Origin of the sequence: Streptomyces sp. Root1310, assembly GCF_001426425.1 — a bacterium.
GTDB lineage: Bacteria > Actinomycetota > Actinomycetes > Streptomycetales > Streptomycetaceae > Streptomyces.
In genome coordinates, this window is record NZ_LMEQ01000035.1 from 57,672 (window position 1) to 173,014 (window position 115,343).

Genomic DNA, 115,343 nt, shown 5'->3' on the forward strand with positions numbered 1-115,343 from the left:
GGGACGTCATGAAGGCACTGCGCGCCACGTTCGGCAAGCGCGAACTGGTGACGGCGGCGATCACGGCGGACGCGACGAGCGGCGGCAGGATCGACGCGGCGGACTACGGGGGCGCCGCACGGTACGTCGACTGGTACAACCCGATGACGTACGACTACTTCGGCACCTGGGCGGCGACCGGCCCCACGGCACCGCATTCACCGCTGACCTCGTACCCGGGCATCCCGCAGCAGGGCTACGACACCGCGACCACGATCGCCAAGCTCAAGAGCCTGGGCATCCCGTCCCGGAAGCTGCTGCTCGGCATCGGCTTCTACGGCCGCGGCTGGACCGGCGTCACCCAGGCGAAGCCGGGCGGCACGGCCACCGGTCCCGCGGCGGGGACGTACGAGGCCGGCAACGAGGACTACAAGGTCCTCAAGGCCAAGTGCCCGGCGACCGGCACGGTCGGCGGCACCGCCTATGCCAAGTGCGGTGACGACTGGTGGAGTTACGACACCCCCGCGACCATCGGGACGAAGATGAAGTACAAGTCCCGGCAGGGGCTGGGCGGCACGTTCTTCTGGGAGCTGAGCGGGGACACGGCCGACGGTGAGCTGATCCACGCGATCAAATAGCCCGGTTCACGGGGCACTTGGGGCGGAGGACCACGAGCCTCCGCCCCCGGTGTGTCCACCGACAGTAAGTCCGCCAACGGTGGGTCCGCCCCCGGCACCCCCGCCCCCGGTGCGCCCGCCTCGCGTGCTCGCTTCGCGTGCCCGCCTCGTCCGACGACCCGCCCGACGCCTCGTGCGTCAGTCCTCGCGGCGGGCCGGCTTCGGCGCGGCGAAGGCGGGGTCGAGTTCCTCGATGGCGCGCAGGCAGCCGCCCAGGGTCTTCACCAGCAGGTCGCCCATGACCTCGCGGGAGAGTTCGGGGCGGGCGATCCACTCCAGGGTGGCGCCCTCGACGCTGCACACCCAGGCGAGCAGGCCCATGCGGGGCAGTGCCGGGATGTCGCTGCTGCCGTACGCGCCCTCGGCGATGGTCGCCACGATCGCCGCGCGCACCCCGTCCCGGATGGCGTGCACCTCGGTGTCGAAGCCGACGCCGCCGCTGACGATCGTGCGGTAGGCGGCCGTGTTGTGCTCGGCGTAGCGCAGATAGCTGTCGATGGTGCGGTGCACCCGGTCCACCTGGGGCAGTTCGAGACCGCTCGCCGCGAAGGTGACCAGATCGGCGACGGAGTCCTGGATGATCGCCAGGTAGTAGCCGCGCTTGGACTGGAAGTAGTAGTAGATCAGCCCCTTGGCGACATGCGCCTGCCGGGCGATGTCGTCCATCGAGAGCGCGTCGTAGGACGTGTCGGCGAACAACTTCCGCCCGATGGAGATGAGTTCGGCGCGGCGCGCCAGTGAGCGCTCGGTGCCGCGTGCCCGGGGACGGGCAGCTTCGCGCTGATCACTGATATTCAATTTCGACCCTGGTCTCGGGCGGTCGGCGGGACATCCGCAGTATGTCAGGTCAACCGTGCGTCAGGACACGCCCGTCACCGGAGTCCGGTCACGCCCGTCACAGCAGTCCGAGTTGGGTGACCAGCATCGCGACGACCGCCACGAGGACCCAGCCCATGAGGTGCTCGAGGATCTTCGGACCGTCGGTCCCGGGGCCGCCGGTGCGGGTGCGGGTGGCGGTGGCTGTCTGTGCGGTCATGGTGTCTCGCTGAGGTCGGCGTACAGATGGCCCCCCACCGGCTCCCCCACCGATCCGTCCACCTTGCCACCCGCCGGGGCTTTTGCGGCGGAGACCTTGCTCACACGGGGACCCCCACCTCCGTGAGGGCCCTGCACTGGCGGGCCGTCGGGCGCGCCGGGAAGTACAGGTAGCAGACGCCTCCGGTGCCGGACGTGACCTTGCCGCTCGCGTTGTACCGCTTGGTCCTGAGCCAGATGTTCTCGAACTCCCGCCGCCGGTAGACCCGCCGCACCGCCGTGTCGTCCGCCGAGAACGGGTCGTTGGCGATCACATCGCCCTCGGCCGTGAAGCCGATCACGGTCATCAGGTGCCCGGAGGTGCCGTACCCCGCGCCCGTGAGCTCCTCCTTGAGGAAGGACTGGGACGTTATGGCCGGGATGCCCGCCGCGATCAGCTTCTCCAGGTCGGTGAGCGAGCCGAGCCGGGTGACCACGCCCTGGAGATCCTTGAAGGTGGCCGCGTAGGCGGCGTTGAACGGCCAGTTGCCGCAGCCGGCGTACTGGTGGTCGTACGTGTGCCTGGCGGCGTGGCAGACCTGCGGGTCGGCGTAGGACGGGTCGACCCACGCCAGCTGCTCGGCGGTGAGCCGGCCGCCCCAGTACTCGACGATCATCTGCGAGGACGTGGGGCTGCACCAGGCCTCGCCGCCGCTGTCGTACTCGGGGTACTGGCCCAGGTGGATCTCCTGCGAGTAGCGCGGGACGGCCAGCTCCTGCGCGAGACCGGGCACGGAGGCCGGGACGGTGAACCGGTCCGGGACGTCGGACCCCATCGCGCCCAGCCGCCACACGGTCGGGGTGAGCTTGGTGCCGGGGCGGCGGTAGAGCGTGAGGCGGAGGCGGCAGGAGGCGAGACGCAGGCCGGTCGAGGCGTCGTCGATCGCGAAGGTGTCGGTCCAGACGGTGCTCCGGCCGTCGCTCTGGTCGTCGACCGAGGTGCGCTTGATGTCCTGGTCGCCGGAGGCCCAGCGGCCCATCACGTACCAGGGGGTGTCCGTGCCGTCGGAGTACGTGCCCTTCAGCTCGACCTGGAGCCAGGTGCCGGCCGGGGTGCTCGCGTTCCAGGAGGCGATCACCTCCGTAGCGGGGACGGCGAGCTTCTGGACCGGGGACGTCCAGGTCGCGTACTCCCAGGTGGCCGTGGTCTTGGTGTGCGGGTCGGTGTAGTCGACGGTGCCGAGCGGGGCGCCGACGGCCACGCCCGGGCGCGGGCCCGCCACGGCACGGGTGCCCTTGGCCGTGCCGGCGCGCCAGTCGGCGTACGTGGTCCAGGAGCGGTAGTCGACGGTCCGGGCCGGGGCCGACTCGGCGGCGCCGGTGTCCGCCGCGTCGGCGGCCGTGGCGGCCGGGGCCGAGCCCCCTGCCACCGCGGCGGCGACCGCGGCGGCGAGGACCGTTCTGCGGGACGGCTGTTCGGCTCTGCTCATGTGCGGAAGACCCCCAGGGTGTCTGCGCGACTGTGCGCCAACTATGGACGGAGCGGGCCCGGCCTTCCAGCACTTCCGCCCGTGCCACGCCACCAATATTGGTCTGAGCCACTGGCGGCACGGACGCCACAGGCGGTGCGAGCGGCCTCGGCGGCACGAGCGGCACGGACGGCACGGGTGACACGCGCGGCACGGCGCGCCCAGGGGCGGTGCGCGCGGCATGGGGCAGCGGCGGCACGAGCGGTGCGCGCGCGGCACGGGCGCCACAGGCACCACGGGCGGCACAGGCACCACGGGCGCCACAGGCACCACGGGCGGCACGGGCGGCACGGGCGGCACGGGCGGCCGGTCGTAGACTTCGGCACCGTAGGACGTCCCCCTCGCCCCGCTCTTCGCCCCGGGAACCGCCATCCATCAGCTCGCCTCCCGCCTGCGCCGTCTGCCGCCGTCCTGTGGGCCGGTCCGGCTGATCGGTGTCGACGGACACGCGGGCTCGGGGAAGTCCACCCTGGCCGGAAGACTCGCCGAGGCTCTGGATGGCGCGCCGGTGCTGCGTCTCGACGACCTGGCGAGCCACGAGGAGCTGTTCAGCTGGACCGGGCGGCTGCGGAGCCAGGTCATCGAGCCGTTCGGCCGTGGCGAGACCGCGCACTACACCCCCTACGACTGGCGCGCCCGTCGCTTCGGCCCGCCGCGGCCGCTGCCCGCGGCCCCCGTCGTCCTGGTGGAGGGGGTCGGCGCGGGCCGCCGCGCCCTGCGGCCGTTCCTGGCGTGTCTGCTGTGGATGGACATGGCCGCCGAGGAGGCCTGGGCGCGCGGACGGTCCCGGGACGGGGAGGAGCAACGGGAGTTCTGGGACGGGTGGGTCGCGGCCGAGATCCGTCACTTCGCCGACGACCCTTCGCGCCCCCATGCCACCCTGCTGGTACGGCAGTTGAAGCAGGGGTACGAGGTGCTGCCGGGGCCCGTGGGAGACCTCGGACCCCACCCGGATATCACCCACCGTGACGGACCACCTGCGATGTGGTGAACGTGTGAAGAGCCCCGCGTTCGAACTTCGCCAACTGCTTCAACTGTGCTTGACCGACGGCCCGTACAGGACTTACGTTCTGAATGTGCGGCTATCACAGCCGCCCTCGGACGCGAAGCCCCCGGTTGTTCCCCCGTGATCGGGGGCTTCGTTCTGTCCTCATCCCGCCCGACGCCCGGTTTCCGGGCGCGCCGCGGCGCCGTTCGCTCACCCAGGGTCACCGCGCGCGATGCGCCCCGTCCGCTCCCACCTCGCCGAACGGCCTGTGCGCACCCTACGGCGAGCGGCTCCCACGCAGGTACGATGCCCTCGGTGCGACCTGGGCGACTGCCTCGCGCACCTTGCAACTCCGGTCCGCGGCACAGCGGTTCGACCAAGGCAGCCGAAGGGCGACGCCCGGCGGCACACCGACGGGGGCACGGTTTGTGGGGGACGTGATGGACTTCGGCACGCAGGGCCCCGACGCCCCGGCCGACCTCGCCTGGCTGCGAGGCGTGGACGCCTACACGATGGGCGCCTATCCGCAGGCGGAGGAGGAGTTCCGCACCGCGGTGCGGATCGATCCCGGGATGGCCGACGGCTGGCTCGGACTGCACGCTCTGCGCGTCGACACGACGACCGCGCTGCTCAGGATGTTCCGGCACCGCGATCGCTTCGGCGAGCAGCGGACCCGGCACCGCCGCACCCTCAACTCCTGGTACTGGCTGGGATGGTGGGTGCAGCCGGTGCTGGAGAGCCCGCGCGACCTGCTGCTGGCGCACGCCTCGCACTGGCTGGACGGCCGCCATGTGCCCGAACTGGACCGGGCGCTCGCCGGGCTGCCGCCCGTCGACACCGATCACCAGGTCCGCTTCCTGCACGCCTGCCGCGCCTATCTGGTCAAGGACTGGGAGCAGCTGGTCCGGCACACCGACCCGCTGCTCGACGACCCCCTGCTGGGTATCGAGGCCGGTCTGTTCGGCGGGATGGCCCGGGTCCGCCTGGAGATGTACGGACAGGCCGAGCCGCTGCTGTCGTCGGCCCTGATGCGCTGCCGCAGCGAGCAGCCGCAGCGCAAGGAGCTGCGGTACTGGCTGGCCCGGGCCCACGAGGGAACGGGCCGTTCGGCGGCGGCTCTCCCCCTGTACCGGGCGGTGCACCGCGTCGACGCCGCCTTCATGGACACCTCCGCCCGGCTCGCCGCGATCGCCGAGGGCGACGGATACGACGACCCCGCCGACTTCGCGGCGATCACGCTCACCGGGGTCGGGCAGGACATGGTGGACGGCCCCGACGGCTTCGACCCGCTGTTCGGCACCGAGGGCCGGGATCTGCGGCTCACCGAGCCCTCCGACCTGCCGCCCGTCGGCCCGCTGCCGTCGGTGACCGACCCGGCCGTGCGGGAGAGGAGCGTCGTCGCCTCGTCGCTGCCGGCCGGGCCCACCGATCCCGTGTTACTCGAGGAGGCGCTCGCCGAACTGGAGGGCATGGTCGGCCTGGAGCCGGTGAAACGGCAGGTCAAGGCCCTGTCCGCGCAGCTCAACATGGCGCGGCTGCGGACCGGCCAGGGCCTTCCGGTCCAGCCGCCGAAGCGCCACTTCGTCTTCTCGGGTCCGTCCGGCACCGGCAAGACCACGGTGGCCCGCATCCTCGGCCGGGTCTTCTACGCCCTCGGCCTGCTGGGCGGCGACCATCTCGTGGAGGCCCAGCGGGCCGACCTCGTCGGCGAGTACCTCGGCCAGACGGCCGTGAAGGCCAACGAGCTGATCGACTCCGCCCTCGGCGGCGTGCTCTTCGTCGACGAGGCGTACTCGCTCTCGAACTCCGGGTACGGCAAGGGCGACGCGTACGGCGACGAGGCGCTCCAGGTGCTGCTGAAGCGGGCCGAGGACAACCGGGACCACCTGGTGGTGATCCTGGCCGGCTATCCGGAGGGCATGGACCGCCTGCTGGCCGCGAACCCGGGGCTGTCCTCCCGCTTCACGACCCGTGTCGACTTCCCGTCCTACCGGCCCCTCGAGCTCACCTCCATCGGCGAGGTGCTGGCCGCGGAGAACGGCGACGTGTGGGACGAGGAGGCCCTGGACGAGCTGCGCTCCATCGCCGGGCACGTCGTGGACCAGGGATGGATCGACGAACTGGGCAACGGACGGTTCCTGCGCACCCTGTACGAGAAGAGCTGCGCCTACCGGGATCTTCGGCTGTCGACCTATCCGGGCGGGCTGACCCGGGACGACCTCGCGACCCTGCGTCTGCCGGATCTGATGCAGGCGTACGGGGAGGTGCTGTCGGGGAGGGGGCCGCAGGATCCGGCGGTGTGACGGATCCCGCGGCGCCGCTCAGCTCGCCAGCGCTTCCTCCGGGGACGGGGGTCCGCCCTGCTCCGGCGGAGCCGACACCTTGGGGGAACTCCCCGAACTCCCCCTCGGCTCCGTCAGCCGGATCCCGGAGACCTCCCGGTGCGCGGGGTCGGTGACCTCGCCCACCAGCAGCTCCAGTACGTCCTCCAGGGCGACCAGGCCGAGCACCCGGCCGGACGCGTCGGCCACCTGCGCCAGGTGGGTCGCCGCCCGGCGCATCACCGTCAGCGCGTCGTCCAGCGGCAGTTCGGAGCGGAGGGTCGTCATCGGCCGCCACACCTGCTGCGGCACCGCCCGCTCGGAGTCCTCCAGGTCGAGGACGTCCTTCACGTGCAGATAGCCCATGAAGGCGCCGTTCTCCGCGGCCACCGGGAAGCGGGAGTAGCCGGTGCGGGCGGTCAGTCCGACGATCTCCCCGGGGGTGACCGACGGGCTGACCGTCACGAGGGACTCGCGCTTCAGCAGTACGTCCGTCACCGGGCGGGAGCCCAGCTCCAGCGCGTCCTCCAGCCGTTCCTGCTCCTCGGGGTCGAGAAGGCCGGCCTGGCCGGAGTCCTCCAGCAGACGGTTCAGCTGCTCGCTGGTGACGACGGCCTCGACCTCGTCCTTGGGTTCGACGTGGAAGAGCCGCAGGATGCCGCGGGCGCAGGCGCCGAGGGCCACCGTGATCGGCCGGCAGACCCGGGCGAAGGCGACCAGGCCGGGACCGAGCCACAGCGCGGCCTTCTCGGGGGCGGCCATGGCGAGGTTCTTCGGGACCATCTCGCCGATGACGAGGTGGAAGAAGACCACGGCCGCGAGGGCCACCACATAGCCCAGCGGGTGGATCATGCCGTGCGGGAGGTGGACCGCCTCGAGGACCGGCTCCAGCAGGTGCGCGACCGTCGGTTCGGCGACCGCGCCCAGGGTGAGGGAGCAGACGGTGATGCCGAACTGGGCCGCCGCCATCATCTGGGGCAGGCGTTCCAGACCGTAGAGGACCTGACGGGCCCGTGCGGTGCCCAGTGGCTCGATCTGGCTGCGGCGGACGGAGACGAGCGCGAACTCGGCGCCGACGAAGAATCCGTTGGCGAGCACGAGCAGCGCGGCGAAGAGAAGCTGCAGGGCGCTCATCGGGCGACCTCCACGACCTGGCCGGTCCGCACCAGGCGGACCCGTTCGGCGCGGTAGTGGCCCACGCGGCGCACGGAGACCCGCCAGCCGGGCAGTTCGGCGCGGTCGCCGACGGCCGGGATCCGGCCGAGCAGGTCGGCGACCAGCCCGGCGACCGTCTCGTAGGGCCCCTCGGGGACCGTCAGGCCTATGCGCTGGAGGGTGTCGACACGGCAGCTGCCGTCCACGTCCCAGGCCGGCCTGCCCTCCTCGGGCGGGGCCGCGGCGAGTTCGGGCGTGTCCTGGCCGTCGTGCTCGTCACGGACCTCGCCGACGATCTCCTCGACGATGTCCTCGAGCGTGACCACACCGGCCGTGCCGCCGTACTCGTCGACGACGACGGCGATGGGCTGCTCACTGCGCAGGCGGGCCAGCAGGGGCTGGACCGGCAGGGTCTCCGGGACCAGCAGCGCGGGACGGGCGATACGGCCGAGCGGGGTACGCAGCCGGTCGTGGACGGGGATCGCCAGGGCGTCCTTGAGATGGACCATGCCGACGATCTCGTCGATCCTCTCGCGGTAGACGGGGAACCGGGACAGACCGGTGGCGCGGGTCAGGTTGACCACGTCCTCGGCGGTGGCCGAGGACTGCAGGGCGCTCACCTTCACCCGCGGGGTCATGACGTGCTGGGCGGTCAGCTCGGCCAGCGACAGGGTCCGGACGAAGAGGTCGGCCGTGTCCTGTTCGAGCGCCCCGGCCTGGGCCGAGTGACGGGCCAGCGAGACGAGTTCGCCGGGGGTCCGCGCGGAGGCCAGCTCCGCGGTGGGCTCGATGCCCAGGGCGCGCACCAGCCGGTTGGCGACGGTGTTGAGCGCCGCGATCACCGGCCGGAAGAGGCGGGAGAAGCCGGCCTGCGGGCCCGCGACGAAGCGCGCGACCTGGAGGGGCTTGGACACCGCCCAGTTCTTGGGCACGAGCTCGCCGATCACCATCTGCACGGCGGAGGCCAGCAGCATGCCGACGACCACGGCGACACCGGAGACGGCGCCCTCGGGGATGCCGATCACGGTGAACGGGCCGTGCAGCAGCTCGGCCAGCGCCGGTTCGGCGAGCATGCCGACGACGAGGGAGGTGATGGTGATGCCGAGCTGGGTGCCGGAGAGCTGGAAGGACAGTTCCTTCAGCGACTCGACGACCGTGCGGGCTCGTCTGTCGCCCTCGGCGGCGGCCTTCTCGGCGTCCGGCCGCTCGACCGTGATGAGGCCGAACTCGGCGGCGACGAAGAAGCCGTTGGCGAGGATGAGCAGGAACGCGGCTGCCAGGAGCAGCAACGGGGTGGTCATGATGCCGCCGCCTCCGAAAGAGGTCGGACAGGGGCGGCGCAGGTACTACAGGACGAACCGTCCATCGCCGGAGGGAGTCACTCCTCGGGTAGCAGGAACCCCTGTGCACCCGGCTGGGAGCCACAGGGGCGGAGGCGTCGGGGGGACGCCTCCGTCACCAGATTAATCAAGACACGGGCTTCAGCGGCAGGGTGGACGGCCCCGAGTCAGCCCTGATCTTGCTCTGTGGACTCCTCGGGGTCCCGGACGGACCGGGCTTCCGCGAGGGTCCGCAGGGTGCGCGCGTCGGCGATGGCCTGCTGCTTGTCGATGCCCGGCTGGATACCGAGGGCGGGCAGGCTGGTGCCGTCGCTGAGGTTGAGGAACACCCAGGGATCGCCCGGACGGAGGTTCACCTGGACGATCTCGGCCCAGTCCAGGCGCCGCCTGCTGGCGATGTTCACGACGGTGACACCGGAGTCGTCGGCGACGACCCGCACCCGGGCGAGCTGCGCCAGCACCCAGAAGATGAGGGCGCCGGTGAGGATGAAGCTGAGTCGCTCCCCCGGGCCGAGCTGCTCCAGCAGCATCGCCACGGCGGAGATGACGAGAAGGATCACCACTCCGGCCGTGAGCAGCACCACGCGGGTGCGTCCTGGCCGGAAGGTGACGGGGAGGTTCGGCAGGTCGGACATGTTCCCGGCTGAGGTCAGAGTCGGCAGGCGTGGATGGCCGTGGTCAGGATGGCGCGGGCGCCGATGTCGTAGAGGTCGTCCATGATCCGCTGGGCCTCCTTGGCCGGGACCATGGCGCGGACGGCGACCCAGCCCTCGTTGTGCAGCGGGGAGACGGTCGGCGACTCCAGACCCGGGGTCAGCGCGACGGCCTTCTCGAGCTGCTCGACCCGGCAGTCGTAGTCCATCATCACGTACGTCCGGGCGACCAGGACGCCCTGGAGGCGGCGCAGGAACTGCTGCACCTTGGGCTCCTCGACGTCGGCGCCGGTGCGCCGGATCACGATGGCCTCGGACTTCATGATGGGCTCGCCGAACACCTCGAGGCCCGCGTTGCGCAGGGAGGTGCCGGTCTCGACGACGTCGGCGATGACCTCGGCGACGCCCAGTTCGATCGCGGTCTCGACGGCGCCGTCGAGGTGGACGACGGAGGCGTCGACGCCCTGCTCGGCCAGGTGCTTGGCGACGATGCCCTCGTAGGAGGTGGCGACCGTCCGGCCCTGGAGGTCCTCGAGGCCGGCGGCCGTGCCCGGCTTGGCGGCGAAGCGGAAGGTGGAGCGGGCGAAGCCGAGCGGGAGGATCTCCTCGGCGTTGGCGCCGGAGTCGATCAGCAGGTCGCGGCCGGTGATGCCGATGTCGAGGCGCCCGGAGGAGACGTAGATCGCGATGTCCCGGGGGCGGAGGTAGAAGAACTCGACGTCGTTGACCGGGTCGACGATCCGCAGCTCCTTGGACTCGCGGCGCTGCTGGTAGCCGGCCTCATGCAGCATCTCCCCCGCGGGGCCTGACAGGGAACCCTTGTTGGGGACGGCGATGCGCAGCATGAGGTCGGCTTCCTTCGCGTGGAACGTGACGATCGGGACGGATGGGTGCGGTGGTGTCTGAAAAGTGATGTTTACAGGTGGGCGTACACGTCGTCCAGCGAGATTCCGCGGGCGACCATCATCACCTGGACGTGGTAGAGCAGCTGCGAGATCTCCTCGGCGGCTGCCTCCTTGCCTTCGTACTCGGCCGCCATCCAGACCTCTGCGGCCTCTTCGACGACCTTCTTGCCGATGGCATGGACGCCCTTCCCGACCAGTTCTGCGGTGCGGGAAGTGGCGGGGTCGCCGCTGGCGGCCTTCTGCTGGAGCTCGGTGAAGAGCTCCTCGAACGTCTTCTTGGACATGGTGATCCCACCCTAGCCGTTGTGCCGGCCTGCCTACCGCCAGGGTTCGGATACTGAGCGGAGGGTGGCCGCGGTGGCCACCGCCGCCGTCACCGCCTCGTGTCCCTTGTCCTCGTTGGAGCCCTCGAGGCCGGCCCGGTCCAGGGCCTGCTCCTCGGTGTCACAGGTGAGGACGCCCATGCCCACGGGCACGCCGGTCTCGACGGAGACCTGGGTGAGTCCCTGGGTGACGCCCTGGCACACGTACTCGAAGTGCGGGGTGCCGCCGCGGATGACGACGCCGAGGGCGACGATCGCGTCGTAGCCCCGCCCGGCCAGCACCTTGGCGACGACCGGGAGCTCCCAGCTGCCGGGGACCCTCAGCAGGGTCGGCTCGTCGATGCCGAGGTCGTGCAGGGCGCGCAGCGCGCCGTCGACCAGTCCGTCCATCACCTTCTCGTGCCACTGTGCCGCGATGACGGCGACCCGCAGGTCACCCACATTGCGTACGGACAGTTCCGGTGCGCCCTTGCCGCTCACGTCTCTCCTCTTGCCTTTCGTGCCTTGCCGACTCGCGTGGTGCGTTACTGGTTGCCGCAGGGGGACACGGGGGCCGTGTCCAGCCAGGGCAGGTCGTGTCCCATCCGGTCCCGCTTGGTGCGCAGGTAGCGGATGTTGTGCTCGCCCGCCTGTACGGGCATCGGCTCGCGCCGGGTGACCTCGATGCCGTGCCGGACGAGGGCGTCGGTCTTCTCGGGGTTGTTGGTCATCAGGCGCACACTGCGCACGCCGAGGTCGTCGAGGATCTGCGCGCCGGCCGCGTAGTCACGGGCGTCGGCGGGCAGGCCCAGCTCCAGGTTGGCGTCGAGGGTGTCGTGTCCCTGCTCCTGGAGCTCGTAGGCCCTCAGCTTGGACAGCAGACCGATGCCCCGGCCCTCGTGCCCGCGCAGATAGACCACCACGCCCCGGCCCTCGCTCTGGATGCGCTCCAGGGAGGTGTCGAGCTGGGGGCCGCAGTCGCAGCGCTGGGAGGCGAAGATGTCGCCGGTGAGGCACTCGGAGTGCACCCGGACGAGGACGTCCTCGCCGTCGCCGATCTCGCCGTGGACCAGGGCGACGTGTTCGACCCCGTCGACGGTGGAGCGGTAGCCGTACGCGGTGAAGGTGCCGTGGACGGTGGGCAGCCGGGTCTGCGCCTCGCGGCGGACGGTGGGCTCGGCGCTGCGGCGGTAGGCGATCAGGTCCTCGATGGAGATGATCGTCAGGCCGTGCTTGCGGGCGAACGGGATCAGTTCGGGCAGGCGGAGCATCCGGCCGTCCTCGCCGGCGATCTCGACGATCGCGCCGGCCGGGCGCAGCCCCGCGAGTCGGGCGAGGTCGACGGCCGCCTCGGTGTGGCCGTCGCGGGTCAGCACGCCGCCGGGCTTGGCGCGGAGCGGGAAGATGTGCCCCGGGCGGACGAAGTCGGCGGCCTCGGTGGTGCCGCTCGCCAGGAGCCGCAGCGTGGTGGCGCGGTCGGCGGCGGAGATGCCGGTGGTCACGCCGTGGGCGGCGGAGGCGTCGACGGAGACCGTGAACGCGGTCTTCATCGACTCGGTGTTGTCCTCGACCATCTGCGGGAGCTGCAGGCGCTCCAGTTCGTCGCCCTCCATGGGCGCGCAGATCAGGCCGCGGCACTCGCTCATCATGAAGGCGACGATCTCCGGGGTGGCCTTCTCCGCGGCGATCACGAGGTCTCCCTCGTTCTCGCGGTCCTCGTCGTCGACGACCACTACGGGGCGGCCGGCGGCGATGTCGGCGATGGCCCGCTCCACGGGGTCCAGCGCGAAGTCCTCGATGCCGTCCGTGCTGTAGAGGATCGGTGCGGTACTCATGCCGGCGCTCCTTCCAGAGCGGGTTGCGAGGCCTTGCGGGAGCGCAGCCACCAGTCGCGCATGCCCCACAGGACGAGCGCGCCGTAGATGACGTAGACGAAGCCGGAGAAGGCGTAGCCGTTGGCGAAGTTCAGGGGGACGCCGACGAGGTCGACGAGGAGCCAGGCGATCCAGAACTCGACCATGCCGCGCGCCTGGGCGTACATGGCCACGATGGTGCCGACGAAGATGTAGGCGTCCGGCCAGGGGTCCCAGGACAGGGACGGGTGGGCCTTGAAGAGCAGGGCCACCGCGACCGTGCCGACGGCGGCGGCGCCCACCATGGCCGCGCGCTCGATCCAGGTCGCGAAGCGGGGCGTGATCTGGCCGTCCTCGGACCGCCCCTTGCTGCGGTTCCACTGCCACCAGCCGTACAGGGCGACGACCATGACGACGACCTGCTTGCCGGCGCTGCCGGTCAGATGGCCGAAGAAGGCACCGAAGAGGACGAGCCCGGAGAGGAACTGCACCGGCCAGGTCCACAGCGAGCGGCGCCAGCCGAGGGCGAGGGTGATCAGGCCGAGGATGTTGCCGATCATGTCCGACCAGAGGATGTGCTGGTCGAGGAGGGTGAAGGCCTCGGAGTTCAGCGAGTTCACTGCGCCGCTCCCCGGGTGGTGGCGAGCAGGCGCTCGACGTACTTGGCGACGATGTCCACCTCGAGGTTGACCGGGTCGCCGGCCTGCTTGAGGCCGAGCGTGGTCAGGGCGAGGGTGGTGGGGATGAGGCTGACGGTGAAGAAGTCGGGGCCGGCCTCGACGACCGTGAGGCTGATGCCGTCGACGGTGATCGAGCCCTTCTCCACGACGTACCGGGCGAGGTCGGCGGGGAGGGAGATCTTGACGATCTCCCAGTTCTCGGAGGGCTTGCGCTCCAACACCGCGCCGGTGCCGTCGACATGACCCTGCACGATGTGCCCGCCGAGGCGGTCGCCGACGGCGGTGGGGCGTTCGAGGTTGACGCGGGAGCCGACGCCGAGTGCTCCGAGGCTGGAGCGGTTCAGGGTCTCCGCCATGACGTCGGCGGTGAACTCGTCGCCCTCGTGCTCGACGACGGTGAGACAGACCCCGTTCACGGCGATGGAGTCGCCGTGCTTCGCGCCGTCGGTCACGACGGGGCCGCGCAGCCGGAAGCGGGAGGCGTCGCCGAGATTCTCGACGGCGGTGACCTCACCCAGCTCTTCGACGATTCCGGTGAACACTTCCCGGGTCCTCCTGCCTCTTCGGGCACGGACTCCGGGGCCTGTCGATGACGACAGAAGGTACGGGCAACGACACCGGGGGCGACGCCGGACAGACTCGTCCGCGGACGAGTACGTATACGGCGGCGCGCACGAATGCCCGCCCGCCGCGCACTGCCTCCCATCCGGACTTTAACCGTCGGTCCAGGAATTTCACCTGGTCAACCGGCCGCTGGAAGCGACCGGGTCGCGGACTGTAACCGCCGGTTCGGACTTTCACCGACCCCGGAGTGCGCTGCTTTGGTTTACAGGGCCAGTGTGCCACGCCGGGTAGGCGTCCATACAGGTGAAAGATGTGGGGTGGCTCACAGGTCGTCAATTCGGGTTGCGCCCGGCCCGATTCGAGGACCGTCCCGGCCCGGACCGGGATTGGTCCATACCTATTGACGTACTGGTCTAGTCCTTTCTAGGGTCGGCGGAGTACGGCCCGGCGGCGGTGACGACGGCCCTTGCCCGCCGCCGGGTCCCCTCGCCCCGGCCGATCGCCTCGCGTTGCGGCGGGCCGTCCCCCGCCGTGAGCCGCGGGACATGCGAGCCGAGGCCGACCCGGACAAGCTTGACCCGACGGAGGGCGCTCCGGCGGGGAGCGCCCGGTGTCCGAAGGGACGGAACGGTATGACCACGATCCTCGTGACCGGCGGCACGGGAACCCTGGGCCGGCTCGTCACCGAACGGCTGCGCTCGGGCGGGCACGAGCTGCGGGTGCTGAGCCGGCACGCCCAGCCGTACGCCGTCGACCTGCGCGCGGGCGGGCCGGAACTGGACGCGGCCGTCGCGGGCGTGGACACGATCGTGCACTGCGCGACCACGCCGCGCGGAGACGACGTGCAGGCGGCCGCGAACCTGATCGCCGCGGCCCGGCAGGCCGGGGTGGCCCACCTGGTCTACATCTCGATCGTCGGCGTCGACCGGGTGCCGTTCGGCTACTACAAGGCCAAGCTCGCCGTGGAGGAGCTGCTGGCGGAGTCGGGGCTCGGCTGGACGGTGCTGCGGGCGACCCAGTTCCACGACCTGCTGGTCCAGCTCTTCCAGGGGCTGGCCAAGGTACCGGTGATGATGCTGCCGGCCGGGGTGAGCGACCAGCCGGTGGAGGCCGCCGAGGTCGCCGACCGGCTCGCGGAGCTGGCCGCGGGCGCGCCGGCCGGCCGGGTGGACGACATGGGCGGCCCCGAGGTCCGCTCCTTCGAGTCGCTGGCCCGCGCGTTCCTGAAGGCGAGCGGCCGGCGGTGCGCGGTGGTGAACGTACCGCTGTGGGGCGCGGCCTACCGGGGCTTCCGCGAGGGCGGCCACCTGGCCCCGGAACGAGCGGTGGGCAAGGGCACCTTCGAGGACTACCTGGCGACGCGCATCCGCCGTTAGGCCCCGGACACGACCTGGTGCGTCTCGGCCCTGTGCGCCGTCGCGAACAACTCCTCCTGGGCGGCGTCACGAGCCGTCAGCAGGGCCCCGCGCAGCACCGCCCCGCCGCCCAGGGCACTGGCGCGCACCTCCGTGGGCAGCGGCGCCATCTGCCGGAGCCTGCGCGCCACGCGGCTCGCGAGCACCTCCCCGCCGGCCTGTCCGACCTCTCCGCCGAGGACCACACAGCCGGGGTCGAGGACGGCGACGACCGAGGCGGCGCCGAGGGCGAGCCGGTCGGCCAGGGCGTCCAGGAAACCGGCGGTGGCCCCGGTGTCCGGCGCGTCCACCGCCGCTCGCACCAGCGCCGCCGCCACCGGCTCGTCGGACCGGGCGCGCGCCGTCAGCCCGTACCGGCCCGCCAGGACGGCGATCGCCGCCGAACCGGCCAGTGAGTGGAAGCCGCCCTCGCAGTCCGTCGCCGAGGGCAGGCCGTCGGTGCCGGGCACCGGCAGGAAGCCGATCTCGCCGGTGCCGCCGGAGGCCCCGCGGCGCAGTGCGCCGTCCAGGACGACGGCCGCACCGGTGCCGTGTCCCAGCCACAGCAGGACGAAGGTGTCGCGGTCCCGGGCGGCACCCTCGCGCTGTTCGGCCAGGGCGGCGAGGTTGGTCTCGTTCTCGACGTGCGCGTGCGCGGCCGGGAAGCGTTCCTGCAGCGCGGCCACCAGCCGGCGGTGCCACTCGGGCAGACCGCTGGAGTCGCGCAGTTCGCCGCTGGCGGGGTCGATCAGCCCGGGTGCGCCGATGCCGAGGGTGTGCAGCCGCCCCCACACCCGTTCGCCCTCGCGCGGGGGCGCCGCCGCGGCCTCGGCCTCCTTCGCCGCCCGCTCGACCAGCGAGACCGCCTGTTCCACGGCCGTCCCGGTACCCGTGTCGCCGCCGATCGGCACGGACGCCTCGGCGAGCACCCGGCCGACCAGGTCCGAGACGAGCACCGTGACCCCCTCGGTGCGCACGTCCAGCGCGGCCAGGTGGGCGAGGTCGGCGACGATGCCGTAGAGCTTGGCGTTCGGCCCGCGGCGCTGCTCGCCCGCCTCCCCGACCACCTCGATCAGACCGGAGGCGGTGAGGCGTTCGACCAGGTCGGCGACCGACGGGCGGGACAGGCCGGTGAGCTGCTTCAACTGCCCTGCCGTCAACGGGCCTTCGTGCTGGAGCAGCCGGAGGGCGAGCCGGTCGTTGATGGCCCGGGCGGTGCTCGGAGATGCGGGCATGGCGGGAATCCTCCCATGGCCGAGGGGCCTGGGTCGGCGGTCGCCGACCCTTGCTCTCTATTTATCAGGCAGGGTTCCTGATAGTTTACGCAGGCATCGCGACGGCGCGGCGCGGATCCGGAAGGGACGGGAGAATGAGCGGAGTGGACGAAGTGATCCACGCACCCTCGGAGGTCCGGCGCGCCCGGTACGCCGTGGCGGCCGTGTTCGCCGTGCACGGCGCGGTCACCGGCTCGTTCGCCACCCGCGTGCCGTGGATCCAGGACCACGCCGACGTGTCCACCGGACAGCTCGGGTTCGCGCTCGCCTTCACGGCGTTCGGCGCCGCCTGCGCGATGCCGGTGGCCGGCTCGATCACCCATCGCTTCGGCAGCCGCGCGGCCCTGCGCGGGCTCCTCGTGCTGTGGACGCTGTCGCTGACGCTGCCCGCCCTCGCCCCGAACCTGCTGACGCTCTGTCTGGCGATGTTCGCGTACGGCGCGAGCGCGGGCATGGCCGACGTCGCGATGAACGCCCTGGGCGTCGAGGTGGAGCGGCTGCTCGACAGATCGATCATGTCGGGACTGCACGGCATGTGGAGCGCGGGCGCCCTGATCGGTTCGGCGGGCGGAACGCTCGCCGCGCACCTCGGTGCGGACGCGCGCGTGCACCATGTGCTGGCGGCGGCCGTCCTCACCCTGCTCGGCCTGCTGGCCTGCCGCTGGGTGCTGGACCTGCGGCCCGCCGAGGACGAGGAGCCGCCCCCGCGGTTCACGCTGCCGCCCCGCTCGGCGCTGCTGATCGGCGCGGTCGGCTTCTGCGCGGTGTTCGCGGAGGGCGCCAGCCTGGACTGGTCGGCCGTCTATCTGCGCGACCAGCTCGGCTCGTCGGCCGGGGCGGCGGCGGCCTGTACGACCGGCTTCATGTTCACGATGGCGGTGGCCCGGATCGTGGGCGACGCGGTGGTGAACCGGTTCGGCGCGGTGCGTACCGTCCGGGCGGGCGGTGTCCTCGCCGCGCTGGGCGGGCTGCTGATCGTCGTCGCGGGGCATCCGGCGGTGGCGATGGGCGGGTTCGGGCTGATGGGGCTGGGCATCGCGGTCGTCGTACCGCTGTGCTTCGCGGCGGCCGGGCACAGCGGACCGAACCCCAGCCAGGCCATCGCGGGCGTCGCGACGATCACCTACACCTCGGGCCTGATCGCCCCGAGCCTGATCGGCGGGGTGGCCCAGGCGACCAGCCTGGTGGTGTCCTTCGTGGTGGTGACGGTCCTGGCGTGCGGGCTCGTGCTGTTCGCGGGTGTGCTGCGGGGCGGCGAGCGGATCGGTGCGAAGGTCAGTCCGCAGGCCGCAGCAGTGCCCGGCCCCCGGCCCTGAAGGCGTCGCTCCACGGCGTGGGCCGCATCGTGGCCGCGTCGAGTCGCACCAGGACGCGGGTGCCCCGCGCGTACGTCGTGACCCCGTCCGCCGAGCAGAACCGGAAGCCGTAGGTCAGTCCCGTGGTACCGAGCCGGTCCAGCCAGAGGTGGACGGCGTAGGTGCCGGTTCGGGTGACCGGGGCCTCGTAGCCGATCAGCAGTTCCTTGACCACGTTGCAGGCGTCCCCGGCGCTGGCCCAGTCGCCCTCGAAGCGGACCCCGTTGTCCTGCCAGAACTCGGTCCAGGCCCGCTCGACGAGCAGCGGGTAGCGGGCGTTGTGCAGCATGCCCAGTGCGTCCAGGTCGTCGAAGTGGACGGTCACGGGGATGAGCCGGCCGTACGACACGACGGGGGCGCTCGGGGCTTCGGCGGTCACGGCGGGGACTCCTGTGCGGGTGCGAGGTGCGTGTACGAGGAAAGCACCCTCATCGTACGGGGTCACTAAGCGGTCGCTCACCCTCCGGTTTCACGTGAGAATGGTCCGGACACCCGCACCCCCAGGAAGGCGAACCCGCACCATGGATCTTGGCGTCCGCTGGAAACTGCACGGCGACGGACGCACCCCGGCGCCCGGCGCCGTGGTCCGACCCGACGAGCGGCTCTCCTGGCCCCGCACGGTGGGGCTCGGCGCCCAGCACGTGGTGGCGATGTTCGGGGCCTCTTTCGTCGCACCCGTCCTCATGGGTCTCGACCCCAACCTCGCCATCATGATGTCCGGCGTCGCGACCGTGATCTTCCTGCTCGCCACCCGTGGCCGGGTGCCCAGCTACCTCGGGTGCTCGCTGTCCTTCGTGGGCGTGGCCGCGGTCATCCGCGCGCAGGGCGGGACGAGCGCCACGGTCACCGGCGCCGTGTTCGTCGTCGGGGTCGCGCTGTTCCTCGTCGGACTGGCCGTACAGCGGTTCGGGGCCCGGATCATCCACGCCGCGATGCCGCCGATCGTGACGGGCGCGGTCGTGATGCTCATCGGCTTCAACCTCGCCCCGGTCACCGCCACCACCTACTGGCCGCAGGACCAGTGGACGGCGCTGCTGGTCATGGCGTTCACCGGGATGGCGGTGGTCTGCCTGCGCGGTTTCTGGTCCCGCATCGCGATCTTCCTCGGCCTCGTCTTCGGGTACGGCATCTCGTGGGCGTTCGACCGGATCTTCGGCCGGATCCACTCCGCGGACGCGAGCGGCGAGGTCACCGACCACTGGCGGCTCGACCTGTCCGGGGTCGGTCACGCCGACTGGATCGGGCTGCCGTCCTTCCACGGCCCGTCCTTCGAATGGTCGGCGATCCTCGTGGCACTCCCCGTCGTCATCGCCCTGGTCGCGGAGAACGCCGGGCACGTCAAGGCGGTCGGCGAGATGACCGGCGACAGCCTGGACGACCGGCTCGGTACGGCGATCGCCGCCGACGGCGTCGGCTCGATGCTGTCCACGGCGGTGGGCGGCCCGCCCAACACCACCTACTCCGAGAACATCGGCGTGATGGCCGCGACCCGGGTCTACTCGACGGCCGCCTACTGGGCCGCCGCCGGGTTCGCCCTGCTCTTCGGCCTGTGCCCGAAGTTCGGCGCGATCGTCGCCGCGATCCCCGGCGGCGTCCTCGGCGGCATCACCGTCATCCTCTACGGCATGATCGGCCTGCTCGGCGCGCAGATCTGGATCAACGCCGGTGTAGACCTGCGCAATCCGCTGAACCTGGTGCCGGCCGCGGCGGGCATCATCATCGGCATCGGCAACGTCACGCTGGAGTTCACCGACACCTTCTCGCTGAGCGGTATCGCGCTCGGCACGGTCGTCGTCATCACGGGCTACCACGCGCTGCGCGCGTTCGCGCCCGCGCATCTCAAGACGCAGGAACCCCTGCTGGACGAGGGCACCAGCAGCTACGACGAGGCCAGTTCGTAGGCGTACGACGGGCTGAACTCGCCGGCCGCGCCCTTGCAGCCGTCCGACTCCCCCGGCAGCTTCACCCACAGGTAGGCGTCGATCCGGGCCTCGCCGGTCCGGAAGGTGGGGGCCCGGCCGATGCTCCGGCCGTCCGGGTCGCACCACTCGCCGTCGGTGGGCGCGCCGTTGCCGTTGCGGCTGGTGTCGATGACGGCGCCCAGGCCGGGCGGGCCGCCGAGGGCGTCCAGGACCCGGCGGTCGTAGGCCGCCTCGTCCGCCGTGCCGTGGAAGTTGGAGACGTTGCTGAAGATCCCGTCGGAGGAGGCGGCCGAGGCGGCACCGGCCTGTTTCAGCAGCGCGGCCTGCTCGGCCGGGCCGTTCCAGCCGGAGTGCCCTGCGTCGTAGTAGACGCGCGCCTTCGGGTTAGCCGCCTTCAGCACGCGTCCCGCGCGGGCCAGCGCCGCGAGACGGCCGGCCCGCCCGGTCTCGTCGAGGCAGTCGGTCTGGGCTATCGAGTCGGGCTCCAGGACGACGACGACCTCCCCGGAGCCGAGCCCGGCGGCGAACGCGTCGATCCAGCCCGCGTAGGCGTCGAGGTCCGGCGCCCCGCCCTCGGAGGCGCCGCCGCAGTCGCGGTCCGGGATCGCGTAGGCCACGAGGACGGGCACCCGGCCCTGCCGGGCGGCGCCCGCCGTCACCGCGCGGACCCGCGAGGCGATGGTGCCGGGGGCGTACTCGGTGAACCACACGGCCGCCGGCCGGCTCGCGATCCGGGACTCGATGACGGAGGTGCGCGGATCCGCCGGATGGGCGCGGACCCAGTCGAGAACCTGGGACTCGGGGTGCCGGTAGAGGCTCGTGGTCACGGCGGCGCCCTGCGGCTTTCGCACGGTACGGCTCGGCGAGGGCGTCGGCCGCACGGTCGGGGCGGAGGCCGTCGGGGACCCGGAGGGGGACGGCGGCATCGCGTCCGAGGGGGCCAGGAGGGTCGCGCTCACCTTCGGACGGGCCCGGTCCGTGCCGCGTCGGCCGTCGCCGTCGTCCCCGTCGCCGAGTGCGGTCGACAGCCCGGCCGCGGTGCCCAGGGCCACCACCACCGAGGCGGCGGCGACCATGGCACCGCGCCGTCCGGACCGTCGCTCACGTACGCCTCGCACCGTGCTGTTCCCCTCCCGTGCGACGGGCTCGTTCCCCCGTTCCGGGGAAGCGTCGGGCCCGCCGACACGCGGGCCAGCCTAGGACTGTCACCCTGCCCCCATGCCGCAATTGGAACAGTTCACCGCTTCCGTCGGGACAGGCCCCGACACGGACCGCACCGGTGTCGACGACGTGCTCGCCCGGATGCGCGCCCTCGACACGGACCTGCCCCCCGGGGACGGCATCGCGGTCTTCAACCGCGTCTACCTCGCGGTGACTCAGGAGGTCGACCGGCGCATCGACACCGGCCGGTTCCCGGACGCACGGGCCGCGACCACGCTGGACGTCCGGTTCGCGAAGCGCTACCTGGACGCGGTGGACCCGGGGCCGGCCGACCGGCGGCCACCGGCCTGCTGGCGGCCGCTGATCCAGTTCCGCCGCCATCCCGGCGTACGCCCGCTGCAGTTCGCGCTCGCGGGCATCAACGCGCACATCGGGCACGACCTCGCGCTCGCCGTGGTGGACGCCTGTCGTAGCCTCGGCTGCGAACCGGCCGAGCTGGAGGACGAGTTCGACCGCGTGGGCGAGGTACTCGGCTCACTGGAGGAACGCATCCGCGAAGAGCTGATGCCGGGCCCCGACCTGCTGCAGATCGCCGACCCGCTCACCCATCTGCTCGGCTCCTGGAGCCTGGACCGCGCCCGGGACGCCACCTGGACGGCGGCCCGGGCGCTGTGGGCGCTGCGCCGGCTTCCGGGCGTGGCCGAGGAGTTCACCGAGCGCCTCGACACGGCCGTCGGATTCGCGGGCCGCATGATGCTCACCCCGCTGTCGGACCGCACACCGCTGTCGGGCCTCCTGCGGTGAGACCTCGCGCCGCGGGTCCTCGTGCGGTGCGACCTGGTGCGGTGAGACCTCGTGCCGCGCGGACTCAGTCCTCCGGGAGTTCCACCGGCGCGATCTCGTCGTACACGTCACCCGGGCCCGGGTTGCTCGTGTCGGTCGTCCCGCCGAAGTGGTGCATGACGCCCCAGACCGCGTTCAGCGCGGTCTGCACGGCGCCCTCGGCCCAGCCCGCGGTCCAGGAGATGTCGTCGCCGGCGAGGAAGACGCCCCGCTTGTCCTCGGGCAGCCGGTCCTGCATGAAGTGGGTGAACAGGCGCCGCTGGTAGCGGTAGTGGCCGGGCAGGTTGGCCTTGAACGCGCCCATGAAATAGGGCTCGTTCTCCCAGGAGACCGTCACCGGGTTGCCGATGATGTGCTTCCTGATGTCGACGTTCGGGTAGATCTCGCCGAGCGACTTCAGCATGACCTCCATCCGCTCGTTCGCCGACAGCGGCAGCCACTTCAGGCTGTCGTCGCACCAGGTGTACGAGAGGCAGATGACGGCGGGCTTGTCCGGACCGTCGTCGAGGAGGTAGGTGCCGCGCGTCATACGGTCGGTGAGCGTCATCGACATGACGTCCCGGCCGGTCGGCACTCCCTTGTCGTCGACGGCCTTGTCGAGCCAGAACGGCCGGTCGACCGGCACGAACAGCTTGCTGGACTCCATGTAGTGGGTGCGCTCGATCGCCGTCCAGTGGTCGATCGGGAAGAGCGAGTCGTCACAGGCGATCTTCGACAGCAGCATCCAGGACTGCGCGGTGAAGATCGCCGCCCGGTAGGTGCGGATGTCGCCGTTCGCGTCCGTCACGGTGATCCCGTTGCCCGCGGTGCGGTGCAGCCGGGTCACGGCCGGGCGGGGCTCGCCGCCCTCGTGCAGGCTCGCCAGCGAGGTGCCGTACGCCCAGTGGACGGTCTTCTCCGGCTCGCGCTCCCAGAGGCGCAGCGGCAGCTGCTGAGAGCCGCCGACGATGCCGCGGTGGTGGTCGTCGGCCTCGGTGTAGACGACCCGCAGGATCTCCAGGATGGAGTTCGGGAAGTCCGTGTCCCAGCCGCCGGTGCCGAAGCCGACCTGGCCGAAGATCTCGCGGTGCCGGAAGGACCTGAAGGCCTCGGAGTCGCAGAGGAAGCCGTAGAAGGTCTGGTTGTCGAGCTTCTCGACCAGCTTCGCCCAGATCTCGCGGATGCGCGGCACGTCCCGCTCGCGCATGGCCTGGTTCATGTCGGAGAAGTCGGCCCCCTCCTCGAGGCACTTGTTCCAGGCGGCCGCGACATCGCGGTAGACCTGCGGCAGGTCCTCGACCGTCTCGGCGTAGTGCGACTCGCCCTTGAGGTCGACGACCGTCGACGGGGTCGTCTCCGCGAGCGGGTTGGGGAAGGGCCGGGTCTCCAGTCCCACCAGGTCGATGTAGTGCTGGAGCGCCGTGGAGGACGGCGGGAAGCGCATCGCGCCCATCTCGGCGGTGAGGGAGGGGTCGCAGCCGTCGAAGCCGACGGTACGCAGTCGGCCACCGATCCGGTCGGCCTCGTAGACGACCGGCTTGAGGCCCATCTTCATCAGCTCGTACGCGGCCACGATGCCGGACAGTCCGCCGCCGATGACGGCGACCTCGGTGCCGTGCTCGGTCGCGGGGATCTGGCCGAGGCCCGCCGGGTGGGCGAGGAAGTCGTCGTACGCGTAGGGGAAGTCCGGGCCGAACATGGTGATCGGCGGCTGCTGCTCGTCTGCGTGCTCGACGGCGTTGGGCACGGTGGACGTCATGGGGTACGGACTCCTTGCGCGTGGTGACTCGGGGGGAGGCTCAGGGGGTGACGGGTGCGGGGGGTGCGGTCCGGGTTCAGACCAGGGACCCGTAGAGGCCGGGGCGGCGGTCCTTCAGGTACGGGTTCGCCTCGCGGGACGCGGCCAGGGCGACCGGATCGGCGTCGGCGAACACCAGCTCCTCGCCGCGTCCGGCGCGGGTGCGGGCGACTCCGTCGGGACCGGCGAGTGTGGAGAGACCGACGAACTCGAACTCGCCCTCCTGGCCGACCCGGTTGACGTACGCCACGTACATCTGGTTCTCGAAGGCGCGCACCGGGATCACCGACTCGGCGACGAACTGGAAGGGGTGCATCTGCGCGGTGGGCACGACGAGGAGGTCGGTGCCGGCGAGGGCGTGGGCGCGGACGTTCTCCGGGAACTCGACGTCGTAGCAGATCATGAGGCCGACGGTGAGGCCGTTCAGTTCGGCCTGGACGACCGGCTGCCCGCCCGGTGTGAAGTGGTCGCGCTCGAAGCAGCCGAAGAGGTGGGTCTTGCGGTAGTTCGCGAGCCGGGTGCCGTCGGCGGAGATCAGCTGCGCGGAGTTGTACACGGCCTCGGAGGCGTGCTCCGGGTAGCCGTACGCGATCGCGAGGCCGTGCCGGCCGGCGATCTCGGCGACGGTGTCCGCGGAGTCCCCGTCGGCGGGCTCGGCGAGGCGGGCGATGTCGTCGCCGATCGCGTATCCGGTGAGGAACATCTCCGGCGCGACGAGCAGCCCGGCGCCCGCGGCGGCGGCCCGGTCCGCGGCCTCGTCGAGGACCTTCAGGTTCTCGACGACGGAGCCGGGGCGGCCGGAGCTCTGGAGCAGGGCGGTGCGCATGCGTGATCCTCACCGGGCGAAAGGGTGGTTGTGGGGGCCATCTAGACGGTACGGGCGCGCACCCGGGCCGGACAAGAAGGAGCCGTTGCGCGCCGGGGAGCGGAACGTTGCGTGCGCGGACCGCCGGGCGGCGATTCGTTGCGCGTCCTCACTCGCCCCTCCCCGCTCCCCGCTCGCCCCCGCCCCTCACTCGTCCCTCCCCCGGGCCGCCGTCGACATCGTCAGCGCCGTCAGCAGGTACGGCACCGCGCACAGGGCGAAGACGACGCCGTGCGGGAACGCCGAGCCGAGGGCGCCGTACGCGCCGTACACCGCGATGGTCACCACCTCGGTGCCGAGGCCGGCGACCGAGGTGAGGGTGGCCCGGCCGGTGCCCTCGATGCGCTGCTGGAGCCGGACGTCGGCCAGCACGGTCGCCAGCTGGAAGCCGCCGAAGGCGAGGGCCACGAGGGCGATGCCGGCCGGCGTGCCGCTGATCCCTCCGAGGGCGAGGGCGAGCGCGGAGAGCGCGAGCAGCACGGCGAATCCCCCGCGGCCCAGGCGCTCGGCGGGTCCGGCCAGCAGGCTTCCGGCGGTGACGCCGGCCCAGATCAGCACCAGCAGATGGGGGACGTTCGCCTCCGGTACGCCCGTCTCCCTGACCAGCAGGGGTGTGTACTCGTCGAGGGCGCCCCACACCGCCGTCACGGCCGGGACGAGCAGCAGGGCACCGCGCACGGAGCGGTCGCGGCGGACGCCGGCCGCTCCGGCCCGCAAGGTCGCGGCCCCGCCGGCGCCGTGGTCCGCCGGCCGCCGGTGCTCGCGGAAGCGGGTCGCCGTCGCGGCGCAGAGCAGACACGCCAGCACGCTGGCCGCGCCGACGGCCGGGTATCCGCCGACCGCGAAGACCGGCCCGGCCAGTCCCGTCGCCGCCATCACGGCCAGCTGGCCCACCGCGTGCGCGCGGCCCATGAGCCGGGCGTACCGGTCCGCGGCGCCGGCCCGGTCCAGCTCCTCGTAGACCAGTGCCTCCAGCGCGCCGGAGCCCAGCGCGCCGCGCGCACCCCACAGGACGAAGCCGGCCGCGAAGGCCCAGTACGACGGGAAGAGCACCCACAGGGCGAAGCCGGCCGCGCCCAGCAGCGGGCCGATCCACAGCAGCAGCCGTCGGGAGACGGCGTCCGCCCAGGCGCCCGAGGGCACCTCCAGCAGGACGCCGGTCAGCGACCACAGGACGAAAAGGGAGGAGATCTGGCCGACGGACAGGCCGCTGTCCGAGAACAGCAGCGCGTACACCGGGTAGAGCAGCACGAACTCGTCGAGGAACGCGTACGCGTACAGCGTGGCGGTCAGTCGACGGACGTCGGGGCCGGTCGTGGATCAATGTCGCCAGGTCATGTCACCGATGGTAGTCAGTTCACCCGCCGCCGCCCACCGGTTTTGCGATGGCCTCGACGGGGGCGGCCTCGACGGGGGCGGCCTCGGGGACGGTGACCGCGAAGGTGGTGATCACCGCGGCGTGGTCGGAGGGCCAGTCGTTGTCCTCGACGTCCGGCCACGGCCGGGGGCTGCCGGTGACGTGGGTCCGGGAGTCGAGCACCCTGAGGCCCCGGTGGAGCACGAAGTCGATCCGGTCCTGCGGTTCCGGGCGGCCGCCGCCGTCCTCGTGCTCGGCGTGGACCGGGGACCAGGTGTGCCCGGGTTCCCGTACCGGATCGGGGTGCGCCTCGCGGTAGGAGTCGGCGAAGCCCGCCTCCTCGGCGGCCCTCGTCACCGGCCACGCGACGTCCGGCCGGTCCAGGTGGGAGGGGCTGTTGAAGTCGCCGACGAGGACGACGGGCCCGCCGGGGCCGGGTCCGATCCTGCGCAGTGCGTCCCTCAGCCGCGTGAGCCGCGCCCCCTCGTGGGCGACCAGGGTGTCCGCGGCGAGCCCGTCGAAGGCGGCCTCGTAGGGCCCGTACGGCGCACAGTCCAGGTGGGCCGTCCACACGTCGACCTCGACGGCGCCCCCGCCCTCGCCCTCGCCCTCGTCGGCGCCGACGCCGACGCCGACGCCGACGGCGATCCGGACGCCCGCCGCGCCGTAGAAGCCCACCTCGGGGTCGCCGAGGGCGGCCGTGATCGGGTGGCGGCTGATGATCCCGAGGTTCTCCCCGGCGCGGTGGTGGTACCAGCCGAGGGCCTCGGCGAGCTCCTCGGCGGCGGTGCCGTACGTCTCCTGGAGGCCGACCACGTCCACGTCGGTCTCGGTGAGGACCTTGAGCTGCTTGGCCCGGTGGTCGCGGACCTTCGTGCCGCCGTACCAGAGATTCCAGCTCATGACGCGGAGCCGGTGCGGCAGCAGGGAGCGCAGCCGCCCGGGGGTGACGCCCTCCAGACCGGGCACGACGGTCCGGCCCGGCGCCGTCCCGATCGGCGCGAGCGACGGCACCGCCAGCACCGTGCACCCGGCAGCCTCGGCGGAGGTCACGCCGGTCTCGGTGTCCTCTACGGCCACACAGGCCGCCGGGTCGACGCCGAGGGCGTGGCAGGCGGCGAGGTAGGGGTCGGGGGCGGGCTTGGTGTGCTCGGTGTCGTCGGCGGTGACGGTGACGGCGAAGCGGCTCGCGCCGAGCGCGTCGAGCACCGTGTCGGCGACCGCCCGCGGTGACGCGGTCACCAGCGCCGTCGGCACGCCCTCCCGGGCCAGGGCGTCGAGCAGGGCGAGTGCGCCGGGGCGCGGCACGATGTCGGCGCGGACCCGGTCCGCGAACTCCCGGTGGAGCGCCTCGGCGAGCCCCGGCGCCGGCCGGCCCGTGGTGACGGCCAGCCAGTGGGCGGTGTGCTCGACGGGACGGCCGAGCACCTCCGGCCGGTCCCCCTCGGTCAGTGGCCGGCCGGCCACCCCTTCCACCGCCTCCCACCACAGCCGCTCGGTGTCGACGAGCGTGCCGTCCATGTCGAACAGGACGGCCTGGAGAGGGAGTTGCGTCACGGTTGCCTCTTTCGGTGGGGGGATCAGGACGTGCGTTCGGCGACGAGCACCGGGCGGTCGGGCAGCGACAGGCCCACCGCCGCGCCCGCGGCGAGCCCGGCGGCCTCGTGGGCGGGCAGGTCGGCCTTGACCTCGGTGCCGTCGGCCAGCCGGACGGTGACCCGGACGGCCGCACCGAGGAACGAGGTGGCGACCACGCGCGCGTCCCCGTCGTCCTCGGCCCGCACCCGCACCGCCTCCGGCCGCACCAGCACGTCCACCTCGGTCGCGGCCGGGATCCTGCCGTCGACGGGCAGCCGGCGCCCGAGCACCTCGACCCTCGCGCCGTCGAGGTGTCCCGGTATCCGGCTCGTCGTGCCCACGAACTCGGCGACGAAGGCCGTGGCGGGCCGGCCGTACAACTCGGCCGGGGCGGCGCACTGTTCGAGCCGTCCGTCCCGCATCACGGCGACCCGGTCCGCCATGGACAGGGCCTCCTCCTGGTCGTGGGTGACGAACAGGGTGGTGATGCCGAGCTCCTGCTGGAGCCGCCGGATCTCCTCGCGCAGGGTCAGCCGCACCTTGGCGTCGAGCGCGGAGAGCGGTTCGTCCAGGAGCAGGACACGCGGGCGCAGGGCGAGGGCGCGGGCCAGGGCGACGCGCTGCTGCTGTCCGCCGGAGAGCTGGTGCGGGAACCGTGCGCCCTTGTCGGCGAGGCCCACCAGCTCCAGCAACTCGGCCGCCCGGGAACGCCGTTCGGCGGTGCGCACCTTGCGCATCCGCAGCCCGAAGGCGACGTTGTCGAGCGCGTCGAGGTGCGGGAAGAGGCTGTACGACTGGAACACCATCCCGGCGTCCCGGCGGTGGGCCGGCACCCGGGTGACGTCCTCGCCGTCGACCAGCACCTCGCCGGCGTCGGGGTGTTCGAACCCGGCGAGCATCCGCAGCGCGGTGGTCTTCCCGCAGCCGGAGGGGCCCAGCAGGGCGAGGAGTTCACCCGGCCGGACCGTGAGGTCGAGGCCGTCGAGGGCGACGGTCGGCCCGAACTCCCTGCGCAGGCCGCGGAATTCGACGGTCGCCGCCTTGGACGTCGGCTCGGTCGTCGTCGCTGTCTTGTCGAGCACGGTCATGGTTCATCCCCGGGAAGTAGGACGGGTGCGCCCGCCGAAACCGGCGAGGACGAGGAGCAGCACCCAGGTCACGAGCAGGCTGAGCACGGACACGGCGACGGACAGCTGGGCCTGCGAGCCGCTGACGTTCACGATCCAGACGGCGAAGGGCTGGAAGCCGAGCAATTGCGCCACGGTGAACTCGCCGAGCACCAGGGCCAGGGTGAGGAAGGAGGCGTTGAGCAGCGCGCCGCGCAGGTTGGGCAGCACGGCCCGGACCAGCGCCTGTGGCCAGCCGGCCCCGCAGCTGCGGGCGGCCTCGACGAGGGTGCCCACGTCGACGGAGCGCAGCCCGGCGTCCAGGGCCCGGTACACGAACGGCAGCGCCATCACGACGTAGGCCAGGACGAGCACCACGGGGAAGTCGGGGTTCTGGATCGCCACGAAGGTCTGGAACAGCGGCGTGCGCGAGAGATGCTCGGGCCCCCATTTCAGCACCGTCCCGATACCGGCGACGAACGCGATCGGCGGCACGACCAGCGGCAGGGAGCACACCACCTCGACGACCGGCCGCAGCCGGGGCGCGCCCAGCCGCAGCGCCACCATGGCCGGCACCATCAGCAGCAGCACGACGGCGATGGTGGCGACGGCCAGCTCCATCGAGAGCAGCAGACTGGATCCGAAGCCCGCCGTGGAGAAGATCCGGGTGTAGGCGTCGAAGGTGACGCCCTCCCCGGGCACGTCGACGGTGAAGACGACCGACGCGGCCAGCGGGACCAGGAAGTACAGTCCGGCGAGGCCGAGGACTCCCCACCGCCACAGGTTCAGGCGAGCCATCGCGCGCTCCGTCGTTGCAGGGGCAGATAGACCGCCATGACCAGGCCCGCGACCAGGACCATGTCGAGGCTGAGGGCGAGCGCCACGTTCTCCTGGCCGACGAGCACGTTGCCGGAGATGGCGTCGGCGATCTGGAGGGTGACCAGCGGGATGGAGCTGCCCACCATGGCGGCGGCGGTGGCGTACGCGGCGAAGGCGCTGCCGAAGAGCAGCACCAGGCCGCCGAGCAGCGAGGGCAGCAGCACGGGCAGGGCGACGTGCCGCCAGTACTGCGCGGAGGTCGCGCCGTTGTTCTGCGCCGCCTCGCGCCACTGGGACCGCAGCCCCTCCAGGGCGGGGGTGATGGTGAGCACCATCAGCGGGATCAGGAAGTACAGGTAGACGATCACCAGTCCCCAGAAGCTGTACAGGTCCCAGCCGTGGTCGGTGAGGCCGAAGTGCAGGGTCAGCACACCGGCGTTGCCGAGCGTGGCGACGAAGGCGAACGCCAGCGGGACGCCGCCGAAGTTGGCGAGCACCCCGGACGCGGTGAGCACCGCCTCGCGCAGCGCGCGGAAGCGGGAGGTCACGACGGCCTGGGCCAGCGGCAGTCCGAGCAGCGCCCCCAGCCCCGCCGACACGGCGGACAGCTTCACGCTGCCGAGCAGGGCGGTCAGATAGGCGCCCCGCAGCGAGGCCGTGAGGTTGTCGGCCGTGTACGAGGTGGCGCCCGTGGCCGGGTCCTTGACGGTGAACGCGCCGTCGAGCATCGCCACGGCGGGCAGCCCGAAGGCGAGCGCGGTGAAGGCGAGCAGCGGGACGACGGCGAGCCAGCCGAGGGCACGGCGCCGCCGCTTCACCGGAGCGGCGGCCGCCGTGCCGGCCCGTACGGCGGTGGAGGTCATCCGGAGACGGCCTTGGCCCAGCCCTGCCCGAGGACCGTCTTGGCCTTGCTCTGCTGGTCCTCGGTCGGGAAGGCGGGCGTCCCGGAGACCTCGGGCAGCTTGGCCGCGGCCGCCTTGTCGAGGGTGCCGGCCTTCTCCATGGCGGTCATCAGGGCCGGGCGGGCGTAGCCCTTGAGCCACAGGTTCTGGCCCTCGACGCTGTAGAGGTACTCCTGCCACAGGCGGGCGGCCGCCGGGTGCGGGGCGTCCTTGTTGATCGCCTGGGAGTAGTACTGGGAGAACTGACCGTCGCTGGGCACCGCCACCTTCCAGTCGACGCCCTTGGACTTGAACTCGTCGGCGTATCCGGCGTTGAGGTAGTCCCAGTCGATGCTGATGGGCGTCTCGCCCTTCTCGACGGTGGCCGGGGTCGACTCGACGGGCGTGTAGTTGCCGTTCTTCTTCAGCTTGGCGAAGAAGTCGAGGCCGGGCTGGATGTCGTCGAAGGAGCCGCCGCTCGCGAGGGAGGCCGCGTAGACGCCGCCGAAGGCCGAGCCGGACTTGGTGGGGTTGCCGTTGAGGGCGACCTGACCCTTGTACCGGGGCTCGAGCAGATCCGCGAAGGTGGTCGGACAGGCCTTGACGCGCTTGGCGTCGCAGCCGATGGAGATGTAGCCGCCGTAGTCGTTGTACCAGCGGGCCTTCGCGTCCTTCTGCCCCTCGGGGAGGTCGGCGTACGACGCCACCTCGTACGGCGCGAGCAGCCCCTGCTGGGCGGCGCTGAGCGCGAAGGAGCTGCCGAGGTCGAGGACGTCCGGCGCGCGGCCCTGGCCCTTCCTGGAGGTGACGGCGTTGATCTCGTCCTGGCTGGAGCCGTCGGGGTTCTCGACCGCGACCTTGATGCCGTACTTCTTCTGGAAGCCGTCGATGAGGGCGCCGTAGTTGGCCCAGTCGCGGGGCAGCGCGATGGCGTTCAGCGTGCCCTCCTTCTTCGCCGCCTTCACCAGGGCGTCGAGGCCGCCGAAGTCGGCGGCGGAGGTGGCGGTGGCGGCGTTCTTGCCGTCGGCGGTGGTGGAGGTGCTGGTGTCGGGGGCGGCGCCACAGGCGCTCAATGCGAGTACGGCGACGGCGGCGAGGGCACCGCCACGGACGGCTGATCTCGGCAGGGGCACGGTCACGGCTTCTCCAGGGGACGCGCGAGAATGCGGGAGACGAGGGCAACTTGTCTGAACAAGTTGGCCTCAGTACGCACGCCGCTGGTGTCCCCTTCGTAAACACTGGCGAAACCCTGAGCCCCGAATTCACGCACAGTTGCGGTGCGAGCGGAGCCGCTCCGCAGGTCGACTAGGCTGGTCAAGCTGTGTACAGCCGTCGACGCAGAGGGGAAGCATGGCCGCGCGACACGAGGAGATCGCCGACGCACTGCGCCGGGCGATCGACCGCGAGGAGTACGCGGTCGGCGCGCGGCTGCCCGCGGAAACCGACCTCGCCGCCCGGTACGGCGTCTCGCGCGGCACGGTCCGCCAGGCCGTCGCGGCACTGACCGCCGAGGGGCTCATCGGCTCCCGCCAGGGCGCCCGCCGCGTGGTCCTGGCCAGCCGCCGCAGCCAGAGCTTCGCCGAGCTGCGCAGCTTCGCCCAGTGGGCGCGCGCGATGGGCCGCCAGGCGACCGGCAGGGTCGTCGCCCAGGAGTACCGCCCGGCCGGCACCCAGGACGCCGTACGTCTCCAACTCCGTGAAGGGACCATGGTGTTGCACGTCCTGCGGTTGCGCGGCCTGGACGGCGAGCCGGTACTCCTGGAGCGGACCGTGTACGCGGACTGGATCTCCCCGGCCGTCGAGTCGATCGAGCCGGACTGCCCCTCGGTGACCCAGCGCCTCCTCGACGACACCGGACTGGTCTTCGCCTACGGCGAGCATGTCATCGACGCGGTGGCGGCGGGCGCCCAGGACGCCGAACTGCTCGCCATCCGCCGCACGAGCCCCCTGCTGCGCGTCCGCCGGGTCACGACGACCCGCGAGGGCCGCCCGGTGGAGTGGTCGGACGACCGCTACCGCTCGGACGCCGTCAGCTTCAGCGTGCACAACTCGATCGGCAACAACGCGCTGGCGCGCAAGACCGCCGAGTAGGCGCAGGGCGACCCGGGCCTGCCCGGCTCAGGTCGGCGCGCCCGCGGAGAAGCGGCGCAGGAGCGGTGACAGCACCAGCACGGACTTCGTCCGTTCCACGAACGGCTCCCCCGCGATGCGCTCCAGCACCCGCTCGAAGTGACGCATGTCGGCGGCGAAGACCTGGGCGACGGCGTCCGCCTCCCCGGTGACGGTGGAGGCGGCCACCACCTCCTGGTAGCGCTCCAGGCCCCGCTGGATGGTCTCCGGGGAGGTGTTGCGCCGGCAGTAGATCTCGACGAACCCCTCGGTCTCCCAGCCGAGGGCCGCCGGGTCGACCCGCACGGTGAAGCCGGTGATGGCCCCGGTGGCGCGCAGCCGGTCCACGCGCCGCTTCACGGCGGGCGCGGACAGCCCGACCAGTTGCCCGATGTCCGCGAAGGAGCGGCGGGCGTCCTCGGCGAGGGCGTGCACGATGCGTTCGTCGAGATCGTTCAGCACAGTGGGTCGTTCACTTCTCAGCTGGTGCGGGCGCTGCGAGACGGGAGCGGCGGTGGCCGTAGAGGAAGTAGAACACGAGCCCGACCGCCATCCAGACTCCGAAGACCACCCAGGTGACGGCCGAGAGGCTGCCCATCATCCAGACGCAGAAGGCGAGCCCCAGGGCCGGCAGTACCGGCGAGAGCGGCACCCGGAAGGTCCGGGGCATCTCGGGACGGGTCCGGCGCAGCACCACGACGGCGATGTTGACCAGCCCGAACGCGAACAGCGTACCGATGCTGGTGGCGTCCGCCAGTTGGCCCAGCGGGATCGCGGCGGCCAGCACACCGCAGAACAGCGACACGATCACCGTGTTCGTACGGGGCGTGCCGGTCTTCGGGTGGACGCGGGAGAACACCTTGGGCACGAGGCCGTCCCGGGACATCGCGAAGAGGATGCGGGTCTGGCCGTACAGCACGGTCAGGACGACGCTCGCGATGGCGATGACCGCGCAGAACGCGAGGAGGGTGCCCCAGAAGGACTGGCCGGTCACCTCGCGCATGATCTGCGCGAGCGCGGCCTCGGAGTCGCCGAACCGCTGCCAGGGCTTGGCGCCCACGGCGACGGCCGCGACGAGGACGTACAGCGCCGTCACGATGACGAGCGACAGCATGATCGCGCGGGGCAGGTCGCGCTGCGCGTTCTTCGCCTCCTCGCCGGCGGTGGAGGCGGCGTCGAAGCCGATGTACGAGAAGAACAGCGTCGCACCGGCCGCGCTGACGCCCGCCATGCCCAGCGGCATGAAGTGCTCGTAGTTGCCGGAGCGGAAACCCTGGACGCCGATGGCGCAGAACAGCACCAGCGCGGCGATCTTCACGGCCACCATGACGGTGTTGGCGCGCGCCGACTCACGGGCGCCGCCGAGCAGAAAGGCCATGGCGAGCAGGACGACGATGAGGGCCGGCAGGTTGAAGAGACCGCCGTCCCCGGGCGGCGCCGACAGCGCGTCCGGGATGGTCACGCCGATCGTCCCGTCGAGCAGCTCGTTGAGGTACTCGCCCCAGCCGACGGCCACGGCGGCGACCGACACGCCGTACTCGAGGACCAGACACCAGCCGCAGATCCAGGCGATCAGTTCGCCCATCGTCGCGTACGCGTACGAGTACGAGGAGCCGGCGACCGGGATGGTGCCCGCCAGCTCGGCGTAGGACAGAGCCGAGAAGAGGGCGGTGAGTCCGGCGATCACGAAGGAGAGCGTGACGGCGGGACCGGCCTTGGGCACGGCCTCGCCGAGGACCACGAAGATGCCGGTGCCGAGGGTGGCGCCGATGCTGATCATCGTGAGCTGCCAGAGCCCGAGGGAGCGCCTGAGGGAGCCTCCCTCGCCCTGGCCGCCCTCGGCGACCAGGTGTTCCACGGGCTTGCGCCGCATCAGCCGCGCGACGGGCCCCGGGGACGCGGGGGCCGTCGTACTGCGTTGTTGCGGGGGTGCGCCTTGATCGAGCACGCGCTGACTCCTTCGTCGCTGCCTCTCGGCGTGACGGGGACCGGCGGCACACCTGCACGAGCAGGAACCCACCGAGCGGGGTCCCCGCCACGCTACGTACAGCGCACGACCCTACGAGCAGGGCCGTAGCGCTAGTAATGCTGCAACCTTGCGCACACACGCAAGATCGTTGCGTTCATCGCGCCGAGCTGCACATTCATTGCAGCTCGACCGAACGCGCCCCATGAGGGGCACGGGGAACGGCGCGACCAGCCAGGGCGAACCCGCACCTGGAAGCCGGTGATCAGCGCCGTTCACACGCGCCGGCAGGCGGAGCGCCTCGCGGAGCTACCAGCTGGCGTGCAGCGGCTTGCCCTCCGCGTAACCGGCCGCGCTCTGGATGCCGACCACGGCCTTCTCGGCGAACTCCTCCAGAGAGCCCGCGCCCGCGTAGGTGCAGGAGGAGCGGACGCCCGCGATGACCGAGTCGATCAGGTCCTCGACACCCGGGCGGGCCGGGTCGAGGAACATCCGCGACGTGGAGATGCCCTCCTCGAACAGCGCCTTGCGGGCACGGTCGTACGCGGACTCGTCGGAGGTGCGGTTGGCGACGGCGCGCGCGGACGCCATGCCGAACGACTCCTTGTAGAGCCGGCCGCCCGCGTCCTGCTGGAGGTCGCCCGGGGACTCGTAGGTGCCCGCGAACCACGATCCGATCATCACGTTGGACGCACCGGCGGCCAGCGCCATGGCGACATCGCGCGGGTGCCGGACACCGCCGTCGGCCCACACGTGCTTGCCGTACTTCTTCGCCTCGGCCGCGCACTCCAGGACCGCCGAGAACTGCGGCCGGCCCACGCCGGTCATCATGCGGGTGGTGCACATGGCGCCGGGTCCGACCCCGACCTTGATGATGTCGGCGCCCGCGTCGATCAGGTCCTTGACGCCCTCGGCGGAGACGATGTTCCCGGCGACGATCGGGACCCGCGGGTCGAGCGCGCGCACGGTCCGGATCGCGCTGATCATCGACTCCTGGTGGCCGTGCGCGGTGTCGATGACCAGCGTGTCCACGCCCGCGTCGAGCAGCTGCTTGGCCTTGCCCGCGACATCGCCGTTGATACCGACGGCCGCGGCGACGCACAGCTTGCCCGCCGCGTCGACGGCCGGGGTGTACAGGGTGGCGCGGAGGGCGCCCTTGCGGGTGAGGATGCCGGCGAGCTTGCCCTCCCGGTCGACCGCGGGGGCGTAGCGCCGGTTGGCCGAGTCGAGGGTGTTGAAGGCCTCGCGCGGGTCGATGTCGGCGTCCAGGAGCAGCAGGTCCCGGGACATGACGACCTCGAGCTGGGTGAAGCGGTCGACCCCGCTCAGGTCCGCGTCGGTGACGACACCGACCGGGCGGAACTCCTCGTCGACGACGACGCCCGCGTTGTGCGCGCGCTTGGGCAGCAGGGCCAGGGCGTCGGCGACCGTCTGGTGCGGGGCGAGCACGATGGGGGTGTCCAGCACCAGGTGGCGGCTCTTGACCCAGGTGATGACGTCGGTGACGACGTCGATCGGGATGTCCTGCGGGATCACCACCAGCCCGCCGCGCCGGGCCATCGTCTCGGCCATCCGGCGGCCGGCCACGGCGGTCATGTTGGCGACGACCAGCGGGATCGTGGTGCCCGTGCCGTCCGGGGCGGCGAGGTCGACCGCCTGACGCGACCCGACCGCGCTGCGGCTCGGCACCATGAAGACGTCGTCGTAGGTGAGGTCGTACGCGGGCTGGATGTCGTTGAGGAAACGCACGTGCTGCACATCCCAGTCGATCAGAGGTGACCCCCGGACAGGTCAGCCAGGGGGAGAAGCACGTACTTCATTCTCCCACGACGGCCGCGATGCGATGCCCGGACAGAACATCCAAGCAGCTCAGGGGGGTCTTAGGAGGATCCTCCGAGGGCGAGCAGCACGGACAGCGCCGGCACCTGGTCGACCGCCTGGGCGAACACGTCCTGGGCGATGGCCCACTCCTGCGGCCGGGCCTCGGCGTACGGCCGCCAGTTGCGTACGACGATCTGGAGCCCGCCGTCCCCGGGCGGGGCCTGGAGGTCGGTGAGGCTGTCGGCGAGCGCGTCCCAGTTGCGTCCGAACCAGTCGGGCAGGCCGAGGGCGTCGGCGCAGCGGTTCATCAGAGCGTCCTTGTCGGTCACTCCGTCCAGATCCAGCGTGACCACGAACTGCGTCATCTCAGCACCGCCCGGAACGTGTCGTAGTGATTATCGGTGTAGTAGATCTCGCCGCCCCGCCCGGTGACAACGCGTCGGGCCCCGCGGTCGCGGGAGCCCGGCGCCTCGACGGTGTGTTCGCGGTAGTGGCCCCGCTCGTGCGCGGGCAGCAGCCCCTCGAAGTTCCCGAAGACGGCTCCGTCCCTGGCGTGGGGGAAGGGACCGCCGGCGTCGGTGAGCCGGAGGGTCCGGCGGGCCTCGGCGGGCAGCTCGGACTGCCGGACCGGGGCCGGACCGCCGGCCCGGGACGGCTCGGCGGCCGTGGCGACGGCCGGGGTGGAGTCCCGCGGCCCCGGCTGCCCCGAGGCGCAGCCGGTGAGCAGGGCGAGCGGGAGGAGCAGGCACACCAGCACGCGGGGGACGAACCGCAGCAGCACGCGTTCGATGCTGTCACGGCCGTCCCCCTCGTGGCCTGCTTGCGGGCGGGTCAGATCCCGTCCGGGTCCGCCCGGCCCAGGGCGGGCTTCGGGGTCGGCCCCGCCGTCATCAGGAAGTCGGCGGCCGAGGTGTCCGTCACCAGGCTGGTGACGAGCCCGGAGCGGAGCACGGCGTCGATCGCGGCCGCCTTGCGCTGCCCGCCCGCGATCGCGACGACCTCGGGGACCCGGCGCAGCTGGTCGGTCTTGACCGTGATGCACCGCTCGCCCAGGTCCCGCCCGACCCGGCGGCCCTCGGCGTCGAAGAGGTGCGCGGACATCTCGGCGGCGACCCCGAGCGAGGCGTAGTGCGCCCGCTCCTCGTCGCTGAGCATGTCGTGCACCGTCGAGATGCCCGGCTCCCAGGAGCCGATGGAGACACAGGCGACCGTGACCTTGTCGAAGTACTCGAAGGCGCGGGCGATCCCGGTCTGGTGGCGCAGCGCGGCCGCGGTGGCCGCGTCCGGCAGCAGCATCGGCGCGTAGATGGGATGCGCGTCGCCGCCGGACACCTGGGCGGCACGGCGGACGGCCTCGACCGAGCCGCGCTCCGCGGTCCCGGCGTCGTAGACACCCGTCAGCTGCACGACCGTGCAGGGCGGCAGCCGGTCCAGCGCCGCCGCCATGTGAATGGTGGACCGGCCCCAGGCCAGCCCCAGCACGTCCCCCTCGTCCACCAGTTCGCCGAGCAGGTCCGCCGCCACTTCCCCCAGGTTCTCGGGGTCCGTGGTCTCCTCGGCCTCGGCCGGGGACTCGACCACGACGGCGTGCCTGAGGCCGTAGCGGGCGCGGAGCGCGTCCGAGCGCTCCGCGTCCAGCTCGGCCGGCACGCGGATCTCGATCCGTACGAGATCCCGTTCGAGGGCGGTCTCCAGGACCCGGGCCACTTTGAAGCGGCTGACGCCGAACTCCTCCGCGATCTGGATCTTGGACTTTCCCTCAAGGTAGAAGCGGCGGGCCATGGCCGCCGCCTGCACCAGCTCAGCGGGTCCCATCCGCATGGCTGACCGGCCCGCCGACATACCCGACACGGCGTTCTCCTCACTGCTGTTCACACTCTGGATACGCCGTTCATCCTCGCAGATCCGGCGCAGTTGATCAGCTCTGTTGGGAGCCGTTCACATACCTGTCGGTAAGTGGTTGGTTCAGTGTCCACATGCCCAGGAGGCGCCGGCGGTCGCCGCCTCCGCCTGAGCCCGCAGGCCACGGACCGCCTCCGCCGGGTCGTCCGCCCCGTATACGGCCGAGCCTGCCACGAACACGTCCGCGCCCGCCTCGGCGCACCGCTCGATCGTCGAGGCCGAGACCCCGCCGTCGATCTGGAGCCACAGGTCGAGGCCGTGCTTGCTGATCAACTCGCGAGTGCGGCGGATCTTGGGGAGCATGATGTCGAGGAAGGCCTGGCCCCCGAAGCCCGGCTCGACCGTCATGATCAGGAGCATGTCGAGTTCGGGCAGCAGGTCCTCGTACGGCTCGATGGGCGTCGCCGGCCTGAGTGCCATGGAGGCACGGGCGCCCTTCGCCCGGATCTCGCGGGCGAGCCGCACGGGTGCGGCGGCGGCCTCGACGTGGAAGGTGACGGACGAGGCACCCGCCTCGACGTACTGCGGGGCCCAGCGATCGGGGGCTTCGATCATCAGATGGCAGTCCAGCGGGGTGTCCGTCGCACGGGCCAGTGACTCTACGACCGGCACACCGAGCGTGAGGTTCGGGACGAAATGGTTGTCCATGACGTCGACGTGGAGCCAGTCGGCTCCGGCGACCGCCTCCGCCTCGTCCGCAAGGCGGGCGAAGTCGGCGGACAGGATGCTGGGGTTGATCTGCACGGCCATGACCCAAGCCTGCCATGCCCTCCGGGGGTTGCGGGCATCGGTCCCGTGGGGGGAGCGTGGTTCGTCGCCCGCGGACCGGCTGCGGCTGATCGCGCAGCCCCTCGCGCCCCTTACCGGAGGCGGCCGCCCACCCCGGCGTCGGAACGGCTCGGAGGGTAGTCATGGCCGAGAATCGCGGTGTCGCGCACCTGGTCTGCGGGCGGCGCGCCAAGTGGCTGGTGCTGGCGTTGTGGCTGGTGGTGCTGTTTCTGACGGCACCCTTCGCGCAGAAGCTCACCGACGCCCAGGACAACGACGCGGCCTCCTGGCTGCCGGGGTCGGCGGAGTCCACCCAGGTGCTGGAGATCTCGCAGGACTTCAGGCCCGAGCAGATCCCCGCGGTCGTCGTCTACGCCCGTGACGAGGGCCTGACGGCCGAGGACCGGGCGCAGATCACCGAGGACGCGGCGCAGCTCAGGCAGCTCACCGACCACGGCATCCGCGGCGCGGAGACCCGCGGGCCGGTCTACGACCGCCCGGCCGACCCGCGCGCCGCCCAGATCTACGTGCCGATCACCATGGACGAGAAGGGCTGGGAGCGCATCGCCCCGGCCGTCGACTCGATCCGTGACGTCGTCGGCGACGGCGGCGCGGGTCTGGCCGTGCACATCACCGGGCCCGGCGGTACCTCCGCGGACTTCTCCGAGGCCTTCGAGGGCATCGACTCGACCCTGCTGCTGGCGGCGATGGGCGTGGTCGTGATCATGCTCCTGATCACCTACCGCAGTCCCACCCTCCTCGTCGTCCCGGTGCTCGCCGTGGTCGCCGCCCTGTTCACCGCCCAGGCGCTGATCTACTTCCTGGCCGAGTACGCGGGTTTGACGGTGAACGGTCAGAGCGCCGGCATTCTCACGGTGCTCGTGTTCGGCGCGGGCACGGACTACGCCCTGCTGCTGGTGGCCCGTTACCGGGAGGAGCTGCGCCGACACGAGGACCGGCACGAGGCGATGGCCCTGGCGCTGCACCGGGCGGGCCCCGCCGTCCTGGCGTCCGGCGCCACGGTCGTGCTGAGCATGCTGATGCTGTTGGCCGCCGAGATGAACTCCACCCGCGGGCTGGGCCCGGTCGCGGCCATCGGCGTGGCGGTCGCGCTGCTGGCGATGATGACCCTCTTCCCCGCCCTGCTGGTGATCTGCGGCCGCTGGATCTTCTGGCCGGCGATCCCGCACTTCGGCTCCTCGGACCCGACCGAGCACGGCGTCTGGGCCCGCACGGGCCGGGGCATCGCCCGCCGCCCGCGCATGGTCTGGGCCGTGACGGCGCTGGTCCTGGCGGTCTGCTCGCTCGGCCTGATCCAGCTGCGCGCCGAGGGCATCGGCAACGCGGACGCGTTCACCGGCACACCGGACTCCATCACCGGCCAGAAGGTGTCGGCGAAGTACTTCCCGGCGGGCAGCGGCGACCCGCTGGTGGTGATCGCCGACCAGGGCCGGGCCGGGCAGGTCAGACGCGCGGTCGCGGGGACGGAGGGCGTCGTGCCCACGTCCCTCGCGGTGCCCGCGGGCACGAAACCCGTCCACGACGGCCAGGTGCTGTTCGAGGCGACGATGACCGACCCGGCCGACAGCGAGGCCGCCAAGCAGACCGTGGAACGGGTCCGGGACGCGGTGCACGAGGTACCCGACGCCGACGCCAAGGTGGGCGGCGGCACGGCGGCCCTGCTCGACATGGACAAGGCGACCACCCACGACAACCTGCTGATCATCCCATTGGTCCTGGCCGTGGTCCTGCTCATCCTCTGCGCGCTGCTGCGCGCCCTGATCGCCCCGCTGCTGCTGGTCGGGACGGTGATCCTGTCTTTCGCGGCGGCGCTGGGCCTCAGCGCGCTGGCCTTCCGCCACCTCTTCGACTACGCGGGCGAGTCCACGGACTTCCCGCTGTTCGTCTTCGTGTTCCTGGTGGCCCTGGGCATCGACTACAACATCTTCCTGACCACCCGGATCCGCGAGGAGGCCGCCCGCCAGGGCACCCGGCAGGGCGTGGTGACCGGTCTGGCGGCCACCGGCTCGGTGATCACCTCGGCGGGCCTGGTCCTGGCCGGCACCTTCGCGGCCCTCGCCACCCTGCCCATGGTCGCCTTCGCGGAGATCGGCTTCGCGGTGGCCCTGGGCGTCCTCCTGGACACCTTCATCGTCCGGTCGGTGCTCGTCACCTCGCTGTTCCTGGACATCGGACCGAAGATCTGGTGGCCGCACCGGCTGGCCCTGGAGAGCCACGCGACCCCGTCGAAGGAGCCCGCCCAACCGGTCGGGAGCAGCGAGAACCGACCACCCTTTGCATGACCATGCGAGTTCATGCATAATCTTCCTATGTCCAAGGTCCTCACCTCCCTTCCCGCCGGCGAGCGCGTCGGCATCGCCTTCTCCGGCGGGCTCGACACCTCCGTCGCGGTCGCGTGGATGCGCGACAAGGGTGCCGTCCCGTGCACCTACACCGCCGACATCGGCCAGTACGACGAGCCCGACATCGCCTCGGTGCCCGGCCGCGCGAAGACCTACGGCGCCGAGATCGCGCGCCTGGTCGACTGCCGCGCCGCGCTGGTCGAGGAGGGCCTTGCCGCGCTCACCTGCGGGGCGTTCCACATCCGCTCGGGCGGGCGCTCGTACTTCAACACCACGCCGCTCGGCCGTGCCGTCACCGGCACCCTGCTGGTCCGGGCGATGCTCGAGGACGACGTCCAGATCTGGGGCGACGGCTCGACCTTCAAGGGCAACGACATCGAGCGGTTCTACCGCTACGGCCTGCTGGCCAACCCGCACCTGCGGATCTACAAGCCCTGGCTGGACGCGGACTTCGTGACCGAGCTCGGCGGGCGCAAGGAAATGTCGGAGTGGCTCGTCGCCCACGACCTGCCCTACCGGGACAGCACGGAGAAGGCGTACTCCACGGACGCCAACATCTGGGGCGCCACCCACGAGGCCAAGACCCTGGAGCACCTGGACACCGGCGTCGAGACCGTCGAGCCCATCATGGGCGTGCGGTTCTGGGACCCGTCGGTCGACATCGCCACCGAGGACGTGACGATCGGCTTCGACCAGGGCCGCCCCGTGACGATCAACGGCAAGGAGTTCGCCTCCCCCGTCGATCTGGTGATGGAGGCCAACGCCATCGGCGGCCGCCACGGCCTCGGCATGTCGGACCAGATCGAGAACCGCATCATCGAGGCCAAGAGCCGCGGCATCTACGAGGCGCCCGGCATGGCCCTGCTGCACGCGGCCTACGAGCGTCTGGTCAACGCCATCCACAACGAGGACACCCTCGCCCAGTACTACAACGAGGGACGGCGTCTCGGCCGGCTGATGTACGAGGGCCGCTGGCTGGACCCGCAGGCCCTGATGGTGCGCGAGTCGCTCCAGCGCTGGGTCGGCGCGGCCGTCACCGGCGAGGTGACGCTGCGACTGCGGCGCGGTGAGGACTACTCGATCCTCAACACCGTCGGCCCGGCCTTCAGCTACCACCCGGACAAGCTGTCCATGGAGCGCACCGAGGACTCCGCGTTCGGCCCGGTGGACCGGATCGGCCAGCTCACCATGCGCAACCTCGACATCGCCGACTCGCGCGCCAAGCTGGAGCAGTACGCCACGCTCGGTCTGATCGGCACCGGCAGCCCCGCGATCGGCGCCGATCAGGCGGCCGCGACGGGTCTCATCGGCACCATGACGGAACTGCCGGAGGGCGGCGCCGAGGCCATCGCCTCCCGCGGCGAGGTCTCCGACGACGACCAGCTGCTGGACCGCGCCGCGATGGAGTTCGGCACGGACTGACCCTCGCGAAGGCACCCGCACGCGCGGAAGGCCGGCCCCACGCCGACGGCGTGGGGCCGGCCTTCCGCGCGTGTCCGTCGGGCGGGCCTCAGCCCGTCTTCCTGATCAACGCCAGGTACATGGCGTCGGTCCCGTGCAGATGCGGCCACAGCTGGATGTCCGGCCCGTCCCCCAGCTCCGGTACGCCCGGCAGCAGCGGCCGCGCGTCGATCAGCTCGGCCTCCGGGTACTGCTTGAGGACGTCGGAGACGACCGACCGGGTCTCGGCCAGGTGCGGCGAACAGGTGGCGTACCCGACGACGCCCCCGACCCGCACCGACTCCAGCGCGGTCCGCAGCAGCCCGCGCTGGAGCGGCCCGAACCCGTCGAGGTCCTCCGGCCTGCGCCGCCAGCGTGCCTCGGGACGCCGCCGCAGGGCGCCGAGGCCCGTGCACGGCACGTCCATCAGCACCCGGTCGAAGGAGCCGGGCCGCCACGGCGGCCGGGTCCCGTCGGCGGCGATGACCTGGTAGGGCCCGGGGTTGCCGGCCAGCGCCCTGGCGACGAGCCCCGCGCGGTGCGGCTGCTTCTCGGAGGCGAGCAGCGCGGCCCCCCGCTCGGCGGCGAGGGCGGCGAGCAACGCCGCCTTGCCACCGGGTCCGGCGCATCCGTCCAGCCACAACGCGTCGGACCCGTCGAGCGGCGCGTTGGCCAGCGCGAGCGCCACGAGCTGGCTGCCTTCGTCCTGCACCCCCGCCCGCCCGTCCCGTACGGCGTCGATGGCCCCGGGCTCACCGCCCTCGGTGAGCCGTACGGCGTACGGCGACCAGCGCCCGGCGACCGAGGCGTCCTCTTGGAGCAGTTCCTCGGTGGTGGCCCGTCCGGGCCGGGCGACGAGCGTGACCTCGGGGCGCTCGTTGTCCGCCGCCAGCAGTTCCTCGATGCCGGCCCGCCCGCCGCCGAGGGAGTCCCACAGCGCGGAGACCACCCAGCGCGGGTGCGAGTGCACGACGGCGAGGTGGTCCTCGGGATCGTCCTCGTAGGGCGGAGCGACCTTGTCGAGCCACTCGTCGAGATCGTGCGCCGCGACCTTGCGCAGCACGGCGTTGACGAACTTGGCGCGTCCGTCGCCGAGCACGACCCGGGCGAGGTCGACGGAGGCGGACACGGCCGCATGGGTCGGGATACGTGTCCCGAGCAGCTGGTGCACGCCGAGACTCAGCACGTCGAGGACCGGCGGATCGACCTCGCGCAGCGGCCGGTCGACACACGCGGAGATGACGGCGTCGTACGTCCCCTGCCGGCGCAGCGTCCCGTAGACCAGCTCGGTGGCGAGGGCCGCGTCCCGTGCGTCGAACTTGTCGGGGCCCTCCTTCTCGCGCGCCTTGCGCAGCAGCGGCGGCAGCACGAGGTTGGCGTACGCGTCCCGCTCGTCCACGGCCCGCAGCGCCTCGAAGGCGAGCATGCGGACGGGGTCCTTGTGAGGCCGGCGGTAGGGCTTGCCCGGCTTGCGGGAACGGTGGGGCTGGTCGCTCACGAAAAGGTGCTCCGGATTGCAGAAGTAAGGAGGAAAGGAGGAAAGCAGAAAGGGAGAAAACGGGATAACGAGGAAAGGGGGAACGGTCCGTCAAGCGTACTTCGGGGGCACGCCGGGCGGAACTTGCCGACGGGGGCCCACGGACCGGGGGCGGCGCTCACCCACGGGCGGGGCCCCCGGAGCGAGCGGGACCCGCGCAGGAGTGTTACGCCCCGACGGCCTCCCCGTCCCCGATCCGGGCGCCCCGGGCCCAGTCGGCGGCCCGCATCGGCTTCTTGCCCTGCGCCTGCACCCACAGCAGCTCGACCGCGTACGAGCCGGTACCGACGTGCACGCTGTTCTTGCCGACGAGAAGCGCGCCCGGGGCGAGATCGGTCCGCTCGGGAACCGGCTGGACCTGGATGAGCTTGAGCCGCTCCCCGCGGAAGGTGGTCCAGGCGCCGGGGGCGGGGGTGCAGCCGCGCACCACTCGGTCGACCCGCAGCGCCGGAGTGGCCCAGTCGACCTGGGCGTCCTCGACGGTGATCTTCGGCGCGAGGGTGATCCCCTCGCCCGGCTGCGGAACGGCCTTCAGTGTGCCGTCCTCGATCCCGTCCATGGTCGCGGCGAGCAGCCCGCTGCCCGCGAAGGCCAGCCGGGTGAGCAGGTCACCGCTGGTGTCGGTGGGCCGGATCTCCTCGGTGACCGTCCCGTAGACCGGCCCCGAGTCGAGTCCCTCCTCGATGAGGAAGGTGGACGCGCCGGTGATCTCGTCCCCCGCCATGACGGCGTGCTGCACGGGAGCCGCCCCGCGCCAGGCCGGCAGCAGCGAGAAGTGCAGGTTGACCCAGCCATGGGCCGGGATGTCCAGCGCCACCCTGGGCAGCAGCGCCCCGTAGGCGACGACGGGACAGCAGTCGGGCGCGATCTCCCGCAGCCGCTCCAGGAACTCGGGATCGCGCGGCTTGGCGGGCCTCAGCACTTCGATGCCCGCCTCCTCGGCGCGCTGGGCGACGGGAGAGGCGATCAGCCTGCGCCCCCGTCCGGCCGGCGCGTCGGGCCGCGTGACGACGGCGGCCACCTCGTGCCGCCCGGAGGCGAGCAGAGCGTCCAGGGCGGGAACGGCGACCTCGGGGGTACCGGCGAAGACGAGCTTCATGAGTGGGCGGGGCCTCTCGGGCGGGACGGACGACGGGCGACGCACAAGTTTATGACGCCGACCGGGCAGGCCGCCGACGGGCGGGAGGCCCCCCGAGCCACGCCCTCCAGGGGGCGTACGCATATGCCCATACGCCCCCACACCGTGACCAGCGGCGCGAACCGGCGTTGGTCAAGAAAGAGTTGACCACACCTTCTTCAACGCCGGTTCGAGAGGCTTGTTCATGGCCGACCATGCAACCCACGACGCCCAGGCCCGGGCCAGCCTGCACTTGCTGGTGCGGGACATCGAGCGCGTCCGACGGCAGGTGGACGCACTGCGCACCCTCACCGCCCAGCTGGGCAACGTCTACCGCCCCCGACGCTCCGGCCCGTCCACGGGCTTCGTCGTCTACGGACGCGCCCCCGCCCCCACGGTCCGCCTCGCCCAGGAGCTGCGGGACAGCGTCGAGACCCTGGTCACCGCGGCGGTGGACTTCGACCGTTCGCTCGGTTTCTCGTGGGACGCGGTGGGCTCCGCCCTCGGGGTCACCAAGCAGGCCGTACACCGCCGCTACGGCGCACGCCGGGCCGCGGCCCAGGCCGCCACCGCCACCGCCACCGCCGAGGCCGAGCGACCCGCCGAGCCCACCGCCGCCCGCACGGTCACCGTGAACACGGGGATCCCGACGGTTCCGACGGTCCCCGCCGCCCGCTCCATGCCGACCCAGCCGACGGCCGGCAGCCCGGCCCTGCGCGACACCGGCGCCCCGGCCCTGCGCGACACCGGCGCCCCGGCCCTGCGCGACGTAGGCGCCCCGGCCCTGCGCGAGGCCGGCGCCCCGGCCCTGCGCGAGGTCGGCGCCCCGGCCCTGCGCGAGGAGGCAAGGCCGACCGCCTTCCCCAGCCCGCGCAACGGCTGAGGAGCCGCAGCCCGCACCGAGCACCTCCCCACCCCGTCCCCTCCCCACCTGCCCTCTCGGCCCGCGCCCGAGAGGGCAGTCGCACACCCGGACCTCCCCACCGGGCAGCAGGGCCTCCCCAGCGGCAGCGGGAAACCGCCTGGCCACCGCGCAGCCGGTTTCCCCTACCGCACCGGCTCCGGCTGCGGCTGCGTGTCGTCCCTCAGCCGATGTCCGGCGGATCGATCCGCACCCGCACGGCCTCCTCGCCGCCCCGCGCCATCCGGGCCGCCTGCGCCGCCTTCAGCGCGGCGGCCAGTGCGGCCCCCCTCCCGGGCGGCACCCGGAGCAGCGCCCGCTCCCACTCCTCCCCGGGCGGCGGCGCCCCCGGCCGCCGAGGCCGCCCCGCCGGGGCCGTCGGCACCGGGACCGGCCCCAGGAGCTCCGCCTCCGACGGCAGTTCGACGGCCTCCAGGAACGCGGCCACGGCCTCCGCCGTCCCCGACACCGCCGCCATCCGCGACACCGGCGGGAAACCCAGCTCGGCCCGCTCGGAGAGCTCCCGCACCGCGTGCCCCACCGGATCCCACCGCACCAGCGCCTGGACGGGCCGCAGGGTCGGCTCGGCGACGACGACCACGGTTCCGCCCTCCTCCGACGGCCGTACGAGAGCGGCGGCCGCGATCCAGCGGCGCAGCGCGTCCTCCCCGGCCCTCAGGTCGGGCCGCCCGAGCATGGCCCAGCCGTCCAGCAGCAGCGCGGCCGCGTACCCGCCCTCGGCGACCGGCTCGGCCCCGGGCGTGGACACGACGAGCGCGGGCGCCCCCGGCACGGTGTCCAGGACCTGCTCCCGCCCCGACGTCCGCACCGGCACGGCGGGGAACGCCCGCCCCAGCTCCTCGGCGGTCCGCCGGGCCCCCACGACCTGTGCGCGCAAGCGGAACGAGCCGCACTCCGGACAGTGCCAGGCACTCTCCTCCCGCCCGCACCAGCCGCACCACACCGCGCCCCCGTCCCGTGCTTCCAGGGGCCCGGAGCAGTGCCGGCAGCGGGCGGCGGCCCGGCACTGCGCACACGCCATCCGCGGCACATAGCCCCGCCGGGGCACCTGGACGAGCACCGGCCCGTGCCGCAGCCCCTCCCGGGCCGCCTGCCAGGCGAGGGTCGGCAGCCGGGCGGCCCGGGCGGCCTCGTCCCGCGCGAGGTCCTGGTCGCCCACGGTGCGCACCAGCGGAGCACTGTGCCGCACCTGCTCCCGTGCGGCGGTCAACGGCCGCGCCCATCCGCTCTCGACGAGCTGCGCGCCCTCCACCGTGCAGCTCCAACCCCCCATCAGGAAGCCGCACTTGTCCTGCGCGGCCCGCAGCAGCAGCACCTCGCGCGCATGGGGCTGCGGCGCGTGCAGCTCGCTGTGGCTGTCGTCCCCGTCGTCCCAGAGCGCGACCAGACCGAGGTTCCGGACCGGGGCGAACATCGCGGCACGCGTGCCGACGACCGCCCGCACGGAGCCCCGCCGCACGGCGAGCCATTCCCGGTACCGCTTCTCGGGGCCGGCGTCCGCGGTGAGCAGCGCATGCCGCCCCTCCCCCAGCAACGCCGTCAACGCGGCGTCGACCCGTGCGGCGGCCCGTCCGTCGGGTACGACGACCAGTGCCCCGCGCCCCGAGGCGAGCGTCGCGGCGACGGCCCGCGCCAGCTCCTCGCTCCACCGGGGCCCCGGCAGCGCGTTCCACACCGCGCGGGGCGCGCCCCCGGACGCCAGCGACTCGACGAACGCGGCCCCCCGCTCGTACCGCCCCCAGGACCCGGCCTCCGGAGCCCCCGGCGGCGGCAGCGGCGCCGGGGAGGGGCGCTGCTCGGCGCGCGCGTTGCGTGGCGGCACGGCCAGCTGAAGGACGTCGGCCAGGCTCCCCGCGTACCGGTCGGCGACGGCCCGCGCCAGTCCCAGCAGCTCCTCGCTCAGCACCGGCTCGGGCGACACCACCTGGGCGAGCGCCGCGAGCGGCCCGGAGTAGTCCGACGTGGCGAGCCGCTCGACGAGGAACCCGTCGATGAGCCCCCCGCCCTCGCGCCGCCCTTCCCGCACCCGACCGCGCCCGGCCCCGAACCGCACCCGCACCCGCACCCCCGGCTGGGCGTCGGCGTCCAGCTCGGCCGGCACCGCGTAGTCGAAGTACCGGTCCAGGTGCAGCACACCCTTGTCGACGAGCACCCGCGCCACCGGCAGCTCCTCGGCCAGCGCGGCACCCCGCCAGGTCCGGGGCTTGGCCCGCGGCGTCTTGGCCCGCCGTACGCTCTCCCGGATCAGCGCGAGCTGCTCGGGCGGCGCGCCCTCCGCGGCCGCACCCCCGTCCCCCTGCCCGTTCTCGCTGCTCACGCTTGCATTTTTACCAAACGCCACTGACAACGGTCCTTCCGCCGAAGCTCTGTTCCCCGTCCGGCGCCCGCAGGCGGTCGCATACGACCGTGACCGTTCGAGACGTCCGTGACCGTTCGAGACGTCGCCCGGAAGCTGCCCGCCGTCGCTCTCCTGCGGGACCTCTGCCGTTCGCCGGCCGTGCCGGAGGCGATCCTGAGCCCGGAGGGGGCCGCCCGCCGCTTCGCCCGCGAGTCGCCCATGAGCCCCTACGCGCAGGACGGCCCGCGGCCGGGCGTGCTGGACGACGTCCCCGAGGTGTTCCGGTCCTGCGTCGAGGATCCGGCGTTCACCGACGAGGACGGGATGCCCGTCGCCACCGCCTGTCGCCGGATCGGTCGGGGCGAGCCGGGGTTCAGTTCGGCGACCACCGCCGGGAGCGGACCGGCCACCCGCGGCGGTGCCCCTGCGCGAACGCCGAGGCCCGGCCTCCCTGAGAGGAGGCCGGGCCTCGGCGTGGTGCCGGTGAGGACCTACAGTCCCGCGGCCTTGCGCAGCGCGTCCACGCGGTCCGTGCGCTCCCACGTGAAGTCGGGCAGCTCACGGCCGAAGTGGCCGTACGCGGCGGTCTGGGCGTAGATCGGACGCAGCAGGTCCAGGTCCCGGATGATCGCGGCCGGGCGGAGGTCGAAGACCTCGTCGATGGCCTTCTCGATCTTCTCGGCGTCGACCTTGGCGGTGCCGAAGGTCTCCACGAAGAGACCCACCGGCTCGGCCTTGCCGATCGCGTAGGCGACCTGGACCTCGCAGCGCGCGGCGAGACCCGCGGCCACCACGTTCTTCGCGACCCAGCGCATCGCGTACGCCGCCGAGCGGTCGACCTTGGACGGGTCCTTGCCCGAGAAGGCGCCGCCACCGTGCCGGGCGAAGCCGCCGTAGGTGTCGATGATGATCTTGCGACCGGTGAGACCGGCGTCGCCCATCGGGCCGCCGATCTCGAAGCGGCCGGTCGGGTTGACCAGCAGGCGGTAGTTCTCGGTGTCGAGCTTGATGCCCTCGTCCAGGAGCGCCTTCAGCTCCGGCTCCACCACGAACTCGCGGATGTCCGGCGCCAGCAGGGAGTCCAGGTCGATGTCGCTCGCGTGCTGCGAGGAGACGACGACCGTGTCGAGACGCAGGGCCTTGTCGCCGTCGTACTCGATGGTGACCTGGGTCTTGCCGTCGGGACGCAGGTAGGGGATGGTCCCGTTCTTGCGGACGTCCGACAGACGCTTCGACAGCCGGTGCGCCAGGAAGATCGGCAGCGGCATCAGGGTCGGCGTCTCGTCCGACGCGTAGCCGAACATCAGGCCCTGGTCACCGGCGCCCTGGCGGTCCAGCTCGTCCTCGTCGCCCTCGACGCGGTTCTCGTACGCCGTGTCGACACCCTGGGCGATGTCCGGGGACTGCGCGCCGATGGACACCGAGACGCCGCAGGAGGCGCCGTCGAAGCCCTTCTTCGAGGAGTCGTAGCCGATCTCGAGGATCTTGTCGCGCACGAGCTGGGGGATCGGCGCGTAGGCCTTGGTGGTGACCTCGCCGGCCACATGCACCAGACCGGTCGTGATCAGGGTCTCGACGGCGACCCGGGAGGCCGGGTCCTCGCGCAGCAGGGCATCGAGAATGGTGTCGCTGATCTGGTCAGCGATCTTGTCGGGGTGACCCTCGGTCACAGACTCCGAGGTGAACAGGCGACGGGACACAACGCTCCCTGGGGTTGCAGCGGCTGCTGGCTGATCATTGGCGGACGCGACAGGAGCTGCGCCCGGCGTCGTCCGTGAACAGTTTATCGGTCGTGCCCCTCCATCGGGCCACCCGTCTCGCCTCTCGGGAGCGCTGTGACCTGCGGCACGGGCATTCTGCCGAATGCCGAGCACCGTTGGCCAGGGGCGCCACACCCGAATCGACCGAGCGGGAGGACGACGGGGAAGCGCATCAAACAGTCAGGCCAGGCGCCGCGTCACCAGGTCCCACACGGTTTCGGCCAGGGCCTCCTTGGGCCCGTACGGCACGGGGGTTTCGGTGCCGTCGGCGCCGAGCACGACCGCTTCGTTCTCCTCGGAGCCGAAGGTCTTGCGCTCCCCCACCTCGTTCACCACCAGCAGATCGCAGCCCTTGCGCCGCAGCTTCGACCGGCCGTTGGCCAGGACCTCGTCGGTCTCGGCTGCGAAGCCGACAACCACCTGGTTGGAGCGCGCCCGGTCGGCGGAGACCTCCGCGAGGATGTCCGGATTTCGTACAAGAACAATGGGGTCCGGTTCCCGGCCGTCCTGCTTCTTGATCTTTCCGGCCGCGTACGTCTCCGGCCGGAAATCGGCCACGGCGGCCGCCATGACGACCACGTCGGCGTCCGCGGCCGCCTTCAGGACCGCCTCGCGCAGCTGTACGGCCGTGCCGACCTGGACGACGTCGACGCCGGCCGGGTCGGGCAGGCCGGTGTTCGCCGCGATCAGCGTGACGCGGGCGCCCCGGGCGGCGGCGGTGCGGGCGAGGGCGTAGCCCTGCTTGCCCGAGGAGCGGTTGCCGAGGAAGCGGACCGGGTCGAGGGGCTCGCGGGTGCCGCCGGCGCTGACCACGACATGCCGGCCGGCGAGGTCGGGTTCGCGCACTCCCCTGGCCAGGACCCGGCGGCAGACCTCGAAGATCTCGGCCGGGTCGGGCAGCCGCCCCTTGCCGGTGTCGACACCGGTGAGCCGGCCGACGGCGGGCTCGATCACGACGGCGCCCCGGCGGCGCAGTGTCGCCACGTTCTCCTGGGTGGCCGGGTGTTCCCACATCTCGGTGTGCATCGCGGGGGCGAAGACGACCGGGCACCGGGCCGTCAGGAGGGTGTTGGTGAGCAGGTCGTCGGCGAGGCCGTGGGCGGCCTTGGCGAGCATGTCCGCCGTGGCCGGGGCGACGACCACCAGGTCGGCGTGCTGGCCGATGCGGACGTGCGGGACCTCGTGGACGTCGTCCCAGACCTCCGTGGAGACGGGGTGGCCGGAGAGGGCGGACCAGGTGGCGGCGCCGACGAAGTGCAGCGCGGACGCGGTGGGGACCACCCGGACGTCATGGCCCGACTCGGTCAGTCTGCGCAGCAGCTCACAGGCCTTGTAGGCGGCGATGCCCCCCGTGACCCCCAGAACGACCTTCGGCTTGTCCACCGTCTCTCCCCGGACCTCGGAAAACGTACGCCGCGGCTCCCGGCGTACGAGTCCATCAGACACCACAGGCCCGGCAGCCGTGCTGCCGGGCCTGTGGAAAAACCCACTGTGAGCCGAAAATACTACTGAGCGGGGCCCTCGACGGCCTCGGACGTCAGCAGACCGGCGTTGATCTCGCGGAGGGCGATCGAGAGCGGCTTCTCGTGGACGTGGGTGTCCACGAGCGGACCGACGTACTCGAGGAGGCCCTCGCCGAGCTGCGAGTAGTACGCGTTGATCTGGCGGGCCCGCTTGGCCGCGTAGATCACGAGGCTGTACTTCGAGTCGGTGGCCTCGAGGAGCTCGTCGATCGGCGGGTTGATGATGCCCTCGGGCGCGGAGATGGAAGAGGACACGCTCTACCTTCCGATGGATGGGAAAAGACCGGTCGTGATCACAGGCTCGTAATCACACAACATCGACCAAGGCTAGCAGCTCACGCGCGACGTCCTCGACGGAGGTGTTGACCAGGGTCACGTCGAACTCCGGCTCGGCCGCCAGTTCGATCTTCGCGGCCGCCAGACGGCGCTCGATCACCTCGGGCGGTTCGGTGCCCCGCCCGGTGAGCCTGCGCACCAGTTCCTCCCAGGAGGGAGGCGCCAGGAACACCAGCCGGGCGTCGGACATGGACTCGCGGACCTGCCGGGCACCCTGGAGATCGATCTCCAGGAGGACCGGCTCGCCCGACTCCAGGCGCTCCAGCACCGCGGTGCGCGGAGTGCCGTATCGGTTGCCCGCGAACTCGGCCCACTCCAGCAGCTCGCCGTTGGCGATCAGCTTGTCCATCTCCTCGTCGGTGACGAAGAAGTAGTGGACTCCGTGCTTCTCGCCGGGCCGCGGCCTGCGGGTTGTCGCCGACACCGAGAGCCAGACCTCGGGATGTTCCTTGCGCATATGAGCGACGACCGTGCTCTTACCGACCCCGGAGGGGCCGGAGAGCACGGTCAGCCGCGGACGTGCGTCCGGGGTTTCGGGGGTCGTCCCCCGGAGTTTTACTGCCATGCAGCGATTATTCCAGCAATCCCGGAGTGCCCGGGACTCCCTCCCCGCGGCACCCGGGAATCAGGAGCCGGTGCTGCCGAACTCACGCTCCAGGGACGCGATCTGGTTGGAACCGAGGCCGCGCACGCGGCGGCTCTCGGAGATGCCGAGTCGCTCCATGATCTGCTTGGCGCGGACCTTGCCCACGCCCGGGAGCGACTCCAGGAGGGCAGAGACCTTCATCTTGCCGATGACGTCGTTTTCCTGACCCTGCTTGATGACCTCGTGAAGCGAGGCGCCGGAGTGCTTGAGTCGATTCTTGACCTCGGCCCGCTCCCGGCGAGCCGCGGCGGCCTTTTCGAGCGCGGCTGCGCGCTGTTCGGGGGTAAGGGGCGGAAGAGCCACGCCTACGTCACCTCGGATGTCGAACTGTCGGATACGGACCGGTGAGGAACCTAGTCGCCCCACACCTGGTGAGTTACGTGCAACACGCGCTGCCCGTTCACTCTCCGTCGGAGACTAGCGGCCAACTCCGCCAGAGTCAGCGAGAACCAAGGAAAAGTCCTGGTCAGCCTCCGTCAGGCCGGACATTTAAGACATAGTGCCCCGGATTTGAGGATGTATCCAGACTCAAGTCGCCCCCGAGCCGCCCGACCGAGCCCCCGGTCGGGCGGCCGGCACCCGTCAGGCCGCGTCCACGGCCGCCCTGACCTCTCGCGCGAATCGATCCACCGCGTCACGCAGAGCGACGATGCCGGGACCGTGACGCAACACACCCCGACTCACGTTCGGTACGACATTGCGCACCGCGGATCCGAAGACCCGCGGAAGGTCGGCCGGGGTCGCCCCCTGGGCGCCGACGCCGGGCGCGAGGAGCGGACCGTTGATGTCGAGGTCGTACGTCGACAGGTCGCCCAGGGTCGCCCCGACGACCGCCCCGAAGGAACCCAGCGGCTCCTCCCCCGCGTTCTCCGCGGCCAGGTGCGCCAGCATCGTCGCGCCCACGTCCCGTCCGTCGGCCCGTACCGCGTGCTGGACCTCACCGCCCTCCGGGTTCGAGGTCAGCGCCAGCACGAACAGCCCGGCGCCGCTCTCCCGCGCCGCCGCCACCGCCGGGGACAGGGATCCGTAACCGAGGTACGGCGACACGGTCAGGGCGTCGGAGAACAGCGGGGCGTCCTTGTGCAGGAAGGACTCGGCGTACGCGGCCATGGTCGAGCCGATGTCACCGCGCTTGGCGTCCATCACGACCAGGGCACCCGCCGCCCGGGCCTCCTGAACCGTCTTCTCCAGGACGGCGATGCCGCGCGAGCCGAACCGCTCGAAGAACGCGCTCTGCGGCTTCAGCAGGGCGACCCGGTCTGCCGTCGCCTCGACGACCGTGCGGCTGAACCGCTCCAGCCCCGCGACATCGTCGTTCAGGCCCCACTCGGCGAGCAGGGAGGCGTGCGGGTCGATGCCGACGCAGAGCGGGCCGCGCTCGTCCATGGCCCGGCACAGCCGCGCGCCGAAGGGCTCCAGGGTCATGCCGTCTTCCTCACGTCGGCGCCGACCGCGTCGGCGAGAGTGGCGTAGGGGCTCGTCCGCAGGCGGGCGGCCAGGCCCTTGTGGATCGCGCGGCCCCAGAAGGGCCCCTCGTAGATGAAGGCGCTGTACCCCTGGACCAGCGTGGCACCGGCCAGGATGCGCTGCCAGGCGTCCTCGGCGTCCTCCACGCCGCCGACGCCCACCAGGGTGACGCGGTCCCCCACGCGCGCGTAGAGGCGGCGCAGCACCTCCAGGGAGCGCGCCTTGAGGGGCGCCCCGGACAGTCCGCCGGTCTCCTTCACCAGCGAGGGATCGGAGGTCAGTCCGAGGCCCTCGCGCGCGATGGTGGTGTTGGTGGCGATGATCCCGTCCAGGCCGAGTTCCACGGCCAGGTCGGCGACCGCGTCGACGTCCTCGTCGGCCAGGTCCGGCGCGATCTTGACCAGCAGCGGGACCCGCCGCGAGGTCACCACCCGGTCGGCGGCCTCGCGGACGGCGCTCAGCAGCGGTCGCAGCGCCTCGGTGGCCTGGAGGTTGCGCAGCCCCGGGGTGTTCGGCGAGGACACGTTGACGACCAGGTAGTCGGCGTACGGCGCGAGCCGCTCGGTCGACTTCACGTAGTCGCCGACGGCCTCCTCCTCCGGTACGACCTTGGTCTTGCCGATGTTGACGCCCACCACCGGCTTGAAGACGGGCGTACGGGAGGCCAGGCGCGCGGCGACGGCCAGCGAGCCCTCGTTGTTGAAGCCCATCCGGTTGATGAGCGCCCGGTCCCGCACGAGCCGGAACAGCCGCTGGGCGGGGTTGCCGGGCTGCGGCTCGCCGGTGACCGTGCCGATCTCGACGTGGTCGAAGCCCAGCATCGACATCCCGTCGATCGCGACGGCGTTCTTGTCGAAGCCGGCGGCGAGGCCGAAGGGGCCGTGCATGCGCAGCCCGAAGGCCTCGGTGCGCAGTTCCTCGTACCGGGGGGCCAGCGCGGCCGCGACGAACGTGCGCAGCACCGGGATCCGCACGACGAGCCGGATCCAGCGGAAGGCCAGGTGGTGGGCGCGCTCGGGGTCCATCCGCCGGAAGACCAGCCGGAAGAATTGCTTGTACATGATCATGTCCTCCAAGGAGCCTCGCGAAGAGGTGTCATGAAGAGGGGGACACCGTTTCCGGTGTCCCCCTGAGGGCTGCTAGTCGCGGGCCGCGGTCAGGTGTTCCGCGTGTTCTTGGAGTGAGCGCACGCCCACGTCCCCGTGGTTGAGGGCGTCGATGCCCTGGACGGCCGCAGCGAGCGCCTGGACCGTCGTCAGGCACGGCACGGACCGCGCCACGGCCGCCGTACGGATCTCGTAGCCGTCGAGGCGGCCACCGGTGCCGTACGGGGTGTTGACGATGAGGTCGACCTCGCCGTCGTGGATGAGCTGGACGATGGTCTTCTCGCCGTTCGGGCCGGTGCCCTCGGACTGCTTGCGCACGACCTTCGCGGTGAGGCCGTTGCGCCTGAGCACCTCGGCCGTGCCGGAGGTGGCGAGCAGTTCGAAGCCGTGCGCGACCAGCTCACGGGCCGGGAAGATCATCGAGCGCTTGTCGCGGTTGGCGACCGAGATGAACGCGCGGCCCTTGGTGGGCAGCGGGCCGTACGCGCCGGCCTGCGACTTGGCGTACGCCGTGCCGAAGACGGAGTCGATGCCCATGACCTCGCCGGTGGAGCGCATCTCCGGGCCGAGGACGGTATCGACGCCGCGGCCCGAGGTGTCCCGGAAGCGGGTCCACGGCATCACGGCCTCCTTGACGGAGATCGGCGCGTCCAGCGGCAGCTCGCCGCCGTCGCCGGTCGCCGGGAGCAGCCCCTCGGCACGCAGCTCGGCGACGGTCGCGCCCAGCGAGATCCGGGCGGCGGCCTTGGCCAGCGGCACCGCGGTCGCCTTCGAGGTGAAGGGGACCGTGCGGGACGCGCGCGGGTTCGCCTCCAGGACGTAGAGGATGTCGCCGGCCATCGCGAACTGGATGTTGATCAGGCCGCGCACGCCGACGCCCTTGGCGATCGCCTCGGTGGAGGCGCGCAGGCGCTTGATGTCGAAGCCGCCCAGGGTGATCGGGGGCAGGGCGCACGCCGAGTCGCCGGAGTGGATGCCGGCCTCCTCGATGTGCTCCATGACGCCGCCGAGGTACAGCTCCTCGCCGTCGTAGAGGGCGTCGACGTCGATCTCGATGGCGTCGTCGAGGAAGCGGTCGACGAGGACCGGCCGGGTGGGGCTGATCTCGGTCGACTCGGCGATGTAGGAGGACAGCCGGGTCTCGTCGTAGACGATCTCCATGCCGCGGCCGCCGAGCACGTACGAGGGCCGCACCAGGACCGGGTAGCCGATCTCGTCCGCGATGGCCTTGGCCTCGGCGAAGGTGGTGGCCGTGCCGTGCTTCGGGGCCGGCAGACCGGCCTCGGCGAGCACCCGCCCGAAGGCGCCCCGGTCCTCGGCCGCGTGGATGGCCTCGGGGGAGGTGCCGACGATCGGTACGCCGTTGTCCTTCAGCGCCTGCGCCAGGCCCAGCGGGGTCTGGCCGCCGAGCTGGACGACGACACCGGCGATCGGGCCGGCCAGCGACTCCGCGTGCACGATCTCCAGCACGTCTTCCAGCGTCAGCGGCTCGAAGTACAGGCGGTCGGAGGTGTCGTAGTCCGTGGAGACGGTCTCCGGGTTGCAGTTGACCATCACGGTCTCGTAGCCCGCGTCGCTGAGCGCGAAGGAGGCGTGGACGCAGGAGTAGTCGAACTCGATGCCCTGGCCGATGCGGTTCGGGCCGGAGCCCAGGATGATCACCGCGGGCTTCTCGCGGGGCGCGACCTCGCTCTCCTCGTCGTAGGAGGAGTAGAAGTACGGCGTCTTCGCGGCGAACTCGGCGGCGCAGGTGTCGACCGTCTTGTAGACCGGGCGGATGCCCAGCGTGTGGCGGACCTCACGGACGACGTCCTCGCGCAGCCCGCGGATCTCGGCGATCTGCTGGTCGGAGAAGCCGTGCCGCTTGGCCTCGGCGAGCAGCTCGACGTCGAGGCGGTCGGAGGCGGCCAGCTCGTCGGCGGTCTCCTTGATGAGGAAGAGCTGGTCGACGAACCAGGGGTCGATCTTCGTGAACTCGAAGACCTCCTCGGGGGTGGCGCCCGCGCGGATGGCCTGCATGACGGTGTTGATGCGGCCGTCGGTGGGCCGGACGGCCTCGCGCAGCAGCTCGTCCTTGTCGCCGGGCTCGCCGACGAACGTGAACTGGCTGCCCTTCTTCTCCAGCGAGCGCAGCGCCTTCTGAAAGGCCTCGGTGAAGTTGCGGCCGATGGCCATGGCCTCGCCGACCGACTTCATGGTCGTGGTCAGCGTGGAGTCGGCGCTCGGGAACTTCTCGAAGGCGAAGCGCGGGGCCTTCACGACGACGTAGTCGAGCGTCGGCTCGAAGGAGGCCGGCGTCTCCCGCGTGATGTCGTTCGGGATCTCGTCGAGGGTGTAGCCGACGGCGAGCTTGGCCGCGATCTTGGCGATCGGGAAGCCGGTGGCCTTGGAGGCCAGGGCCGAGGACCGTGACACGCGCGGGTTCATCTCGATGACGATGATCCGGCCGTCCTCGGGGTTCACCGCGAACTGGATGTTGCAGCCGCCGGTGTCGACGCCGACCTCGCGGATGATCGCGATGCCGATGTCGCGCAGCCGCTGGTACTCGCGGTCGGTCAGCGTCATCGCCGGGGCGACGGTGATCGAGTCACCGGTGTGCACGCCCATGGGGTCGAAGTTCTCGATGGAGCAGACGACCACGACGTTGTCGTTCTTGTCGCGCATCAGCTCCAGCTCGTACTCCTTCCAGCCGAGGATGGACTCCTCCAGGAGCACCTCGGTGGTCGGCGAGAGCGTCAGGCCCTGGCCGGCGATGCGGCGCAGCTCCTCCTCGTCGTGGGCGAAGCCGGAGCCGGCGCCGCCCATGGTGAAGGAGGGTCGGACGACGACGGGGTAGCCGCCGAGCGTCTCGACGCCCGCGATCACGTCGTCCATGGAGTGGCAGATCACGGACCGGGCGGACTCGCCGTGCCCGATCTTCTCGCGGACGGCCTCGACGACACCCTTGAAGAGGTCGCGGTCCTCGCCCTTGTTGATGGCCTCGACGTTGGCGCCGATCAGCTCGACGCCGTACTTCTCCAGCACACCCTGCTCGTGCATGGAGATCGCGGTGTTGAGGGCCGTCTGGCCGCCCAGGGTGGGCAGCAGGACGTCCGGGCGCTCCTTGGCGATGATCTTCTCGACGAACTCCGGGGTGATCGGCTCGACGTAGGTGGCGTCGGCGATCTCCGGGTCGGTCATGATCGTCGCCGGGTTCGAGTTGACCAGGATGACTCGCAGGCCCTCGGCGCGCAGGATGCGGCACGCCTGGGTGCCGGAGTAGTCGAACTCGGCGGCCTGGCCGATGACGATCGGGCCGGAGCCGATGACCAGGACGGACTGGATATCGGTGCGCTTAGGCACGCTGGCCCTCCATCAGGGAAACGAAGCGGTCGAACAGGTAGGCGGCGTCGTGCGGGCCCGCTGCCGCTTCGGGGTGGTACTGGACGGAGAAGGCCGGCTGGTCGAGCAGCTGGAGCCCCTCCACGACGTCGTCGTTGAGGCAGACGTGCGAGACCTCGGCGCGGCCGAACTTCGTCTCGCTGACCCGGTCGAGCGGCGCGTCCACGGCGAACCCGTGGTTGTGCGCGGTGACCTCGACCTTGCCGGTCGTACGGTCCTGGACCGGCTGGTTGATGCCGCGGTGGCCGTACTTCAGCTTGTAGGTGCCGAAGCCGAGGGCGCGGCCGAGGATCTGGTTGCCGAAGCAGATACCGAAGAGCGGCGTCCTGCGCTCCAGCACCTCGGTCATCAGCGCGACGGGGCCTTCGGCGGTGGCCGGGTCGCCCGGGCCGTTGGAGAAGAACACGCCGTCGGGGTCGACGGCGTACACCTCCGCCGCCGAGGCCGTCGCCGGGAGCACGTGCACCTCGATGCCGCGCTCGGCCATGCGGTGCGGGGTCATGCCCTTGATGCCGAGGTCGATGGCGGCCACGGTGAACCGCTTCTCGCCGACCGCCGGGACGACGTAGGCCTCCTTGGTGGTGACCTCCTCGTAGAGGCTCGCACCCTTCATCTGCGGCTGGGCCTGCACGCGCGCGAGGAGCTCGGTCTCCGGGCCGACCGCCTCGCCGGAGAAGATGCCGGCGCGCATCGAGCCGCTCTCGCGGAGGTGGCGGGTGAGCGCGCGGGTGTCGACGCCGGAGATGCCCACGACGCTCTGCGCGACGAGCTCGTCGTCCAGGGAGCGCCGGGCGCGCCAGTTGGAGGGCACGCGCGCGGGGTCGCGCACGACGTAGCCGGAGACCCAGATGCGGTCCGACTCGTCGTCCTCGTCGTTCCAGCCGGTGTTGCCGATCTGCGGGGCGGTCGCGACGACGATCTGGCGGTCGTACGACGGGTCGGTCAGGGTCTCCTGGTAGCCGGTCATGCCGGTGGAGAACACCGCTTCGCCGAAGGTCTCCCCCACGGCCCCGTAGGCACGGCCGCGGAAGATCCGGCCGTCCTCCAGGACGAGTACGGCGGGAACCCTGGTGGTTCCCCTGGTGGAGGTCGTCATCGTGCGCCTTCCGTTTCCGTCGGGTTTTCCGTCTTGTCGATCATGGAGTTGATGGCGTCGACCCAGGCGCCGTGCTCGGCCGCGTGGTCCGAGCGGAAGCCGGAGTCGAGCAGCCTGTCGCCGTGTTCCCAGGTCACCACCAGCAGTCCGCCCTCGGTGAGGACCTTGCCGGCGATGCCCTTGTCGAGCCGGGCCTCACGCAGTGCCGCGACCGGGACGAAGAAGTCGGTCGCGCCGGGGCGTACGACATCCAGTCCCGCGGCCGTCAGGGTGAGCTCGACCCGGCTGCGGGTGCCCAGACCGTGCGCCACGATGCGGTCGAGCCACTGCCCTGCGGTGGTGGAGCCGTGGTAGCGGCCGCTCATGCCCAGTCTCACCGCAGCGGGGTCGTCCGGCATGTCAGGCCGGGGCGGCTTGCCGCCTCGGTCGAGGGTGGTGGTGGACGGCGGGCGGGTGGGGAGCTCGGGAAGGTCGCCCTGGAGGGTGCCGCGCCACTTCCAGCCCTCGCGCATCAGCCAGTAGACGAGCGCGACGAAGAGACCGAGGCCGACCACCCAGCCGATCCGCGCGGCCCAGTCGGTCACTTCGGCCGATTCCCTCTCGGCCGCGAGCAGTAGTGCAGCAGATGTCACGTGAGCTTCCCGTCGACGAGCGTGGCCTTGCCCCGGAGCCACGTGTGCGTGACACGGCCCGGCAGCTCACGCCCCGCGTACGGGGTGTTCCGGCTGCGCGAGGCGAAGCCCGCGGGGTCCACCGACCCACGGTATTCCGTGTCGACGAGCGTGAGGTTGGCGGGCTCACCTGCCGAGACGGGACGCCCGTGCCCCTTGGCCTGCCCGATCAGGGCGGGCTTGAACGACATCCGGCTCGCGACCCCGGCCCAGTCCAGCAGGCCCGTCTCCACCATCGTCTCCTGGACCACCGACAGCGCGGTCTCCAGGCCGACCATGCCCATGGCTGCGGCGGCCCACTCGCAGTCCTTGTCCTCGTGCGGGTGCGGGGCGTGGTCGGTGGCGACGATGTCGATGGTGCCGTCGGCGAGCGCCTCGCGCAGGGCGAGCACGTCCTTCTCGGTGCGCAGCGGCGGGTTCACCTTGTAGACCGGGTTGTAGCTGCGCACCAGCTCGTCGGTGAGCAGCAGGTGGTGCGGGGTGACCTCGGCGGTCACGTCGATGCCGCGGGACTTCGCCCAGCGGACGATCTCGACGGACCCGGCGGTGGAGAGGTGGCAGATGTGGACGCGGGAGCCCACGTGCTCGGCGAGCAGGACGTCCCGGGCGATGATCGACTCCTCGGCCACCGCCGGCCAGCCCCCGAGCCCCAGCTCGGCGGAGACGACGCCCTCGTTCATCTGGGCGCCCTCGGTCAGCCGCGGCTCCTGCGCGTGCTGGGCGACGACCCCGCCGAAGGCCTTCACGTACTCCAGGGCCCTGCGCATGATCACCGCGTCGTCGACGCACTTGCCGTCGTCGGAGAAGACGGTGACGCCGGCCGCCGACTCGTGCATGGCGCCCAGCTCGGCGAGCTTGCGGCCCTCCAGGCCGACCGTGACCGCGCCGATCGGCTGCACGTCGCAGTAGCCGTGCTCCTGGCCGAGCCGGTAGACCTGCTCGACCACACCGGCGGTGTCGGCCACGGGGAAGGTGTTGGCCATGGCGAAGACGGCGGTGTAGCCGCCGGAGGCGGCGGCGCGGGTGCCGGTCAGCACCGTCTCGGAGTCCTCGCGGCCCGGCTCGCGCAGATGGGTGTGCAGGTCCACCAGGCCCGGCAGCAGCACCTTGCCTGCGGCCTCGACGACCTCGGCGCCCTCGGCGGACAGCCCCGCGCCCACGGCCTCGATGACCGCGCCGTCGATCAGGACGTCCTGCGGCTCTCCGCCGAGCACCTTCGCACCACGGATCAGGATCTTGCTCATGGTTCTTACTTCTCCTCGGTGGTGCGGGCGTGGCTGACGGCGGGCTCGTTGCCGCCCAGGAGCAGGTAGAGGACGGCCATCCGGATGGACACGCCGTTGGCGACCTGTTCGACGACGGTGCAGCGCTCGGAGTCGGCGACCTCGGCGGTGATCTCCATGCCGCGGACCATCGGGCCGGGGTGCATCACGATGGCGTGCTCGGGCATCCGCGCCATGCGGTCGCCGTCGAGGCCGTAGCGCCGCGAGTACTCGCGCTCGGTGGGGAAGAACGCGGCGTTCATCCGCTCGCGCTGCACCCGCAGCATCATCACCGCGTCGGACTTGGGCAGCGTGCTGTCGAGGTCGTACGACACCTCGCACGGCCAGGTCTCGATGCCGACCGGCACCAGGGTGGGCGGGGCGACCAGGGTCACCTCGGCGCCGAGCGTGTGCAGCAGGTCGACGTTGGAGCGGGCGACCCGGCTGTGCAGCACGTCGCCGACGATCGTGATGCGCTTGCCGGCGAGGTCCTGGCCGATCCCGGCGTCCCGGCCGACCAGCCGGCGGCGCATGGTGAAGGCGTCCAGGAGTGCCTGGGTGGGGTGCTGGTGGGTGCCGTCGCCCGCGTTGACGACGACCGCGTCGATCCAGCCGGAGGTGGCCAGGCGGTAGGGCGCCCCGGAGGCACCGTGCCGGATGACGACGGCGTCGACGCCCATGGCCTCCAGCGTCTGCGCGGTGTCCTTGAGGGACTCGCCCTTCGACACCGACGACCCCTTGGCGGAGAAGTTGATGACGTCCGCGGAGAGGCGCTTCTCGGCGGCCTCGAAGGAGATACGCGTGCGCGTGGAGTCCTCGAAGAAGAGGTTGACGATCGTGCGGCCGCGCAGGGTCGGCAGTTTCTTGATGGGCCGGTCCGCGACCCGGGCCATCTCCTCGGCGGTGTCGAGGATCAGGACGGCGTCGTCGCGGGTGAGGTCGGCGGCCGAGATGAGATGACGCTGCATCTGTCAGGCTCCGTAAGGCAGTTCAGACAAGGGAGATCACGGACGTGCAGGGCACGGCTGTGAGGCGCACGGCACCGAGGGCCGTACGCGCGCGTGCTACTGCTGGGGGGCCGGCTTCACACCGAGCAGCACGGTGTCGCGACCGTCCTCCTCGGCGAGCTGGACCTTGACCGTCTCCCGCAACGACGTGGGGAGGTTCTTGCCGACGTAGTCGGCGCGGATGGGCAGTTCCCGGTGGCCGCGGTCGACGAGGACCGCGAGCTGCACCGCGCGCGGACGCCCGAGGTCGTTCAGGGCGTCGAGGGCGGCACGGATGGTACGGCCGGAGAAGAGCACGTCGTCTACGAGGACGACCAGCTTGCCGTCCAGGCCGTCACCGGGGATCTCGGTGCGGGCCAGCGCACGCGGCGGGTGCATGCGCAGGTCGTCGCGGTACATGGTGATGTCGAGGGAGCCGACCGGAATCCGGCGGTCGGTGATCTGCTCGAGCTTGGCGGCGAGCCGCTGGGCGAGGAAGACGCCGCGGGTCGGGATCCCTAGCAGTACCACGTCGTCGGCGCCCTTGGCGCGTTCGACGATCTCGTGGGCGATACGGGTCAGTACCCGCGCGATGTCGGGGCCCTCGAGAACGGGCCGCGCATCGGCTTGCCGGGAGTCCTGCTGAATGTCCTGCTTGTCCATATGAAACGGACCTCCTTCTCCGCCTCACGGGACGGACCTTAAAGGACGTCGGATTTGCGCCATCCACGGTAGCAGGCCGGAGGACCGCCCTGATCACCCCCCTGGCGTAACCGGCCACCGATACCACGGAAGCGTCGGTGTGGACCATTCGGCTTGACTCAGAAGAATCACGCTGCGTAACCTCACAGTGAGTTACCAGCACGCGGCCAGTGCCGCGTCGACCCAGTGCCGGGGAGCTATATGTCCAGCGAATACGCCAAACAGCTCGGGGCCAAGCTCCGGGCGATCCGCACCCAGCAGGGCCTTTCCCTCCACGGTGTCGAGGAGAAGTCCCAGGGACGGTGGAAGGCGGTCGTGGTCGGTTCGTACGAGCGCGGCGACCGCGCCGTGACCGTGCAGCGCCTTGCCGAGCTGGCGGACTTCTACGGCGTTCCCGTGCAGGAACTGCTGCCGGGCACCACTCCGGGCGGCGCCGCCGAGCCGCCGCCGAAGCTGGTCCTGGACCTGGAGCGACTGGCCCACGTGCCGGTCGAGAAGGCGGGCCCCCTTCAGCGGTACGCGGCCACCATCCAGTCGCAGCGCGGTGACTACAACGGCAAGGTGCTGTCGATCCGCCAGGACGACCTGCGCACGCTCGCCGTCATCTACGACCAGTCCCCCTCGGTCCTGACCGAGCAGCTGATCAGCTGGGGCGTCCTGGACGCGGACGCGCGTCGCGCCGTCTCCCACGAGGAGGGCTGAGGCCCCAGCGGCCCGCCAGAGCTCAGCAGAAACGTGCCGCCGGGGTGGCCGGAACCTGATGGTTCCGGCCACCCCGGCTTTTTGTCGTCACACGCCGGAGGGCCCACAGCGTGCGCTGTGGGCCCTCCGGCGTGTGCGCGCCCCGAGGGGCGCCGGGAACCGCCGGACGAGCCACAGGGGGCTCGCAGGCCTCCTGAGGCCCTCGTTCCCCGGCTCTCCCTGCGGAACCGTTCGCTATTCGCGACGCAGAGACGGCTTGAGCTCCTTGAACCGGCCGAGCAGGCCGTTGACGAACGACGGCGACTCGTCCGTCGAGAACTCCTTCGCCAGCTGCACCATCTCGTCGAGGACGACCGCGTCCGGGGTCTCGTCGGCCCAGATCAGCTCGTAGGCGCCGAGACGCAGGATGTTGCGGTCGACGACCGGCATCCGGTCCAGCGTCCAGCCGACCGAGTACTGCGAGATCAGCTCGTCGATGCGACGCGCGTACCCGGCGTAGCCCTCGACCAGCTGCATCGTGTACTCGCTCACCGGCGGCTGCCGGGTGTCGGCCCGGGAGAGCCGGATCCAGTCCGCGAGGACTGTCAGGACGTCGACTCCGCGCTGGTCGCCCTCGAAGAGGATCTGGAAGGCGCGCTTGCGGGCCGTGTTGCGGGCAGCCACGGTTAGCTGTTCACCCGGCCGAGGTAGTCGCTGGTGCGGGTGTCGACCTTGATCTTCTCACCGGTGGTGATGAAGAGCGGGACGTTGATCTGGTGACCGGTCTCCAGGGTGGCGGGCTTGGTGCCACCGGTGGAGCGGTCGCCCTGGAGGCCCGGCTCGGTCTCCTGCACGACGAGCTCGACGGCGGCCGGCAGCTCTACGAAGAGCACCTCGCCCTCGTGCTGCGCCACGGTGGCCGTGAAGCCCTCGATCAGGAAGTTGGCGGCGTCGCCGACGGCCTTGCGGTCGACCATCAGCTGGTCGTAGGTCTCCATGTCCATGAAGACGAAGTACTCGCCGTCCATGTACGAGAACTGCATGTCGCGCTTGTCGACAGTGGCCGTCTCGACCTTGACGCCGGCGTTGAACGTCTTGTCGACGACCTTGCCGGAAAGCACGTTCTTCAGCTTGGTGCGCACGAAGGCCGGGCCCTTGCCGGGCTTGACGTGCTGGAACTCGACGACGGACCAGAGCTGGCCGCCTTCGAGCTTGAGCACCAGGCCGTTCTTGAGGTCGTTCGTGGAAGCCACGGTTGCGGAATCTCCTGGACTGACGTGGACGACCCCGGTGCACGCACCTGTCTAGAGGGCGAGCAGCTCCTTGGTCGTGATGGTGAGTAGCTCGGGTCCGCCGTCCGCCTCGGGGCGCACGACGAGCGTGTCATCGATCCGGACACCGCCCCGGCCCGGGAGGTGGACCCCCGGTTCGACGGTGACCGGCACGCAAGCGTCCAGTTTACCCATGGCCGCGGGAGACAACTGCGGGTCCTCTTCGATTTCGAGTCCGACACCGTGCCCGGTGAGCGCCGGAAGGCCCTCGGAGTGCCCTGCGGAGTCCAGGATCTGGCGGGCCGCGCGGTCCACGTCGCGGAAGGCGGCGCCGGGTGCCAGGGCCTCCCGTCCGGCCCGCTGGGCAGCGAAGACGAGGTCGTACAGCTCGATCTGCCAGTCGGCCGGCGACGTGCCGATCACGAAGGTGCGGCCGATCTCGCAGCGGTAGCCGCGGTAGCTCGCCCCCAGGCAGACGGAAAGGAAGTCGCCCTCCTCGACCCGCCGGTCGGTGGGCCGGTGACCGCGCCGGCCGGAGTTGGGGCCGGTGGCGACCGAGGTGGCGAAGGCGGGGCCGTCGGCGCCGTGATCGACCAGGCGCCGCTCCAGTTCGAGGGCGAGATGCCGTTCCGTACGGCCCACCAGAATGGATTCCAGCAGCTCACCCAGGGCCTGGTCGGCGATCTCGGCGCCGATCCGCAGACAGGAGATCTCCTCCTCGTCCTTCACCACCCGCAGCTGTTCGACCGCTGCGGCCAGGTCGGCGAGGCGCAGGCCCGGCGCGACGGAACGCAGTTCCCGGTGGCGCGCCACCGTGAGGTGATGCTCCTCCACCGCGAGGGAGTCGCCGCCCTCGGCCACGACGAGACCGACGGCGGCGACCGCCGGATCGCCTCCGGAGCGGCGCAGGCAGTGGACCCGCAGGGCCTCGTCCGGCCGGCCCTCGCTCGGGCGGTCGTCGGGCGGGTCCGCACAGACGAGAACGTCCTCACGTCTGCCCAGCAGCAGCACGGCGCCACGGGGGGCCGCACCCGCGAGGTATCTCACGTTGGCGGGGCGGGAGATCAGCGCGGTGGCGCTGCCGCTCGCGTTGCAGCGTTCTCTCAGCCGGTTGCGGCGGGACGCGTAGACCTCTGACATGACACGAGCGTAGGAGGAGTGGCCGGATTGTGCCGGTTGGGAGGGCGTTCGGGGGAACGGTCCGGCTCGGACCGGAGCGCTCGGGAGCGCTCTACCACTTGGGCGGGCTCGCGATCGCCCTCGCCAGCACGTCGTCCAGGACTCTCGCCGTCGTCGGGACGTCCAGCTGGGAATTGTCGATGATGGGGAGGCCGGAGCCGTACCAGCCGGCCATGCGGCCGTGGATACGGGCCACCTCCTCGTCGGTGAGGCGGCGGTTGCCGGCCCGTTCGGCGTTGCGCTCCAGGACGACCTCCAGGCCGGGCAGGAGGACGACGGGCAGCAGCCCGGGGCCCACATGCCGTTTCCAGCCACCGAGGCCCACGGCCGGGCGGTCGGGGAAGATCGCGTCGTCCAGGATGCACGAGATGCCGTTGGCCAGGAAGTTGCGGGCGGCGAAGCCGCAGGTGCGGCGGGCCAGGCGGTACTGGGCCTCGGAATGGTCGTTCCACCCCGACTGCGGGTCGGCGAAGCCCGAGCGGACCCATTCCCGTACGTCGTCGAGGCTGACGTGGGCCGTGGGCACCCGGCGGTGGTCGGCCCAGTACTTGGCGACGCTCGTCTTCCCGGCGCCCGCCGGGCCGATCAGCAGCACCGCCAGCGTCGTGGCCGTCGGGTCGGGGACGACGGGGGCGGGCGGCGCGCTGGGCATGGGGACGGGGCCGCCCGGCGGCAGCGGGACATGCCCGGTGGTCTCGGTGCCCTGCGGGACCGGGGCGTGCTGCGGGGCGGGCGGAGGCGGGACGGGCGGCACCGGCGGCTGGGGCGCGGGCGGGACCGGACCCGAGGGGGCGCCGAGGTATCCCGGCTGCTGCTGGGGGGCGCCGCCCGGCTGGTGGGGCGGCGGCAGCGGAGAACCCACTGCGTGCTGCATCCGGTGCCACTCCGTCTCGTACAGGCAATGGGCGCTGGTTGTGAGGGGTGCGGACCCCCTGTTCGCTACTGAACGGTACCGCCCCCGACCGTCCTTTGGTGAACGGCCGGGGGCGGTCCGAAGTGCCCGGTGTGGAAAGCGAGTCGGGCGAACGGGACGCGGGCGGACCTGCTCGCCAGTCCCGCGCTCCTACTCGCCCACCTCGCCGTACGCGGCCAGCAGGACGGCCGGGTCGGGGCCTTCGAGGACGTTCGGCTTGGCGAGGCCGTCCAGGACGATGAACCGCAGCAGGTCGCCGCGGGACTTCTTGTCGACCTTCATGTTCTCCAGCAGCTTGGGCCACTGGTCGTAGCGGTAGTGCAGCGGCAACCCCACCGACTCCAGGATCGTGCGGTGGCGGTCGGCCGTCGCGTCGTCCAGCCGGCCCGCCAGGCGGCCCAGTTCGGCGGCGAAGTGCATGCCCACGGACACGGCCGCGCCGTGCCGCCACTGGTAGCGCTCGTTCTTCTCGATGGCGTGCGCGAGGGTGTGCCCGTAGTTCAGGATCTCCCGCAGGCCCGACTCCTTCAGGTCGGACGACACCACGTCCGCCTTGACCCGGATGGAGCGCTCGATGAGCTCGGCGGTGTGCGGGCCGGCCGGGGTACGGGCGGCCTCGGGGTCGGACTCGACCAGGTCGAGGATCGCCGGGTCGGCGATGAAGCCGGCCTTGATGATCTCGGCGAGCCCGGAGACGTAGTCGTTGACCGGCAGGGAGTCCAGCGCGGCCAGGTCGCACAGCACGCCGGCCGGCGGGTGGAAGGAGCCGACGAGGTTCTTGCCCTCGGCGGTGTTGATGCCGGTCTTGCCGCCGACCGCCGCGTCGACCATGGCCAGCACGGTGGTCGGGACGGCGATCCAGCGCACCCCGCGCAGCCAGGTCGCGGCGACGAACCCGGCCAGGTCGGTGGTGGAGCCTCCGCCGACGCCCACGACGACGTCGGTGCGGGTGAACCCCGACTGGCCGAGCGCCTTCCAGCAGTAGGCGGCGACCTCGGCGGTCTTGGCCTCCTCCGCGTTGGGCACCTGGATGGCCACGGCCTCGTAGCCCTGCCCGGCCAGATCGGCGCGGAGGGCGTCGCCGGTGTCGGCGAGCGCCTCGGGGTGGATCACGGCGACCCGCTTGACCCGGTCGCCGATCAGCCCGCCGAGCTCGCCCAGCAGCTGACGGCCGACCAGGACCTCGTACGGCTCCGAGCCCGCGCTGCCGCCGACCCTGATCCGCGTAACGGACTCGCTGCTCATGCTTCCTTCAACTCCAAAGCGTCCAAGGCCACTTGGCTGACCTCTTCGGGCGTACGGCCGTCCGTGGTCACGACCGCGGTGGCGACACCCTCGTAGAGAGAACGGCGGGCCTCCATCAGCTCGCGCCACTGCTTGCGCGGATTGACGGCGAGCAGCGGCCGCGCGGCGTTCAGGCCGGTGCGCTTGACGGCTTCCTCGACGTCCATCGCCAGGTAGACCACCCGCTGCCCGGCCAGCAGCGCGCGGGTGTCCGCGTCCAGGATCGAGCCGCCGCCGAGCGCCAGTACGCCGTCGTGCTCGGCGAGCGCGCGCCGTACGGCCCGCTTCTCGATCGCGCGGAAGCTCTCCTCGCCCTCGTCGACGAAGATCTCCGCGATGCTGCGGCCCGCCTCGGCGACGATGTCGTCGTCGGTGTCCCGGTAGGCGACGCCGAGCCGCTCGGCGAGCAGTTGCCCGACGGTGGACTTGCCCACGCCCATCGGGCCGACGAGGACGACCAGTGGCCCGCTCATCGGATGTGCAGGCTGTCGAGGTACGACCGCACGTTGCGGCGGGTCTCGGTGACGCTGTCGCCGCCGAACTTCTCCGCCACCGCGTCCGCGAGCACCAGGGCGACCATCGCCTCGGCCACGATCCCCGCGGCCGGGACCGCGCACACGTCGGAGCGCTGGTGGTGTGCCTGGGTGGCCTCACCCGTGGTGACGTCCACCGTCCTCAGGGCCCGCGGCACGGTCGCGATCGGCTTCATCGCGGCGCGCACGCGCAGCAGCTCGCCGGTGGTGAGTCCGCCCTCGGTGCCGCCGGACCGGCCGCTCGTGCGCCGGATGCCCTCGGGCGTGGTGACGATCTCGTCGTGCGCCTTCGAGCCCGGCACGCGGGCGAGACCGAAGCCGTCGCCGACCTCCACGCCCTTGATCGCCTGGATGCCCATCAGGGCCGCGGCGAGGCGGGCGTCGAGCCGCCGGTCCCAGTGCACGTGCGAGCCGAGGCCCACCGGTACGTCGTACGCCAGCACCTCGACGACGCCGCCGAGGGTGTCGCCGTCCTTGTGTGCCTGGTCGATCTCCGCGACCATCGCCTTCGAGGCGTCCGCGTCGAGGCAGCGGACCGGGTCCGCGTCCAGCTTCTCGACGTCCGCGGGGGTCGGCAGGACGCCGTAGGGCGCCTTCGCCGCGGCCAGCTCCACGACGTGCGAGACGATCTCGATGCCGGCCGTCTCCTTCAGGTACGACCGGGCCACCGCGCCCAGCGCGACCCGGGCGGCCGTCTCCCGCGCGGAGGCGCGCTCCAGGATCGGCCGGGCCTCGTCGAAGCCGTACTTCTGCATCCCGGCGAGGTCGGCGTGGCCGGGGCGCGGGCGGGTGAGGGGGGCGTTGCGGGCGAGGCCGGCGAGGATCTCCGGGTCGACCGGGTCGGCCGACATGACCTGCTCCCACTTCGGCCACTCCGTGTTGCCCACCATGACGGCGACCGGGGAGCCCATGGTCAGGCCGTGCCGGACACCCCCGAGGAAGGTGACCTCGTCGCGCTCGAACTTCATGCGCGCACCACGCCCATAGCCGAGCCGTCGCCGCGCGAGGTGGTCGGCGACCATCTCCGTGGTGATCGGCACGCCGGCGGGAAGGCCCTCCAGCGTCGCGACAAGTGCGGGTCCGTGGGACTCCCCCGCGGTCAGCCAACGCAGCCTGCTCAACGATGCTCCTCAGTGCTCGCGCTCTGCTAGCGCTCTGCGCACGCGCGTCCTTCGCGTACGTCGGTGACGTGACCGGGTGCGCGGCCCTGGCCCGCCGTCTCCGATCCTCCCACGTCCCCGCTCCGGAAACGGTCGAGGGTCCAGCCTGCGGACGGTGGAACATCCGGGGCCGGGGTCACGGGCGGTGCGTGTCCCGGCGGGAGGCGAGGGCGTGCTCGCCCGCCTTGCGCATGGCCTCGACCGGCGCCGGGACGCGGCCGGTCATCTGCTCCACCTGGAGGACCGCCTGGTGCACCAGGAGGTCGAGGCCGCTGACGACGGCGCCGCCGAACATGGACCAGCGGGCGGCCAGCTCGGTCGGCCACGGGTCGTAGAGCACGTCGAACAGCGTGGCGGGGCGCTCGGGCACCGAGGCGGCGAGGGCGTCCGTGGCGCCGGCCGGGGTGGTCGCGACGACCAGCGGGAAACGCAGTGCGTCGGCGGCGTCCGCCCAGTCGGCGATCCGGACCTCGACGTCGAGCCGCTCCCCCCACTGCCGCATCTCGGCGGCGCGGGCCGCGCTGCGGACGTAGGCGACGATCTCGCCGGTGCAGACCCTCGGCAGGGCGGCCAGGGCGGAGGACGCCGTGGCTCCGGCGCCGAGGATCGCGGCCGAGTCGACCTGTTCGACACCACGCTCGCGCAGGGCGGCGACCATGCCGGGGATGTCCGTGTTGTCGCCCAGACGACGGCCGTCCTCGGTGAACACGAGGGTGTTGACCGCCTCGACGGAGGCGGCCGTCTCGCTGATCTCGTCGAGCAGCGGGATGACGGCGCGCTTCAGCGGCATGGTCAGCGAGAGACCGGCCCATTCGGCGCCGAGCCCGGCGACGAAGGACGGCAGGGCCTCCTCGTCGACGTCGAAACGGTCGTACGTCCAGTCGGTGAGTTCCAGTGCCTCGTACGCGGCGCGGTGCAGCACCGGGGAGAGGGAGTGGACGATGGGGCTGCCGAGTACCGCGGCCCGGCGGGCGTCAGTTGCCCGTGCTGGCATCGAACTTGTCCTTGAGTTTCTGGAAATCTGCGTAGGTCTTGGCGAATTCGGTGTTGCTCTCACCGTCGGTCGCCACGAAATAGATCCAGCCGTCGGTGGTCGGACTCATCGTGGCCTTCAGCGCGTCCTCACCGGGGTTGCCGATCGGTCCCGGCGTCAGGCCCTTGTTGGTGTACGTGTTGTACGGGTCCTTGTTGCTGTTGATCTCGGACTCGCTGATGTGGATCTTGCTCTCGCCCTTCAGGTAGTTGAAGGTCGAGTCGAACTGGAGCAACTGGTTGGTCTGGTCGTTCGTCGGCTTGAGCCGGTTGTAGACGACCTCCGCCATCTTGCGGTAGTCGTCGTGCGTCTTGCCCTCGGCCTGGACGAGGCTCGCGACCGTGATGACCTGCAGCGGGTTTTCCAGCTTGAGCGTCTTCGCCTTGGCCTCGAGGTCGTACTCGCCGTACACCTCGTTGGCGTGCGCGACCATCGACTTCAGTACCGCCTCGGGCTTCATGCCCTTGGCCGCTCCGTACGTGCCCGGGAAGAGGAAGCCCTCCAGCGGGTCCTTGATGTCCTCGTTGTCGTTCGCCCAGGCGGGCAGGCCGAGCGTCTTGTACTTGCTCTCCGCCACTTTTCTGGTGGCACCGGAGGCAAGTCCGAGTTTCGTGTCGATGTTCTTGTAGACGGACACGTTCCGCTGGCCCGGGGTGACCATCACATTGGCCTGGCTGGCCGGGTCGAGCATCATCTCCACGGCGCTCTTCGCGGACATCTCCTTCTTCAGGATGTACGCGCCCGCCTGGATGCCGCCCGCCTCGGGGTTGTTCGTGACCGCGGAGACGAACGCGTCCACGCTCTTGACGACTCCGGCGTCCTTGAGCAGCCGGCCGATGGCGGCGCCGCCGGAGCCCTTGGGCACCTCGATGCTCACGGTCTGCTTCGTGCCGTTACCCGTGTAGTCCGGAGCCGCGGCGTAACGATTCTTGTAGTAGTCGTAGCCGAAATATCCGACGCCTGCGACACCGCCGCCGAACACCAGCACGACGACCAGACAGGCGCAGCCGCTGCGGCCCTTCTTGCTCTTCTTGCTCTTGGTGCCCTTGCCGCCCCGGCCCCGCCGGTCGCCGCGGCCCTCCGGCTCGTCGTCGTCCTCGTCGTCCTCGGCCCCGCCGCCCGCGAAGAACGCGTGCTCACCCTGATCGGGTCCAGGATCCCAGTCGGGCTTCTGATCGGCCTCGGCCTCCGGCTCCGGTTCGGGCTCCGCGCGGCGCCGGGCGGGCGGCTCCGGCGGCGGGTACGCCTCGGGAGTGCCGTAGAAGTCGGGCTGTTCGGCGCCGTAGGCAGCGGCCTGCTGACCGTAGGGGTCACCGGGATCGGCGGCGAAGGGGACGTGGGCATGGGTGCCCGTGCCGTCCCAGCCGCCCTCCTGGTACCCCTCGTGGTAGGCCTGCGGGTTCTGCTGGGCGTACTGCTGGTCCTGAGCGCCGTACTCCTGCTGGTCGTAGCCCTGGTACCGGGGGTCGTACTGCTGCTGGCCGTACTGCTGTTGGTCGTACTGCTGCGCCTGTCCCTGGCTCCAGTCGCCGTACTCCTGCTGCTGGGGCTGCTGCGGGTAGTGGTGGTGCTCTGGCTGGCCGCCGTAGGCAGGCTGATGGCCCGTGGGGGCCTGCTGCCCTTCCCATCCGCCGTCCCCGTACAACGGGTCCTCCGGATGCCACGGTTCGGAGCCAGGGCCCCGGCCATACTCAGTCATCGATCCCCTAGAGCCGCGAGGCGGCGATCACGCGGCTTTTTTCCGGCCCGTCACCGTTCCGTCTCTCTCTGTGCGGCAGCTGTTCGAACACCGCCGCATCGCGCGGAACGTTACCGTATCGCGATCAGATGACCACTTCGACGCCCTCGCCCGGCGCTTTACCTGACACCCGTTCGGATTCCAGGGCCTGCTGAAGGATGATCACAGCGGCTGCCTGGTCGATCACCGAGCGGCCCTTCTTCGCCTTCACGCCCGAGGCACGCAGTCCCTGACTGGCCGTCACGGTCGTCATCCTCTCGTCCACCAGACGTACGGATACGGGCGCGATTCTGTTCGCCAGCTCTTGCGCGAAGCCGCGGACCTTGACCGCGGCCGGGCCCTCGCCCCCCTTGAGGGAGCGGGGCAAACCCACGACGACCTCGATCGGCTCGTACTCCTCGACCAGTTGTCCGAGCCGGCGGTAGGCCGCCGGAACGTCCCGGCCGGGGACCGTCTCCACCGGAGTGGCGAGGATCCCGTCGGGGTCGCACGAGGCGACCCCGATCCGGGCGTCCCCGACGTCGATCGCGAGTCGACGGCCCTTCCTCATCGGCTCGCTCACTTGGCCGTTTCCGCCACGAGCCGCTCGACGGCGTCGACGGCGTCGCCGACGGCGGCCGGGTTCTGGCCGCCGCCCTGGGCGACGTCCGGCTTGCCACCGCCGCCGCCACCGAGGGTCTTGGCGGCCGTGCGGACCAGGTCGCCGGCCTTGAGACCGCGCTCGCGGGCGGCCTCGTTGGTGGCGATGACCGTCAGCGGCTTGCCGTTGTTGACCGTGAACAGGGCGACCACGGCGGCCCGGCCGCCCTGGATGCGGCCGCGCACGTCGAGGACGAGCCTGCGCAGGTCGTCGGTGGTCGTGCCGTCCGGGACCTGACCGGTGACCAGGGCGACACCGCGGACGTCCTTGGCGGACTCCACGAGACCGGCGGCGGCCTGCAGCACCTTCTCCGCGCGGAACTTCTCGATCTCCTTCTCGGCGTCCTTCAGCTTGCCGAGCATGGCGGAGACCTTCTCCGGGAGCTCCTCCGGACGGCCCTTGATCAGCTCCTGGAGCTGGGCGACGACCGTGTGCTCACGGGCCAGGAAGTTGTAGGCGTCGACGCCGACGAGGGCCTCGATGCGACGGACACCCGAGCCGATCGACGACTCGCCGAGCAGCTTCACCAGGCCCAGCTGGGAGGTGTTGTGCACATGGGTGCCACCGCACAGCTCCTTGGAGAAGTCGCCGATGGTCACGACCCGGACGCGCTCGCCGTACTTCTCGCCGAACTCGGCGATGGCGCCCTGCTTCCTGGCTTCGTCGATGCCCATGACATCGGCGCGGACGTCCAGGTCGCGGGCGAGGATCTCGTTGATCTTCTGCTCGACGTCGGTCATCACGGCCGTCGGGACGGCGGACGGGGAACCGAAGTCGAAGCGGAAGCGGCCGGGCTGGTTCTCGGAACCGGCCTGGGCGGCCGTCGGGCCGAGGGCGTCGCGCAGCGCCTGGTGCGTGAGGTGGGTGGCCGAGTGGGCGCGGGCGATGGCCGTCCGGCGGCGCTGGTCGATCGAGGCGTGGGCCTTGGCGCCCAGCGTGACCTCGCCGACCTGGACGACGCCCTTGTGGACGTACACGCCGGGAACCGGCTTCTGGGTGTCGCGGATCTCGATGACGGCGCCGGTGTCCACCTTGATACGGCCGGTGTCGCCGATCTGGCCGCCGCCCTCGGCGTAGAACGGGGTGCGGTCGAGGACGATCTCGACCTCGTCGCCCTCGGTGGCGGCCGGCGAGGAGGCGCCGTCGACGAGGATGCCGACGATCGTCGACTCGCCCTCGGTGTCGGAGTAGCCGATGAAGTCGGTCGCACCGGCCCGGTCGGCGATCTCGCGGTAGGCGCCCACGCCGGCGTGCCCGGTCTTCTTGGCCTGGGCGTCGGCCTTGGCGCGTTCCCGCTGCTCCTTCATCAGGCGGCGGAAGCCGTCCTCGTCCACGGACAGCCCCTGCTCGGCGGCCATCTCGAGGGTGAGGTCGATCGGGAAGCCCCAGGTGTCGTGGAGCAGGAAGGCCTTGTCGCCGGCCAGAACCGAGCCACCGGACTGCTTGGTCTCGGTGACGGCGGTGTCGAGGATGTTGGTGCCGGCCTTGAGCGTCTTGAGGAAGGCGTTCTCCTCGGCGAGGGCGACCTTCTCGATGCGCTCGCGGTCGGTGACCAGCTCCGGGTACTGCTGGCCCATCATCTCGATGACGGTGTCGATGAGGTCCTTGACGACCGGGCCGGAGGCACCGAGGAGGCGCATGTTGCGGATGGCGCGGCGCATGATGCGGCGCAGGACGTAACCGCGGCCCTCGTTGCCGGGGGTGACGCCGTCGCCGATGAGCATCACGGAGGTGCGCATGTGGTCGGTGACCACGCGCAGCGAGACGTCCGACCCGTGGGCCTCGCCGTACTCGACGCCGGTCAGCTCGGTGGCCTTCTTGATGACGGCCATCGAGGTGTCGATCTCGTACATGTTCTGCACGCCCTGCAGAATCATGGCGAGGCGCTCCAGGCCGAGGCCCGTGTCGATGTTCTTGCTCGGCAGGTCGCCCAGAATCTCGAAGTTGTCCTTGCCGATGCCCTCGCCGCGCTCGTACTGCATGAAGACGAGGTTCCAGATCTCCACGTACCGCTCGTCGTTGACGGCGGGGCCGCCCTCGACGCCGAACTCGGGGCCGCGGTCGTAGTTGATCTCAGAACACGGGCCACAGGGTCCGGGGACGCCCATGGACCAGTAGTTGTCCTTCATGCCGAGGCGCTGGATGCGCTCCTTGGGCACGCCGACGACCTCGTGCCACAGCCGCTCGGCCTCGTCGTCGTCCTTGTAGACGGTGATCCAGAGCCGCTCCGGGTCCAGACCGTAACCGCCCTTGTCCTGGGGCGTGGTGAGCAGCTCCCAGGCGTACTTGATGGCGCCTTCCTTGAAGTAGTCGCCGAAGGAGAAGTTGCCGCACATCTGGAAGAACGTGCCGTGGCGGGTGGTCTTGCCGACCTCTTCGATGTCGGGCGTACGCACGCACTTCTGCACGCTCGTGGCGCGCGACCACGGCGGCTTGACGTCGCCCAGGAAGTACGGCTTGAAGGGGACCATGCCGGCGGGGACCAGGAGCAGAGTCGGGTCGTCCGCGATGAGCGACGCCGAAGGGACGACGGTGTGCCCGCGCTCCTCGTAGAAGCTCAGCCAGCGGCGGCGGATCTCGGCCGACTCCATCAGTGGTCCTCATTCCGGTTGTGCGAGTACGTCGTGTTCTCGATGTGCTCGGGGTACTTGGGGGTGCTGCGGTTGCTCTCGATGGCGTTGTACCGCCGCGGCGCGGGCAGTTCGGGGTCGGCGTGGATCCCCAGCGCCTCCCCCAGCTCGGCCTCCCGCTGGGCCATGTTGTCGCGGACGTCGAGCGCGAAGCCCACCGCGCGGTCCTTGAGGCGCGCTCCCGTCTCGAGCGCCTTGTTGGCCGCGGTCGCGGCAAGGCTCTCGGGGGTCAGCTGCCTCAGCTTGCGATTGACCTTGGTGGTGGCCCAGACACCGGCGGCGACGCCCGTGGTGAACCAGAAGGTACGGCGGAACATCGCTGGTCTCAGTCCCTCTTTCCACGGGGCTTGCGCTTCTCCCGCCGGGAGACCGTTCGGCCCACGATCACGGTCCGCCGGGGTTCCCCGGCGGGCACGTCGTCCTTGCGGCCGCCGAGGGCCCGGCGGACGCCGTAGCCGAAGGCGGCGACCTTCACCAGGGGACCGCCGAAGGTGGAGGCGACCGTGGTGGACAGTGCCGAGGCGTTCGACGTGACTTCCTGGACGTCGGTGGCGATCGCGTCGACCCGGTCGATCTGGGTCTGCGCGGAACGCACCGCGGCCGAGGCGTCGGCCAGCAGCGGCACGGCCTGCTCGGTCACGTCGGCGACGAGTCTGGTGGTCGCCCTGAGCGTCTGGGCCAGCCTCGCCAGCGCGACGGCGAGGAAGGAGACCAGGATCGCCCAGAACACGGCCACCAGGATGCCGGCCACCTCTCCACCGGACACTGCGCACCCGCTCCCTGTCTGACGAACACCTATCTCTGGAGGCGAGCCTATCGCGCCGACGCCGGCGTTCCGTACCGGATTAGGCGTGCGAAAGCCCGCCGTCCCACCTGCCCCGAAGGGCAGGGAGACGACGGGCCTTGGCGCAGAAGTCCTACGACCGCCGCCGACCGATCCGGAAGGGGATCAGCGGGCGTAGTACTCGACGACGAGCTGCTCGTCGCAGATCACGGGGATCTCCTTGCGGTTCGGCTCACGGTCCAGGCGGAAGGCCAGGGCGCGGAGGTTCACCTGGAGGTAGCGCGGGGTCTCGCCGTCGGGGGCGAAGCCGCCCTCGCGGGAGATCGAGAACAGCGTCTTCTCACGGCTGCGCTCGCGCACCATGACGACGTCGTCCGGCTTGACACGGAAGGACGGCTTGTCGACCTTCTGGCCGTTGACCTCGATGTGGCCGTGGACGACCATCTGGCGGGCCTGGTAGATCGTGCGGGCGATGCCCGAACGCAGGACCAGCGCGTCGAGACGGCGCTCGAGCTCGATGATCAGGGCCTCACCGGTCTTGCCCTGGACCTTGGAGGCACGCTCGTAGGCGCGGACGAGCTGGCGCTCGGACACGTCGTACTGCGCGCGCAGACGCTGCTTCTCGAGCAGACGGACCTTGTAGTCCGAGTTCTGCTTGCGGCCACGGCCGTGCTCACCCGGCGGGTAGGGGCGGGCCTCGAAGTACTTGACGGCCTTCGGGGTCAGCGCGATGCCGAGGGCACGCGACTTCTTGACCTTGGGACGGGGCTGGTTCGCCACGATCTCTCTCTTTCCAGAATTTCCGGCTCGTCAGGGTTAAGGGAGGTCGCATCCGCAGCCGGGGAAACCCGTCGGGTCCGCATGGGACCTGTCGGGCAGCCGCTCCCCTGGTCTGGGCACATACATGCAGCACGCGAGTTGCCCACCGACCGGTCCCGGAACTCCGGGTGGTGATGGGCTGCCCGCGACACCGTTCGACGGTGCGCGACGCTCCTGGAGCGAGGTCCGAGGACCGGCGCTCCGGCCGACTGTCCTGTTCTGACTGCACGGGACGCGGCACTTCGGGCGAGTCTACAGGGTGCTCAGGACCCGTTGCGACCGAGGTGCTGACGGGTCCACTCGACCGCGTCCGCGTAGCGGGCCTCGGCGCCGTGCCGGGTGGGCTCGTAGTACTCGCGGTCCTTGATGGCGTCCGGCGCGTACTGCTGGGCGGCGATGCCCTCGGGCAGGTCGTGCGGATACACGTACCCCTGCGCGTGTCCCAGCTTGGCCGCGCCCTTGTAGTGCCCGTCGCGCAGATGCGGCGGCACCGGGCCGGCCAGCCCCTTGCGCACGTCCTCCAGGGCGGCACCGATCGCGGTCGTCGCGGCGTTGGACTTGGGCGCCAGGGCGAGGGCGATGGTGGTGTGGCTGAGCGTGAGGGCGGCCTCGGGGAAGCCGATCATGGCGACGGCCTGGGCGGCGGCGACCGCGAGGGGCAGCGCGCCCGGATCGGCGAGGCCGATGTCCTCGCTGGCGGAGATCATCAGGCGGCGGGCGATGAAGCGGGGGTCCTCGCCGGCCTCGATCATGCGGGCCAGGTAGTGCAGGGCCGCGTCGACGTCCGAACCCCGGATGGACTTGATGAGGGCGCTGGCGACGTCGTAGTGCTGGTCGCCGTCACGGTCGTACTTCACGGCCGCGCGGTCGACGGTCTGCTCCAGGGTCTGGAGGCTGATCCCGGCCTCGTCCTGGTCCAGGGCGGCCCCGGCGGCGGCCTCCAGGGCGGTGAGGGCACGGCGGGCGTCGCCGCCGGCGATGCGCAGCAGATGGGCCTCGGTGTCCTCGGGGAGGGTGAGCGAGCCCTTGAGGCCGCGGTCGTCGGCCAGGGCGCGCCGGACGAGGTCGCGGAGGTCGTCGTCCGTGAGGGGTTCGAGGGTCAGCAGGAGCGAGCGGGAGAGCAGGGGCGAGATGATCGAGAAGTACGGGTTCTCGGTGGTCGCCGCGATCAGCGTCACCCAGCGGTTCTCGACGGCCGGCAGGAGGGAGTCCTGCTGGGCCTTGCTGAAGCGGTGGATCTCGTCGAGGAAGAGGACGGTCTCCTTGCCGTAGCCGCCGATGGCGCGGCGGGCGCCGTCGATGACGGCGCGGACCTCCTTGACGCCCGCGGTGATGGCCGACAGCTCGACGAACCGCTTGTTGGTGGCCTTGGAGACGACGTACGCCAGGGTCGTCTTCCCGGTGCCGGGCGGCCCCCAGAGGATCACCGAGGAGGGCCCGGCCGGGCCCGTGGCACCCTCCCCGACCAGGCGGCGCAGGGGCGAGCCCGGCTTCAACAGGTGCTGCTGGCCCACCACCTCGTCGAGGGTGCGCGGGCGCATCCGGACCGCCAGGGGGCTCCCGGCGGGGTCCTTCTCCTGGCGGTCTTCCGCTGCGGCGGTGAACAGGTCGGGCTCCACACGTCGGAGCCTACGTCAGAGGTCCGACAGTCCTGTCCCGCGCCCGGTGCGCGGCCTGCTCCGGCGCCTGTCCGGTGCCGGGCTCAGGCCCAGAGGTCCGCGCCCCAGCGGGTCAGGATCAGCATGGCGATGATGCCGACGTGGGTGACCGGCAGGACCCAGGTGAACTCGCCGAGGAAGCGCTTCAGCCAGCCCGGGGCGGGCAGCAGGTCGTTGCGCACGTTGAACGAGGTGACGTACCAGAACATGGTGATCGTCGCGACCCAGGCCAGCGAGCACCACAGGCACAGGGCGTTGATCTCGTACAGGGACTGGTACTGGAGCCAGGTGCAGAACCCCACGCCGAAGAGGGTGCCGAAGTTGAAGGTCAGCCAGTACCAGCGCGGGAACGCGACCCGGGTCAGCAGGCTCATGCCGACACAGATCACGATGCCGTAGGCGACGAGACCGAGCATCGGGTTGGGGAAGCCGAAGGCGGCGGCCTGCTTGCTCTCCATGACGCTGCCGCAGCTGATGATCGGGCTGATGCTGCAGCTGGGCGTGAAGGTCTCGCCGGCGACCTTGGCCTCGAGGATCTTGAACTTGTCGAGCGTGATGACCCAGGCGGCCAGCAGACCGGCGGCACCGGTGATCAGCAGCAGGATCGCGAACGCACGGCTGCCGCCCACGGTCCGGGTTCCGGTCGCGGTGACACGCCCGGGCTCGGACTCCGTGGAGACGTCTTTGACTGTCGTCTTGCTCATCACGCCGATCCGTCACTTGAGAGTTGGACCATCTTCGGGCAGGGGCCATTGTGCCGCACCGGGCCGGGTGCGCACCGTTCGCTGCGCATAAGGAAGTACGTACGGCGGTCCCGTTGCGTTCGGTTCCGGCCAAGGCCAGGGGCGCACCGGCACGCGCGCGTGGCGCGCGGACCACGGCGCCTCCCGAAGGACGAACGGGCGGCCGCCAGGTTGACGTGCGGCGCTTGACGTCCGGCGCATGACGAAGGCGCCGGGTCGCCCGACCCGGCGCCTTCCTCGGGCTTTCGCGCCCGTCAGCCCAGCTTCGACTCCAGCTCCGCCACGATCTCGTTGACGCCGACCGCCCTCTGCTCGCCGGACTCCATGTCCTTGAGCTGGACGACGCCCTCGGCGAGGTCGCGTTCGCCGGCGACGATCGTGTAGCGGGCGCCGCTGCGGTTGGCGCTCTTCATGGCGCCCTTGAGCCCACGGGAGCCGTAGGAGAAGTCCGCCGCGACACCGAGCTTGCGCAGTTCGGTGACCTTCGCGAAGAGGACCCGGCGGGCCTCCTCGCCGAGCGGGACGGCGAACACGGAGGTCGCCGCGGGCAGCTCCAGCTCCACGCCCTCGGCCTCCAGCGCGAGGACCGTACGGTCGACGCCCAGCGCCCAGCCCACCGACGGCAGCGCGGGGCCGCCGATCATCTCGGAGAGACCGTCGTAGCGGCCGCCGCCGCCCACCGCGGACTGGGATCCCAGTCCGTCGTGGACGAACTCGAAGGTCGTGCGGGTGTAGTAGTCGAGGCCGCGGACCAGCTTCGGGTCGTCCTCGAAGACCACGCCCGCCGCCGTGATCAGCTCCCGGACCTCCTCGTGGTACGCCTTGCACGCGTCGCAGAGGTAGTCGCGCAGCAACGGCGCGCCCCCGAGCTGCTTCTGGACCGCCTCACGCTTGTCGTCCAGGACCCGCAACGGGTTGATCTCCGCGCGGCGCAGCGTCTCCTCGTCGAGGTCCAGGCCCCGCAGGAAGGTCTGGAGTGCCTCCCGGTACACCGGGCGGCACTCCTTGTCGCCGAGGCTGTTCAGGAGGATGCGGAAGTCGCGCAGCCCCAGCGAGCGGTACGCCTGGTCGGCCAGGATGATCAGCTCGGCGTCCAGCGCCGGGTCCTCCGCGCCGATCGCCTCGGCGCCGACCTGGGAGAAGTGCCGGTACCGGCCCGCCTGCGGCTTCTCGTACCGGTAGTACGAGCCCGAGTACCAGAGCTTGACCGGCAGGTTGCCCTGCTTGTGCAGGTTCGCCTCCAGGGCGGCGCGCAGCACGGACGCCGTGCCCTCGGGGCGCAGGGCCAGCCGGTCGCCTCCCTTGGTCTCGAAGGCGTACATCTCCTTGCTGACGATGTCGGTGGACTCACCCACACCGCGCGCGAACAGGTTGACGTCCTCGAAGCCGGGCGTCTCGACATAGCCGTAGCCGGAGTTGCGCAGCGGGGCGGCGATCGCCTCGCGCACCGCGAGGAACTTCGCGGAGCGCGGCGGAATCAGGTCGTACGTGCCCTTGGGGGCCTGAAAGGTACTCACGGAAGGTCTCTCGTCACATTCCTCGTCGGGGAGGGGCGTGCGTACCCGCTCCCTGGCCGCCGGCCGCCACCTGCCGCAGATACGGGTTGGTGGCGCGCTCCTGGCCGATGGTCGTCTGGGGGCCGTGGCCGGACAGCACCACGGTCGAGTCCTCGAGCGGCAGGCACACGCGGGCCAGCGAGTCGAGCATCTCGGCCATGTCGCCGCCGGGCAGGTCGGTGCGTCCGATGGAGCCGGCGAACAGCAGATCCCCGGAGAAGAAGACCGACGGGACGTCGGCCGCCTCGGGCATCCGGAAGGTCACCGACCCCCTGGTATGGCCCGGCGCATGGGCGACGGAGAACTCCAGACCGGCCAGGTCCAGTGCCACGCCGTCGGCCAGCTCACGGACGTCGTCCGGCTCCCCCACGGTCAGTTCACCCATCAGCGGCATCCCGATGGACCGGCCGAGCGCCTTCTCGGGGTCGCTCATCATGTAGCGGTCCTCGGGGTGGATCCAGGCCGGCACGTCGTGCGCTCCGCACACCGGGACGACCGAGGCCACGTGGTCGATGTGGCCGTGGGTGAGGACGACGGCGACGGGCTTGAGCCGATGCTTCCTGATCGCTTCCTCGACTCCCGGGGCCGCCTGGTGGCCCGGGTCGATGATCACGCACTCCTCACCGGCGGCGGGGGCGACGAGATAACAGTTCGTCCCCCAGGCCCCGGCGGGGAACCCGGCAATGAGCACGATCGTCCTTCGTTTGTGTCGATACGCGTGGGCTTCTGGGCGGCTGCGCCAGTGGTCAGAGCCTACCGGCGCTGCCGATTCCTCAGCGAACCCATATACGGTACGGGGCACACGCAGGCGGTCGGCTCACGAGACGCACGCGTCCCAGTCGACGTACGAGACGCACGAGGAGAGAACTCGGTGGTCACCCAGGAACAGCGGAAGCGTCAGCTCGCCCGGGAGAAGTTCTTGCGGCAGCAGCAGCGGCGCACCTCCGCGCGACGCAAGGCACGTGCGCGCAACTCGGTGATCGCGTCGGTGCTCGGCGTGATCGTCATCGGCAGCGTGGCGCTGTACGCGACCGGCGTCATGAAGGACGACGACAAGGCGAACGCCAGCTCGGAGACGACGCCGTCCGCGACGCCCAGCGCCGCCAAGGACCCGTGCGAGAAGGCGGCCGCGGGCTCGGTCAAGACGCAGACCTGGAAGAAGGAGCCGGCGGTCACGATCGACAAGTCGGCGAAGTACACGATGACCCTCGCGACGACGTGCGGGGACATCGACATAGCGCTCAAGGCGAAGGCCGCGCCTCACACGGTGAACTCGTTCAGCTTCCTCGCCGGCAAGGGCTACTTCGACCACACCAAGTGCCACCGTCTCACCACCAACGGCATCTACGTGCTGCAGTGCGGTGACCCGACGGGCAGCGGCAGCGGCGGTCCCGGCTACACCATCCCGGACGAGAACCTGAAGGACACCAGCCTCAAGAACAACACCTACCCGGCGGGCACGATCGCGATGGCCAACACCGGTCAGGCGCACACCGGCGGCAGCCAGTTCTTCCTCGTCTACCAGGACAGTCAGCTGCCGCCGAGCTACACGCCCTTCGGTACCGTGTCGGCCGACGGCATGAAGGTGCTGACGAAGATCGCCGCCGCCGGTGAGAACACGGGCGCGGGTGACGGAGCACCGAACGCGACGGTCGTGATCAACAAGGCGACGGTCACGAAATCCTGACGGCGATCCGACGACTAACGGGCGGTCAACTGCGCAATTTCGGTCGCGCTGGATGCGGACAGGCGGCCCGCCGGTCGCCTATGTTGGCCGTGACGAAACTGTGGACGATGCCCAGGGGCGCTGAAGCCCCTCGGAGGCATCATGTGGAGGAGGCGCTGTGAGCAGCGACCCGTGGGGCCGCGTCGACGAGACGGGGACCGTGTACGTGCGTACGGCCGACGGCGAGCAGGTGGTCGGTTCCTGGCAGGCAGGCTCCCCCGAGGAGGCGCTGGCCTATTTCGAGCGCAAGTACGAGGGCCTGGTTGTCGAGATCGGCCTCCTCGAGAAGCGGGTGAAGACCACCGACCTGTCGACGAAGGACGCGCAGGTCGCGATCGACCACATCCGGGAACAGGTCGACGCGCACCACGCGGTCGGTGATCTTCAGGCACTGCGGGACCGGCTGGACAAGCTGGTGGCGACCGTCGAGTCGCGGCGCGAGGAGCGCAAGCAGCAGCGGGCCAAGCAGTCCGACGAGGCCCGCAAGGCCAAGGAGGACCTGGTCACCGAGGCGGAGCAGCTGGCCCAGTCCGACCAGTGGCGGGCCGCCGGCGAGCGGCTGCGGTCGCTGGTGGACACCTGGAAGGGTCTGCCGCGTCTGGACCGCAAGTCGGACGACGAGCTGTGGCACCGGTTCTCGCACGCGCGCTCGGCGTTCTCCAAGCGCCGCAAGGCGCACTTCGCGCAGCTGGACGCGCAGCGCGAGGAGGCCCGCCGGACCAAGGAGCGGCTGGTCTCCGAGGCCGAGGCGCTGTCCGGTTCGTCGGACTGGGGTCCGACGGCGGCCCGCTACCGCGAGCTGATGGCGGAGTGGAAGGCGGCGGGCCGCGCCCAGCGCGAGCACGAGGACGACCTCTGGAACCGCTTCCGCGGCGCTCAGGACGTCTTCTTCGCCGCCCGCAGCTCGGTGTTCGCCGAGCGGGACGCGGAGCAGACGGAGAACCTGAAGCTCAAGGAGGAGCTGGCCGAGGAGGCCGAGAAGCTCCTGCCGATCGGTGACCTGAAGGCGGCCCGTGCCGCTTTCCGCTCGATCAACGAGCGCTGGGAGGCCATCGGCCATGTGCCGCGCGACGCCCGGCCCAAGGTCGAGGGCCGGATGCACGCCGTGGAGCGGGCGATGCAGGAGTCCGAGGAGGCCGAGTGGCGCCGGACGAACCCGGAGGCACGCGCGCGTGCCGCGGGTCTGACCGGTCAGCTCCAGGCCGCCGTGGACAAGCTGCGGACGCAGATCGACCAGGCGCGTGCCCAGGGCAACTCCGCGCGGGCCGACAAGCTGGAGCGTGAGCTGGAAGGCCGTCAGGCGCTGCTGGACCAGGCTCTGAAGGGCCTCCAGGAGTTCGGCGGCTGATCCCGGCTCCCGACCCGTCCGGTCGACGTTCGACGAAGAGGCCCCCGTACATCGCGTACGGGGGCCTCTCGCGTGCTCGGCTACGGCCTGCGCGCCGATGTCACCCGGTACACGTCGTAGACGCCCTCCACGCCGCGTACGGCCTTCAGGACGTGCCCCAGGTGCTTGGGGTCGCCCATCTCGAAGGTGAAGCGGGAGGTGGCCACCCGGTCGCGGGAGGTCTGGACGGCCGCGGACAGGATGTTGACGTGCTGGTCCGACAGCACCCGCGTGACGTCCGAGAGGAGGCGGGACCGGTCCAGGGCCTCGACCTGGATGGCGACCAGGAAGACCGAGGACTGGGTGGGCGCCCACTCGACCTCGAGGATGCGCTCCGGCTCGCGGGACAGTGACTCCACGTTGACGCAGTCGCTGCGGTGAACCGATACACCGCTACCGCGGGTGACGAAGCCGATGATCGGGTCGCCGGGGACGGGTGTGCAGCAGCGGGCCAGCTTGACCCAGACGTCGTCGACGCCCTTGACGACCACGCCGGGGTCCTGGTTGCTGCGCCGCTTGCGGCCACGGCTGCGGGACGGGACCGTCTCGTCGATCTCCTCGGTGGCCGCCTCCTCGCCGCCGAGGGCCTGCACCAGCTTCTGCACGACGTTCTGCGCGGCCACGTGGCCCTCGCCGATCGCCGCGTACAGCGAGGAGATGTCCGGGTAGCGCATCTCGTGCGCGAGCGTGACCAGCGAGTCGCCGGTGAGGATGCGCTGGATCGGCAGGTTCTGCTTGCGCATGGCGCGCGCGATGGCGTCCTTGCCCTGCTCGATGGCCTCGTCGCGGCGCTCCTTGGAGAACCAGGCCCTGATCTTGTTGCGGGCCCTCGGCGACTTCACGAAGTTCAGCCAGTCCCGGGACGGCCCGGCCCCGGCCGCCTTGGAGGTGAAGACCTCCACCAGGTCGCCGTTGTCCAGGGTCGATTCCAGCGGGACGAGGCGTCCGTTGACGCGGGCTCCTATGGTGCGGTGGCCCACCTCGGTGTGCACCGCGTACGAGAAGTCCACGGGCGTGGCGCCGGCCGGCAGCGCTATCACGTCACCCTTCGGCGTGAAGACGAAGACCTCGTTGCGCGACAGGTCGAAGCGCAGGGACTCGAGGAACTCGCCCGGGTCCTCGGTCTCCTTCTGCCAGTCGAGGAGCTGGCGCAGCCATGCCATGTCGTTGAGGTGGTCGTCCTTGCCGGTGGTCCTCGGCTGGTCCGAGCGCACCTTGGAGGCGCCGGCGACGGCCTCCTGCTTGTACTTCCAGTGCGCGGCGATGCCGTACTCGGCGCGGCGGTGCATGTCGAACGTGCGGATCTGGAGTTCGACCGGCTTGCCGTTGGGCCCGATGACCGTCGTGTGCAGCGACTGGTACATGTTGAACTTGGGCATCGCGATGTAGTCCTTGAACCGGCCGGGAACCGGGTTCCATCGCGCGTGCACCGTGCCGAGGGCCGCGTAGCAGTCCCTGACCGTGTCCACGAGGACACGGATGCCCACCAGGTCGTAGATCTCCGCGAAGTCACGGCCGCGGACGATCATCTTCTGGTAGACGCTGTAGTAGTGCTTCGGGCGGCCGGTCACGGTCGCCTTGATCCGGGCGGCGCGCAGATCGGCCTGGACCTCGTCGGTCACTATGGCCAGGTACTCGTCGCGCTTCGGAGCCCGCTCGGCCACCAGCCGTACGATCTCGTCGTACATCTTGGGGTAGAGGATCGCGAAGGCGAGGTCCTCCAGCTCCCACTTGATGGTGTTCATGCCGAGCCGGTGGGCGAGCGGCGCGTAGATCTCGAGGGTCTCGCGCGCCTTCTTCTCCTGCTTCTCGCGCTTGAGGTAACGCATGGTGCGCATGTTGTGCAGCCGGTCGGCGAGCTTGATGACCAGGACGCGCGGGTCCTTGGCCATGGCCACGACCATCTTGCGCACGGTCTCGGCCTGCGCGGCCTCGCCGAACTTGACCTTGTCCAGCTTGGTGACGCCGTCGACGAGCAGGGCGACCTGGTCGCCGAAGTCGCGGCGCAGGTCCTCCAGGCCGTACTCGGTGTCCTCGACGGTGTCGTGCAGCAGGCCCGCCATGAGCGTGGCCGGATCCATGCCCAGCTCGGCGAGGATCGTGGTCACCGCGAGCGGGTGCGTGATGTACGGGTCGCCGCTCTTGCGCTTCTGACCGCGGTGCCAGCGCTCGGCGACCTGGTAGGACTTCTCGATCTGGCGCAGCGTCGCCGTCTCGATCTTGGGGTCGTTGCTGCGCACTATCCGCAGCAGCGGTTCCAGGACCGGGTTGTACGGGTTCTGGCGCTGGACGCCGAGCCGGGCGAGACGGGCGCGGACGCGGTTGGAGGAGCCGGAGCGGGCCGGTGGCTGCGCGGCTGCGGGACGACCGGCGGGCACGGCCGGGGCCCCCTCCGGCTGGGCCGGCTTGGGCCGGGGCTGCTCGGCCGGCTTCTCCACGGGCGCGGATCGGTCGTGCTCGACCGGCCCCCGGCTGTCGTCCTTCGCGTGCGACGCGGGCGTGGCCGCGGGACCCGAGGCGGACTCGGGCTTGGCGGCGGTCAGGTGCTGGGCCTCGTCTGGCAAGAGGACTCCTCGTGCGCGATCCGGGTCCCCCGGTCAGGCTCCGGAGCACCCATCGTAGCGATCCTGAGCTCCGGGATCGCCTTCAGGCCGATGTGAGGGCCGTCTACCGGAGAAACACAAGGGGCGGGCTCCGGATTCCTCCGGGCCCGCCCACTTGGCCTACGACGGTTTCTGCGACCGCGCTCAGATCGTGAGCAACGCCTCCAGCGGCGCTCCGCCGAGGGCCGCCTCCAGGCGGGGACGGCCGTCGAGGAAGCCCAGCTCCATCAGGACGGCGACGCCCGCGACCCGGGCGCCCGCTCGGTGGATGAGCTGGATCGACGCCTCGGCGGTGCCGCCGGTGGCGAGGACGTCGTCGACGATCAGTACCCGGTCGTCGGCGGACAGGTCCTCGGCGTGCACCTCGATCTCGGCCGAGCCGTACTCCAGGTCGTAGGCCTGGCCGAGGGTGGCTCCGGGGAGCTTGCCGGCCTTGCGTACGGGGATGAAGCCGAGGCCCGCCCGGACGGCGACCGGGGCACCCAGGATGAAGCCCCGGGCCTCCAAGCCGACGATCTTGGTGGCGCCGGTGCGTTCGGCGATCCCGGCGAACGCGTCGGTGAGCGCGGTGAACGCCACCGGGTCCGCCAGGAGCGGGGTGATGTCCTTGAACATCACCCCCGGCTCCGGGTAGTCGGCCACGTCACGGATGCGGCTGTGGAGCAGCGCCGTGATGTCGGTGAGCTCCGTCATCGGCGCTTCCCCGACGGACGGCCACGGCCCCGGCCCCGGGACGCGGGCTGGTTGCGCGGTCCGACGACCGCGGCTTCGGCGTCCTCCGGCTCGTCGCCGTAGATGTCGTCGCCGCGGGTCTGCGCGGGTGTCTCCTCGGCCGACGCCTGGGCGCGCTTGGCCAGGACCCGCTTCTTCAGCGCCTTGATCTGCGGCTCGCGTTCCTTGAGGTCGGCAACCAGCGGCGTGGCGATGAAGATCGAGGAGTACGCGCCGGCCGCGAGGCCGACGAACAGCGACAGCGAGATGTCGTTGAGCGTGCCCGCGCCGAGGAAGCCGCCGCCGATGAACAGCAGTCCCGCCACCGGCAGCAGCGCGACGACCGTGGTGTTGATGGAACGGACCAGGGTGCCGTTGATCGAGCGGTTGGCGATCTCGCTGTAGGTGAAGCGGGTCTGCTTGGTGAGGTCCTTCGTCTGTTCCTTGAGGGAGTCGAAGACGACGACGGTGTCGTACAGCGAGTAACCGAGGATCGTCAGCAGACCGATCACCGTGCCGGGCGTCACCTCGAAGCCGACGAGGGCGTAGATGCCGACCGTGATGGTGATGTCGTGGATCAGGGCGACGAGGGCCGCGATGGCCATGCGCCACTCGAAGGCGATCGCCAGGTAGATCACGACCAGCACCATGAAGATCGCCAGGCCCTGCCAGGCCTTGCTGGCGATCTGGTCGCCCCAGCTGGGACCGACCAGTTCGGCGGTGATCGACTCCGGGTCGGCCTTGAAGTCCTTGGCCAGGTCGGTCTTGATCTCGTTGGACTGCTTGATGTCCATGCCGGCGATCTGGATGCGCAGCGTGCCGTTGCCCAGCTTCTGCACGACCGCGTCGTGGCCGGACGCCGACTTCGCGTACTCCTCGGCCTGGGAGACGGAGATGCTCGTCTTCTCGGTCGTGAAGACGGCCCCGCCCTGGAAGTCGATGCCCATGTTCAGGCCGCGCACCGCCAGGCCGACGATGGCCGTGATGGTGATCAGGATCGAGATGCTGTACCAGAGCTTGCGGTGGCCGATGAAGTCGTAGCTGATCTCGCCACGGTGCAGCCGGGCGCCGAGGTTACCGAGTTTCGACATCGCTCAGGCCTCCTTCGTCTCGACGGGGCCGGCGGCGGGACCACCGGGACGGCGGGTGCGGCGCAGCGGCGGCTGGGCACCCAGGCTCTTCGGGTCGAGGCCGGACCACTTGTGGCCGCTCGCGAAGAACTTCCGCCGAGCGATGAGCGTCATCAGCGGCTTGGTGAAGAAGAAGACCACGACCACGTCCAGGACGGTGGTCAGGCCCAGTGTGAAGGCGAAACCCTGGACCTTGCCGACCGTGACGATGAAGAGCACCGCGGCGGCGAGGAACGACACGAAGTCGGAGACCAGGATGGTGCGCCGGGCACGCGGCCAGGCCCGCTCGACGGCGGGGCGCAGCGTACGGCCCTCGCGGATCTCGTCCCGGACGCGTTCGAAGTACACGATGAACGAGTCCGCCGTGATGCCGATGGCGACGATGGCGCCACAGACCGCGGGCAGGTTCAGCGCGAAGCCGATGGCCGGGCCGAGCAGCGCCATGAGCACGTAGGTGAGGGCCGCGGAGACCAGCAGCGAGGCGAGCGCGATGAGCGCCAGGCCGCGGTAGTAGGCCACCAGGTAGATCACGACCAGCAGGAGGCCGATCGCGCCGGCCAGCAGACCGGCGTGCAGCTGGTCACCGCCGAGCGCCGCCGTCACCGTGGTCACGCTCTGTTCCTGGAAGGAGAGCGGGAGCGCACCGTAGGACAGCATGTTGGCGAGGCCCTGGGCCTCCTCCTGCGTGAAGCTGCCCGAGATCTGGGCCTGGCCGCCGGTGATGGAGGAGCTCACGTACGGGCTGGAGACGACGTTGCCGTCGAGCACGATGCCGAACTCGTTCTGCGGCTGGGTGTTCTGCGCGAGCTGGCCGGTGATGGTGGCGAACTTCTTGGCGCCGGACTTGTTGAAGTCCATCGTGACCTGCCAGCCGGCGGCGGTCTGCGTGTCGTAGACGGCCTGGGCCTTGTCGACCTCGGTGCCGTCGACGGCGGCCGGGCCGAGCAGGTACTTGTACCAGACCTTGTCGATCTCACCGCAGGCCACGGTCGTGTCCTCGGGCTTGACGCCCTCGCCGGCCTTGGCCCGGACCGACTCCTTGGAGCAGTCCAGGGCGGCGTACTTGGCCTGGAGCGCGGCGTCGTCCGCGGTGACGGCGGCGCCGCTGCTCGCGGAGGCCGACGGGCTGGCGGAGGAGCTCGCCTTGGCGTCGGCGGAGGCCGACGGGGTCGCGTCGGCCTTCAGCGCGTCGGTGACGGCGCGGCCCTGCGAGGTGGCGGAGGCCGACGGGGAGGACGAGGAGGTCGCCTTCTCACCGGTGCCGGAGGCGCTCGCCGAGGGGCTCGGAGAGGCGCTGGAGGAGCCGCTCGGGGACGCGCTCGGCGAGGCGGCGGCGGAGCCGGTGGCCTCCTGGGCCAGGACCGGACGGAAGTACAGCTTGGCGGTGGTGCCGACCTGCTCCCGGGCCTTCTCCGAGTTGGTGCCCTTGGGGATGTTCACGATGATGTTGCGACTGCCCTGGGTCTGCACCTCCGCCTCGGAGACGCCCAGCCCGTTGACACGGCGGTTCATGATCTCGACCGCGGTGTCCATGTTGGCCTTGTTGATCGCTGATCCCTGGTCCGACTTCGCCTCCAGCGTGATGCTGGTACCGCCGGCAAGGTCGATGCCGAGACGCGGAGTGGTGTGACCGGAGGCGAACATGCCTGCGGTGAGCCCCACGATGGCGATCAGGATCAGGGCCAGCGAGCGCCCTGGCTTGCTCTGGGCACTCGCGCTCCGGCCCTTCTTAGGTGCTGCCACCTTCTCGTACTCCCTCTCGGGCCACCTCGCGCCGGGTCAGCGCGGCGGCGGCCATGACATGGTGTCGGGATCCCCTGGCGAGATGCGCGCGCCCCGGCGCGGACGGGTCGGACCCGTGCGCGCCGGGGACGGGGCTACTTCTTCGCGTCGGAGTCGCCGTCGGTCTTCTTCGGCTCTTCGGCGGCGGCCTCGGCCTGCTCGGCGTCGGCGGCCTTCTCCTGCACCTCGTCGGTCGCGTCCTTCTTGCCGAGGTCGACGGCCTTGTCGTCGGAGGCGGCGGCAGCGTCGTCGACGGAGTCGTCGGTCTCGGTGGACCCGGTGAGGGACGAGGCGTCGTCCGGGACGACGTCGGAGTCGGACTTCAGGTCGTGCTCGATGCCGTGGACGATGCGGTTGTACTCGTCGTCGGTCAGGACGGCACCGATGGAGTTCTTCGCGAAGAGCAGGTCGACGCCCGGACCGGCGTCGAGGAGGACCGTGTCCTCGTTGACCTCCTTCACCGTCGCGTACATGCCCCCGATGGTGCGCACACCACTGCCGGGCTGCATGTCGTTTCGCATGGCGGCGGCCTGCTGCTGCTTCTTCTTGGCCGACCGGGTCATCAGGAACATGGCCCCGATGAGCACGATGAACGGGAGGAGGGTCACAGGACTCACGGGACGGACTTCCTTCGGACGACCGCGATGGTGGAGCGGCCTGTTGGATGGGGGTTGTGTGCTGCCGACAACGGCGGCATCGGCGGAGTCTAAGCGAGTCCGCGCGCATGGAACAACGCTCAGCATGGCACCTGGGTTCCTGACCCGGCCAACACCTCCGCCGCGGTCCTCCGCGTCACGCCCCGAACAGGTCCTGTTGTCCACTTCCCTGAGCCGGGGTGAGGCCGAGGTGCGCCCAGGCGGCCGGGGTCGCCACCCGCCCTCGCGGGGTGCGGGCGAGCAGTCCCTCCCTCACCAGGAAGGGCTCGGCCACCTCCTCCACGGTCTCACGCTCCTCCCCCACCGCCACGGCGAGCGTGGACAGACCGACCGGGCCGCCGCCGAACAGCTTCAGCAGGGCCTCCAGGACCCCGCGGTCGAGACGGTCCAGGCCGCGGCCGTCCACCTCGTAGACCTTCAGCGCGGCCTCGGCGATCGCGCGGGTGATCCTCCCGTCGGCCTTGACCTGCGCGTAGTCGCGGACGCGGCGCAGCAGGCGGTTGGCGATCCGGGGGGTTCCGCGGGAGCGGCCGGCGATCTCGGCGGCGCCCTCGGTGTCGATCTCCACGTCCAGGAGGTCCGCGGAGCGGTGGATGACGCGCTGGAGTTCGGCGGGCTCGTAGAACTCCATGTGCGCCGTGAAACCGAAGCGGTCGCGCAGCGGGGGCGGCAGCAGGCCCGCGCGCGTGGTGGCGCCGACCAGCGTGAACGGGGGCAGTTCGAGCGGGATGGCGGTGGCGCCGGGGCCCTTGCCGACGATGACGTCGACGCGGAAGTCCTCCATCGCCATGTAGAGCATCTCCTCGGCGGGCCGCGACATCCGGTGGATCTCGTCGAGGAAGAGGACCTCGCCCTCCTGGAGGGAGGAGAGGATCGCCGCGAGGTCGCCCGCGTGCTGGATGGCGGGGCCGCTGGTGATGCGGATCGGGGCGCCCATCTCGGCGGCGATGATCATCGAGAGGGTGGTCTTGCCGAGGCCCGGGGCGCCGGAGAGCAGCACATGGTCGGCGGTGGCGCCCCGCGCGCGTGCGGCGCGCAGGACGAGGTCGAGCTGTTCGCGGACCTTCTCCTGGCCGATGAACTCGCCCAGGTCCTTGGGGCGCAGCGCGGCCTCGACGGCCTGGTCCTCACGGTCGGCGACCGAGCCGACCAACCGCTCCGGGGCGGTCTCTTCGGTCGTGTCGTCCCAGTTCACTGACGTCTCCTAGCGGGCGCGGTTCAGGGTCTGAAGGGCGGCCTTCAGGAGGTGGCCCACCTGGGGCGTGCCGTCCGCGGCCTCGGCCTGCGGGGTCACGGCGGCGACAGCCTCGTCGGCCTCGCGGGTCGCGTAGCCGAGGCCGATCAGGGCGGCGTGCAGCTGGTCGCGCCAGCCGCTGGTGACCGGTGCGCCGACCACGGGGGCGCCGAGCGGCTCGCCCAGGCGGTCCTTCAGTTCCAGCAGCAGCTTCTGGGCGCCCTTCTTGCCGATGCCCGGCACCGCGATGAGGGCCTTCTCGTCACCCGTGGCCACCGCGCGGCGCAGGGCGTCCGGCGCGTGCACCGCCAGCATGGCCTGAGCCAGCCGGGGGCCGACCCCGCTCGCCGTCTGGAGCAGCTCGAAGACCTGGCGCTCGTCGTCGTCCACGAAGCCGTACAGGGTCAGCGAGTCCTCCCGTACGACGAGGGAGGTGGCGAGTTTGGCCGGCCGGCCGAGCCGGAGCGTGGACAGCGTGTTCGGGGAGCACTGGATGGCCATGCCCACGCCACCCACCTCGACCACGGCGGTGTCGGGAGCGAGGGCGGCGACGGTGCCGCTGACGAAGGCGATCATGCCGTACGGCCTTTCGGTGTCGTCTGTGCTGTGGCCGTGTGCAGGGCGACGGCGCGCTGGAGCCGGTTCTGCGCGGGGCCGCGCCAGATGTGGCAGATGGCGAGCGCGAGGGCGTCGGCGGCGTCGGCGGGCTTGGGCGGCGCGTCGAGCCGCAGCAGGCGCGTGACCATCGCGCCGATCTGGGCCTTGTCCGCGCGTCCGCTGCCGGTGACGGCGGCCTTGACCTCGCTCGGGGTGTGCAGGGCGACGGGGATGCCGCGGCGGGCCGCGCACAGCATCGCTACGGCGCTGGCCTGGGCGGTGCCCATGACCGTGCGGACGTTGTGCTGGCTGAACACCCGCTCCACGGCGACGAATTCGGGGCGGTACTCGTCGAGCCAGCGCTCTATGCCCTGTTCGATGCCGACGAGGCGCTGCCCCAACTCGGCGTCCGCGGGCGTCCGTACGACACCCACGCCGAGCATGGTGAGCGGCCGGCCCGCGACGCCCTCGACGACACCGACACCGCATCGCGTCAGTCCGGGGTCCACCCCCAATACCCGCACGCGCTTTCCCCTCTTCGCGGCCGGACCGCCGCTGCGGTCCGTGGACGGTGATCTCTGACGCCCGCCAGGCTATCCGCTGCCACCGACAACGACGTCGGGCCGGTAGGACGTGTCCCACCGGCCCGACGGATCCGCTCAGCTCGCGGCGACGCTACGCGTCGACCTTCTCCATGACCTCGTCGCTGACGTCGAAGTTGGCGAAGACGTTCTGGACGTCGTCGCTGTCCTCGAGCGCGTCGATCAGCTTGAAGATCTTCCGTGCGCCCTCCTCGTCGAGCTCGACCTGCATGGTCGGGACGAAGTTGGCCTCGGCGGAGTCGTAGTCGATGCCGGCCTCCTGGAGCGCGGTGCGCACCGCGACCAGGTCGGTGGCCTCGGAGAGGACCTCGAAGGTCTCGCCGAGGTCGTTGACCTCTTCGGCGCCCGCGTCGAGCACGGCACCGAGGACGTCGTCCTCGGCCAGCTCACCCTTGGGGACGATGACGACGCCCTTGCGGTTGAAGAGGTACGACACCGAACCCGGGTCGGCCATGGAGCCGCCGTTGCGGGTCATGGCGACGCGGACGTCGGAGGCGGCGCGGTTGCGGTTGTCGGTGAGGCACTCGATGAGCACCGCGACGCCGTTCGGCCCGTAGCCCTCGTACATGATCGTCTCGTAGTCGGCGCCGCCGGCCTCGAGACCGGCGCCGCGCTTCACCGCGGAGTCGATGTTCTTGTTCGGGACCGAGCTCTTCTTGGCCTTCTGGATGGCGTCGAACAGCGTCGGGTTGCCGGACACGTCCGCGCCACCGGTACGGGCCGCGACTTCGATGTTCTTGATCATCTTCGCGAAGAGCTTGCCGCGCTTGGCGTCGATCACGGCCTTCTTGTGCTTCGTCGTAGCCCATTTAGAGTGGCCGGACATCTGCCTGTCTCCTTCGCGTAACCCAACCTGGACGAACTCCCCGGGCCTGCGGAGCCTGAGGGGACCCCCAGATCCTACAAGGACGCCGCCGCCCGGTTCGCGCGCACCATGTCGACGAACAGGGCGTGCACACGGTGGTCACCGGTCAGTTCCGGGTGGAACGACGTGGCGAGCGCGTTGCCCTGGCGGACGGCGACGATGTGACCCTCGTGCTCGGCGAGCACCTCGGCCTCGGCACCGACGGACTCGACCCAGGGGGCGCGGATGAACACACCCTCCACCGGATCGCCCGCGACGCCGTTCACGTCGAGGGCGGCCTCGAAGGACTCGTTCTGCCGCCCGAAGGCGTTGCGGCGCACGATCATGTCGATGCCGCCGACGGTCTCCTGGCCCGAGCGCGGGTCGAGGATCTTGTCGGCGAGCAGGATCATGCCCGCGCAGGTTCCGTAGACGGGCATTCCGGCCCGCACGCGCGCGCGGAGGGGCTCCATCACGCCGAAGAGGACGGCCAGCTTGGAGATGGTGGTCGACTCACCGCCGGGGATGACGAGACCGTCGACCTCGGCGAGCTCCTCGGGGCGCCGCACCGGCCTGGCCACGGCGTCGGCCGCGGCCAGGGCGATGAGGTGCTCCCGGACGTCGCCCTGGAGTGCCAGGACACCTATGACGGGGGCTTCGTGGCTCATGGGAGTGGTTACCAGCCGCGGTTCGCGTAGCGCTCGGTCTCGGGCAGGGTGTCGCAGTTGATGCCGACCATGGCCTCGCCCAGGTTGCGGGAGGCGTCCGCGATGATCTTCGGGTCGTCGTAGAAGGTGGTGGCCTTCACGATGGCGGCGGCGCGCTTGGCGGGGTCGCCGGACTTGAAGATGCCGGAGCCGACGAACACGCCCTCGGCGCCGAGCTGGCGCATCAGCGCGGCATCGGCCGGGGTCGCGACACCACCGGCGGAGAACAGCACGACGGGGAGCTTGCCGAGCTCGGCGACCTCCTTGACCAGCTCGTACGGGGCGCGCAGGTCCTTGGCGGCGGCGTACAGCTCGTTGTTGTCGAAGCCGCGCAGCCGGGCGATCTCGTTCTTGATCTGGCGCAGGTGACGGACGGCCTCGACGACGTTGCCGGTGCCGGCCTCGCCCTTGGAGCGGATCATCGCGGCGCCCTCGGCGATGCGGCGCAGGGCCTCGCCCAGGTTGGTGGCGCCACAGACGAAGGGGGTGGTGAACGCCCACTTGTCGGAGTGGTTGACCTCGTCGGCCGGGGTGAGGACCTCGGACTCGTCGATGTAGTCGACGCCGAGCGACTGGAGTACCTGGGCCTCGACGAAGTGGCCGATACGGGACTTGGCCATCACCGGGATGGAGACCGCCTCGATGATCTCCTCGATCATGTTGGGGTCCGACATCCGGGCCACGCCGCCGTCCTTGCGGATGTCGGCCGGGACCCGCTCCAGCGCCATCACGGCCACGGCACCGGCGTCCTCGGCGATCTTCGCCTGTTCGGCGTTGACCACGTCCATGATCACGCCGCCCTTGAGCTGCTCGGCCATGCCGCGCTTCACGCGCGCGGTGCCGGTCTCGGGGGTCTGGTTCTCGGAGATCGTGCTGGACACGGAGTGACCTCACTCGTAGGAAAAGGGGGGTGGGCAGCACCGAGGAAACGCGAGTGGACCAGTCCACAGCAAGGGCCAATGGAAAGCCCGTGGATCCTTTTGGTCGATCATGAAGGCCGTGCAGGGCCCGCCGCCGGCCCTTTCCGGCCGCTCGCCGCGGGCCCGTCGGGCGTCAGCAGCGGCACCCACGCCTCGCCGCCGCCCTGCACCTCGTAGATCACGCCGGTGGGCGCGGCGGCGGCGACGAGGACCCAGCCCGTACCCGGCTCCTGCGGGTCGAGGAGGGCCCGGCGCACACCGCCGTCCACCGGCTCAGGCGGCGCGGTCCGCGAGGGCGGGCGGCGGTTCGTCGTCCATCTCGAACGCCATCGGGAACGGGGCGTGGCCGGCCAGCCGGAACCAGCGGACCTTGCGGTGCTGGCGCAGTCTGCGGACCGCGCCCACGGCGTCGTTGTGGAAGCGGCGGGCCATGGGGACCCGGCGGACGGCCTCGGTGAGCTCGCGGGCCGCCGCGTCTCCCCCGGGCGCCTCGCGTACGACGTCCAGTTGCCGCGCGTCCGAGAAGACGGCCCGCAGGGCCTGGCTGAGGTCGCTCTCGGCGACCTCCCGCTGCTCCTCCTCGGCCTGCCGCGCCGCGTGCGCGGCCTCGTACAGGACGATCGAGGCGGCGGGGTCGAGCACCTTGGAGGTGGCCAGTTCCTGGGCCACGGACGCCCGGCGCAGCAGCTGTGCGTCCAGCGCCGCGCGGGCGGCGTCGATGCGGGCGTGCAGCCGGTCCAGCCGTCCCGCCGTCCAGCTCAGGTACAGGCCGATCGCCACGAGGACGACCAGGGTCCAGATCAGGGTTGCGGTCACGGGCGGCAAGGCTACCCGTGACCTTCACGTCGGCGGGGCGGGTCAGTCCCGCGCCAGCCCGAGCCGGGCCCGCAGACCCGGCGATCCCCGGTCGTCGTCTGCCGCCACCGCCGCGGCGCCGGCCGTCACCGTCTCGTACACCGACAGGATGTCCGCGCCGACGGTCGACCAGTCGAAGCGCCGTACGTGCGCGCTGCCCCGCTCCCGCAGCTCGCCTCGGCGCTCCGGGTCGCCCAGGAGCCGTACCGCCGCCTCGGCCAGGGCGTCCGCGTCCTCGTTGGCGAACAGCTCACCGGCCGCTCCCTGGTCGAGGACCTGGGTGAAGGCGTCCAGGTCGGAGGCGAGTACCGGGGCACCGGCCGACATGGCCTCGACGAGGATGATGCCGAAGCTCTCACCACCGGTGTTGGGGGCGACGTACAGGTCGACGCTGCGCAGGAAGCGCGCCTTGTCCTCGTCGCTGATCATTCCGAGGAACTCCACGCGCGCGTGGAGCTCCTTGGGCAGGCTCTCCACCGCTTCCTTCTCGTCGCCGCGGCCGGCGACCAGCAGCCGGGCGTCCGGGCGCTCGGCGAAGATCCTGGGCAGGGCGCGCATCAGCACGGGCAGGCCCTTGCGGGGCTCGTCGATGCGCCCGACGAAGCCGATCGTGCCGCCCTGCCACTCGGGGTTGGGTTCGGCCCCGGCGAAGAAGTCGACGTCGACGCCGTTGGGGATGACGACCGCGTCCCCGCCGAGGTGTTCCACCAGCGTGCGCCGGGCGTACTCGCTCACCGCGATCCGCGCGCTGATCTTCTCCAGGGCGGCCTGGAGGATGGAGTAGGCGGCGATCATGGCGCGCGAGCGCGGATTGGACGTGTGGAAGGTGGCCACGATCGGGCCCGAGGCAGCCCAGCAGGTCAGCAGGCCGAGGGACGGCGAGGTCGGCTCGTGGATGTGGACGACGTCGAACGCTCCGTCGTGCAGCCAGCGCCGCACGCGCGCGGCGGACAGGAAACCGAAGTTGAGGCGCGCCACCGAGCCGTTGTACGGCACCGGGACCGCTCGGCCGGCCGAGACGACGTACGGCGGCAGCGGGGTGTCGTCGTCGGCCGGGGCCAGGACGGACACCTCGTGGCCGAGCCGGATGAAGTACTCGGCGAGGTCTCGGATGTGGAACTGGACGCCACCCGGCACATCCCAGGAGTACGGGCAGACGATGCCGATTCTCACGCGGGGTCCCCGTCCGACGGGCGGGGTTCCAGATCCGCGAGCCACAAGCGCTGCAACATGTGCCAGTCCTCCGGATGGTCGGCGATGCCGGTGGCGAAGGCGTCTGCCAGCGACTGTGTCATGACAGACGTCTTCTCGGCCCGCGTACCTGACTCGGGTACCTCGACCGGGGGATGCACCCGGCCCTTCATGACGGGCGAGTCGTCGTACCAGAGGGTGACGGGGAGCAGCAGCGCGCCGGTCTGCTGGGCGAGCAGCGCGGGTCCTGCGGGCATCGTGGCGGTGTCCCCGAAGAAGGTCACCTCGACCCCGGAGGCGGACAGGTCGCGCTCGGCTACCAGGCAGACCAGCCCGCCGTCGCGCAGGCGCCTCGCCAGGGTGCCGAAGGCGCTGCCGCCGCTGTGCGGCAGCACCTCCATGCCGAGGCCCTCCCGGTAGGCGACGAACCGGTCGTACAGCGTCTCCGGCTTGAGCCGCTCGGCGACGGTGGTGAAGGGAGTGCGGAGCGCGGTGGTGACCCAGGCGCCGGCCAGGTCCCAGTTGGCCATGTGCGGCAGGGCCAGGATGACGCCCCGGCCGGAGGCGATCCCGTCGGTCAGATAGTGGAGGTCCTTGGCGGTGAAGCCGTCGGTGATGCGCTCGGCGCTCCAGGCCGGCAGCCGGAAGGACTCCATCCAGTACCGCAGATAGGAGCGCATCCCCGCGCGTGAGAGCTCGGCCAGGCGCTCGGGACCCGCGTCGGGCACCACGCGCGCGTAGTTGCTCTCCAGCCGTCGCACTCCCTTGCCGCGCCGCTTCCAGGCGAGGTCGGCCACGGTGCGGCCGAGGCGCACGGCGACGGGCTCCGGGAGCTTCTTGACGGCGCTCCAGCCGAGGCCGTACAGCGCGTCGGCCAGACGCTCCTGGACGCTCACTTGGCGGCCTCGCTCCCCTGCGCCTCGTGTCCACGGGACTCCGGGGTCGCCTGGGACTCCGGGGACTCCGGGGTCTCCTGGGCCGCGGCGGCCTCCGCCTCGGCCGACTCGCGCCGGACCGTGACGACCCGCTGGATCAGAGTGACGAGGCTGCCGACGGCGACGATCCACAGCGCGATCGGCAGCAGCACCTGGATGCCGGGCACGCCGAACGTGTGCAGACCCGCCAGGCCGGCCGCGACCAGGGAGATCACCAGGCGCTCGGCGCGCTCCACGAGCCCGTTGACGGCGACCGGCAGGCCGATCGACTCGCCCCGGGCCTTCGTGTAGGACACCACCTGGCCACTGGCCAGGCAGAAGATCGAGACGGCGCACAGGACGTTGTCGTCGCCGTTGCCCGCGTACCAGAGCGCGAAGCCGCCGAAGATCGCGCCGTCGGCGACCCGGTCGAGCGTGGAGTCCAGGAAGGCGCCCCAGCGGCTGGTCCGGCCGAGCTGGCGGGCCATGTTGCCGTCGACCAGGTCGGAGAAGACGAAGAGCGTGATCACGATCGTGCCCCAGAAGAACTCGCCCCTGGGATAGAAGACCAGCGCGCCCGCGATCACGCCGGCCGTGCCGAGGAGCGTGACCGTGTCGGGGCTCACACCCCGGCGGATGAGAAACGCGGCGAACGGTGTGAGGACACGCGTGAAGAATGCACGCGCGTACTTGTTCAGCATGGCCTTCCCGAGGGTCGGTGTCGCCGCGCGGCCCCTGCTGGCCGCCGGCTGGCCCATCGTAGCCACGCGCGCGTGTGTGCGACGGTCGGGCACCTGCACCCGGACCGCCGTGTCCCGGCCAGGCGGCGTCCGGGTCACGGCCGGGTCCCGTCCCCCGTATGGACGCGCCGTGACGGGAGTGGAAAGCTCGAAGGACCGCGGGCGTCGCCGGAGCCGCCATCGCACGCGGGGCCGCCGTGCCCGCGCCCCCAGTGACCTCACCGTGTTCGGGAGGCAAGAAAATGGGCGACAAGGCGAATGCACATCCCGGAGCCGCCGGCAGGGCTACAGCGGCCGACCACCCCGCGTCCGTACGGAATGTGGTGCTGGTCGGCCACTGCGGATCGGGCAAGACGACATTGGTGGAGGCTCTCGCGCTGACAGCGGGAGCGGTGAACCGGGCGGGCCGCGTGGAGGACGGCGGCACCGTCTCCGACTACGACGAGATCGAGCACCGGCAGCAGCGCTCGGTACAGCTCTCCCTGGTGCCCGTGGAATGGGACGGCATCAAGGTCAACGTCCTCGACACCCCCGGATACGCCGACTTCGTCGGAGAACTCAGGGCCGGTCTGCGCGCCGCGGACGCGGCCCTCTTCGTCGTCTCGGCGTCGGACGGCGTGGACGGCTCGACCCGGATGGTGTGGGAGGAGTGCGCGGCCGTCGGCATGCCTCGCGCGATCGTCGTCACGCACCTGGAGGCCGCCCGCGCGGACTTCGAGGAGATGACGCGGATCTGCGCGGAGGCCTTCGGCGGCGACGACCCGGACGCGGTCCTCCCGCTCTACCTGCCGCTGCGCGGGCCCGAGGGGCCCGACGGGCACGCGCCGGTGACCGGACTGACCGGGCTGCTGTCCCGCAAGCTGTTCGACTACTCCACCGGTGAGCGCAAGGAGTCCGAGCCGGGCGAGGACCAGCTGCCGGACATCGAGACGGCCCGCAACCGGCTGATCGAGGGGATCATCGCCGAGAGCGAGGACGAGACCCTCATGGACCGCTATCTCGGCGGCGAGCAGATCGACGTCAAGACGCTGATCGAGGACCTGGAGCGGGCCGTCGCGCGCGGGACGTTCTTCCCCGTCCTCGCGGCCGCCCCGGCCGCCGAGGGCGCCCGGCAGGGCCTCGGCACGGTGGAACTGCTGGAACTGGTCACCAGGGGCTTCCCGACGCCCCTGGAGCGCCCGGCGCCCCGCGTGACGACGATCGACGGCGAGCCGCGCGAGCTGACCGCGTGCGATCCGGACGGGCCCCTGGTCGCGGAGGTCGTGAAGACCTCGTCCGACCCCTATGTGGGCCGTGTCTCGCTGGTCCGGGTCTTCTCCGGCACCCTGCACCCCGACGAGACCGTCCATGTCTCGGGGCACGGCCTCGCCGACCGCGGCCACGAGGATCACGACGTCGACGAACGCATCGGCGCCCTGTCCGCGCCGTTCGGCAAACAGCAGCGGAACCTGACGCACTGCATCGCGGGCGACCTCGCGTGTGTGGCGAAACTCGGCCGCGCGGAGACCGGCGACACACTGTCCGCGAAGGGCGACCCGCTTCTCATGGAGCCCTGGCAGATGCCCGACCCGCTGCTGCCGCTCGCCATCCAGGCGCACAGCAAGGCCGACGAGGACAAGCTCTCGCAGGGTCTGAGCCGGCTGGTCGCCGAGGACCCGACGATGCGCCTGGAACAGAACCAGCAGACCCACCAGGTGGTCCTGTGGTGCCTGGGCGAGGCTCACTCGGACGTGGCCCTGGAGCGGCTGCGCTCCCGTTACGGGGTCCAGGTCGACGTCGTCCCGCACAAGGTCCCCCTCCGCGAGACGTTCGCGGCGAGGTCCGGCGGGCGCGGACGGCACGTCAAGCAGTCCGGCGGACACGGGCAGTACGCCATCTGCGAGATCGAGGTGGAACCGCTGCCGGGCGGCACGGGCATCGAGTTCGTGGACAAGGTCGTCGGCGGCTCGGTGCCCCGGCAGTTCATCCCGTCCGTCGAGAAGGGCGTCCGGGCGCAGGCGGCCAAGGGGGTGGAGGCCGGGCATCCGCTGGTCGACATCCGGGTCACCCTGCTCGACGGCAAGGCGCACTCGGTGGACTCCTCCGACGCCGCGTTCCAGACGGCCGGCGCGCTGGCGTTGCGGGAGGCGGCGGCCGAGGCGCGGATCCATCTGCTGGAGCCGGTGGCCGAGGTGACCGTCCTGGTCGGCGACGCGTACGTGGGCGCCGTGATGAGCGATCTGTCGGGGCGGCGCGGGCGGGTGCTGGGCACCGAGCAGACCGGCGGCGGGCGCACCCTCGTCAGGGCCGAGGTGCCCGAGATCGAGATCGGCCGGTACGCGGTCGACCTGCGGTCCCTCTCCCACGGCACGGCGCGTTTCCAGCGCGCGTACGCCCGGCACGAGCCGATGCCTGCACAGGTCGCCGAGAAGGTCCGTCAACAGGCGCAGAGCGGCTGACGGTTGATCCCCGCCGGCCCTCAAGTGGCCGGTGGGGCACCGCAGTGGAACGTTTCCCTCCGATTCGGCGGGCGGCTTCGGCCGTCCGCCGACGGATGTCGCCGCCTGCGGATACGCTGATGACCTGATCAACAGGTGTGCGAAGTACGGAAGTCGGGAAAGCCGCAGAAGCGGGAGAGCGGCGGCGATCGGGGGCGGGAATGACCGTTGACAGCGGTTACGCGGACATCTTCGGACCACAGGTGCCGCAGACGGGCGACGGCGGGCAGACACCGACCTTCGCCCTGGCCTCGGCGGCCTACCGGGACAACCCGGTCGAGGACATCAAGAAGGCCGACAACGAGTGGCACCAGACGGCGGTCAATCCCGGCCGCAGCTGGGCCAAGATCTTCCGGCCCAACCTCGGCGAGGCGTTCTCCCAGGCGGTGATCGACCGCATGCTGGGGGTCGGCCGCAAGCCGCTCATCCAGTCCTTCGGCAGTGAGCCGCAGGCCGTCGTCGAGCACTGCCTCGCGGCCAACCGCATCCGCCGCGAGCGCGACCAGAAGCTGACCGGCGTGATGCTGCTGTGCGGTGTGCTCTTCCTGCCCGGGCTGCTGGTGTGGCTGTTGGTCTTCCAACTGCGGGCGACCATGGGGAAGTTGGACAACAAGCGGGTCTCCGGGATCGGCACCGGCCTGCTCGTCGCCGTGGGTGCTCTCGCGGTGCTCTTCCTGGTCAAGATGCCGTTCGGCGGCCTCGTGGGCTGGTACGCGCGCGGATGCGTCGTGGCGCCCGTGGCCGGGTGGTTCCTGGCCAAGCGGATCTGCGAGGGCACCGCGACGGACCTGCGCGAGCGCTGGGACAGCCTGCTGGCCGGCAGCAGTGTCGGCGCCAAGGTCCCCGAGGCCGTGCCGACCAGCCCGAACCAGACGGCGGCCGAGCAGCTGCGCCAGTCCCTGGCCCGGCTCAGCGCCGAACAGCAGTCCAACTCGGTCTTCTACGCCGGCCCCAAGGGCATACTCGGCATGGGCACGCGCTGGGGCGCCTGGCACCTCGCCGAGGAACTGACCCCGCTCGACCCCGTGAAGGGCGTCCACGAGTTCCGCAGCTGGACGGTGGTGCGGGCCATCCACGACCAGCTGAAGCTGCTGCCCCGACAGAGCCTGAAGACCGGCGGCTTCCCGCCGCCCGCGGTACGGCACTGGATCGTCACCCCGGTCGGTGAGAACGCCAAGGCGGTCGCCCGGCCGGAGGGCACCGACGTCGAGGCGTACCAGGTCAAGCCGCGGGCCATAGAGGACATCTGCAACAACCAGCAGTTCGGCGGCGGCGACCGGCACTACCTGGGCGTCCAGTGGCCGCTCTGGGACGGCCAGTTGATCATCACCATGCTGATCACGGTGACCGTGCTGCACGAGACGCTGCGCATCGAGGTCACCGGGCACGCCCTGGGCCCCGTGAACGGCCTGTTCACCACGAAGTCCGAGGCTCCCACCAAGGAGGTCGCCAAGAGCGTCCGGTTCTGGGAGACGCGCACGGTCAAGCTCCCGCTGGTCACCCCCGACGAGGTGGTCCGGCTGGCCGCGCGGGCGACGATCAGCTGGTACCCGCCGCTGCTGAAGTGGCTCGGCGGTTCCATCGGCCTGCCCGAGCCCTTCGGCCTGCGGCACGCCTGGGCCGACCAGCCGTGGCGGCACCGCTTCATGGCCGACGATGCGCTGCGTGCGGCCACGCCGGTGCTGCGGGTGGTGCACACGGCCGCGATCAAGGTGCTCAAGGAGCACGACGTGGACATCGACAAGTTCAGCTCGCGCTCGTCGGCTCTCAGCGGTGCGGTCCAGGACGTGTCACCGCGCAAGGCCGACAGCTACGACGCGTAGGCCTCCGGCGGTCGGCCGGGTCGTGCGGGTGCCCTGGGGGCCGGTCCCCCCAGGGGGCTGCGCCCCCGGACCCCCGCGATCGGCCTCGTCCTCAAACGCCGGACGGGCTGGAATCAGCGGGCCGGTCCGGAGGGCGGGCCACCACCGGACAAGCCGGAATCAGCGGGCCTGGCCGGAGAGCGGGCCACCACCGGACGAGCCGGAATCAGCGGGCCTGGTCGGAGAGCCGGGGCCCCGGCCGGGGCCGTGGGCGCGGCCGGGGTGCATGGTTCCCTGCCGGGCCGGGAGACCCGGGAAAGGATCTAGGCCGGCGTCGGCCAGGCCTCTGCCAGCATTTTTCTCGTGTCCGCCAGGAGTTGCGGGAGCACCCGCGTGTGGCCCACCACCGGCATGAAGTTCGTGTCGCCGCCCCAGCGGGGCACGATGTGCTGGTGCAGGTGGGCGGCGATACCGGCGCCCGCGACGGTCCCCTGGTTCATGCCGATGTTGAAGCCGTGCGCGCCGGACGCGAGGCGCAGGGCCGTCATCGCCTGCTTCGTCAGCTCGGCGAGCTCGGCCGTCTCCTGCACCGTGAGGTCGGTGTAGTCGGCGACATGCCGGTAGGGGACCGTCATCAGGTGGCCGCCGTTGTAGGGGTACAGGTTCAGCACCGCGTACACGTGCTCACCGCGGCGGACGACCAGGCCGTCCTCGTCGGATTTGGCCGGGATCGAGCAGAAGGGACAGCCGTCTTCGGCACCCGGACCGGTCGGCTTGTTCTCACCCTGGATGTACGCCATCCGGTGGGGGGTCCACAGACGCTGGAACGCGTCCTGCGTGCCCACTCCGATCTGCTGTTCCGGCTCACTCGTCATGCAAGGCAGCATATTGCTTCGCCCATTCGCGGCGTGTCGGCGGGGCTGCGCGAAAAGCCTCGCGGGCCAAGCTTGGCCGATGGACGAAGACAGCCGTCTGGCCCGCTGGGAGCAGAGCACCGAGGTCCCCCTCGCGCTGGCCTCCCTGGCCTTCCTCATCGGGTACGCCATCCATGTCCTCGCCCAGGGCATCACGGACGGCTGGCGGGACGTCTGCCTCGCCGTGATGCTGATCGCGTGGGCGATGTTCGGGGTGGACTACGCGGTGCGCTGGCGGCTCAGCGGACAGCGGCTGCGTTTCGTGCGCACCCACTGGCTGGACGGACTGGTCGTCCTGCTCCCCCTGCTGCGCCCGCTGCGGATCGTCAAACTCTACGAGGCCGTGCAGCGCCGGCACGGGGAACCCCGGTTCTCGCTGCACGCGCGCGTGATCACCTACGCCGGACTGTCCACGGGACTGCTCGGCTTCGCCGGCGCGCTCGCCGTGTACGACCAGGAACGCGGGGCTCCGGGGGCGACCATGAAGACCTTCGGCGACGCCCTCTGGTGGACCTGCGAGACGCTCACCACGGTCGGCTACGGCGATATCACCCCGGTCACCAGGGGCGGCCGGCTGATCGCGGTCGGCATGATGGCGTGCGGGCTGGCGCTGCTGGGCGCGGTGACCGGGTCCTTCTCGTCGTGGCTGATCCAGGTCTTCTCACGGGAGGACGACGCCCCGGACGGCGAAGGGCCCCCGGGGAGGTGAACTCCCCGGAGGCCCGCGCACGACGGGGTCAGACCTGCGTCCGCTCCTCGACGACCTTCGCGATCTTGGCGATGGCCTCGTCGAACGGGATGCCGTTCTCCTGCGAGCCGTCGCGGTAGCGGAAGGAGACCGAGCCGCCCGACATGTCCTCGTCGCCCGCGATGACCATGAAGGGCACCTTCTGCTTCTGGGCGTTACGGATCTTCTTCTGCATCCGGTCGGAGGAGGAGTCGACCTCCACCCGCAGGCCCCGCTTCTTCGCGGCCGCGGCGAACTTCTCCAGGTACTCCACGTGTCCGTCGCCGATCGGGATGCCGATCGCCTGGACGGGGGCCAGCCACGCCGGGAAGGCGCCCGCGTAGTGCTCCAGGAGCACCGCGAAGAACCGCTCGATCGAGCCGAAGAGGGCACGGTGGATCATCACCGGGCGCTGCTTCGAGCCGTCCGGGCCGGTGTACTCGAGGTCGAAGCGCTCCGGCAGGTTGAAGTCGAGCTGGATGGTCGACATCTGCCAGGTGCGGCCGATGGCGTCCTTGGTCTGGACGGAGATCTTCGGGCCGTAGAAGGCGGCGCCGCCCGGGTCGGGCACGAGCGGGAGGCTCTGCTTCTCGGCGACCTGGCGGAGGGTCTCGGTGGCCTCCTCCCAGGCGTCGTCGGAGCCGACGAACTTCTCCGGGTCCTTGGTGGACAGCTCCAGGTAGAAGTCCTCCAGGCCGTAGTCGCGCAGCAGGCCGAGGACGAAGGTGAGCGTCTTGTCGAGCTCCTCCGCCATCTGCTCGCGGGTGCAGTAGATGTGCGCGTCGTCCTGGGTGAAGCCGCGCGCGCGGGTCAGGCCGTGCACGACGCCCGACTTCTCGTACCGGTACACGGTCCCGAACTCGAAGAGGCGCAGCGGCAGCTCACGGTAGGAGCGGCCACGCGCGTCGAAGATCAGGTTGTGCATCGGGCAGTTCATGGGCTTGAGGTAGTAGTCCACGCCCTCGTCGAGCTGCATGGGCGGGTACATGCCGTCGGCGTACCAGTCCAGGTGGCCCGAGGTCTCGAAGAGCTTCCCCTTCGTCGCGTGCGGGGTGTAGACGAACTCGTAGCCCTCCTCCTCGTGGCGGCGGCGCGAGTAGTCCTCCATGACCCGGCGGATGACGCCGCCCTTGGGGTGGAAGACGGCGAGGCCGGAACCGATCTGCTCCGGGATGGAGAACAGGTCCAGCTCGCTGCCCAGCTTGCGGTGGTCGCGCTTCTCGGCCTCGGCGAGGAACTCGAGGTGGGCCTTCAGCTCTTCCTTGGAGGGCCAGGCGGTGCCGTAGATGCGCTGGAGCATGGGGTTCTTCTCGCTGCCGCGCCAGTAGGCGGCCGCGTTGCGCATCAGCTTGAACGCCGGGATGTTGCGGGTGGTGGGCAGGTGGGGACCGCGGCAGAGGTCCTTCCAGCACAGGTCACCGGTCTTGGCGTCCAGGTTGTCGTAGATCGTCAGCTCGCCGGCGCCGACCTCGACGTCCGCGCCGTCGTCGGTGGAGGCCGAGCCCTTGATGCCGATGAGCTCCAGCTTGTAGGGCTCGTCGGCGAGCTCCTCGCGGGCGGCCTCGTCGGTGACCACACGGCGGGCGAACCTCTGCCCGCGCTTCTGGATCTCCTGCATCTTCTTCTCGACGGCCTTGAGATCCTCGGGCGTGAACGGCTTCTCGACGTCGAAGTCGTAGTAGAAGCCGTCCTTGACCGGCGGGCCGATGCCCAGCTTGGCCTCGGGGAAGAGCTCCTGCACGGCCTGGGCCATGACGTGCGCGGTGGAGTGGCGCAGGATGTTCAGACCGTCGGTGGAGGAGATCTCGACGGGTTCGACCTCCTCGCCGTCGACGAGCACGTACGACAGGTCCCTGAGCTCGCCGGCCACGCGCGCGGCGATGATCGAGCGCTCGCCGGCGAAGAGGTCGGCGGCCGTGGTGCCCGTCGTCACCGTGCGCTCTTCCCGCTCGGAATCGCGTTGGATGATCACACGGACGTCTGACACCGGTATCTCCTGACTGAAGGTGGGTGCGGCGCCATACGCTGGGCGCGCGCAAGAGGCGATCGTACCGACCCGCACCCGCCGACCGCGAAATCAGTCCCCCGGCTGTTCCTCTCCGCAGGCCTCATCGAAGTAGTCCGCGCCGCCCGCGTTCCCCTGCATCGCTTTCATCAGCCGGTCCCGCTCGGCCTCGTCGACCTGCACGGGTACCACCCCGCAGGCGCCGGTGACCCTGCGGAAGCCGCCCCTGCTCTCCAGCCGGCCCTGCACCCGTACCGGCAGTCCGGCCAGGTGGGCCTGCCCGGCGATGCGGTAGTCCTCCTCGTCGAGGGTGAGCCGGACGTGCGGGATGTCGGCGCCGGCGAGTACCCGCAGCCGTACGCTGCCCTCGCCGCGCGGCCCCGACCTGCGCATCCGGACGACCGCGCCGGTGATCCGCACGGGCACGGAGGGCTCCGCACGGAGATAGCGGGCGCCCGCCTCGCGCAGTACGGACAGATCGCCGGGCGAGAACTCGACCGGTTCACCGCCCGCGGCACACGCCTCGGGGACCCCGGCGGTCGGCGCCCACTCGACGGCGATCCGGGCGCCCTCGGTGCCCCGGACGAGGGTGATCAGCGCCTCGGTGAGCTCGCGGCTGGCGCCGGCCTCCACGGCGCCGTCGAAGGCGTCCATGCCCCCGGTGGCCCGCTGGTAGTCGATGGCCTCACGGACCGCGTACAGGGCCTGGTGGAGGCGGACGGCCAGGGGGCGGGCGCCCGCGACGGGCACGAAGGCCGTCAGAAGGCGTCCACCGGCCGCGGAGCCGACGAGGACGCTCTCCAGCATCGCGAAGGCCGCGCGGCGGTGCCGGGCACCGTGGTAGCCGGCCCGCCCGCGCGTGGCGAGCGCGCCGGCCAGCAGTATCTGGCGGGCGGCGGCGCGCAGCTGTTCCTCGACGGGCCAGGACGCGGCCCCCGCGGGCCCGGCCGGTGTGTCACGCCACCAGCGGATCTCGTCGCTCGGCACGGCGAGCCCGACGAGCACCTCGCGCGCGGAGGGCGTGCCGCTGCGGGCCAGCGCGAGCAGCGCCTCGCCGAGCAGGTCGTCGCTGTCGGGAAAGGCCCGGCTCTCCGGTACGAGCAGGCTGGTCCCGCCGCCGGGCCCGGGCGGGGTCCAGCGGCCGTAGCGGCCTGCGGCACCGCCGCGCCGCTGCCAGCCGTGCCGGCGCAGCAGGGCGCCGAGGACGGCCGGGTCGACCTCGCCGGGCTCGGGGGGCTGGTTCCAGTGGGCCTCGGGGTGCGGCCGTACGGCCCGCAGTGGCTCGTCGAGGGGGCGGTGGGTCATGGTCTGCCTCCCGTCCCGGCCCGCGTCATGATCTCGCACAGCGCCCGGTCGTCGAAGATGCGTGTCGTCGGTATCCGCACGGTGGTCCGGGTCCGGCCGGTGATCGGGTGGCCGGCGAGATTGACCCAGTAGCAGCAGTGCCGCAGTTCGAGGCAGTCGTGACCGGCGCGCAGCCACTGGTCCTGGGACCGCGGGACGAGCATCACGACGAGGATCTTGTGCACCGACACCGGGGTGCGGGCGAGTTTGCGCAGGTGGTCGTTGTCGAGCGTGAAGGAGAAGAAGCGGCCGGGCGGGTTGGGCCGGATCTGGTAGGTCGCCTTGAGCTGCACCTTGATGGTGACCTCGTCGTCGACGGTGTGCCCGGGTGCGCTGTGGCTGACGTGCCAGTCGATGCCATTGTCCGGGAACGGCTGGGACAGTGAGCACCCCGCCGCCGCCGCGACGGCGTGCAGGTAGCCCACCTGGAGTGTCTCCATGCAGGCGGTGGTGGCGAGCGTGCCGCGATGAAGCCCCTCGCGCTCGGGCAGCAGCCCGCCCCGCTCGGGCTGCGCTATCGCCATGACCAACAGCCTTCCACGCAAAGCCAGTCCCCGTGACGGGTCGCTGAACTGGGAGGACCCGTACTCGTGTTGTGTCCTTCCGGCGTACGGCGCAAACAGCCCGGGTATCACCAAACAGGCAGAAGACGGGGCGTCAGCTGCCGTGGGTGAACGAGGGGTTGTGTGGGTATGACGTACTGGTACGAGGGGCCTCTGGCCGCCTTTGACACGGAGACGACGGGCGTCGACGTGGAGACCGACCGGATCGTGTCGGCCGCCCTCGTCGTCCAGGATGCGCCGGGGGCCCGGCCGAGGGTGAGCCGCTGGCTGGTGAACCCGGGTGTGCCGGTGCCGGCCGGGGCGACGGAAGTGCACGGACTGACGGACGACCACCTCCAGCGCAACGGCCGCTGGCCGTCGCCGGTGATGTTCGAGATAGCCGGGCTGCTCGCCGAACAGGCCGCCGCGGGACGTCCGTTGGTGGTGATGAACGCGCCGTTCGACCTGACGCTGCTCGACCGCGAGCTGCGTCGGCACCGCGCCTCGGCGCTGGGGCACTGGCTGGACGCGACGCCGCTGCGGGTACTGGACCCACGGGTCCTCGACAAGCACCTGGACCGCTACCGCAAGGGCCGGCGCACACTCACCGACCTGTGCGCGCACTACGGCGTCACGCTGGCCGACGCGCATGACGCGGCGGCGGACGCGCTGGCCGCCCTGGAGGTCGTCCGGGCGCTGGGCCGACGGTTCGCGGCCCGGCTGGAACGCCTGTCCCCCGCCGAGCTGCACGCGCTCCAGACGACCTGGCACGCGGCGCAGGCGCGGGGCCTGCAGGCGTGGTTCGCGCGCAGCGGCACACCGGAGACGGTGGACACCTCCTGGCCGCTGCGCCCGGAGCTGCCGGCGGCGGCCTGACCGGCCCGCCGACACAAAAAAGCCGGTCCGCGTGATGCGGACCGGCCTTTCCCGGTGGGCGATACTGGGTTCGAACCAGTGACCTCTTCGGTGTGAACGAAGCGCTCTCCCACTGAGCTAATCGCCCGGGAACGCACCGAACAATACAGGTCTTCGCGGGCTTCCTTCAAACCGCTTCGAGGTACGCGGCCAGGCCGCGCCGTCCGGCCCGCATCATCAGCCGGTGGTTGAGGCGGAACACCGGCCGGCCGGGGACGGCGAACCGGCGCAGCAGCGGCTTGTTGACCTGGACCACCTGGTCGTAGCGGGCGAGGGTGCCGGAACCGTCGGCTGTGACCGTCCAGCGCGCCCAGCCGTCGATGTCGCCCGTCATCGCGATCTCCAGGATCCCGGCCGCCGGATCGCGCCGCACCTCGCGCGCGGTGAAGGTCAGGTCGTACGGCAGGAGCGAGCGGACGCGGATCACGCCGGTCGCGTCGTCGACCTGGTTCACCTCGCGCACCTGGCGCCACCAGCGCGGGTAGTCCTCGGCCCGCTCCAGCGCGTCGTACACGCGGGCGGGCGGCGCGGGCAGGGCCCACAGGCTGCGGAAGCGGTAACGGGTCCAGTCCATGGGCCGAGTCTGCCCGCACGACGGCCGGGCCGACGCCGATTGAGTACGTTCTGAGTACCTGCGCTCATGCCCTCGGGCGTGACGGCGACCACACTGCGGCACATGACGTATTTTCCGCCCCCGGCCGAGGAGCTGCGCTTCCTCGACAGCGAGCTCCGGCAACTGGACGCCCGCCGGGCCCAGTTGCTGGCCCGCCGCGCCTGGCTGATCACGATGATTCAGCAGGCGGTACAGCCCGCTCCGCCGGTGTGGCCGAGCCGGCCGGCGCAGCCCGGCCCTTCCGCCCGCCCCGAGGCCACCGCCCCGGGTGTGCAGAACGTCCTGCTCCTGCTCGGCGGGATCCTGCTCACCATCGCGGCGATGGTGTTCACGCTGGTCAGCTGGGGGCACCTGGGGATCGCCGGCCGCTCCCTGGTGCTGGGCGCGGTCACGCTGGCGGTGCTCGGCGCGCCCGTGGCGCTGCTGCGCAAGGGGCTGCGTTCGACCGCCGAGTCGGTGGCCGGACTCGGCCTCGCGCTGACCGTGCTGGACGCCTACGCCCTGCACGAGGTCGTGTTCACGGCGGCGGACGGTACGACGTACGCGGCGGCGGCCTCGACGGCGCTGGCGGCGCTGTGGGCGGCGTACGGCACGGCGCTCGCCGCGCTGCCGGGCTCGACGGCGCTGCGAGCGCCGCACCCCGCCGCCCTGGCGGTCGCCCAACTCCCCCTGGTGCTCTGGGCGATCGCGCTCGGCGGCGGCCCGCTCACGGTCACGGCCGCGGTACTGCTGACGACGGCGTTCGACGCGGCGGTCGCGCTGCGGGTGTCCGGGCGGCCGGTGCGGCTCGTCGCCCTGGTGTGCGCGTTCGGCACGGGCGGCTGGGGTGTCCTGACGGCCGGTCTGCTCTCCCTGGGAGCGGCCGGTCCGAGCGCCGCCGCCCGTGCGGCGGCGCTCCTCCTCCTGGCGGCGGTGATCGCCCTGGGGGTGGCCCGGTTCGCCCCGCGGCCGGAGCTCGCGACGGGTATGGCGACGACCGCGGCCCTGTGCGGGGTGGCGGGTCTGAGCGGTGTCCTGCGGGTGTCGGTACCCGGTGACTGGGTGGTTCCGTCCTGTCTGGCCTGCGGGATCGCGCTGCTGGCCGCCGCGCGGGGCCCGGCGGCGGTGCGCCGGGGTGTCGTCCTGGCGTCCGCTGTCGTCCAGGCGGGTGCGGTGCTGTGGGCGGTGCCCGCCGTGGGCGTCACGCTGCTGGGACCGGTGGCGTGGCTGCGGCACATCTGGGCCGGGGCCCCGGCCGACGCCCGTACCGCGGTGACGGTCGACGCCTTCTGGCCGCCGTACGCCGTCACGGTGCCGCTGATCCTCCTCGCGGTCGCCGCGGTCCTGGCCACGGCGGTCCGCGGCCAGGAGTGGCGCCCGCGTGCGCTGATCGCCGCGCTGACGCTGACCTGGGCCGCGGCGCTCGTCACGCCCGCGGCGCTGGAGCTTCCCTACCTCGTCGGCCTGTTGATCCCGGGTCTCACCGTCCCGGCGCTCCTGGCGCCGGCGCTCCGGGGGACGGCCGCGCGGACGGCCGCCGGGCTCGCCCTGCTCACCTCGCTCGGTCTGGCCCTGCGGGCACTGGCCACCGAGCCGGCGACCCTCGCCGTTCTCGCCTCGCTGACCGTGGTGTTCGCGGTCGCCGCGTGGCGCGGCCGGCAGACGCCGGTGTCCGCGGCGGCCGCCCTGGGCTGGGCCACGGCCCTGGCCTGCGCCGTGGGCGCGTCCGCCGGCTGGCGCCCGGAGATCGTCGCGCTGCTGGTGCTCGTCGTCCCGGTGGCGGCGGCGCTGCTCGCGGCGCGGCTGGACGACTCCGTGACGACGGTGACGGTCGAGGTGACGGGGGCCGTCGCCGGGCTCGTCGCCGTCGGTCTCGCGGTGGCCGACCCGCCCCTGCTGGCCCTGGTGCTGTCGCTGTGCGGGGTGATCGTGGCCGGCACGGCCGTACGTCCGGACCGCCGCGACGTCGGCTACGCGGCCGTCGCCCTCTTCGTACTGGCCGCGTGGGTCCGGCTGGCGGCCTGGCAGGTGGAGCTCCCGGAGGCGTACACGCTGCCGGTCACGGTCCCGGCGCTGCTCGTCGGTGCGCTGCGTCGGCGCCGCGACCCGGCCGCGTCGTCCTGGACGGCCTACGGCCCCGGTCTCGCCGTGACGCTCCTGCCGAGCCTCGCCACCGCCTGGAGCGACGTCGAGTGGACGCGCCCGCTGCTGCTGGGCGCGGCCGGACTGCTGCTCACCCTGCTGGGCACCCGGCACCGGCTGCGGGCCCCGCTCGTGCTGGGCGGCTCGGTGCTCGCCCTGGTCACGCTGCACGAGCTCGCCCCGTACCTGGTCCAGGTGACCGACGCGCTCCCCCGCTGGGTGCCTCCCGCCCTCGCCGGGCTGCTGCTGCTCGCACTCGGTGCGACGTACGAGCAGCGGCTGCGCGATGTCCGTCGGGTGCGGGAGGTCCTGGGGCGGATGAACTAGCCGTCCGTCACGGCATCTTGTCGCCGAGCAGCGCCAGGTTCTCGATGGCGGCGAGGCCGTAGAGGGCGGTGTCGTTGGTGGACACCCAGGCGGCCTCGCCGCCCGCGACCAGGGTGGCGGGGCCGCTCAGCGGCTCCGTCTTCCATGGCGAGGACTCCGTGTAGCCGTCGGAGCTGTAGAACTTCGTCCACGCCCGCTTGGCGAGCACCTCGTCCCCGGTCTGGACGGCGGCGTAGGCGTCGAGACGCGAGTGGCCCTGGAAGAGGAGCAGGGTGCCGAAGTTGCTGCCGTAGCGCGCCGCCTGTTCCGCCTTGGTGGCGTTGAAGTAGCGGCAGTAGTCGAGGTACGCCTCCTTGAACTTCGGGATGTCGACCAGGTGGATGAGTTCGGCGCACAGTTCGTTGAGGCCGAAGACGGCCGACAGGTGCGAGACGCCGACGACCGGGGTGGCGGCCACCGCGAACCTGCCGGTGTCGAGGTCGTACAGGCCGCTGCCCTGCACGAAGCCGTTGGGCTGGGCGCCGATGGTCTCCATGGTGGACAGGACGCGGGCCTTCGCCTTCTCCCACTTCGGCCCCTTGCGCTCCCACTCGGTCAGCCACGCCGAGACCAGGCCGCTCCAGTCGGTGCCGAAGCCGATCGACAGGGCGTGCCGGTCGGGGGTGTAGGGCTCGGTGCGGATCTTGCGCAGTGGGTCCAGGGCGAGGAACGTCTCGTCGGAGTCGACGTTGGCGTGCATGAGGTCGCCGACGCGTTCGTCCGCGGTGAGGAAGTAGTAGTAGCGGCGGTAGGTGGTGTTGGCGATGCGCTGCTGCTTGGCGCTG

General features: G+C 71.5%; 104 protein-coding genes, 1 tRNA gene, 2 pseudogenes and 1 riboswitch (2 of these 108 cut by a window edge). Of the genes and pseudogenes, 20 read left to right on the forward strand and 87 right to left on the reverse strand.

Annotation, left to right across the window (positions count from 1 at the left end; translation table 11 throughout):
- A protein-coding gene (locus tag ASD48_RS40005) for a glycoside hydrolase family 18 protein (protein ID WP_057606848.1) crosses the window boundary here: on the forward strand, positions 1–617 show its 3' end. 625 nt of this gene lie to the left of the window's left edge; 617 of the gene's 1,242 nt are visible here — the last part of the coding sequence; the start codon falls outside the window, past its left edge; its stop codon occupies positions 615–617.
- Between the two features lie 177 nt (positions 618–794).
- On the opposite strand, the gene ASD48_RS40010 is transcribed toward ASD48_RS40005, so the two are convergent.
- The 3 genes from ASD48_RS40010 to ASD48_RS40015 form a co-directional block, all read right to left on the reverse strand.
- Positions 795–1,454, reverse strand: coding sequence for a TetR/AcrR family transcriptional regulator (locus ASD48_RS40010; protein ID WP_079074257.1), 660 nt, complete (start codon positions 1,452–1,454; stop codon positions 795–797).
- A 97-nt stretch (positions 1,455–1,551) separates the two neighbouring features.
- Positions 1,552–1,692: an SCO1431 family membrane protein gene (locus ASD48_RS44035; RefSeq protein WP_107104514.1), complete on the reverse strand. Its 141-nt coding sequence runs from the start codon at positions 1,690–1,692 to the stop codon at positions 1,552–1,554.
- A 100-nt stretch (positions 1,693–1,792) separates the two neighbouring features.
- Complete coding sequence (locus tag ASD48_RS40015; protein WP_057606849.1) at positions 1,793–3,160, reverse strand: peptidase C39 family protein; 1,368 nt, start codon at positions 3,158–3,160, stop codon at positions 1,793–1,795.
- A gap of 409 nt (positions 3,161–3,569) precedes the next feature.
- Between ASD48_RS40015 and ASD48_RS40020 the strand changes: the two genes are divergently transcribed.
- Both ASD48_RS40020 and ASD48_RS40025 read left to right on the forward strand, forming a co-directional pair.
- Positions 3,570–4,190 (forward strand): hypothetical protein, encoded by a 621-nt coding sequence (locus ASD48_RS40020; protein ID WP_079074258.1) that lies wholly within the window; start codon positions 3,570–3,572, stop codon positions 4,188–4,190.
- 437 nt (positions 4,191–4,627) lie between these two features.
- The gene (locus ASD48_RS40025; protein ID WP_057606851.1) at positions 4,628–6,490 is read left to right on the forward strand and encodes an AAA family ATPase; all 1,863 of its coding nucleotides are present in this window, start codon (positions 4,628–4,630) and stop codon (positions 6,488–6,490) included.
- An 18-nt stretch (positions 6,491–6,508) separates the two neighbouring features.
- Here ASD48_RS40025 and ASD48_RS40030 read toward each other — a convergent pair whose 3' ends face one another.
- The 9 genes from ASD48_RS40030 to ASD48_RS40070 form a co-directional block, all read right to left on the reverse strand.
- Positions 6,509–7,642 carry a hemolysin family protein gene (locus tag ASD48_RS40030; RefSeq protein WP_057606852.1) on the reverse strand — a complete coding sequence of 378 codons (1,134 nt, stop codon included), beginning with the start codon at positions 7,640–7,642 and terminating at the stop codon, positions 6,509–6,511.
- Entirely contained in the window at positions 7,639–8,964 is a 1,326-nt protein-coding gene (locus ASD48_RS40035) for a hemolysin family protein (RefSeq protein WP_057606853.1), read from the reverse strand. Before ASD48_RS40035 ends, ASD48_RS40030 begins: the two co-directional genes overlap by 4 nt.
- A gap of 206 nt (positions 8,965–9,170) precedes the next feature.
- On the reverse strand, positions 9,171–9,638 hold the full coding sequence (locus ASD48_RS40040; protein ID WP_057606854.1) for a PH domain-containing protein: 468 nt from the start codon (positions 9,636–9,638) through the stop codon (positions 9,171–9,173).
- A 14-nt stretch (positions 9,639–9,652) separates the two neighbouring features.
- Positions 9,653–10,501: an ATP phosphoribosyltransferase gene (gene hisG, locus ASD48_RS40045; RefSeq protein WP_057606855.1), complete on the reverse strand. Its 849-nt coding sequence runs from the start codon at positions 10,499–10,501 to the stop codon at positions 9,653–9,655.
- Positions 10,502–10,572: 71 nt separating this feature from the next.
- Positions 10,573–10,845 (reverse strand): phosphoribosyl-ATP diphosphatase, encoded by a 273-nt coding sequence (locus ASD48_RS40050; RefSeq protein WP_054239553.1) that lies wholly within the window; start codon positions 10,843–10,845, stop codon positions 10,573–10,575.
- Between the two features lie 33 nt (positions 10,846–10,878).
- A complete protein-coding gene (gene ribH / locus ASD48_RS40055; protein WP_020128903.1) occupies positions 10,879–11,364 on the reverse strand; it encodes a 6,7-dimethyl-8-ribityllumazine synthase in 486 nt (161 codons plus the stop codon).
- Positions 11,365–11,408: 44 nt separating this feature from the next.
- Positions 11,409–12,698: a bifunctional 3,4-dihydroxy-2-butanone-4-phosphate synthase/GTP cyclohydrolase II gene (locus tag ASD48_RS40060; protein ID WP_057606856.1), complete on the reverse strand. Its 1,290-nt coding sequence runs from the start codon at positions 12,696–12,698 to the stop codon at positions 11,409–11,411.
- A complete protein-coding gene (gene pnuC, locus ASD48_RS40065; RefSeq protein WP_020128901.1) occupies positions 12,695–13,336 on the reverse strand; it encodes a nicotinamide riboside transporter PnuC in 642 nt (213 codons plus the stop codon). The genes ASD48_RS40060 and pnuC overlap by 4 nt, the downstream gene beginning before the upstream one ends.
- Positions 13,333–13,938, reverse strand: a complete 606-nt coding sequence (locus ASD48_RS40070; protein ID WP_057606857.1) for a riboflavin synthase — start codon at positions 13,936–13,938, stop codon at positions 13,333–13,335. The genes pnuC and ASD48_RS40070 overlap by 4 nt, the downstream gene beginning before the upstream one ends.
- A 146-nt stretch (positions 13,939–14,084) precedes the next feature.
- Positions 14,085–14,215, reverse strand: a riboswitch (FMN riboswitch).
- A gap of 377 nt (positions 14,216–14,592) precedes the next feature.
- Between ASD48_RS40070 and ASD48_RS40075 the strand changes: the two genes are divergently transcribed.
- Complete coding sequence (locus ASD48_RS40075) at positions 14,593–15,336, forward strand: NAD(P)H-binding protein (protein ID WP_057606858.1); 744 nt, start codon at positions 14,593–14,595, stop codon at positions 15,334–15,336.
- On the opposite strand, the gene ASD48_RS40080 is transcribed toward ASD48_RS40075, so the two are convergent.
- On the reverse strand, positions 15,333–16,589 hold the full coding sequence (locus ASD48_RS40080) for an ROK family transcriptional regulator (RefSeq protein ID WP_057606859.1): 1,257 nt from the start codon (positions 16,587–16,589) through the stop codon (positions 15,333–15,335). The genes ASD48_RS40075 and ASD48_RS40080 overlap by 4 nt on opposite strands.
- A gap of 134 nt (positions 16,590–16,723) precedes the next feature.
- Between ASD48_RS40080 and ASD48_RS40085 the strand changes: the two genes are divergently transcribed.
- Positions 16,724–17,944: an MFS transporter gene (locus ASD48_RS40085; protein WP_107104516.1), complete on the forward strand. Its 1,221-nt coding sequence runs from the start codon at positions 16,724–16,726 to the stop codon at positions 17,942–17,944.
- Here the strand turns inward: ASD48_RS40085 and ASD48_RS40090 are convergent.
- The gene (locus ASD48_RS40090; RefSeq protein ID WP_057606861.1) at positions 17,904–18,362 is read right to left on the reverse strand and encodes a thioesterase family protein; all 459 of its coding nucleotides are present in this window, start codon (positions 18,360–18,362) and stop codon (positions 17,904–17,906) included. The genes ASD48_RS40085 and ASD48_RS40090 overlap by 41 nt on opposite strands.
- Before the next feature lie 142 nt (positions 18,363–18,504).
- Between ASD48_RS40090 and ASD48_RS40095 the strand changes: the two genes are divergently transcribed.
- Positions 18,505–19,884 (forward strand): solute carrier family 23 protein, encoded by a 1,380-nt coding sequence (locus ASD48_RS40095; RefSeq protein WP_057606862.1) that lies wholly within the window; start codon positions 18,505–18,507, stop codon positions 19,882–19,884.
- Here the strand turns inward: ASD48_RS40095 and ASD48_RS40100 are convergent.
- Positions 19,863–20,981, reverse strand: a complete 1,119-nt coding sequence (locus tag ASD48_RS40100; RefSeq protein ID WP_057606863.1) for a glycoside hydrolase family 6 protein — start codon at positions 20,979–20,981, stop codon at positions 19,863–19,865. The genes ASD48_RS40095 and ASD48_RS40100 overlap by 22 nt on opposite strands.
- A gap of 142 nt (positions 20,982–21,123) precedes the next feature.
- Here ASD48_RS40100 and ASD48_RS40105 point away from each other — a divergent pair, with 142 nt between their 5' ends.
- A complete protein-coding gene (locus ASD48_RS40105) occupies positions 21,124–21,870 on the forward strand; it encodes a DUF5995 family protein (RefSeq protein ID WP_242432871.1) in 747 nt (248 codons plus the stop codon).
- 64 nt (positions 21,871–21,934) lie between these two features.
- On the opposite strand, the gene ASD48_RS40110 is transcribed toward ASD48_RS40105, so the two are convergent.
- The 8 genes from ASD48_RS40110 to ASD48_RS40145 form a co-directional block, all read right to left on the reverse strand.
- On the reverse strand, positions 21,935–23,647 hold the full coding sequence (locus tag ASD48_RS40110; protein ID WP_057606864.1) for an NAD(P)/FAD-dependent oxidoreductase: 1,713 nt from the start codon (positions 23,645–23,647) through the stop codon (positions 21,935–21,937).
- Between the two features lie 76 nt (positions 23,648–23,723).
- The gene (locus tag ASD48_RS40115; protein ID WP_057606865.1) at positions 23,724–24,512 is read right to left on the reverse strand and encodes a carbon-nitrogen hydrolase family protein; all 789 of its coding nucleotides are present in this window, start codon (positions 24,510–24,512) and stop codon (positions 23,724–23,726) included.
- A gap of 186 nt (positions 24,513–24,698) precedes the next feature.
- Entirely contained in the window at positions 24,699–25,802 is a 1,104-nt protein-coding gene (locus ASD48_RS40120) for an MFS transporter (protein WP_242432872.1), read from the reverse strand.
- 106 nt (positions 25,803–25,908) lie between these two features.
- The gene (locus tag ASD48_RS40125) at positions 25,909–27,465 is read right to left on the reverse strand and encodes an HAD-IA family hydrolase (protein WP_057606868.1); all 1,557 of its coding nucleotides are present in this window, start codon (positions 27,463–27,465) and stop codon (positions 25,909–25,911) included.
- A gap of 23 nt (positions 27,466–27,488) precedes the next feature.
- Entirely contained in the window at positions 27,489–28,574 is a 1,086-nt protein-coding gene (locus ASD48_RS40130) for an ABC transporter ATP-binding protein (RefSeq protein ID WP_057606870.1), read from the reverse strand.
- A 3-nt stretch (positions 28,575–28,577) separates the two neighbouring features.
- A complete protein-coding gene (locus tag ASD48_RS40135) occupies positions 28,578–29,390 on the reverse strand; it encodes an ABC transporter permease subunit (RefSeq protein WP_057606871.1) in 813 nt (270 codons plus the stop codon).
- A complete protein-coding gene (locus ASD48_RS40140; protein WP_057606873.1) occupies positions 29,378–30,274 on the reverse strand; it encodes an ABC transporter permease subunit in 897 nt (298 codons plus the stop codon). The genes ASD48_RS40135 and ASD48_RS40140 overlap by 13 nt, the downstream gene beginning before the upstream one ends.
- Complete coding sequence (locus ASD48_RS40145; RefSeq protein ID WP_057606874.1) at positions 30,271–31,431, reverse strand: extracellular solute-binding protein; 1,161 nt, start codon at positions 31,429–31,431, stop codon at positions 30,271–30,273. Before ASD48_RS40145 ends, ASD48_RS40140 begins: the two co-directional genes overlap by 4 nt.
- 211 nt (positions 31,432–31,642) lie before the next feature.
- On the opposite strand from ASD48_RS40145, the gene ASD48_RS40150 reads away from it, so the two are divergent.
- Positions 31,643–32,383, forward strand: a complete 741-nt coding sequence (locus ASD48_RS40150; protein WP_057606876.1) for a GntR family transcriptional regulator — start codon at positions 31,643–31,645, stop codon at positions 32,381–32,383.
- Between the two features lie 27 nt (positions 32,384–32,410).
- Here ASD48_RS40150 and ASD48_RS40155 read toward each other — a convergent pair whose 3' ends face one another.
- The 7 genes from ASD48_RS40155 to rpe form a co-directional block, all read right to left on the reverse strand.
- Positions 32,411–32,863 (reverse strand): Lrp/AsnC family transcriptional regulator, encoded by a 453-nt coding sequence (locus ASD48_RS40155; RefSeq protein ID WP_057606877.1) that lies wholly within the window; start codon positions 32,861–32,863, stop codon positions 32,411–32,413.
- 10 nt (positions 32,864–32,873) lie between these two features.
- Positions 32,874–34,349, reverse strand: coding sequence for an amino acid permease (locus ASD48_RS40160; RefSeq protein ID WP_057606879.1), 1,476 nt, complete (start codon positions 34,347–34,349; stop codon positions 32,874–32,876).
- 327 nt (positions 34,350–34,676) lie between these two features.
- On the reverse strand, positions 34,677–36,116 hold the full coding sequence (locus ASD48_RS40165) for a GuaB1 family IMP dehydrogenase-related protein (RefSeq protein WP_057607053.1): 1,440 nt from the start codon (positions 36,114–36,116) through the stop codon (positions 34,677–34,679).
- 131 nt (positions 36,117–36,247) lie between these two features.
- Complete coding sequence (locus tag ASD48_RS40170; RefSeq protein WP_057606881.1) at positions 36,248–36,553, reverse strand: barstar family protein; 306 nt, start codon at positions 36,551–36,553, stop codon at positions 36,248–36,250.
- Positions 36,550–36,969, reverse strand: a complete 420-nt coding sequence (locus tag ASD48_RS40175; RefSeq protein ID WP_057606882.1) for a ribonuclease domain-containing protein — start codon at positions 36,967–36,969, stop codon at positions 36,550–36,552. The genes ASD48_RS40170 and ASD48_RS40175 overlap by 4 nt, the downstream gene beginning before the upstream one ends.
- 50 nt (positions 36,970–37,019) lie before the next feature.
- Positions 37,020–38,063 carry a sugar-binding domain-containing protein gene (locus tag ASD48_RS40180; RefSeq protein WP_057606883.1) on the reverse strand — a complete coding sequence of 348 codons (1,044 nt, stop codon included), beginning with the start codon at positions 38,061–38,063 and terminating at the stop codon, positions 37,020–37,022.
- A gap of 90 nt (positions 38,064–38,153) precedes the next feature.
- Complete coding sequence (gene rpe / locus ASD48_RS40185; protein ID WP_057606884.1) at positions 38,154–38,840, reverse strand: ribulose-phosphate 3-epimerase; 687 nt, start codon at positions 38,838–38,840, stop codon at positions 38,154–38,156.
- Between the two features lie 161 nt (positions 38,841–39,001).
- Between rpe and ASD48_RS40190 the strand changes: the two genes are divergently transcribed.
- Both ASD48_RS40190 and argG read left to right on the forward strand, forming a co-directional pair.
- Positions 39,002–41,161: an MMPL family transporter gene (locus ASD48_RS40190; protein WP_057606885.1), complete on the forward strand. Its 2,160-nt coding sequence runs from the start codon at positions 39,002–39,004 to the stop codon at positions 41,159–41,161.
- Positions 41,162–41,188: 27 nt separating this feature from the next.
- Positions 41,189–42,643 (forward strand): argininosuccinate synthase, encoded by a 1,455-nt coding sequence (gene argG, locus ASD48_RS40195; RefSeq protein ID WP_057606886.1) that lies wholly within the window; start codon positions 41,189–41,191, stop codon positions 42,641–42,643.
- Positions 42,644–42,731: 88 nt separating this feature from the next.
- Here argG and ASD48_RS40200 read toward each other — a convergent pair whose 3' ends face one another.
- On the reverse strand, positions 42,732–44,159 hold the full coding sequence (locus ASD48_RS40200) for a transcription antitermination factor NusB (RefSeq protein ID WP_057606887.1): 1,428 nt from the start codon (positions 44,157–44,159) through the stop codon (positions 42,732–42,734).
- A gap of 205 nt (positions 44,160–44,364) precedes the next feature.
- On the reverse strand, positions 44,365–45,297 hold the full coding sequence (gene fmt / locus ASD48_RS40205) for a methionyl-tRNA formyltransferase (RefSeq protein WP_057606888.1): 933 nt from the start codon (positions 45,295–45,297) through the stop codon (positions 44,365–44,367).
- 223 nt (positions 45,298–45,520) lie between these two features.
- On the opposite strand from fmt, the pseudogene ASD48_RS40210 reads away from it, so the two are divergent.
- Positions 45,521–46,088: pseudogene (locus ASD48_RS40210) on the forward strand (hypothetical protein).
- Positions 46,089–46,400: 312 nt separating this feature from the next.
- Here the strand turns inward: ASD48_RS40210 and ASD48_RS40215 are convergent.
- Positions 46,401–48,554 carry a primosomal protein N' gene (locus ASD48_RS40215; RefSeq protein WP_057606889.1) on the reverse strand — a complete coding sequence of 718 codons (2,154 nt, stop codon included), beginning with the start codon at positions 48,552–48,554 and terminating at the stop codon, positions 46,401–46,403.
- A 108-nt stretch (positions 48,555–48,662) separates the two neighbouring features.
- Here ASD48_RS40215 and ASD48_RS45890 point away from each other — a divergent pair.
- Positions 48,663–48,920 (forward strand): annotated as a pseudogene (locus ASD48_RS45890) (hypothetical protein); the annotation flags it as partial.
- 146 nt (positions 48,921–49,066) lie between these two features.
- Here the strand turns inward: ASD48_RS45890 and metK are convergent.
- The 13 genes from metK to pyrR form a co-directional block, all read right to left on the reverse strand.
- Positions 49,067–50,275, reverse strand: a complete 1,209-nt coding sequence (gene metK, locus ASD48_RS40225) for a methionine adenosyltransferase (RefSeq protein ID WP_020128869.1) — start codon at positions 50,273–50,275, stop codon at positions 49,067–49,069.
- 240 nt (positions 50,276–50,515) lie between these two features.
- Positions 50,516–51,718, reverse strand: a complete 1,203-nt coding sequence (gene coaBC, locus ASD48_RS40230; protein WP_057606891.1) for a bifunctional phosphopantothenoylcysteine decarboxylase/phosphopantothenate--cysteine ligase CoaBC — start codon at positions 51,716–51,718, stop codon at positions 50,516–50,518.
- Between the two features lie 122 nt (positions 51,719–51,840).
- Positions 51,841–52,113, reverse strand: coding sequence for a DNA-directed RNA polymerase subunit omega (gene rpoZ, locus ASD48_RS40235; RefSeq protein ID WP_003988945.1), 273 nt, complete (start codon positions 52,111–52,113; stop codon positions 51,841–51,843).
- 52 nt (positions 52,114–52,165) lie between these two features.
- A complete protein-coding gene (gmk, locus tag ASD48_RS40240; RefSeq protein WP_079074259.1) occupies positions 52,166–52,759 on the reverse strand; it encodes a guanylate kinase in 594 nt (197 codons plus the stop codon).
- A 60-nt stretch (positions 52,760–52,819) separates the two neighbouring features.
- Complete coding sequence (locus tag ASD48_RS40245; RefSeq protein WP_003977346.1) at positions 52,820–53,143, reverse strand: integration host factor; 324 nt, start codon at positions 53,141–53,143, stop codon at positions 52,820–52,822.
- A 279-nt stretch (positions 53,144–53,422) separates the two neighbouring features.
- Positions 53,423–54,265, reverse strand: a complete 843-nt coding sequence (gene pyrF, locus ASD48_RS40250; protein ID WP_057606893.1) for an orotidine-5'-phosphate decarboxylase — start codon at positions 54,263–54,265, stop codon at positions 53,423–53,425.
- Positions 54,262–55,368, reverse strand: a complete 1,107-nt coding sequence (locus ASD48_RS40255) for a quinone-dependent dihydroorotate dehydrogenase (protein WP_057607055.1) — start codon at positions 55,366–55,368, stop codon at positions 54,262–54,264. The genes pyrF and ASD48_RS40255 overlap by 4 nt, the downstream gene beginning before the upstream one ends.
- A gap of 78 nt (positions 55,369–55,446) precedes the next feature.
- On the reverse strand, positions 55,447–58,755 hold the full coding sequence (gene carB / locus ASD48_RS40260) for a carbamoyl-phosphate synthase large subunit (protein WP_057606894.1): 3,309 nt from the start codon (positions 58,753–58,755) through the stop codon (positions 55,447–55,449).
- A complete protein-coding gene (gene carA / locus ASD48_RS40265; protein ID WP_057606895.1) occupies positions 58,748–59,890 on the reverse strand; it encodes a glutamine-hydrolyzing carbamoyl-phosphate synthase small subunit in 1,143 nt (380 codons plus the stop codon). The genes carB and carA overlap by 8 nt, the downstream gene beginning before the upstream one ends.
- Positions 59,887–60,522 carry a hypothetical protein gene (locus ASD48_RS40270; protein ID WP_057606896.1) on the reverse strand — a complete coding sequence of 212 codons (636 nt, stop codon included), beginning with the start codon at positions 60,520–60,522 and terminating at the stop codon, positions 59,887–59,889. The genes carA and ASD48_RS40270 overlap by 4 nt, the downstream gene beginning before the upstream one ends.
- Entirely contained in the window at positions 60,519–61,805 is a 1,287-nt protein-coding gene (locus ASD48_RS40275) for a dihydroorotase (protein ID WP_057606897.1), read from the reverse strand. The genes ASD48_RS40270 and ASD48_RS40275 overlap by 4 nt, the downstream gene beginning before the upstream one ends.
- A gap of 5 nt (positions 61,806–61,810) precedes the next feature.
- Positions 61,811–62,791, reverse strand: a complete 981-nt coding sequence (locus ASD48_RS40280; protein ID WP_020128860.1) for an aspartate carbamoyltransferase catalytic subunit — start codon at positions 62,789–62,791, stop codon at positions 61,811–61,813.
- Positions 62,792–62,887: 96 nt separating this feature from the next.
- Positions 62,888–63,472: a bifunctional pyr operon transcriptional regulator/uracil phosphoribosyltransferase PyrR gene (pyrR, locus tag ASD48_RS40285; RefSeq protein ID WP_057606898.1), complete on the reverse strand. Its 585-nt coding sequence runs from the start codon at positions 63,470–63,472 to the stop codon at positions 62,888–62,890.
- Between the two features lie 240 nt (positions 63,473–63,712).
- On the opposite strand from pyrR, the gene bldD reads away from it, so the two are divergent.
- Positions 63,713–64,213 (forward strand): transcriptional regulator BldD, encoded by a 501-nt coding sequence (bldD, locus tag ASD48_RS40290; RefSeq protein ID WP_020128858.1) that lies wholly within the window; start codon positions 63,713–63,715, stop codon positions 64,211–64,213.
- A gap of 234 nt (positions 64,214–64,447) precedes the next feature.
- Here the strand turns inward: bldD and nusB are convergent, their stop codons facing one another.
- The 18 genes from nusB to ASD48_RS40380 form a co-directional block, all read right to left on the reverse strand.
- Positions 64,448–64,876, reverse strand: coding sequence for a transcription antitermination factor NusB (gene nusB / locus ASD48_RS40295; RefSeq protein ID WP_020128857.1), 429 nt, complete (start codon positions 64,874–64,876; stop codon positions 64,448–64,450).
- 2 nt (positions 64,877–64,878) lie between these two features.
- Positions 64,879–65,445 (reverse strand): elongation factor P, encoded by a 567-nt coding sequence (efp, locus tag ASD48_RS40300; protein ID WP_020128856.1) that lies wholly within the window; start codon positions 65,443–65,445, stop codon positions 64,879–64,881.
- A 51-nt stretch (positions 65,446–65,496) separates the two neighbouring features.
- Positions 65,497–66,603: an aminopeptidase P family protein gene (locus ASD48_RS40305; protein WP_057606899.1), complete on the reverse strand. Its 1,107-nt coding sequence runs from the start codon at positions 66,601–66,603 to the stop codon at positions 65,497–65,499.
- A gap of 91 nt (positions 66,604–66,694) precedes the next feature.
- Entirely contained in the window at positions 66,695–67,516 is an 822-nt protein-coding gene (locus ASD48_RS40310) for a Pro-rich N-terminal domain-containing protein (protein ID WP_057606900.1), read from the reverse strand.
- Between the two features lie 189 nt (positions 67,517–67,705).
- Positions 67,706–68,800 carry a 3-dehydroquinate synthase gene (gene aroB / locus ASD48_RS40315; RefSeq protein WP_057606901.1) on the reverse strand — a complete coding sequence of 365 codons (1,095 nt, stop codon included), beginning with the start codon at positions 68,798–68,800 and terminating at the stop codon, positions 67,706–67,708.
- The gene (locus ASD48_RS40320; RefSeq protein ID WP_057606902.1) at positions 68,797–69,312 is read right to left on the reverse strand and encodes a shikimate kinase; all 516 of its coding nucleotides are present in this window, start codon (positions 69,310–69,312) and stop codon (positions 68,797–68,799) included. The genes aroB and ASD48_RS40320 overlap by 4 nt, the downstream gene beginning before the upstream one ends.
- Complete coding sequence (gene aroC / locus ASD48_RS40325) at positions 69,309–70,493, reverse strand: chorismate synthase (RefSeq protein ID WP_057606903.1); 1,185 nt, start codon at positions 70,491–70,493, stop codon at positions 69,309–69,311. Before aroC ends, ASD48_RS40320 begins: the two co-directional genes overlap by 4 nt.
- Before the next feature lie 175 nt (positions 70,494–70,668).
- Positions 70,669–71,526 carry a shikimate dehydrogenase gene (locus ASD48_RS40330; protein WP_057606904.1) on the reverse strand — a complete coding sequence of 286 codons (858 nt, stop codon included), beginning with the start codon at positions 71,524–71,526 and terminating at the stop codon, positions 70,669–70,671.
- Positions 71,507–73,264, reverse strand: a complete 1,758-nt coding sequence (gene mltG, locus ASD48_RS40335; RefSeq protein ID WP_079074262.1) for an endolytic transglycosylase MltG — start codon at positions 73,262–73,264, stop codon at positions 71,507–71,509. The genes ASD48_RS40330 and mltG overlap by 20 nt, the downstream gene beginning before the upstream one ends.
- 124 nt (positions 73,265–73,388) lie before the next feature.
- On the reverse strand, positions 73,389–73,853 hold the full coding sequence (ruvX, locus tag ASD48_RS40340) for a Holliday junction resolvase RuvX (protein WP_057607056.1): 465 nt from the start codon (positions 73,851–73,853) through the stop codon (positions 73,389–73,391).
- 8 nt (positions 73,854–73,861) lie between these two features.
- Positions 73,862–76,534 (reverse strand): alanine--tRNA ligase, encoded by a 2,673-nt coding sequence (gene alaS, locus ASD48_RS40345; RefSeq protein WP_057606906.1) that lies wholly within the window; start codon positions 76,532–76,534, stop codon positions 73,862–73,864.
- On the reverse strand, positions 76,534–76,890 hold the full coding sequence (locus tag ASD48_RS40350; RefSeq protein ID WP_057606907.1) for a hypothetical protein: 357 nt from the start codon (positions 76,888–76,890) through the stop codon (positions 76,534–76,536). The genes alaS and ASD48_RS40350 overlap by 1 nt, the downstream gene beginning before the upstream one ends.
- 8 nt (positions 76,891–76,898) lie before the next feature.
- Positions 76,899–77,339: a DUF948 domain-containing protein gene (locus ASD48_RS40355; protein WP_028806686.1), complete on the reverse strand. Its 441-nt coding sequence runs from the start codon at positions 77,337–77,339 to the stop codon at positions 76,899–76,901.
- Positions 77,340–77,522: 183 nt separating this feature from the next.
- Positions 77,523–78,137, reverse strand: coding sequence for a 30S ribosomal protein S4 (gene rpsD / locus ASD48_RS40360; RefSeq protein WP_020128844.1), 615 nt, complete (start codon positions 78,135–78,137; stop codon positions 77,523–77,525).
- A gap of 302 nt (positions 78,138–78,439) precedes the next feature.
- Entirely contained in the window at positions 78,440–79,795 is a 1,356-nt protein-coding gene (locus ASD48_RS40365; RefSeq protein ID WP_057606908.1) for a replication-associated recombination protein A, read from the reverse strand.
- A gap of 83 nt (positions 79,796–79,878) precedes the next feature.
- On the reverse strand, positions 79,879–80,538 hold the full coding sequence (locus tag ASD48_RS40370) for a vitamin K epoxide reductase family protein (RefSeq protein WP_057606909.1): 660 nt from the start codon (positions 80,536–80,538) through the stop codon (positions 79,879–79,881).
- Between the two features lie 293 nt (positions 80,539–80,831).
- Entirely contained in the window at positions 80,832–82,094 is a 1,263-nt protein-coding gene (gene hisS / locus ASD48_RS40375) for a histidine--tRNA ligase (RefSeq protein WP_057606910.1), read from the reverse strand.
- Positions 82,095–82,107: 13 nt separating this feature from the next.
- Positions 82,108–82,824 (reverse strand): MBL fold metallo-hydrolase, encoded by a 717-nt coding sequence (locus ASD48_RS40380; protein WP_057606911.1) that lies wholly within the window; start codon positions 82,822–82,824, stop codon positions 82,108–82,110.
- Positions 82,825–83,004: 180 nt separating this feature from the next.
- Between ASD48_RS40380 and ASD48_RS40385 the strand changes: the two genes are divergently transcribed.
- Positions 83,005–83,820: a peptidylprolyl isomerase gene (locus ASD48_RS40385; RefSeq protein WP_057606912.1), complete on the forward strand. Its 816-nt coding sequence runs from the start codon at positions 83,005–83,007 to the stop codon at positions 83,818–83,820.
- A 157-nt stretch (positions 83,821–83,977) separates the two neighbouring features.
- Positions 83,978–85,207 (forward strand): DUF349 domain-containing protein, encoded by a 1,230-nt coding sequence (locus tag ASD48_RS40390; protein ID WP_020128838.1) that lies wholly within the window; start codon positions 83,978–83,980, stop codon positions 85,205–85,207.
- Positions 85,208–85,287: 80 nt separating this feature from the next.
- Here the strand turns inward: ASD48_RS40390 and ASD48_RS40395 are convergent, their stop codons facing one another.
- The 16 genes from ASD48_RS40395 to pgsA all read right to left on the reverse strand — a co-directional run bounded on the left by ASD48_RS40395 (position 85,288) and on the right by pgsA (position 100,750).
- Entirely contained in the window at positions 85,288–87,810 is a 2,523-nt protein-coding gene (locus tag ASD48_RS40395) for a bifunctional (p)ppGpp synthetase/guanosine-3',5'-bis(diphosphate) 3'-pyrophosphohydrolase (RefSeq protein ID WP_057606913.1), read from the reverse strand.
- 183 nt (positions 87,811–87,993) lie between these two features.
- Positions 87,994–88,542, reverse strand: coding sequence for an adenine phosphoribosyltransferase (locus tag ASD48_RS40400; RefSeq protein ID WP_057606914.1), 549 nt, complete (start codon positions 88,540–88,542; stop codon positions 87,994–87,996).
- Complete coding sequence (gene secF / locus ASD48_RS40405; protein ID WP_057606915.1) at positions 88,539–89,651, reverse strand: protein translocase subunit SecF; 1,113 nt, start codon at positions 89,649–89,651, stop codon at positions 88,539–88,541. Before secF ends, ASD48_RS40400 begins: the two co-directional genes overlap by 4 nt.
- Before the next feature lie 3 nt (positions 89,652–89,654).
- On the reverse strand, positions 89,655–91,433 hold the full coding sequence (gene secD / locus ASD48_RS40410) for a protein translocase subunit SecD (RefSeq protein WP_199876197.1): 1,779 nt from the start codon (positions 91,431–91,433) through the stop codon (positions 89,655–89,657).
- A gap of 134 nt (positions 91,434–91,567) precedes the next feature.
- Positions 91,568–92,089, reverse strand: coding sequence for a preprotein translocase subunit YajC (gene yajC / locus ASD48_RS40415; protein ID WP_057606917.1), 522 nt, complete (start codon positions 92,087–92,089; stop codon positions 91,568–91,570).
- A gap of 175 nt (positions 92,090–92,264) precedes the next feature.
- The gene (gene ruvB / locus ASD48_RS40420) at positions 92,265–93,323 is read right to left on the reverse strand and encodes a Holliday junction branch migration DNA helicase RuvB (protein ID WP_057606918.1); all 1,059 of its coding nucleotides are present in this window, start codon (positions 93,321–93,323) and stop codon (positions 92,265–92,267) included.
- A gap of 9 nt (positions 93,324–93,332) precedes the next feature.
- On the reverse strand, positions 93,333–93,938 hold the full coding sequence (gene ruvA / locus ASD48_RS40425; RefSeq protein WP_057606919.1) for a Holliday junction branch migration protein RuvA: 606 nt from the start codon (positions 93,936–93,938) through the stop codon (positions 93,333–93,335).
- Complete coding sequence (gene ruvC, locus ASD48_RS40430) at positions 93,935–94,483, reverse strand: crossover junction endodeoxyribonuclease RuvC (protein WP_054239498.1); 549 nt, start codon at positions 94,481–94,483, stop codon at positions 93,935–93,937. The genes ruvA and ruvC overlap by 4 nt, the downstream gene beginning before the upstream one ends.
- A gap of 151 nt (positions 94,484–94,634) precedes the next feature.
- The gene (locus tag ASD48_RS40435) at positions 94,635–95,387 is read right to left on the reverse strand and encodes a YebC/PmpR family DNA-binding transcriptional regulator (protein WP_057606920.1); all 753 of its coding nucleotides are present in this window, start codon (positions 95,385–95,387) and stop codon (positions 94,635–94,637) included.
- Positions 95,388–95,461: 74 nt separating this feature from the next.
- Positions 95,462–96,073, reverse strand: a complete 612-nt coding sequence (gene pdxT, locus ASD48_RS40440; RefSeq protein WP_057606921.1) for a pyridoxal 5'-phosphate synthase glutaminase subunit PdxT — start codon at positions 96,071–96,073, stop codon at positions 95,462–95,464.
- Positions 96,074–96,081: 8 nt separating this feature from the next.
- Positions 96,082–96,993 carry a pyridoxal 5'-phosphate synthase lyase subunit PdxS gene (pdxS, locus tag ASD48_RS40445; RefSeq protein ID WP_057606922.1) on the reverse strand — a complete coding sequence of 304 codons (912 nt, stop codon included), beginning with the start codon at positions 96,991–96,993 and terminating at the stop codon, positions 96,082–96,084.
- A 107-nt stretch (positions 96,994–97,100) separates the two neighbouring features.
- A complete protein-coding gene (locus ASD48_RS40450; RefSeq protein WP_057606923.1) occupies positions 97,101–97,301 on the reverse strand; it encodes a hypothetical protein in 201 nt (66 codons plus the stop codon).
- A gap of 4 nt (positions 97,302–97,305) precedes the next feature.
- On the reverse strand, positions 97,306–97,848 hold the full coding sequence (locus ASD48_RS40455) for a hypothetical protein (RefSeq protein ID WP_057606924.1): 543 nt from the start codon (positions 97,846–97,848) through the stop codon (positions 97,306–97,308).
- Positions 97,849–97,890: 42 nt separating this feature from the next.
- The gene (locus ASD48_RS40460; protein ID WP_057606925.1) at positions 97,891–99,060 is read right to left on the reverse strand and encodes a glycosyltransferase family 4 protein; all 1,170 of its coding nucleotides are present in this window, start codon (positions 99,058–99,060) and stop codon (positions 97,891–97,893) included.
- The gene (locus tag ASD48_RS40465) at positions 99,057–99,974 is read right to left on the reverse strand and encodes a phosphatidylinositol mannoside acyltransferase (RefSeq protein ID WP_057606926.1); all 918 of its coding nucleotides are present in this window, start codon (positions 99,972–99,974) and stop codon (positions 99,057–99,059) included. Before ASD48_RS40465 ends, ASD48_RS40460 begins: the two co-directional genes overlap by 4 nt.
- Positions 99,971–100,750, reverse strand: coding sequence for a phosphatidylinositol phosphate synthase (pgsA, locus tag ASD48_RS40470; protein ID WP_057606927.1), 780 nt, complete (start codon positions 100,748–100,750; stop codon positions 99,971–99,973). The genes ASD48_RS40465 and pgsA overlap by 4 nt, the downstream gene beginning before the upstream one ends.
- Before the next feature lie 224 nt (positions 100,751–100,974).
- Here pgsA and ASD48_RS40475 point away from each other — a divergent pair, with 224 nt between their 5' ends.
- Positions 100,975–103,170 (forward strand): elongation factor G-like protein EF-G2, encoded by a 2,196-nt coding sequence (locus ASD48_RS40475; protein WP_057606928.1) that lies wholly within the window; start codon positions 100,975–100,977, stop codon positions 103,168–103,170.
- Positions 103,171–103,370: 200 nt separating this feature from the next.
- Positions 103,371–105,032, forward strand: coding sequence for a hypothetical protein (locus ASD48_RS40480; RefSeq protein ID WP_057606929.1), 1,662 nt, complete (start codon positions 103,371–103,373; stop codon positions 105,030–105,032).
- Between the two features lie 302 nt (positions 105,033–105,334).
- Here ASD48_RS40480 and ASD48_RS40485 read toward each other — a convergent pair whose 3' ends face one another.
- Complete coding sequence (locus ASD48_RS40485) at positions 105,335–105,898, reverse strand: HIT domain-containing protein (protein ID WP_057606930.1); 564 nt, start codon at positions 105,896–105,898, stop codon at positions 105,335–105,337.
- A 67-nt stretch (positions 105,899–105,965) separates the two neighbouring features.
- On the opposite strand from ASD48_RS40485, the gene ASD48_RS40490 reads away from it, so the two are divergent.
- Entirely contained in the window at positions 105,966–106,634 is a 669-nt protein-coding gene (locus ASD48_RS40490; protein WP_057606931.1) for a potassium channel family protein, read from the forward strand.
- Positions 106,635–106,662: 28 nt separating this feature from the next.
- Here ASD48_RS40490 and thrS read toward each other — a convergent pair whose 3' ends face one another.
- The 3 genes from thrS to ASD48_RS40505 form a co-directional block, all read right to left on the reverse strand.
- A complete protein-coding gene (gene thrS, locus ASD48_RS40495; protein WP_057606932.1) occupies positions 106,663–108,639 on the reverse strand; it encodes a threonine--tRNA ligase in 1,977 nt (658 codons plus the stop codon).
- A gap of 90 nt (positions 108,640–108,729) precedes the next feature.
- Positions 108,730–109,962: a hypothetical protein gene (locus tag ASD48_RS40500; RefSeq protein ID WP_057606933.1), complete on the reverse strand. Its 1,233-nt coding sequence runs from the start codon at positions 109,960–109,962 to the stop codon at positions 108,730–108,732.
- Positions 109,959–110,525 (reverse strand): DUF4365 domain-containing protein, encoded by a 567-nt coding sequence (locus ASD48_RS40505; protein ID WP_057606934.1) that lies wholly within the window; start codon positions 110,523–110,525, stop codon positions 109,959–109,961. The genes ASD48_RS40500 and ASD48_RS40505 overlap by 4 nt, the downstream gene beginning before the upstream one ends.
- A gap of 168 nt (positions 110,526–110,693) precedes the next feature.
- Here ASD48_RS40505 and ASD48_RS40510 point away from each other — a divergent pair, with 168 nt between their 5' ends.
- Positions 110,694–111,419 (forward strand): 3'-5' exonuclease, encoded by a 726-nt coding sequence (locus ASD48_RS40510; protein WP_057606935.1) that lies wholly within the window; start codon positions 110,694–110,696, stop codon positions 111,417–111,419.
- Between the two features lie 55 nt (positions 111,420–111,474).
- On the opposite strand, the gene ASD48_RS40515 is transcribed toward ASD48_RS40510, so the two are convergent.
- Both ASD48_RS40515 and ASD48_RS40520 read right to left on the reverse strand, forming a co-directional pair.
- Positions 111,475–111,546, reverse strand: a tRNA-Val gene (locus ASD48_RS40515).
- 39 nt (positions 111,547–111,585) lie between these two features.
- On the reverse strand, positions 111,586–112,032 hold the full coding sequence (locus tag ASD48_RS40520) for an SRPBCC family protein (RefSeq protein ID WP_057606936.1): 447 nt from the start codon (positions 112,030–112,032) through the stop codon (positions 111,586–111,588).
- 66 nt (positions 112,033–112,098) lie between these two features.
- Between ASD48_RS40520 and ASD48_RS40525 the strand changes: the two genes are divergently transcribed.
- Positions 112,099–114,519, forward strand: coding sequence for a hypothetical protein (locus ASD48_RS40525; protein ID WP_057606937.1), 2,421 nt, complete (start codon positions 112,099–112,101; stop codon positions 114,517–114,519).
- A 7-nt stretch (positions 114,520–114,526) separates the two neighbouring features.
- Here ASD48_RS40525 and ASD48_RS40530 read toward each other — a convergent pair whose 3' ends face one another.
- Positions 114,527–115,343, reverse strand: the end of a protein-coding gene (locus ASD48_RS40530; RefSeq protein WP_057606938.1) for a hypothetical protein. 1,919 nt of this gene lie beyond the right edge of the window; the window shows 817 of its 2,736 coding nt (coding positions 1,920–2,736); its start codon lies off the right edge, out of view; the stop codon is at positions 114,527–114,529.

Coding starts and splice junctions, on each gene's coding strand:
- ASD48_RS40280 (WP_020128860.1), bottom strand. CDS start 62,791: ATGCAGCGTCATCTCATCTCGGCCGCCGACCTCACCCGCGACGACGCC.
- ASD48_RS40110 (WP_057606864.1), bottom strand. CDS start 23,647: ATGACGTCCACCGTGCCCAACGCCGTCGAGCACGCAGACGAGCAGCAG.
- ASD48_RS40275 (WP_057606897.1), bottom strand. CDS start 61,805: ATGAGCAAGATCCTGATCCGTGGTGCGAAGGTGCTCGGCGGAGAGCCG.
- pdxT (WP_057606921.1), bottom strand. CDS start 96,073: ATGAGCCACGAAGCCCCCGTCATAGGTGTCCTGGCACTCCAGGGCGAC.
- ASD48_RS40320 (WP_057606902.1), bottom strand. CDS start 69,312: ATGAGCGGGCCACTGGTCGTCCTCGTCGGCCCGATGGGCGTGGGCAAG.
- ASD48_RS40255 (WP_057607055.1), bottom strand. CDS start 55,368: ATGTACAAGCAATTCTTCCGGCTGGTCTTCCGGCGGATGGACCCCGAG.
- ASD48_RS40150 (WP_057606876.1), top strand. CDS start 31,643: ATGGCCGCGCGACACGAGGAGATCGCCGACGCACTGCGCCGGGCGATC.
- ASD48_RS40510 (WP_057606935.1), top strand. CDS start 110,694: ATGACGTACTGGTACGAGGGGCCTCTGGCCGCCTTTGACACGGAGACG.
- ASD48_RS40520 (WP_057606936.1), bottom strand. CDS start 112,032: ATGGACTGGACCCGTTACCGCTTCCGCAGCCTGTGGGCCCTGCCCGCG.
- ASD48_RS40400 (WP_057606914.1), bottom strand. CDS start 88,542: ATGACGGAGCTCACCGACATCACGGCGCTGCTCCACAGCCGCATCCGT.
- ASD48_RS40135 (WP_057606871.1), bottom strand. CDS start 29,390: ATGGCTCGCCTGAACCTGTGGCGGTGGGGAGTCCTCGGCCTCGCCGGA.
- ASD48_RS40485 (WP_057606930.1), bottom strand. CDS start 105,898: ATGCTGCCTTGCATGACGAGTGAGCCGGAACAGCAGATCGGAGTGGGC.
- ASD48_RS40505 (WP_057606934.1), bottom strand. CDS start 110,525: ATGGCGATAGCGCAGCCCGAGCGGGGCGGGCTGCTGCCCGAGCGCGAG.
- ASD48_RS40015 (WP_057606849.1), bottom strand. CDS start 3,160: ATGAGCAGAGCCGAACAGCCGTCCCGCAGAACGGTCCTCGCCGCCGCG.
- aroB (WP_057606901.1), bottom strand. CDS start 68,800: ATGAGCAGCGAGTCCGTTACGCGGATCAGGGTCGGCGGCAGCGCGGGC.
- ASD48_RS40100 (WP_057606863.1), bottom strand. CDS start 20,981: ATGGTCGCCGCCGCCTCGGTGGTGGTGGCCCTGGGCACCGCGGCCGGG.
- ASD48_RS40370 (WP_057606909.1), bottom strand. CDS start 80,538: ATGAGCAAGACGACAGTCAAAGACGTCTCCACGGAGTCCGAGCCCGGG.
- ASD48_RS40095 (WP_057606862.1), top strand. CDS start 18,505: ATGGATCTTGGCGTCCGCTGGAAACTGCACGGCGACGGACGCACCCCG.
- gmk (WP_079074259.1), bottom strand. CDS start 52,759: ATGGCAGTAAAACTCCGGGGGACGACCCCCGAAACCCCGGACGCACGT.
- mltG (WP_079074262.1), bottom strand. CDS start 73,264: ATGACTGAGTATGGCCGGGGCCCTGGCTCCGAACCGTGGCATCCGGAG.
- ASD48_RS40130 (WP_057606870.1), bottom strand. CDS start 28,574: ATGACCGTGCTCGACAAGACAGCGACGACGACCGAGCCGACGTCCAAG.
- fmt (WP_057606888.1), bottom strand. CDS start 45,297: ATGAAGCTCGTCTTCGCCGGTACCCCCGAGGTCGCCGTTCCCGCCCTG.
- ASD48_RS40525 (WP_057606937.1), top strand. CDS start 112,099: ATGCCCTCGGGCGTGACGGCGACCACACTGCGGCACATGACGTATTTT.
- hisG (WP_057606855.1), bottom strand. CDS start 10,501: ATGCTGCGCATCGCCGTCCCCAACAAGGGTTCCCTGTCAGGCCCCGCG.
- ASD48_RS44035 (WP_107104514.1), bottom strand. CDS start 1,692: ATGACCGCACAGACAGCCACCGCCACCCGCACCCGCACCGGCGGCCCC.
- ASD48_RS40435 (WP_057606920.1), bottom strand. CDS start 95,387: ATGTCCGGCCACTCTAAATGGGCTACGACGAAGCACAAGAAGGCCGTG.
- ASD48_RS40305 (WP_057606899.1), bottom strand. CDS start 66,603: ATGTCAGAGGTCTACGCGTCCCGCCGCAACCGGCTGAGAGAACGCTGC.
- ASD48_RS40105 (WP_242432871.1), top strand. CDS start 21,124: ATGCCGCAATTGGAACAGTTCACCGCTTCCGTCGGGACAGGCCCCGAC.
- ASD48_RS40080 (WP_057606859.1), bottom strand. CDS start 16,589: ATGCCCGCATCTCCGAGCACCGCCCGGGCCATCAACGACCGGCTCGCC.
- ASD48_RS40310 (WP_057606900.1), bottom strand. CDS start 67,516: ATGCAGCACGCAGTGGGTTCTCCGCTGCCGCCGCCCCACCAGCCGGGC.
- ASD48_RS40060 (WP_057606856.1), bottom strand. CDS start 12,698: ATGAGTACCGCACCGATCCTCTACAGCACGGACGGCATCGAGGACTTC.
- ASD48_RS40475 (WP_057606928.1), top strand. CDS start 100,975: ATGGGCGACAAGGCGAATGCACATCCCGGAGCCGCCGGCAGGGCTACA.
- ASD48_RS40330 (WP_057606904.1), bottom strand. CDS start 71,526: ATGCCAGCACGGGCAACTGACGCCCGCCGGGCCGCGGTACTCGGCAGC.
- ASD48_RS40350 (WP_057606907.1), bottom strand. CDS start 76,890: ATGTTCCGCCGTACCTTCTGGTTCACCACGGGCGTCGCCGCCGGTGTC.
- pgsA (WP_057606927.1), bottom strand. CDS start 100,750: ATGGGCCAGCCGGCGGCCAGCAGGGGCCGCGCGGCGACACCGACCCTC.
- ruvA (WP_057606919.1), bottom strand. CDS start 93,938: ATGATCGCCTTCGTCAGCGGCACCGTCGCCGCCCTCGCTCCCGACACC.
- ASD48_RS40035 (WP_057606853.1), bottom strand. CDS start 8,964: ATGACCACCCCGTTGCTGCTCCTGGCAGCCGCGTTCCTGCTCATCCTC.
- pyrR (WP_057606898.1), bottom strand. CDS start 63,472: ATGGACAAGCAGGACATTCAGCAGGACTCCCGGCAAGCCGATGCGCGG.
- ASD48_RS40480 (WP_057606929.1), top strand. CDS start 103,371: ATGACCGTTGACAGCGGTTACGCGGACATCTTCGGACCACAGGTGCCG.
- ASD48_RS40140 (WP_057606873.1), bottom strand. CDS start 30,274: ATGACCTCCACCGCCGTACGGGCCGGCACGGCGGCCGCCGCTCCGGTG.
- ASD48_RS40030 (WP_057606852.1), bottom strand. CDS start 7,642: ATGAGCGCCCTGCAGCTTCTCTTCGCCGCGCTGCTCGTGCTCGCCAAC.
- ASD48_RS40085 (WP_107104516.1), top strand. CDS start 16,724: ATGAGCGGAGTGGACGAAGTGATCCACGCACCCTCGGAGGTCCGGCGC.
- ASD48_RS40040 (WP_057606854.1), bottom strand. CDS start 9,638: ATGTCCGACCTGCCGAACCTCCCCGTCACCTTCCGGCCAGGACGCACC.
- ASD48_RS40170 (WP_057606881.1), bottom strand. CDS start 36,553: ATGACGCAGTTCGTGGTCACGCTGGATCTGGACGGAGTGACCGACAAG.
- secF (WP_057606915.1), bottom strand. CDS start 89,651: ATGTCGAAACTCGGTAACCTCGGCGCCCGGCTGCACCGTGGCGAGATC.
- ASD48_RS40500 (WP_057606933.1), bottom strand. CDS start 109,962: ATGACCCACCGCCCCCTCGACGAGCCACTGCGGGCCGTACGGCCGCAC.
- ASD48_RS40190 (WP_057606885.1), top strand. CDS start 39,002: ATGGCCGAGAATCGCGGTGTCGCGCACCTGGTCTGCGGGCGGCGCGCC.
- carA (WP_057606895.1), bottom strand. CDS start 59,890: ATGACGACCTCCACCAGGGGAACCACCAGGGTTCCCGCCGTACTCGTC.
- bldD (WP_020128858.1), top strand. CDS start 63,713: ATGTCCAGCGAATACGCCAAACAGCTCGGGGCCAAGCTCCGGGCGATC.
- ruvX (WP_057607056.1), bottom strand. CDS start 73,853: ATGAGGAAGGGCCGTCGACTCGCGATCGACGTCGGGGACGCCCGGATC.
- ASD48_RS40115 (WP_057606865.1), bottom strand. CDS start 24,512: ATGCGCACCGCCCTGCTCCAGAGCTCCGGCCGCCCCGGCTCCGTCGTC.
- ASD48_RS40050 (WP_054239553.1), bottom strand. CDS start 10,845: ATGTCCAAGAAGACGTTCGAGGAGCTCTTCACCGAGCTCCAGCAGAAG.
- rpe (WP_057606884.1), bottom strand. CDS start 38,840: ATGGCCGTGCAGATCAACCCCAGCATCCTGTCCGCCGACTTCGCCCGC.
- ASD48_RS40075 (WP_057606858.1), top strand. CDS start 14,593: ATGACCACGATCCTCGTGACCGGCGGCACGGGAACCCTGGGCCGGCTC.
- argG (WP_057606886.1), top strand. CDS start 41,189: ATGTCCAAGGTCCTCACCTCCCTTCCCGCCGGCGAGCGCGTCGGCATC.
- ASD48_RS40490 (WP_057606931.1), top strand. CDS start 105,966: ATGGACGAAGACAGCCGTCTGGCCCGCTGGGAGCAGAGCACCGAGGTC.
- pyrF (WP_057606893.1), bottom strand. CDS start 54,265: ATGACCCTGGAGCCCTTCGGCGCGCGGCTGTGCCGGGCCATGGACGAG.
- ASD48_RS40025 (WP_057606851.1), top strand. CDS start 4,628: ATGGACTTCGGCACGCAGGGCCCCGACGCCCCGGCCGACCTCGCCTGG.
- alaS (WP_057606906.1), bottom strand. CDS start 76,534: ATGGAGTCGGCCGAGATCCGCCGCCGCTGGCTGAGCTTCTACGAGGAG.